Genomic DNA, 112,638 nt, shown 5'->3' on the forward strand with positions numbered 1-112,638 from the left:
GCCGCCGCCGCCCCCCCCGCCGCCCCCCCCCCCCCCCCCCCCCCCCCCCCCGCCCCCCCCCCCCCCCCCCCCCCCCCCCCCCCCCCCCCCCCCCCGCCCCCCCCCCCCGGGGAACGAGAGAAGACAGACGCAAGGGGGAGAAGTGGGGCGGGAAAAGGGGGAGTTGATGGCCGCCACTGCACGTACAAGTTGGTCCAGACCAATTAGGTCTGTCAAGAGGTCCAGACCAAATCCGTCGCCTGTGCGGCCGTTGTCCGACACGATGCACAACGTGCCCCGTTTTGCCGTGACTTGCGTGAGCACAGTTCTCTCTCGGCTGCCCAAAGGCGGTTCTCCGGCCACAGGGCCGTGGTTACAGTGCTCGGGTAGTCACGCAATGAAGTCACCTCGGTGCACCGGAGTAACGCCGGAGCACCGCCAGGCGCGAGGGACGGGGAGCTGCGCGTGCCAACTGCCATTGCCGTGACCGGTGCCGACATGGCACTGCCGGCCCAGGACGAGCGGACCCTGCCCGCCGCCGTCCTGCACGACCTGGACCGGCGGCCGCTCGACCAGGCACTGTCGGACGTGCAGACGCTGATCGAACAGCACGGCTACGTGATCGTCCTGAGCTCGCGGGCCGCCCCCGCCGCCGTGACGGAGCGGCTGCACACCGTCCGCTCCCTGCTGGAGAGCGACCGGATCGCCCTGTTCGGCCCGGAGCTGCCGCCGCTCGGGATCGCCGTCCTGGCCCGCCAGCTCAGGCAGTTGGCGTCCTGCGACCTCAGCCCCGGCGTCCTCGCCTCGGCGGGCCGGCTGCTCACCCACTATCTCCACACCGGCGCGCTGCTCGGCTCCGTCGCCGGACTCGACCGCGTCCCCGTCGACCTGAAGGCGCACGCCAGGTCCTGGATGCCGGGCAGTCAGTTCGCCGTACTCGCCCACCCGGCACCGCAGTTGGTGCGGATCGGTCCCGGAGCGATGCTGACCGGACCCGAGTTCGCCACCTCGATGCTGGTCGCCAGGGGACAGCTCGCGGCCGACTGGGTCAGCGGCACCCTCGCCCCGGCCTGGAACGCCCAGGGACTGCGCGAGGTCGCGCTGCCCGCCGAGTCCGCCGCGTGGTGGGGGACGGGGAAGCTGGTCGAGTTCTGCGCCTATCTGCCCGACCTGTCGGTGCTCTACCAGCTGGTGACCTCGGTGCGGCAGAGCGCCTGCCACTGGTGCGGCATCGACGTCATCGGCGACCGCTGCGTGTTCTGCTCCGCCACCCCGCCCGCCGCCGACCTGCCGGTCCCGGCCCGCTGACCCCGCCCCGCCGACCGCCCTCCCGACCGTCCCGCCGAGTCCCGACCACCCCGCCACACCCGGATCGCCCCGCTTCCCGACCGACCGGTTCCCGCCGACTCCAGTAGCCCGCTCGACCGATTCCCCCAATGAGGTTGCACGGTTCATGAACTCCCGTCAGCGCCGCGGCGTGCTTCTCCTGATCCTGTCGGCCGTCTGCGCCCTGGGCGCGTTCGCCGGTGTCCTGTCCGTCATCAGCGACGTGAAGTCCAAGGTCGGCCCCGAGGTCACGGCGTACGAACTCCGGTCGGACATAGCGCCCTACACCACCCTCGACTCCAGCCAGTTCAAGAAGGTCGACATGCCCGAGCGCTGGCTGTCGCCGAACGCGGTCACCGACCTCGCCGGTATCCGCGGCAAGATCGCGGTCACCGCGCTGCGCAAGGGCTCGCTGCTCCAGAGCGACATGATCGTGGACCGGCCCGCGCTGCGCCCGGGGCAGCAGGAGGTCGCCATCATGATCGACGCGGCGACCGGCGTGGCGGGCAAGATCACGCCCGGCTCCACGGTCAACGTGTACGCCACCTTCAAGGGCGCGCGGGACGGCGACCCCGACCAGTCCAAGATCATCGTGACCAACGCGAAGGTCATCGACGTGGGCGACATAAAGGCCCTGGAGCCGAACGCCGACAACCGCACCCAGCAGCCCACCGACGCCGTCCCCATCACCTTCGCCCTCACCACCCTCGACGCCCAGCGCCTCACCTACGCCGAGTCCTTCGCCGAGCGGGTGCGGCTCGCACTGGTCGCGCCGGGCGGCACCGTCGCGGTCCCCGAGAAGGACCGGACCTACGAACTCGCGAACGACAAGTAGGAGGCCCCCATGCCCACGAGGATCCTCCCGGCCGTCGGCGACGCGGACGCGGTCCGGTCCATCACGACCCTCCTGCACCAGCTCCCGGACGCAGAACCGGTCACCCCGGTCGTCGACTCCACCCAGCTCGTCGACGCCCTCGCCCGGCTGGCCGCCGAGTCCGTCGACGAACTGCCCGAGGTCGTCGTCGTCCACGAACGCATCGGCCCGGTCCCCGCCCTGGAGCTCATCCGCGAGGTCGCCCTGCGCTTCCCGGCGGTCGGCGTCATCCTGGTCAGCTCCGACGCGAGCCCCGGCCTGTTCTCCGCCGCCATGGACTCGGGCGCCCGCGGCCTGGTCGCCCTGCCGCTGAGCTACGAGGAGCTCGCCAGCCGGGTCCAGGCGGTGGCCCAGTGGTCGGTGGGCGTACGGCGCCACCTGGGCCACGGCGCCGACGTGCTGCCCGGCGCGGGCGGCCGGGTCGTCACCGTGAGCGGCGCGAAGGGCGGGGTCGGCACCACCCTCACCGCCGTCCAGCTCGCCCTGGCCGCGCAGGCCTCGGGCCGGGCCGTCGCCCTGGTCGACCTGGACCTCCAGACCGGCGATGTCGCCTCCTTCCTGGACGTGCAGTTCCGCCGCTCGGTCGTCGACCTCGCCGGCATCAGCGACATCTCCCCGCGGGTGCTGGCCGACGCGGTCTTCCGGCACGACACCGGAGTGGCCCTGCTGCTCGCCCCCGGCGAGGGCGAACGCGGCGAGGAGGTCACCGACCGCGCCGCCCGCCAGATCGTCAGCGCGCTGCGCTCCCGCTACGAGGTCGTCGTCATCGACTGCGGCGCCCAGCTCGGCGGCCCCGGCGCCGCCGCCGTCGAGATGGCCGACACCGCGCTGCTGGTCACCACGCCCGACGTGGTCGCCGTACGGGGAGCCAAGCGCACGGTCCGGATGTGGGACCGCCTCCAGATCCGCAAGGCCGAGGAGACCACGGTCGTCGTCAACCGGCACACCCGCGGTACGGAGATCCAGCCCCTGCTGATCCAGCGGATCACCGGCACGGCGATCGCCGCCACCGCGATCCCCGCCAACTTCAAGGAACTCCAGACGGCCGTCGACGCCGGCCGTATCCACACCCTCGACAACCGGAGCACGGTGAAGCAGGCGCTGTGGACCCTCGCCGGCGAACTGGGCCTGGTCGACGCGCCCGAGGGCACCCGCCGCGGCGGCCGGTCACGCGGCGGCGAGCGGGGCACGGTGAGCCTGCGGCGGCGGAGGGGCGGCGGCGGATGAGGACGATCCGAGCAGCAGCAGTCGCCGCCGGCCGGTCGGACCGGGGGCAGGTGACCGTCGAGTTCCTCGGCATGACCCCGCTGATCATCATGACGCTGGTGCTGCTGTGGCAGTTCGTCCTCGTGGGATACACGTTCACGCTCGCCGGGAATGCTGCGGACGAGGCGGTGCGGGCGGGCACGGCGGCGCGCCCGGGGGAGCGGCAGGCGGCCTGCCGGGCGGCGGGCCTGGACAAGCTGTCGGGCGGCTGGAAGGGGGGCGCCGAGGTGAACTGCACCACCGGCGGCGGCTATGTGCGGTCCTCGGTCGCCCTGAAGGTGCCCGTCCTCTTCCCCGGCGTGGTCGCCTTCCCGTTCACCGTCCACGGCGAGGCGGGCGCGGTGGAGGAGGCGAAGCGCTGAGATGCCGTACGACATCGGGTCACGCGCACGCGATCGCGGCCAGGTCGCCATCGAGTACCTCGGGTTCATCCCGGTCCTGCTGCTGGTCGCCCTGGCCGGGGTCCAGCTCGGCCTGGTCGCCTACACCGCCCAGCAGGCCGGCACCGCGGCCCGCGCCGGTGCGCGCAGCGCCTCGCTGGACCAGGACTACCAGGGCGCCTGCCACAGCGCGGTCAGCGACTGGCTGGCCGACGGCACGAGCTGCACGAGTGCCGACCTGGGCGACTCCGTGCGGGTCACCGCCGAGATCGACATCCCCTCCCTCGTCCCCGGCTGGGACTTCGGCCGGGCCGGCCGGACGGCCACGATGCCCAAGGACCACTGACCCGACGACCGACCCGACCGACCCGACCGCGCGCGGGGAACCGACCGACGACCACGCAGGGACCGTACGAGCGAGGAGCACCGGACCATGAGCCTGCGGGCACGCATCAACTCCCCCGAGGAGAACGGCGGCCGGGGCGAGGACGGCCATCTGGTCGCCTCCTACCGCGCCAAGCTCCTGGAGGAGATCGACCTCGCGGAGATGGGCTCGCTGGCCGCGGCCGAACGCAGGGCGCGCCTGGAGCGGGTGCTCGGGCACATCATCAGCCGTGAGGGCCCGGTCCTGTCCACGGCCGAGCGCTCCCAGCTCATCCGCCGGGTCGTCGACGAGGCGCTCGGCCTCGGCATCCTGGAACCGCTGCTGGAGGACGCCTCGATCACGGAGATCATGGTCAACGGCCCGGACGCGATCTTCGTGGAGCGGGGCGGCCGGGTGGAACAGCTCCCGATGCGCTTCGCCTCCGCCGACCAGCTCATGCAGACCATCGAGCGGATCGTCTCCACCGTCAACCGCCGGGTGGACGAGTCCAACCCGATGGTCGACGCCCGGCTGCCGTCCGGCGAGCGCGTCAACGTGATCATCCCGCCGCTCTCGCTGACCGGTCCGATCCTCACCATCCGCCGCTTCCCGCGCTCCTACACGCTCCAGGAACTGGTCTCCTTCGGCTCCCTGGACGAGCACATGCTGTACCTGCTCGCCGCGCTGGTGCAGGCGAAGTTCAACATCATCGTCTCCGGTGCGACCGGCACCGGGAAGACGACCCTGCTCAACGCCCTCTCCGGACTGATCCCCGACGGCGAACGCATCATCACCATCGAGGACTCGGCGGAGCTCCAGCTCCAGCAGGCGCACGTCATCCGGCTGGAGTCGCGGCCCCCGAACGTCGAGGGCAACGGCCAGGTGACCATCCGCGACCTGGTCCGCAACTCCCTGCGCATGCGGCCCGACCGGATCGTCGTCGGAGAGGTCCGCGGCGGCGAGTCGCTCGACATGCTCCAGGCGATGTCGACCGGCCACGACGGCTCCCTGGCCACCGTCCACGCCAACAGCGCGGAGGACGCCCTGACCCGGCTCCAGACCCTCGCCTCCATGTCGGACGTCGAGGTCCCCTTCGTCGCGCTGCACGACCAGATCAACAGCGCCGTCGACGTCATCATCCAGCTCACCCGGTTCGCCGACGGCGCCCGCCGGATCACCGAGATCGCGCTCCTGGACAGCCACGGCGGCGAGCCCTACCGGCTGACCTCCGCCGCCCGCTTCGACGCCCGGCCGATGACCGCGGACGGCCGGGTCCACGGCGCCTTCCAGTACTTCCCGCTGCCCCGCCGTACCGCCGACCGCCTCTACATGGCCGGCCAGTCCCTTCCGCAGGCCTTCGGCGTCGCCCGTACGACCGAACAACTGGCCATCCGGGAAGCCCGGTAGAGACGGAGAGAACGGACCCCTCATGGATCTCCAGACACGCATCACCCTCACCACCGGCGTCACCCTGCTGGCCTGCCTCCTCGCCGTCGTCGGTCTGCGGGTCCACGCCTCAGGCCGGGCCCAGCGGGCGGCGCTGGTCGAACGTCTCTCGTACACCGGCCAGCTCCCGGCCGCCGGACGCAGACGCCGCTTCCGCTCCCTCGACCGCCGCCTGCGCCGCACCAAGACGGGCCGGAAACTGGAGCTGAAGCTGGCCGCGACCGGCCTGGACGTGACCCCCGGCGAGTTCTTCGTCTACATGACCGCGGCCGCGGTCGGCCTCTTCCTGGTCGGCCAGGCCTCCCTGGCCCCCTTCTTCGGCCCGATCGCCGGACTCCTCGGCATCTGGGCGGCCCTGCAGTTCCTGAACTGGCAACGCCAGAAACGCATCGAGAAGTTCATCAACCAACTCCCCGAACTGGCCCGCATCCTGGCCAACGCCACCCAGGCCGGACTCGCCCTGCGCACCGCGATCGGCATGGCCGCGGAGGAGCTGGAGGCCCCGGCGGGCGAGGAACTGGGCAAGGTCGCGGACCAGTTGTCGCTGGGCCAGTCCGTCGACGAGGCCCTGGGCGAGCTCGCGGACCGGCTCCCCTCGCGTGAACTGGTCGTCCTGGTCACCACCCTCGTGCTCTCCAACCGGGCGGGCGGGCAGGTGGTGGGCGCGCTGCGCAACCTCACCGAGACGCTGGAGGAGCGCAAGGAGACACGGCGCGAGATCCGCACCCAGCTCTCCCAGGTCAACATGACGTCGTACGCCGTCCCCGTGCTCGGCGTCGGCTCCCTGTTCCTGATGAACGGGGTCAAGGACGGCGCCCTGGACCGCATGACCGGCTCCACCACCGGCCAGGCCTGCGTCATCATCGCGTTCGCGCTGTACGCGGTCGGTTTCGTCCTCATCCGCCGTATGTCCCGCATCGACGTCTGAGCAGTCCGAGCAGTCTGAGCACGAAGAAGGGAGCAACCCGTGTCCGGACACCAGGTGGGCCTCGCCCTGGCGCTGCTCATGGGCCTGAGCGTGTGGGGCGTCTTCGCGGGCATCCGCATGTACCGGGCGGACGCCAGACTGCCCAGCGACCTCGCGCTGGCCCTGGAGGTCGGCGCCACCCGCACCGGAGCGGTCGACTCGCTCGTCGACCGGCTCGGCATGCGGTACGCGCCCGCCGTGCTGCGGCTGATGGGCCCCACGCTGGTGGCCCGCTACCGCCGCAGGATCGACCTGGCGGGCAACCCGGGCGGTCTGACCATCGACCGCTACGCGGCCCGCCGCGCGGTCTACGGCGCGCTGGGCGGCGTCGGGGCCCTGGTGTTCCTCCTGCGCGGCCAGTACCTGATGGTCCTGCTGCTGCTGGCCTTCGGCGCGTTCTGGACCGAGGTCGGGATCTGGGCGGCGATCCGGGTCCGCAGGGACGTCATCGAACGGACGCTGCCCGACTTCCTGGACGTCCTCGCCGTCGTGGTCGGCGCGGGCCTCGGCTTCCGGCAGGCCCTGGACCGGGTGTCGACCCGGTACGAGGGCCCGTGGGCGGACGAGATCCGCATCACCCTGCGCCAGATGGACCTCGGCATGAGCCGCCGCCAGGCCTTCGCGGAACTGCGCCGCCGCAACGACTCCGAGCAGGTCGCCATGTTCGTGACGGCACTCCAGCAGGGCGAGGAACTGGGCGCGCCCATCGTCGACACGCTGGTCGCCATCGCGAAGGACATGCGCCGCACGGACGCCCAGAACGCCCGCCGCAAGGCCGCGCGCGCGGTGCCGCGGGCCACGCTGGTGATCACCACGTTCATGGTCCCGGCCACCATGCTCCTGCTCGGCGCGGGCCTGCTGCTGGGCTCGGGCACGGACTTCGGCTCCATCACGGGGAAGTAGGCGGGCGGGGTGACGGTGATGGCGACGTGGCAGCGGGCCCGGCGGACGAAGACCCGGCCGGGGCCCCAGGCGGGCACGGGGACCGAGGCGCGTACGGGGCTGCCGAGACGGCGGCGGGGCGCGCGTCCGTGGGGGAGGGCGAAACGGGTGGCCGCACCCCCGGCGATCCCCATCCAGGTCAACGCCCTCCAGGCGATGTGCCGGCAGGTCTTCGGCTTCCGCCTGGCCATGATCGCCCTGGCCACCCCCTCCGCCCTCCTCAACGCCCACCCCGGTCTCGGCGCCCGCCTGGTCGGGGCCGCCGTGGTCGTCACCTTCATGACGAACTACGTCCTCTTCCGCGACTGGGAACGCTTCGGTCCGCTCCTCCTGCGCCACCCCACCCTGCTGGCCGTGGACACCCTCTTCGGCTCCCTGCTGCTGATCTCCGCGGGCCCGGACACGACCCTGGCCTACGTCGGCGTCTGCACCCCCCTCCTGGCCGGCATCGTCTACAGCTGGCGGGGCGCGGCCTGCTTCGCCTCCCTCCAGTCGCTGATCCTCCTGCTGGTCCACACGTCCACGAGGAACCCGGGCGCGAGCCTCGCCGAGTCCCTGCTGCTGCCCGGACTCTGCGTCGTCACCGGCGCCCTCGGCTCCACCCTGCGGGGCCTGCTGCTCCGCTTCGGCGCCGCCACCCACGCCCTGAGCGCGGTGCAGTCCCGGCTGGCGGTGACGGAGGCGGTGGCCGCCGAACGGGCCCGGCTGGCCCGCGAGATGCACGACTCCGTGGCCAAGACCCTGCACGGGGTGGCGCTCGCGGCGGAGGCCCTGGCGGCCACGGCCGGCGCGGAGAACACGGACCCCGCACGGGTACGGCAGCAGGCCGAACTGGTGGCCCGCTCGGCCCGCCGCGCCGCCACCGAGTCCCGCGAACTCCTCACCGACCTGCGCGGCCGCACCGCCCCCGACACCACCGACGTGCTGCACGAACTCGCCACCCGGACCAGCGACTTCAGCACCCGCACCGGCCTTCCCGCCACCTATCACCCCACGGGCGAACCGGTGGCGGCGCCGCCCGAGCTGCCCCCCGCCGTGGCCCGCCAGCTCCTGACCATCGCCGCCGAGGCCATGGAGAACGCCCACCGCCACGCGGCCCCCACCCACGTCGACGTCCGCGCGGGCGTCCACGGCGGTCTGCTGCGCATCAGCGTCTACGACGACGGCCGCGGCCTGCCGCCCGGTACCGACCTCGAACGACTGCGCAGCGAGGGCCACTTCGGCCTGCTCGGCATGGTCGAACGCGCCGCCGCGGTCGGCGCCCGCATCCACATCGGCCGCGGCGGCCACACCCGGGGCACCGAGGTCAGCCTGGAACTGCACCTGGCGGCCGCCACCGCCCGAGAGGAGGCCTCGTGACGACGGACCGGCCGACCCGAGTCCCCGCGGATCCCCTGCGGGTCGTCGTGGCGGACGACAACCCCGTGGTCCGCGCGGGCCTGACCGCCCTCCTGACCGGCCGCGAGGACATCACGGTCGTCGCCGAGGCCGCCGACGGCCACGAGGCCTGCCTGGCGGCCGACCGCCACCGTCCCGACGTCGTCCTGCTCGACGTCCGGATGCCCGGCGTGGACGGCATCGCGGCGCTGCCCTACCTGGTCCGGATCGCTCCGGTCCTGATGCTGACGTACACCGGGGAGTCGGAGACCGTCCGGGAGGCCCTGCTCAGGGGAGCGGGCGGCTATCTGGTCCACGGCGAGTTCACGGTGGACGAACTGGTCTCGGCGGTACGGGACATCAGAGACGGCAAGGCCCGTCTCACGGCCACCGCGGCGGACGCCCTGCTGGCCCAGCTGCGGGAATCGGATGCGATTGCACACGATGAGATGCCTGATCCACCATTGCCCCGTGCGACTTCTCCGCAAAACCTTTCGCAAGTGCAACCGAGTATGAGACAGTCGTCGTTGTCGGTGTCATCGTCCCAACTCAGCACGAGGGAGGCGGAGATCATGGACCTCATCGCGTCGGGCCTGACCAATCACCAGATCGCCGCCGCGTGCTTCATCAGCGAGAAGACGGTCAAGAATCACATCAACCGGATCTTCGCCAAGCTCCACAGCACAAGTCGCTCGGAGGCGGTCGCCAAATGGCTGGGGGTGTCCTGAGATGAGCGGACGGGAGCGGAATTGGGCCCGCCGCTGGGCCCGTGGGCCCTTCACCGACATACGCGCTCCGCACTACCGTCCCGGCGACGCGACACCTGGAGGGGCACACCATGAGCGACCTCATGCTGAAGACGGCCGTCCGCGTGAACGGCTGGAAGAACACGACAGCCGAATCCATGCGGCGCCGGGCCGGCGACCGGGGCCAGACCGCGGTGGAGTATCTCGGCATCATCGCGGTGGTGGTGGCGATCGTGCTGGCGATCACGGGTACGGATATCGGCAAGACGATCCTCGACGCGATCAAGGCGAAGATCGCCGAAATCACCTGATGCCTTTACGCAGGTATGGCGGTGACGCAGGGCAGGCCTTCCCCATCTACATCACGGTGGTGGCGGGCCTGCTCTTTCTTGCGTTGGCCTATCTGGCCGTCGGCCAGGCGGCGGCAAACCGGAACGGCGCCCAGACGGCAGCCGACGCGGCGGCGCTCGCGGCGGCGCAGGACACCCGGGACCAACTCGCCGGGCAGTGGGTCACGGACCTGCTCGACCCGACCAAGTGGCAGGACATCTTCGACGGCCGGGCCACCGTCACCCCCTCGTGCTGGCGGGCCTATGAGCTGGCCGGGCAGAACGAAGCCCACGTGACCGACTGCGGCCCCGACGGGCTGCTCGGTTACACGGTCGGCGTCCAGACGGACAAGTCGGTCGGTGACTCCGTCGTCCCCGGTACGGAGAACACGTACGCGAAGGCGTCCGCCACCGCCGTGATCGAGCCGCTCTGCACGTTCACGCTCTCAGGCGAGGGTGCCGGGGACGACGTACTGCCGCAGCTCATCTGCAAGGACCGCGACTGGGACCTGGACCCGCACGACACCGCGACCCTCCCGCACCCTGAAGACCTCTTCGACGTCCATCTGGCCGACTGACATGCGAACGACGAGTGAAGGAAGCAGAGCGATGAGCATTCGGTTCACGGCTAAGGCCCGCAGCGGGGTGGTCGCGTTGACCGTGGTGGCCGGCCTGGCTCTCGGCGTAGCCGGCTGCGGCGGGAGTGGTGACGACGGCAAGAAGCCGGAAGCTTCGACGTCGGTCTCCAAGGGCGACGGATCCAAGCCGAGCACTCAAGAGGGGCAGTCGGATGAGCCCTTGGCGGAGCTCAAGGGCCCGGAGGGCCTGGACCTGAAAATCACGTCTGCCGCTCGGGACTCCGGTGGGTTCGTCACGGTCAATGCCGAGCTGAAGAACGACGGAAGCAAAGCGGCGATCCTCTCGTCGCAGTTGACCGGCAACGAGACCGAGATCATGAAGAACGGCCAGTCGTTCGGCGGGGCAACGCTGGTGGATTCCAAGGGCAAGAAGCGCTACTACGTACTGCGGGACACGGACGGACGGCCGCTCACCACGGCCGGTGTCCAGTCCGTGAAACCTGGTGAAAACATCCCCATTTTCATGCAGTTCCCCGCACCCCCGGCGGACACCGCCGAGGTCAGTTTCCAGCTGCCGACCTTCCCCTCCGCCACCATCCAGATCTCCGGCTGAGGCACCCATGACCACCCGCCTCGCCCTGGCCCTCACCGCCCTGCTCGCCGCGAATCTCTACGCGGCCACCACCGCCCAGGCCGACGACACGCCCAGCGTGCCGCCGGGCACCGAGGCCACCGCCTCCGCCCCCGTCGAGGTCGACCCGAACGACCCCGATCTCAAGCTTCCCGAGGGCGCCACCCTCGCCAGTCCCAAGGTCCTGGACATCAAGTCGGTCGTGGAGGACCAGTCCGGGGACGAGCGCCGGGAGGACACCAACACGTCAGTGAAGTTCGCTCTCCAGGCGGAGGTCCTGTTCGGCAAGGACAGCGCGAAGCTCGGCGCCGACGCGAAGGCGCGGATCGCCGCGATCGCCGAGGAGATCAAGAAGCAGAACGCGACGAACGTCCGCGTCTTCGGCTTCACCGACAACCTCGGCAGCTCGGCGCACGGTGACGTCCTGTCGAAGCAGCGCGCCAACGCCGTGCAGGACGTCCTCTCCCAGGACCTGAACGACCCGAACGTCACGTTCGAGGTGCGCGGCTACGGCGAGCAGTTCCCGATCTCGTCGAACGCGACGGAGGAGGGCCGCAAGAAGAACCGACGGGTGGAGGTGTCGTTCCCGCGCTCGGAGAGCTGATCACTGCGTCTGCCTGCGTTGCTGCTTCACCTCCTCGTTGACGGCCCAGGCGTCGGCGACCGGGCCCAGGTGGCCGAGCTTGTCGGGATTGATGACCGAGCGGACGGTCTGGATCCGTCCGTCGAGGACGTCGAGGGCGAGAGCATGGAGCACCCTGCCGTCCCGGTCGCGGAAGACCGCGCCCGGCTGTCCGTTGACCTCGTGCTGTTCGAACGTGATGTCGATCCGGATCATGAGCGGGTAGACGGCGGCGAGCAGGCGGCTCACGTTGTCGGCGCCGCCGACGGCCCTGGCCAGTTGCGGGGCCTTGCCGCCGCCGTCCCCGACCAGCTGGACGTCGGCCGCCAGCAGGCTCTGCAGGCCGCCCATGTCACCCTGCGACAACGCCTCGAAGAACCGATCTGCCAGTTCCTGCCGCTCCTGCCGGTCCGCCTCGAACCGGGGGCGCCCGGCCTGCATGTGCCGACGCGCCCGTACCACCAGTTGCCGGCACGCCGCCTCCGAGCGGCCCACCGCTGTGGCGATGTCGTCGTAGCCGAAGGCGAAGACCTCCCGCAGCACGAACACGGACCGCTCCAGCGGGCTGAGCCGCTCCAGGAGCAGCAACGCGGCCATCGAGACGGAGTCGGCCAGTTCGGCCGCCCGCGCCGGGTCCTGGTACGGATCGCTGAGCAGCGGTTCGGGGAGCCACGGGCCGACGTACTCCTCCCGGCGCACCCGGGCGGAGCGCAGCACGTCGATGGCGATCCGGGTCACCGTGGCCGACAGGAACGCCTTGGTCGACACGGGCCGGGTCGTCGAGGCGTCGAAGCGCAGCCAGCTCTCCTGCACCGCGTCCTCCGCCTCGCTCACGCTGCCCAGAATCCGGTACGCGATCGAGAACAGCAGCGACCGCAGCTCCTCGAACTCCTCCGCCTTGTCCACTCGCTCGTCTCCTCGCAGTCCTCGGCCCGCCGTCAGTGGAACTCGCCGGCCTTGTAGTCGCCGGCGGGCTGCCGGGTGACGATGTTCAGTCGGTTCACCATGTTCATGAACGAGACCAGGACGACCAGAGCGGTGAGCTGCTCCTGGTCGTAGTGGTGCGCGGCGCCGGCCCAGACCTCGTCGCTGACGCCGTCGGCCGCGTCCGCGACCCGGGTCCCCTGTTCCGCCAGCGCCAGGGCGGCCCGCTCGGCCTCGGTGAAGACCGTCGCCTCCCGCCACACTCCCACCAGAGCGAGCCGCACCGCCGTCTCGCCGGCGGCCGCGGCCTCCTTGGTGTGCATGTCCACGCAGGCGGCACACCCGTTGATCTGGCTCACCCGCAGCGCCACCAGCTCCTGGGTGACGGCCGGCAGAGGCGACTCCTTCAGCGTCCTCCCGGCCGACATGAGGTACTTGAGGGCCTTGCCCGCGGTCGGGCTGGCGAAGTAGTTCAGTCGCGCGTCCATGGTGTGCTCCTCCGTGCTCGTCGGTGACCTCACCCCCGAGACGAGGCGGCCCGCGTCCCTGTGACATGACGGACGGACGCGTTCGGTCAGAGCAGGTGGTCGGCCTTCCCGGCCTTGATCTCCAGGATCAGCGCGCGGAGTGCCTCACGGCTGTCCGTGAGGTGGTTCTCCTCCTGCCCGGCGACGGCGAGGTAGGCGTTGCCCGAGGAATCGGTCCCTATGCGGAAGCAGTTGTTGCCCTCTCCGCAGAAGGGCTCTTCCCAGGTGATGTCGGCCATGACGACTCCCTCAGATCTCGCGGGCGACATTGCGGATGAGGTCGCGCGAGGCTGCCGAGGGCAGTGACGCGTCGTCCATCCAGTCCAGATGGGAACGGTACTTGGTGAGCTGAGCCTCGGCGCCGGTGAATTCCGGCCCATGGGCGGAGTCCAGTTGCACGGTGTCGAGCGGAGGCACGACCGCGTCGGCGTACAGCAGGGCGTGTCCCGCCCCGGGGAAACCGCCCACGCTGGTGGGGATGACACGCACGTCGACGGTGTCACGCTCGGACTGGGCAGCCAGGTGGTTCAGTTGCTGCCGGGTCTGTTCGGTGCCTCCGTACGGCATGCGCAGTGCGGCCTCATGGACGTAAGCCACGTACGCAAGTGGCTTGTCCCGCTGGAACACCTGCTGCCGTGCCATGCGGTGGGCGACGCGCAGTTCGACTTCGAGCCGGGTCAGAGCCGGGAGCACGGCGGCGAACACGGCACGGGCGTAGTCCTCCGTCTGGAGCAGTCCGGGTACATGCATCACCTGTGCGGTGCGGACACGTACGGCGTGCCACTCCAGCTCCGCGATGTCCAGCAACCCGGCGGGCAGGGTGCCACGGTAGCCCTCCCACCAGCCCCGTTCCTTGTCGTCGGCGATGGAGGACAGCGCTTCGACGTAACTCTTGTCCGTACAGGCGTAGTTGCAGGCCAAGGTGCGGATGCGGTCGCCCGAGAAGGGCCGGATGCCCGACTCCATATTGGACAGCCGGGTCCGGTCGATGCCGAGCAGCCCGGCCGCGTATTCCGTGGTCGCTCCGGCCGCGAGCCGCATCTTGCGCAGTTCGGCGCCCAGTCGCCGCTGCCGTTCGGTCGGCGTGCTCCGCGTCGCCATGTCGCCCCTTCTCGCCGTGCGTGATGGGCCTCAGTGTGCCGGTGATCCACCATCAGGTCCACCAGTTGTGGGGGTAATTATCCCCACAACTGGTGGACAATATGACTCAACGCCTTCTACATTCGGTGATCGATCGACTACACAAACGGCACACCAAGGGAGTTGCTGCCATGTCCGCGATCGCCACCGCCTGTCCGCCCCCGACCTCCACGGACGTACGGCCCTCGCCGCCCACCCCCGAGGCCCTCGCCTACAGCCTCACCCTCCCCGCCGCCCCGCAGACCCCGTCGATCGCGAGGACGGCCACGCGTACGATCCTGCGCGCCCACGGCCTCGCGGACGTGGCGGAGCCCGCGGTGCAGGTGGTGAACGAACTGGCCACCTGTGCCTGCCGGTTCGCGCCGGACGCCGAGGTGTACGTGTCCCTGCGCTACCGCGACGGCGCCCTGCGCGTGATCCTCCACGACGGTCATCCGCGTCACACCCACCCACGCCTCGCCGCCGCGTGCGACACCCGGCGCCGCGCCGCGCTGCGGGTGCTGGCCTGCGTGGTCAGGGCCTGCGAGGGCGACTGGGGTTTCGACGCGGCCCGCGAACCCGCCGGCGGGACGCGCATGTGGGCGGTGCTGCCACGCGCCACGACGACCGCATACCTCGGGAGTTGACGCCGGGAGTGCGCGGATCACTTCCCGTCGGTGTCGATCCGCACCCGTACGCCCGCCTTCACTCCCCAGGCCGCCATGGCCCCCGCCTCCGCCTCCAGTACGTGCCGGGAGCGGAGTCGGGGCAGGCCCAGGCGGCCGGGTTTCATGGTGCGTACGGCGATGACGTCGAGCCGTCGGTCGAGATAGGCGACGTCGATGGGGATGCGCATCCGGAAGGTGTGCACACCGCTCGCGGGGGACAGCAGGATCGCCCCGTCGACGCGGTCGCGGCCGAGCAGCCCCCTCGTCCGGGCGCGATAGGACGTGGCGATCTCCAGCGGCACGGTGACCGGGTCCTCGTCCTCCGGCCGCTCCCCACGCACGCTCAGTTCTCCCCGTCCGTCCCGCCAGTGCCGTCCCATGCCGGTCACCTCCCCCGCCGTGGCCCGGGGGAACCGTCCGCGGCGAACTCCCGCGGGGCAGGGCGGCCGGAGAAAAATGAGCGGCGCCCGTCGGCCGGGCCCTGTCAGGATCGCCGTATGAGCCAGGGTGCGCGCACGTTCGAGGATCTTGTCGCGGAAGGCGCGGCCGTTCCCACCGAGGGCTGGGACTTCTCCTGGTTCGAGGGCCGGGCCACCGAGCAGCGGCCGTCGTGGGGCTACGCGGTGTCGAAGGCGGCGCGGCTGTCGGAGGCCACCGCCGCGCTCGACCTCCAGACCGGGGGAGGGGAGGTGCTCGACTTCGCCCTCGGGCGTGCCGAGCGGGTACCCCGGCTCACCGTCGCCACCGAGGGGTGGCCCCCCAACGTGGCCAAGGCGACCGCCCTGCTGGGCCGGCGCGGTGTCGCGGTGGTGGCCGTCGCGGAGGACGCGCCGCTGCCCTTCGCGGACGGCGCGTTCGACCTCGTCGTCAGCAGGCACCCCGTGCGGCCGCAGTGGGAGGAGATCGCCCGGGTCCTCGCCCCGGGCGGCACGTACTTCGCCCAGCACGTGGGACCCGCCAGCGTGTTCGAACTCGTCGCGTACTTCCTGGGCCCGCAGCCGGAGGCGGTGCGCGGCGCCCGGGACCCGGGCCGGGAACGCGCCGACGCCGAGGCGGCCGGGCTGGAGGTCGTCGGACTGCGGGCGGAACGGCTGCGGGTGGAGTTCCACGACATCGCCGCCGTCGTCCACTTCCTGCGCAAGGTGATCTGGATGGTCCCCGGCTTCACGGTGGAGGCGTACGAGCCCCGGCTGCGCGCCCTGCACCGGCACATCGAGACCGAGGGGCCCTTCGTCGCCCACAGCACCCGCCATCTCTTCGACGTCCGCAAGCCCGGCTCGGCCCCGGCGGCCGACCGGGCGTAGGACCCACCGGTCGGGACGCGCCGAGCGGGCGCGTCGGAGGCGTCCGTCGGAGACGTCGGCCGGAACTGGCCGGGAACCGTCGGCCGTCGACCGGCCGAACCGGCGCCACGTGTACGTCCGGGCCCGCCCGAGCCCGCGGACGATTCCCCCGGACGGCCGCGCGAATCGGTCAAGTCGCCCTCTCCGGGGCAGAACTCCTCCAATTCTCCACAGGGTTTCCACATCGTTACCGGAGTGGCTGGTTTCCCTCCCCGGCCTCACGTAAGTTCAGGGCGGGCAATTCGCGCCAGCAAAGCTGTGCGGCGGTACCGCGCGGTGGAGGGGACTGCGCGGTGCCGCGCCGGTGCCGGCCGGGTCGCTCCACCGTCAAGCCGCGTCAACGGGCGGGGTCGCCCGTCGGGGGGACGCGGCCCGTGGCGCGCCCGGGGCTCCCGGGGTCCGTCGAGTCCGCCGGATCTCCCCCCGTTTCCGGGCGTCCCAGGCGAAACAGCAGGCCGTCCCCCCTGTTTCGGCCATACGAGCCCCCTGAATCCCGCCTTCCGGCACCATCGAGGCGTCGCCGTCCGACTCCGGAGAGTAGTTGTGGCACGCCGATGCACGCAGCATCACTTACGAAGGGTTATGGTGGAACCCCCCCCTCGGGCCGGTCCGTCTCCCCCCCCACGGACCGGCCCGTTTTCTTTGGCCCGCGCACAGCGCTCGATTCCCCCGCGCGCCCGACCCCGTGCGCCCCCAGCGATCCACACCCCCAAATCCCGCCCCGGCCGTGCAGCCGTTAGGCTTCGCCCGCGGGGACCGCCACCGTATGGAGGGGCTGACAATCACGTGAACCTGCGCGACAGGCTGCGCGGCCTGCTGGTGAGGCTGTACGCACGCCGGGTGGAAGGTCACCTGGACCACGCTCAGGTGCCCAAGCACATCGGCGTGATCGTGGACGGCAACCGCCGCTGGGCGAAGGCCGCCGGCTCCACCGCCGCGCAGGGCCACCGGGCCGGTGCGGACAAGATCGAGGAGTTCCTCGGCTGGTGCACCGAGACGGACGTCGAGGTCGTCACCCTCTGGCTGCTGTCGACGGACAACTTCGACCGCCCCAAGGAGGAACTGGTCCCGCTTCTCGACATCATCGAGGACGTGGTCCGCTCCCTGGCCGCCGACGGCCGCTGGCGTGTGCACCACGTCGGCACCGCCGACCTGCTGCCGTCCGGCATGCAGACGGTGCTGAAGGAGGCGGAGGAGAACACCGCCCACGTCGACGGGATACTGGTCAACGTCGCCATCGGTTACGGCGGCCGCCAGGAGATCGCCGACGCCGTCCGCGCGATGCTCCACGACGCCCAGGACAAGGGCGTGTCGATGGAGGACCTCGCCGAGTCCGTCGACGTCGAGATGATCGGCCGCCACCTCTACACCGGCGACCAGCCCGACCCCGACCTCGTGATCCGCACCAGCGGCGAGCAGCGGCTGTCCGGATTCATGCTGTGGCAGACGGCCCATGCGGAGTACTACTTCTGTGAGGTCTTCTGGCCGGCCTTCCGCAAGGTCGACTTCCTGCGCGCCCTGCGCGACTACGCGGCACGCCACCGGCGCTTCGGCGGCTGAGGGTCCGTCGGCACACGGCGGGGGGCACGGGACCCCGGGGATCCCGTTCGACACGAACGTCACACGGAGTTCATCGGCGCGCCGTCATATGCCGTGGCATGAGCGTGCATTTTGGAGGGCATAAGCCAGACAGGTCGGTGCCCGAACCACGGGTACCGCATCTCAGCGGACGGCTCGGGGCCGTCCGCCCGGGAGGCCCTTTGCACCAGCCCGACCGTGTGTTCCCAGCACGGACGCAGCCGCGGAGGGCCGGTTCTCGGCCCGCCGTGCATCGGCGCCGTCAACCGGTCCAGCTCCTTCTCGTCGCTCCCCGACCTCATCCGAGGGGGTACGTCCTTCCGTGGTGACCAGCACAAAGCGCCGCACGCCTGACCGGCGCACCTATGTTCTCGACACCAGCGTCCTGCTGGCCGACCCGAACGCCCTGACCCGCTTCGACGAGCACGAGGTCGTGCTCCCGATCGTCGTGGTCACGGAACTGGAGGCCAAGCGGCACCATCCCGAACTCGGCTACTTCGCCCGGCAGGCGCTGCGCCTGCTCGACGACTACCGGGTCCGGTACGGCCGTCTCGACTCCCCCATTCCGATCGGGGATCTCGGCGGTACCGTCCGTGTCGAGCTCAACCACTCGGACCCCAGCGTGCTGCCTTCCGGCTACCGCCTGGGGGACAACGACTCCCGCATCCTCGCGGTGGCCCGGAATCTCCAGGCCGAGGGGTTCGACGTCACCGTCGTGTCGAAGGACCTGCCGCTGCGGATCAAGGCGTCGTCCGTGGGTCTCCTCGCCGAGGAGTACCGCGCCGAGCTCGCCATCACGGACTCCTCCGGCTGGACCGGGATGTCCGAACTGACGCTGTCCGGCGAACAGGTGGACATCCTCTTCGAGGAAGGGCACGTGTACGTGCCGGAGGCCTCGGACCTCCCGGTGCACACCGGCCTGACCATCCAGTCCGAGCGCGGCAAGGCGCTCGGCCGGGTGTCCCCCGAGGGCAACATCCGTCTGGTGCGCGGGGACCGCGAGGCGTTCGGCATCAAGGGGCGCAGCGCCGAGCAGCGGATCGCGCTCGACCTGCTCCTCGACCCCGACATCGGGATCGTGTCGATGGGCGGCCGGGCCGGCACCGGCAAGTCGGCGCTGGCGCTGTGCGCGGGCCTGGAGGCGGTCCTGGAGCGCCGTCAGCACAAGAAGGTCATGGTCTTCCGTCCGCTGTACGCGGTGGGCGGGCAGGAACTGGGCTACCTGCCCGGCTCCGAGGCCGAGAAGATGAGCCCCTGGGCCCAGGCGGTCTTCGACACCCTCTCCGCGGTCACCAGCCGGGACGTCATCGAGGAGGTCACCGCGCGCGGGATGCTGGAGGTCCTCCCGCTCACCCACATCCGCGGCCGCTCGCTGCACGACGCGTTCGTGATCGTGGACGAGGCGCAGTCGCTGGAACGGAACGTCCTGCTGACCGTGCTGTCCCGGATCGGCGCGAATTCGCGTGTCGTCCTGACCCATGACGTGGCACAGCGGGACAATCTGCGCGTCGGGCGCTACGACGGTGTGGTCGCCGTCGTGGAGAAGCTGAAGGGGCATCCGTTGTTCGCCCACATGACGCTGACCAGGTCCGAGAGGTCCCAGATCGCCGCACTTGTGACCGAAATGCTGGAGGACGTCCAGCTCTGACAATTCATGGAACGGTTGTCCATGGAGACCCGTTACACGAATTCGGCGCCGCTCGACGAAGGCAATGAGCCTAGTCGGGCGGCGCCTTCGTGCGTGGGCGTTTCATGAAACCCCCTGGGCCAAACGAGGTGTGAGCTTTCACACGCAACTCAGAATTGCCTTGCGTCGTCGGGTTACGGCAGAGTCTCACTCCTGTCAGGCCCCCGCATACGACACACCTGTACCTCTGGACGTACTCCCGCACTCCGGTGAGGGCGGTACGGCACGACGGAGGCACGAGCCCAACTCCATAGCGTCGTCGTATGCCGCCCACTCTTCACGTGGCACTCCCGTGCAGGGAGTTGCCCGCCGGGCCCGCGCCTCCCGTGACCCCGCAGTTGGGAGGCCAGCGACAGGGGCACGATTGCGTCCGCCAGGGTCACCGAAGCGGGCGACGCTGGAAGGAAAACCGTGTGAGCCGGATCTCGGTCCGGGGATTCGCAGTGGCCTCGGCCACCGCGGTCACCGCCGTCGGAAGCGTTGTCGGTGTTGCCTCGGGCAGCGTTGCGCAGCCCAACGACGCAGAGGCGACGGCAAGCGACTCGACGCTGCTCCTCGCGGACATCCCCGCGGGTCAGCAGGCCCAGGTGCAGACCGCGTCCCTGACGCAGCAGGCTGACGCCCAGGCCATCGCCGCCGACGCGAGCGCCAAGAAGGACGCCGAGGAGGCCGCCCGCAAGGCTGCCGCCAAGACCGCGGTCGCGAAGAAGGAGGCCGCCGAGGAGGCGGCCAAGAAGCGTGCCGAGGAGAAGGAAGCCGCGAGCCGCAGTGCGGTGCGCGACGCGTCCACCTTCGCCGTGCAGAGCTCCTACACGGTCGCGCAGATCCAGGCGATGGCACGTCAGATGGTGCCGAGCGCCCAGTTCCAGTGCTTCAGCAACATCGTGAACCACGAGTCCAGCTGGAACTACCACGCCGTCAACGCCTCCTCCGGCGCCTACGGCCTGTTCCAGGCGCTGCCCGCCGGCAAGTACGCCTCCGCGGGCGCCGACTGGCAGACCAACCCGGCCACCCAGATCAAGTGGGGCCTCAGCTACATGAACGGCCGCTACGGCAGCCCGTGCGAGGCCTGGTCCTTCTGGCAGGCGAACAGCTGGTACTAGACGGCCCCGGCCGTCGACGCTCAACCTCACGAAGCCCCTCCCCGTCCTTGGGGGAGGGGCTTCGCCCTGTACGGTCGGAAGCGACGACTCCAGGGGGAGTGGTGGGGAGAGACGGGGGAAGAGGGCGGATCATGACGCGAGTGCCAGGGTGGCTCAGCCGGATCGGTGCGAGGCTGACCGAGATGGGCGAGCGCCTCGACGAGCGCCGCGCCGAGGTCGAGCGGGAACACGCGGACCTCGCGTCGCCGTCCGTGCCGCCGACCCCGTCCCCCGCGCCGTCCCCGCCGCCCGGGCGGGCCCCGGCCGGCGTGCCCGAGTCCGCACCGGCCGATCCGGAGGCGGCGCGGTACGAACTCGCCGCCGTCGCCGTCCGCCCCGACCCCGCACAGGCGGTCCCCTGGGCCGTACGGGTGGCCTCCGAGGCGGGCTGGCGGCTGCTGGTCCTGGCAGGGACCGTCTGGGTGCTGATGCGGGTCATCAGCGCCGTACAGCTCGTGGTGCTCGCCTTCGTGGCGGCGCTGCTCATCACCGCCCTGCTCCAGCCGACCGTGGCACGGCTGCGGCTGCTCGGTGTGCCGCGCGGCCCGGCCACCGCGCTCACGGCCGTCCTCGGCTTCGTGGTCATGGGGCTGATCGGGTGGTTCGTGACCTGGCAGGTCATGGAGAACATCGACGACCTCTCCAACCAGGTCCAGGACGGCATCGACGAACTGCGCAAGTGGCTGCTGAACAGCCCCTTCCACGTCACGGACAAGCAGATCAACCAGATCGCCAAGAACCTGCGCGAGGCGATCGGCGCGAACACCGACCAGATCACCTCGGCGGGCCTGGAGGGCGTCACGGTCGTGGTCGAGGCGCTGACCGGCATCCTGCTGACCGTCTTCTCGACGCTCTTCCTGCTCTACGACGGCCGGCGCATCTGGGAGTGGTCGCTGAAGCTGGTCCCCGCGGCCGCCCGTCCGGGGGTCGCCGGGGCCGGACCGCGTGCCTGGCGCACCCTCACGGCCTACGTCCGCGGCACGGTGATCGTCGCCCTGATCGACGCCATCTTCATCGGCCTGGGCATCTACTTCCTCGACGTCCCGATGGCCGTCCCGCTGGCCGTGTTCATCTTCCTCTTCTCCTTCATCCCGCTGGTCGGCGCGGTGGCCTCGGGCGCGCTGGCGGTCCTCGTCGCGCTGGTCACCCAGGGTGTCTTCACGGCCGTCATGACCCTGGCCGTGGTCCTCGCGGTGCAGCAGATCGAGGGCCACGTCCTCCAGCCGTTCATCCTGGGCCGCGCGGTGCGGGTGCACCCGCTGGCGGTGGTCCTGTCCGTCGCCGCGGGCGGCATGATCGCGGGCATCGGCGGCGCGGTGGTCGCGGTGCCGCTGGTGGCGGTGACCAACACGGTGGTCGGCTACCTGCGTTCGTACGCCCAGGGCCCGGCCCTGCGGACGTCCCCCGTCCCGCGGGGCGCGACGGTGCTGGACGCGGCGCCGGTGGACCCGCCGGTGGTCCCGCCGAAGCAGCCCTGACGGGACGACGGAACGGGCCCCGCCCACCGCGAGGGTGAACGGGGCCCGGGAGAGCGTGGCTCGGGCGGGGTTACTCCGCCAGCACCGCTTCCGCGTCCAGCGTGACGCCGACCGCCTGGATCACCGAGGCGATCTTGAAGGCCTCCTGGACGACCTCACGGTCGACGCCGGCCTTGCGCAGCACCTGCTCGTGCGAGTCGAGGCACATGCCGCAGCCGTTGATCGCGGAGACCGCGAAGGACCACAGCTCGAAGTCGACCTTGTCGACGCCGGGGTTGCCGATGACGTTCATCCGCAGACCCGCGCGCAGGGTGCCGTACTCGTGGTCCGACAGCAGGTGCCGGGTGCGGTAGAAGACGTTGTTCATCGCCATCACCGCGGCCGCGGCCTTGGCCGCCGTGTACGCCTCGGGCGACAGGTTCGCCTTGGCCTCCGGCGCCAGCTCGCGCAGCGCGATCGGCGAGCGCGAGGCGATCGCGGTCGCCAGCACCGTGCCCCAGAGCTGCTGGGCCGGCAGGTCGGAGTTGCCGATGACCGAACCCAGGTTGAGCTTCAGGTCCTTGGCGTAGTCCGGGACGAGTGCCTTCAGGGAGTCGAGGGACATCCGTCACTCACCGGCCAGCAGCGCGCCCGCGTCCAGCGTGTCCTCGCCCTTGGTCCAGTTGCACGGGCAGAGCTCGTCCGTCTGGAGCGCGTCCAGGACCCGCAGGACCTCCTTGGGGTTACGGCCGACGGAACCGGCGGTCACCATGGAGAACTGGATCTCGTTGTTCTGGTCGACGATGAAGACGGCGCGCTTGGCGAAGCCGTCCTCGCCCTCGATGCCGAGGTCGCGCATCAGCTCGTGCTTGGAGTCGGCCATCATCGGGAACGGCAGGTCACGCAGGTCGTCGTGGTCCTTGCGCCAGGCGTGGTGCACGAACTCGGAGTCACCGGAGAAGCCGAGGACCTGGGCGTCACGGTCGGCGAACTCGTCGTTCAGCTTGCCGAAGGCCGCGATCTCGGTCGGGCACACGAAGGTGAAGTCCTTGGGCCACGCGAAAACGATCTTCCACTTGCCCTCGTAGGACTTGTGGTCGATCGTCTCGAACTCCTTGCCCTTCTCCAGCGAGACACAGGCAGTCAGTTCGAACTGGGGGAACTTGTCACCGACAGTGAGCACGGGCTCTCCTTGCAGCGAAGAACAACCCCTTGTGGGGGCGTTTCTCATGGGTTGGATCGTTTCGATGGTGGCACAGGCTGCATTGATTAGGGAAATAGCTACACTTTGTGGTGTTGATCGGAGGTGGTTATTAGTGACCATGAGTACGGGAAGCAAGAGGCGCCAGCCCAGCCTCGCCCAGCTGCGCGCCTTCGCCGCCGTCGCCGAGCATCTGCACTTCCGTGACGCGGCCGCGGCGATCGGCATGAGCCAGCCCGCGCTCTCCGGCGCGGTCTCCGCGCTGGAGGAGACGCTGGGCGTGACGCTGCTGGAGCGCACCACCCGCAAGGTGCTGCTCTCGCCCGCGGGCGCCCGGCTCGCCGTACGCGCCAAGGCCGTGCTGGCGGAGGTCGGCGCCCTGCTGGAGGAGGCGGAGGCGGTGCGCGCCCCCTTCACCGGCGTGCTGCGCCTCGGGGTCATCCCCACCGTCGCGCCCTACCTCCTGCCCACCGTCCTGCGCCTGGTCCACGACCGCTATCCGCACCTCGACCTCCAGGTCCACGAGGAGCAGACTGCGAACCTCCTCGACGGCCTGGCCACCGGCCGGCTCGACCTGCTGCTGCTCGCGGTGCCCCTCGGGGTGCCCGGCACGGTCGAGATCCCGCTGTTCGACGAGGACTTCGTGCTCGTCACCCCCCTCGGCCACCGGCTCGGCGGCCGCGCGGAGATCCCGCGCGAGGCGCTCAGGGAGCTGAACCTGCTGCTCCTGGACGAGGGGCACTGCCTGCGCGACCAGGCCCTGGACATCTGCCGCGAGGCCGGTCGCGAGGACGCCCCGGTGACCACGACCGCCGCCGGTCTGTCCACCCTCGTCCAGCTCGTCGCCGGCGGTCTCGGCTGCACCCTGCTGCCGCGCACCGCCGTCAAGGTGGAGACGACCCGCAGCACCGAACTGCTCACCGGCTCCTTCGCCGACCCCGCCCCGAGCCGCAGGATCGCGCTCGCCATGCGGACCGGGGCCGCGCGCGGCGCCGAGTACCAGGAACTGGCGGCCGCGCTGCGGGAGGCACTGCGTCCGCTGCCGGTGCGGGTGCTCGACCAGAGCGTCTGAAAACCTCAAGCAATCGTTCAAATGCGCGCCGAACAAATCTCCTTGAGTGACCGGGTGCGTCAACTTCCGTCACCTGGAGACAGGTAGGGAGACCCCCGCCGGAATACGCACCCGCGCTGATACACATACCCCCTCAGCGTTATGCGTCAGCCGTATGTGCGAAATCCCAAGGGGAGTGATGTCGGGCATTCGTGAGGGCACTCGGGATTCTCTCGGCCGGGTCGGCTACGACCTGTTGTCGCGCTCGCTGCTGGACTGCGGGCGGGAATGGTTCACCGGGGAACTGCGGGTGGCGGGCTCACCCGGGGGCAGCTTTCACCTGCGCAACGGACTGGTCGTCTCGGTCGAGAGCCCCGGCGCCCCGGGCCCCGGCGCCCTGCTGCTGCGCTCCGGCCGGGTCAGCGGCGAGCAGTGGGACGAGCTGATGCGGGAGTCCGGCGGCTCGCGCTGGCCGGTCGACGGCCTGATCGCCCACGGGTACGCCGGAGCCGCCCAGCTCAGGGTGGTCTGCATGATGGCCCTGCAGGACGCCACGTTCGCGATCGTGGCCGGCCGGGTGGACGACTGCGAACCCGCCGAGGGGGCCGAGCCGCCCGTCGCCCCGGTCGCCGTCGGCGAGGCGTCGGCCCGGCTGCTCCAGGACGCGACCCGCAAACTGGCCGCCCTCGTCGCGCTGCCGTACCCGGTACGGCCCGACCGGGAACGGCCCGTGCCCGCCCTGCTCTCCCGCGCCGGAGTGCGCCTGACCGAGTTGCAGAGCGAGCTGCTCGTCCACGCCGACGGCCGACGCACCGCCCGCGACCTGGCCTTCCGCACCGGGCGCGGGGTCTACACCGTCTCGGTCGAACTCGCCCGGATGCTCGGCGAAGGACTGCTGGAGTGCGCCGACGCGCCCTCGCCGATCCCGGTCCGGCTGCCGCCCGACTTCCAGGGCGTCCACCCCAGGGAGGCGCCCCCGCCGCCCGAACCGCCCCCGCGACCCACCGAACCGCCCCCGCGACCCACCGAACTGCCCCGCAGGAAAGCCCACCGCGAAATGAACATCCAGTCCCCCCACATGAAAAAGAAGAACAGATGCGATCGGAATTAGGGGAGTTGCATATATGGACCACAAGGCCCTCGCGCAGGAAATGCGCGGCCTGCGTGAGCAGGTGGCCGGCATCACCGACACCGCCGTGGCCGCCGCCGACGGACTGCTCATCGCGGCGGACACCGCCGACTCCATCGACCCGGAGGGCCTGGCCGCCCTCGCGGCGGCGGGGCTGGGACTCGCCCGCCGTACCGCCGACGCGACCGACCGGGGTGCCCTGCACCGGACGGTGACGTACGGCAGCCACGGCTGTGCCGCCTTCTACGCCGTCGGCGACACCGCGCTGATGGTCGTACTCGGTGACGAGGGCATGGACGTGGACCGCCTGCACATGGCGACCCAGCCGGCCCTGAGCCGGATCGGCTCGATCCTCACCGCGCAGGACAGCAAAGCCCCCGAGGGAGTGTGAAGGGATGGCGACGAAGCGAATGTCCCCAGGTTTCTCCGACCAGGTGATGGGCCTGGTCAAGTCTCTGCGTACCGATGCCCCCGACTGCGTCGCGGCCGGCGCGGTCGACATGTCCACCGGGATGCTGCTGTCGTACGAGACCGTCGACAACCATCCGCCCGAGGTGCTCGACCTGCTGGCGGGAGCGACCCTCGACCTGTTCCAGGGCCGCACCGTCGTGATGATCGAGGACGTCTTCAAGGAGCGTCGCGGCATCGCCAGCGACAACCACTTCTTCCAGGAGATCCTGGTCAACAGCGAGAACCTCACGCACCTGTTCATCCGGATGAACGACCAGCAGGACGTCGTCGCCGTGGTGGTCTGCCGCAAGTCGGTGAACGTGGGCATGCTGTTCGCCCAGGTCCGCCGGGTGGTGCGGGAGTACAGCATCTGAGCACGGCGCGGGCCCCTCCGGCCGGAGGGGCCCGCGACCGGCGCCGCCCGGCTACTCCGTGCGCAGCCCGTCGGGCCGCATCAGCCGCAGCAGCGGCGGCAGGCTGAACAGGGTCACCACCAGGACGACCGCGGCGCCGAAACCGGTCATCGCCAGGACGCTCGCCCAGTCGATCCGCACCGCGGTAGCCGTCATCCGCAGCAGCACCGCGCCCAGCGACAGCCCCACCGTCATGGCCAGCAGCAGACCGAGCGCGATCGGTATCGCCGTCTGCCACAGCACCGACAGGCCCAGCGTGCGCCGCCGGGTGCCGAACGCGACCAGCGCCGACAGCAGCTTCCTGCGCTCGCGCAGCTGCTCCAGCTGGGAGACCAGCAGACTCGCGCCGATCAGCGCCAGCACACAGGCGGCGCCCACGGACAGGCCGGTGCGGATGGAGCGGTACTGCCCGGACTGCACGGTGGACGACCAGGACATCGGGTCCAGCAGCGGATCGATCCGGGCGGCCGTGTTGCGTACGTACTCCTGCGCGTCGCGGACGGCGGGGTCGAGGCCGAGGTAGACCTGCCCGCGGACACCCGCCGCGGCCCCCGTGGGCAGCGCCGCCGGGGTGAACAGGAAACCGCCGCGCTTCACACCGGTCGGGTCGAGGCGGGACTGCGCCTGCTTCAGCCCGCGCGGCACCGCCCAGGCGACGGGGGCGGACTCCTTGTCCTCCTCGCCGTCGGCGGGGTCGAGGAACACCGTGCCGGATTCGGCCAGTTTCCGTGTGCCGTCGTCGTAGTCGGAGCCGCGCAGCGCGAAGACGTCGCCCTCACGGCAGGACGGCAGCGTCGCCACCTCGCGCAGCGCCGCGCAGTCGCCCACGGTCACCTGGGCGTTCAGCTCGGCGGACATCCGCCGCTCGCCGAGATTCCCCTCGGACAGCGCGACGACCTTGCGCACCCCCCGGGTGGCGGCCATCTTCCGCGCCATACGCGCCGCCGGGACCCCGTCCGGCACGCTCACCGACATCTGCGCCCGGCTCACGTCCTGGCCGGTCGCCTTGGTGTAGTCCGCCTCCACCCCGGTGAACAGCATCTGCAACGCGATCGCGCCGGCCACCGCCACGGCGATGCCGTTGACCATGCGGGCCGCCGTGCCGCTGCTCAACTGGAGCCTGCGCACCGCCAGTTGCCAGGCGACCCCGCCCGGGTCCAGCCGGGCGACGACCGCCTCGACGACCCAGGGCAGCAGGGCGGTGATCCCGACGAGCAGCAGCAGCACACCGCCGGTGACCAGGTACTGGTTGAAGGTCCCGTTCGAGCCGCCCTGGCCGAGCATCGGGTAGAGCAGCGCCAGTCCGCCGGCCGGCAGCAGCAGCCGCCACCACAGCCGGCGCCGCGGCGGCCGGGCCGTGCGCACCACACCGAGCGGCTCGATGACCACCCCGCGCAGCGCGAACAGCGTGACCAGCACGGCGGCCGCCGGGACGGCGACCGCGACCAGCGCGGCGAGTGCGGGGGAGGGGTTGAGATAGCTGGGGAACACGCTGACCCGGAACACCTCGGCGGTGCCCGCGACCTGGCGCCCGATCAAGAAGAAGCCCGCACCCAGGACCAGTCCGAGGAGTGCGCCCGCGAGCGCCTCGCCGGCCGCGATCCGGCGCACCATCCGGCCGTCCGAGCCGATCAGCCGCAGCGCCGCGAGCCGCTGGTCGCGCCGCTCGCCGCCGAAGCGCACGGCCGTGGCGATGAACACCGCGACCGGCATCAGCAGCACCACGAACATGACCAGGACCAGCAGGAGCAGCACCGGGTCGGTCTCCGACGCGGGGAACGGGTTCGGCTCGCCGAACTCGCTGATCCGGGCCACGTGCGGCGGGTCGATCCGCGTGGCGAGGTCGTCGGCGCCCGCGTAGTAGGCGAGCTCGTGCGAGCCGATGAGCCCGCTCTCCGAGATGGTCCCGGTGATGCGGTACGGCAGCCGCTCCCGCAGCAGCCGGCCGCCGTCGGAGGCGAGCAGCTCCTTCAGCGCGGGGGAGACCACCATCTCGCCCGGCGCCGGGAACGCCCGCAGGCCCGGCGGCAGCGGCGCCCGGGAGCCCTCGGGCTGCATCAGCCGGCCGCGTACGTCGTCGCCGCGGTAGGTGGAGTCGATGTCCGCGATCACCAGCGTGTCGTCGGCCGCGGGCCGCGGGTTGTAGTCGTACGTGTAGTCCCGCCGCGCCTGCTCGCGCTCGTGCCGCACGGACAGCACGTTCGGCAGGGCGGTGGTGAGCAGCAGCAGCGCCACCCCCAGCCCGACGCCGACCGCGGTGAGCACGGTCCGTATCCAGCCCTCGCGCCCGCCGGTGAAGGCGAACCGGACGCCCATGGCCAGATCCCGGGACCGGCCCCAGGACCTCGACCCGGCCGGAGCGCGCAGGTTCCCCCGTCGCACGCTCATACGGCCCGCTCCATGTCCCGGGACCTGCCGTCGCGTACGACGATCTCGCGGTCGGAGTAGGCGGCCACCCGGGCCTCGTGGGTGACCAGCACGACGGCCGTGCCCGAGGTGCGGGCCGCGTCGGTGAGCAGCTCCATCACGCGCTCGCCGTTGAGCGAGTCCAGGGCGCCGGTGGGCTCGTCGGCGAAGACCACCCGGGGGCCGGTGACCAGGGAGCGCGCCACGGCGACCCGCTGTCCCTGACCGCCGGAGATCTCGCCGGGCCGCTTGGCCGCGAGGTCGTCCACCTCCAGCCGCTGCATCCAGCCCAGGGCGGCCTTCTCGGCCTCCTTGCGGGAGGTGCCGTTCAGCCGCAGCGGGAGGGCGACGTTCTCCACGCAGGTCAGCTCGGGCACGAGCCGGCCGAACTGGAAGACGAACCCGAACTCCGAGCGGCGCAGCGCGCTGCGCCGGGTGTCGCTCATGGTCGCCATCTCCTGGCCGTCGTAGAGGATCGACCCGGAGTCGGGGGTGACGATCCCGGCGAGGCAGTGCAGCAGCGTCGACTTGCCGGAACCGGAGGGTCCCATCACGGCGACGACCTCGCCGGGGTGGATGGAGAACCCGGCGCCGTCGAGGGCGACCGTGGGCCCGTACGACTTGCGCAGGTCCTGGGCGGTCAGCAGGGAGCCGGCGGGGGCGGTCACTCGGTCACCGCCTCGGCGAGCCGGTCGAGCCGGGCGGCGGTCAGTTCGAGCCAGCGCAGGTCGGCCTCCAGGTGGAACAGGGCGTGGTCGCAGATGAGCTGGTCGGCGAGGTCGCCCTTGCGCTTGCGGTCGGTGAGGATGCGCATGCTGCGCAGGTGCTCGGACCGCTGGGCGTCGAGGATGTCGGCGGCGTCGCGCCGGGTGAGCAGGGCGAGGACGATCTTCGTGTAGAGCGTCGACTGGAGGTAGAGCTCGGGCTTCTCCGGCGTCGCGAGCCAGCGCTCCACGTCGGTGACCCCGGCGTCGGTGATGGCGTAGCGCTTGCGCTCGGGACCGCCGCCCGCCTCGACCCCGTCGACTTCGACGAGTCCGTTCTTCAGCAGGCGGGACATCGTCGAGTAGACCTGGCCGTAGTGCAGCGGCCGGTCGTGACCGAACTTCTCGTCGAAGGCCCGCTTGAGGTCGTAACCGTGGCGTGGCCCGGACTCCAGGAGCCCCAGAAGGGTGTGACCGATGGACATGACGATGACTCTACACACCGTGTATACGCCGTGTGTATACGCGCCTCGCGCGGGGCGCGGAGAACGGGGCGCGGACGCCCCCGGGCGGCCCGGAGTGCGCAGGTGGCAGCCGATTGTCACGGTTCTGCCACACGAACGCGGCCTGCTCGGCCGACGGGGGTTCCGGGGCGGGACTGACGGGGCGGCTCTCGGGCCGGGGGCGGGCTGCCCGGGTCGGCCGGAGGCTTGGCGGTCGCGCCGCCGGGGACGGGGCGGACCGTCGGCCGCGGCCGTCGGGCTTGGGGCCGATTGCCCGGTTCGGCCGGGGGTCCGGCGGTTCTGCCGTGTGGGCGGGCCTGCTCAGTCGGCCGGGGGTCTCGGGGCGGAGTCGTCGGGGCCGGCGGGTGGTCTCGGGCCGGTGCTGCCGGGGGCGGCCGGGGGGCGCGGGGGCGGACCGCCGGGGGTGGCCGGGGGTCTGCGGGCCGGGCCGCCCGGGTCGGCCGGGGACCTCGGGGCCGGGCCGCCCGGGTCGGTGTCGGGGCCGGGCGGGGTGCCGCGGGGTGGGCGGCCGCGGCGGGCGATCGGGCCCGCCTCGCCGGGCAGCCGCCCGGCCTCCGCCAGCGCCCTGCGCAGCAGGAACTCGATCTGGGCGTTCGCCGAGCGCAGCTCGTCCCCCGCCCACCGGGCGAGCGCGTCGTACACCGACGGGTCGAGCCGCAGCAGCACCTGTTTGCGCTGCTGCGGCCGACGCTGGGGGGACGCGCCCCCGGAGGGATCCGTCACTGGTAGAGCGTCCCGGTGTTCAGGACCGGCTGCGGCGCCCGGTCTCCGCACAGCACGACCATCAGGTTCGACACCATCGCCGCCTTCCGCTCCTCGTCCAGCTCCACGATGTCCTGCTCGGCGATCCGGGCGAGGGCCGCCTCGACCATGCCCACCGCGCCGTCCACGATCTGCCGCCGTGCCGCCACGACCGCACCGGCCTGCTGCCGCTGGAGCATCGCGGAGGCGATCTCCGGAGCGTAGGCGAGATGCGTGAAGCGGGACTCGATGATCTGCACACCCGCCGCCGCCACGCGCGCGCGCAGCTCGACGGCGAGCTTCTCGGTGATCTCCTCGGCGTTGCCGCGCAGCGAGAGCCCGCCCTCGTCATGGGCGTCGTACGGGTACTCGATGGCGATGTGCCGCACGGCCGCCTCGGTCTGGGTGGAGACGAACTCCAGGTAGTTGTCCACCTCGAAGGTGGCCTGCGCGGTGTCCGCGACCTTCCAGACCACCACGGCGGCCAGCTCGATCGGGTTGCCGTAGGCGTCGTTGACCTTCAGGACGGCGGTCTCGTGGTTGCGTACCCGCGTCGAGATCTTGGTGCGCGAGGTGAAGGGGTTCACCCAGCGCAGTCCGTCCTCGCGGATCGTGCCGCGGTAGCGGCCGAACAGCTGGACCACCCTGGCCTCGCCCGGCGCCACCGTGTTCAGCCCGCACATGGCGAGGAACGCGCAGAGGCCGACGAGGACGCCGGCCGCGATCAGCGCGGCCTTGGCGCCACCCTCGCCCACCGACGACCCGACCGCGATCAGCGCGGCGGCCGCCCCCAGTCCGAGCAGTCCGAGCAGCAGCGAGAGACCGCCGCCGATGCTGTGCGCGGTGAACTCCCGCACCTGCGGCTCCGGCATCTCCGGCGTGTCGGCGGTGGCCGACGGGTCGAGTGTGGACATGACTGATCCCCCGTTTCCTGGACGTTCGCTAGCTTCTACCTAGCTAAGTGATATCACTTAATTGGAACATGGCAACCCTTGGGCCCTTCCGAACGTCGGTTCCCTTGGGACGGGGTGCTGATTGTCACGTCCGTAAAAGACCGGATCGGCGGCCCTTTGTCATAGAGAGCGGTGTTAGCTTTCTGAGCTGACCTGTCCCCCGGGCACTGGTGTGACAGCCGAGAACGAAGCGGAGCGAGCGGACTCATGGGACGAGCGGACGAGAGACGAGCGCGGCAACGGGGCGGCCGCCGCGCTGCGCCCAGGGACCGCTCGCCCCAGGCGGCGCCCGACGAGGGTCCGGTCGTCGTCGGTCACGGCCGCGCGGCGGCCCGCAGGGGCGGCGCGGGCGCCAAGCCCGCGAAGAAGAGCTTCATACGCAGGATGTTCACCTGGAAGAAGGTCCTCGGCACCTTCCTGGGCCTGTGCCTGCTCGGCATCGGCGGCTTCATCGCGCTCTACGTGATGATCGACATCCCCGAGGGGAACGCCGCCGCCAAGCAGGAGAGCAACGTCTACAAGTACAGCGACGGCTCCGTCATGACCCGTGACGGTGAGGTCAACCGGGAGGTCGTCGACATCGCCCACGTGCCCGAGGCGGTCCAGAAGACCTTCGTCGCCGCCGAGAACAAGTCCTTCTACAAGGACAACGGCGTCGACCTCAAGGGCACCGCGCGCGGTCTGCTCAACACGCTCTCCGGCAAGGGCGCGCAGGGTGGTTCGACGATCACCCAGCAGTACGTCAAGAACTACTACCTGTCCCAGGACCAGACCGTCACGCGCAAGCTGAACGAGCTGGTCATCTCGCTGAAGCTGGACCGCGAGAAGTCCAAGAACTACATCCTCGCCGGCTACATCAACACCAGTTACTACGGCCGCAACGCCTACGGCATCCAGGCCGCCGCCCAGGCCTACTACCGCGTCGACGCCGACAAGCTCAGCGTCGAGCAGGGCGCGTACCTCGCCGCGCTGCTCCAGGCGCCCAGCCAGTACGACTGGGAGGTCGCCAGCGACACCGGCAAGAGGCTCGTCACCCAGCGCTGGAACTACGTCCTCGACAACATGGTCGGGGAGGGCTGGCTGAAGAAGGCCGACCGCGACGCCATGAAGTTCCCGGTGCCCCAGAAGTCCAGGCCCGCCCCCGGCCTCGGCGGCCAGAAGGGCTACCTGGTCAAGGCGGCCAACAGCGCCCTGGAGAAGCAGCTCGTCGAGCAGGGTGTCGCCGAGAACGCCAAGCAGGCGGAGGACATGGTCGGCCGTGGCGGCTGGACCATCACGCTGAACATCAGCAAGAAGAAGCAGGCGGCGCTGGAGAAGGCCGTCAAGGAGCAGCTGACCAGCAAGCTCGACGGCAAGAAGCGCAAGGTCGACGCCGACGTCCAGGCCGGTGCCGTCTCGGTCGACCCGAAGACCGGCGCGGTCGTCGCGATGTACGGCGGCGTCGACTACTACAAGCACTACTACAACAACGCGACCCGGGTGGACTACCAGCCCGCCTCCACCTTCAAGCCGGTCATCCTCGCGGCCGCCCTCGACGAGGACGCCAGGACGCAGGACGGCCAGGCGATCACCACGAACACGATCTACGACGGCACCAGCAAGCGGCCCGTCAAGGGCAGCGACATCGGCTTCGCCCCGGAGAACGAGGACGACCAGGACTACGGCCCCATCACCGTGCAGACGGCGATGAACCAGTCGGTCAACTCCGCCTTCGCCCAGCTCGGCGTCGATGTGGGCATGGACAAGGTGCTCAAGGTCGCCGACGACCTGGGCATGGACACCAAGAAGCTGAAGGCGGTGCCCGCGCAGACCCTGGGCACCATGGGCGCCAGCCCGCTCCAGATGGCCGGCGTCTACGCCACCCTCGACAACCACGGCAAGAAGGTCACCCCGGCCCTGATCAAGTCCGTCCAGCACATCTCCCGCACGGTCACCATGCCGGACCCGATCGGCGAGGAGGTCATCAGCCGCGAGGCCGCCGACACCGTCACCTCGGTGCTGACCGGCGTGGTCGACGACGGTACGGCCAAGAAGTCGGTGCGCGACAACCCCAACCGCAACGGCCAGAAGGTCGCGGGCAAGACGGGTACCTCCGACAACAACAAGTCGGCCTGGTTCACCGGCTACACGCCGAGCCTGGTCACCTCGGTCGGCCTGTTCGGCGAGAGCGCCAAGAACGGCGCGCAGGTTCCCCTGACCGGCGCGACCGGACTCCTCCCGGGCGTCGGCCGGGTCAACGGTGGCGGATACCCGGCGCAGATATGGGCCGCGTACACCTTCGGGGTGCAGTCCAAGGTCACCCAGTTCGACCTGGAGACCGACCAGGGCGCGGCGGTGCAGCCGACCCTCTCCCCGACCCCCTCGTACTCGGTGACCGAGTCCCCCTCCGAGTCGCCGACGACCGAGGCGCCCTCGCAGACCCCGACGACCCAGAAGCCGACGCAGACGCCCACCCAGACGCCGACGCAGACGCCGACCACCGAGACACCGACGGAGACGCCGACCGAGACGCCGACGGACGGCATCGACGACCCGCTCGGCCTCAGCCAGCAGTGACCCGCACGAGAGGGGCGCCCGCGATCCGCGGGCGCCCCTCTCGTCTGTTCACGGGTCAGCTGCGTACCGGCGTCGGCCTCAGCCGCGGTTCAGCTCGAACCAGACCACCTTGCCGGTGCTGAGCCGGGTGGCTCCCCACCGTCTGGCCAGCTTGTTCACCAGATACAGCCCGCGGCCGCCCTCGTCCGTGTGCCGCGCCTGCCGCAGCCGCGGCAACTGCGGCACGTCGTCGCCGACCTCGCAGCGCAGCACATCGGTACGCAGCAGACGCAGCGTGACCGGCCGGGTCGCATAGCGCACCGCATTGGTCACGACCTCGCTGACCAGCAGCTCCACGGAGTCGGTCAGCTCCTCCATGCCCCAGCGCGACAGCGCGCGCCGGGCGAGCCGGCGGGCCCGGCCGGGAGCCGCGTCCTCCGGCTCCAGGAACCAGTACGCCACATCGCTCGGCGCGATCCCGTCGAAGCGGGCGGCGAGCAGCGCGATGTCGTCGTCCCGGTCGCCCGGACCGAGCATGTCGAGCACCTCGTCGCACAGCGCCTCCAGCGGCGGCGGGTGATCGGGTCCGGTGAGCTGCGCGGTCGCGGCCAGCTTCTCGCGCAACTGCTCTATGCCGGTCCACACGTCCCGCAGCCGCGACTCCACCAGCCCGTCGGTGTACAGCAGCAGGGTCGCCCCGGCCGGGGCGTCCAGCTCCACCGCCTCGAAGTCGACGCCGCCGACCCCGATGGGCGCGCCCGCCGGCACCCGCAGCACCTCCGCCCGGCCGCCCAGGTGCAGCAGCACCGGTGGCGGATGCCCGGCGTTGGCGATGGTGATCCGGTGCGAGACCGGGTCGTAGACGGCGTACAGACAGGTCGCCATGCGGTCGGTGCCCAGCCGCTGCGCCTGCTCGTCGAGGTGGTGCAGCACCTCCTGCGGCGGCAGGTCCAGCCCCGCCAGGGTCTGCGCGGTCGTCCGCAACTGGCCCATGATGGCCGCCGACGTCATGGAGTGCCCCATCACGTCACCGACCACCAGCGCGACCCGGCTGCCCGGCAGCGGGATCGCGTCGTACCAGTCGCCGCCGACCCGCGCGGTCTCCGCGGCGGGCAGATAACGCGACGCCAGCCGCACCCCCGTGGGGCGCGGCAGCGTCTCCGGCAGCATGGTGCGCTGGAGCTCGTCGGCGATGTACGCCTCCCGCCCGTACAGCACCGCCTTGTCGATGCCGAGCGCGCTGTGCGTGGCGAGCTGGGCGGCGACCAGCAGATCGTCCGCCTCGAAGGCGATGCGCTCGGGGCGGCGCAGGAACACCGCGGCCCCGATCACCCGGCGCCGGCCGCGCAGCGGCGCCAGGATCGCCCGCTGACCGCTGGGCACGACCAGTTCCCCGCCGTCGCCGAGGAGTTCCGGCAGGGCGGCCCGGGCGGCCGGGGCGTCGGCGAACACCGGGCGCACCCCGCGCAGCACCTCGGCGAGCGCGCCACCGGGCCGCACCTCGCACAGTTCGGCGGTGACGGCCGACAGCTCGGTGAGCTCCGGCGGCTGTTCCGGCTGGGGCGCCGAGGCGAACCCGTTCTCGGTGTCGCGCTCCTCCGGGATCCGGTCGGTGCGGCGCAGCCGCAGCACGACGGGACCCGTGGGCCGCTCGTCGCCGATCGGCAGCGGGTCGCGCAGATACACCAGGATCGCGTCGCTGAAGGTCGGCACGGTGGCCCGGCACAGCCCCATCACGATCTCGTCCAGGTCCAGGCCCCGGGCGATCCGCCGGGTCGCGGCCCCGACGAAGCGCAGCCGGTCCCCGTCCCGCCGCATCGGCGTGGGCTTGCCGGGCGCCAGGGCCTGCCCGGTGCGCCGCTCCTGACCCCGCCCGGCGTCCCGGCCGTCGGCCGAAGGGCCGACGCCGCCCGGCTGGGCCGGGATGGCCTCGGGCGCGGGGCGCGGCCGGTGGGTACCGGTCTCCGCGACCGCGGGCTGGGAGTGCTCGGGGTCGCCGCCGGACTGGTCCTTGCCGCACGGCGCCGCCGCCCCCGGCGTCTCGCCGGCCCGCGCCTGGGCGCCCCGGTCGGACTGCGCCGACGGGGCGGACTGGGGCGTCAGGGCGGCGGCACCGGGGGTGCGGGGCGGCGCCGGGGTACGCAGGAGCGCCCCGCGGGGGTCCGTGGGGTCGACGCCCGGCTGCGGGCGTTCGTAGGAGGTGGGCTGCTCCGTCACGCGTGTCGAATCCGTCCGTCCGGGGCTGCGCGCCGCCCGCGCAGTTCGTCCCGCAGAAAACCCGATACCCGGAATACCTGCCCCAGGAACGGAATTGCCGCGTGACCAGAGGTTGTTGCCGTGCCACAGGCGATGCGGGCGTACCCCGAACCGGCGCGACCGGCGGCTCTGTCCGTGCCGTGCCGGCCCCGGGCGCAGCCCGGACCGGTGTTGCCCTCGTACCCCTCGCTCACGTCCTGCCGCCCCTCGGTGACGTTCGGTCAGGCTCGGTGCCTGCTCCGGGAGTTGCCGCTGTGCGCCCTTGCGGAGGACGATCCTACGTTTCGCGCCCGGGGGCATATCAAGGGTCTCATGAGGACACGTGCGCGGTCGTACGGTCCCAGTCCTCCGGCAGCAACGGTACGGCCCAGGAAGGATCCGGGCGCCAGTGCTGCCAGCCCTGGTTGTACGGCGCACCCCAGGCCCGGATCACCTCCACCGCGTCCCGCCCCGCCGCCCGCACCCGTTCGGCGAGGTCGGCGTCCATCAGCCCGTCCCGCTGGGCCTGCGCGAACTCGTCCTCGTCGCGCCAGTGCCAACTGCGGTCCGGGTGCACGGAGATGTCCAGAAAGTGATCCTCGGAGTCGACCCCGCCCTCCCAGCGGGTCAGCGGCTCCTCGAGGTTCACGTACCAGTTCTTGAACTCCCAGCCCGGCTCCCAGAACAGCCACACCGACCACGGCTCGCCGGGCCGGGCCAGCTTCAGCACCCCCGTGCCCAGCCACCGGCCGCTGCGGGCCACCCGCGGCTTGGTGTAGCGCGACTCCAGCGGCTCGGCGTGCACCGAGGTGCCGTCGGCGAGCACGGGCCGCATGCACTCGGTGCCCGGCGCCATCCACACCGCGAGCACCTCCTCGTCGTCTCGGGCGACGGTGACGGGCCGCGCGATATGGAAGCGCTTGCCGCCGTTCTCCCGGTAACGCCACAGGATCTGACTCCCGGGCGCCCAGAAACCCGCCGAACCGCCCGTCCCCACACGTCTCATCACTTCACCGTCTGCCATGCACAGATATTAGGTGTCAGGCACATACGACGCTGCGGTACCGGAAATGGTTCACACCTGCGGAGCCCCCGGTTCGCCAACCGTCACGGGCGCGTCATACGCAGGACATCCAGCGCCTCGTCGAGCTGCTCCACCGTGAGGTCCCCGCGCTCCACGTATCCGCCCTCCAGCACGACCTGCCGGATCGTCCGCCGCTGCGCCAGGGCCTTCTTGGCCACCTTCGCCGCCTCCTCGTACCCGATGTACTTGTTCAGGGGCGTGACCACGGACGGCGAGGACTCGGCGTACTCCAGGGCCCGCTCCCGGTGGGCGACGATCCCGTCCACGGTCCGGTCGGCGAGCAGCCGCGAGACCCGGGCGAGCAGCCGGATCGACTCCAGCACGTTCCTGGCGATCACCGGCAGCATCACATTGAGCTCGAAGTTGCCCGCGGCCCCGGCGACGGCGACGGCGGTGTCGTTCCCGGCCACCTGGGCCGCGACCATCAGCACGGCCTCCGGGATCACCGGGTTGACCTTGCCGGGCATGATCGAGGAGCCCGGCTGGAGATCGGGCAGCGAGATCTCGGCGAGCCCGGTCCGCGGCCCGGAGGCCATCCACCGCAGATCGTTCGCGATCTTGGTCAGGGAGACCGCGACGGTCCTGAGCTGCCCGCTGGTCTCCACGATCCCGTCCCGGGCGCCCTGCGCCTCGAAGTGGTCGCGCGCCTCGGTGAACGGCAGCCCGGTCACGGCTGCCACCTCCGCGATCACCGCGGCGGAGAACCCGGGCGGGGTGTTGATCCCGGTGCCGACGGCGGTACCGCCCAGCGGCAGTTCGGCGAGCCTGGGGAGGGCGGCGGTGAGCCGTTCGACGCCGTAGCGCACCTGGGCGGCGTACCCGCCGAACTCCTGCCCCAGCGTCACGGGCGTGGCGTCCATCAGATGAGTCCGCCCGGACTTCACCACGTCGGCGAACTCCTCGGCCTTGCGGCCGAGCGCGGCGGCCAGGTGCTCCAGGGCCGGGATCAGCTCGCGGGTGACGGCGGCGGTGGCGGCGATGTGGATCGACGACGGGAAGACGTCGTTGGACGACTGCGAGGCGTTGACGTGGTCGTTGGGATGCACGTCCCGGCCCAGCCGCTCGCTCGCCAGCGTCGCGATCACCTCGTTGGCGTTCATGTTCGACGAGGTGCCCGAGCCCGTCTGGAACACGTCCACCGGGAAGTGCTCGTCCCAGGCGCCCGCGGCGACCTCGGCGGCCGCCCCCTGGATCGCGTCGGCCACGTCCTGGCCGAGCACCCCCAGCTCGGCGTTGACCTTCGCGGCCGCCCCCTTGATCCGGGCGAGCGCCTCGATGTGCGCCCGCTCGATCCGCTGCCCCGAGATCGGGAAGTTCTCCACGGCCCGCTGGGTCTGGGCCCGCCACTTGGCGTCCGCGGGGACCCGGACCTCGCCCATGGAGTCGTGCTCGATGCGGTAGTCGCTCATACCGGCGACAGCGTCGCCGGGGACCGGGATGTTCCCGGGGGGAACGGAGGGGCGCCCCCGTACCCGACGGGGGCGCCCCTCCGGCCGTACGGGGGGTGCTACGCCAGGCCGGGGCCGCGCACCGGGATGGTGGTGAACGTCGGGGCCGGGGCCGGGTCCTGGAAGAAGTCGTTGCCCTTGTCGTCGACGACGACGAAGGCGGGGAAGTCCTCGACCTCGATCTTCCAGACGGCCTCCATGCCGAGCTCCTCGTACTCGACGACCTCGACCTTCTTGATGCAGTCCTGGGCGAGACGGGCGGCGGGTCCGCCGATCGAGCCGAGGTAGAAGCCGCCGTGGGCCTCGCACGCGTTGGTGACCTGCGCGGACCGGTTGCCCTTGGCCAGCATCACCTTGGAGCCGCCCGCCGCCTGGAACTGCTCCACGTAGGAGTCCATGCGGCCGGCCGTGGTCGGGCCGAAGGAGCCGGAGGCGTAGCCCTCGGGGGTCTTGGCCGGGCCCGCGTAGTAGACCGGGTGGTCCTTCAGGTACTGCGGCATCTCCTCGCCCGCGTCGAGGCGTTCCTTGATCTTGGCGTGCGCGATGTCACGGGCGACGACCAGCGGGCCGGTGAGCGAGAGCCGCGTCTTGACCGGGTACTTGGTCAGCTCGGCGAGGATGTCGTCCATCGGCTGGTTCAGGTCGATCTTCACGACGTCGCCGGCCTCGTCGAGGTGCTCGTCCGTGGTCTCCGGCAGGAAGCGCGCCGGGTCGGTCTCCAGCTGCTCCAGGAACACGCCCTCGGCGGTGATCTTCGCGACGGCCTGGCGGTCGGCCGAGCAGGAGACGGCGATCGCGACCGGGCAGGACGCGCCGTGCCGGGGCAGGCGCACCACGCGCACGTCGTGGCAGAAGTACTTGCCGCCGAACTGCGCGCCGATGCCGATCCTCTGGGTCAGCTCGAAGACCTTCTCCTCCAGCTCCTTGTCCCGGAAGCCGTGGCCGAGCTCGGAGCCCTTGGCCGGGATCTCGTCCAGGTAGTGCGCGGAGGCGTACTTCGCGGTCTTCAGCGCGTACTCGGCGCTGGTGCCGCCGACCACGATCGCCAGGTGGTACGGCGGGCAGGCGGCCGTGCCCAGCGAACGGATCTTCTCCTCCAGGAACTTCATCATGGAGCCCTCGTTGAGGACCGCCTTCGTCTCCTGGTAGAGGAAGGACTTGTTGGCCGAGCCGCCGCCCTTGGCCATGAACAGGAACTTGTAGGCGCCGCCGTCGGTGGCGTACAGCTCGATCTGCGCCGGCAGGTTGGAGCCGGTGTTCTTCTCGTCCCACATGGTCAGCGGGGCCATCTGCGAGTAGCGCAGGTTCAGGTTCTTGTACGCGTCGTAGATGCCACGGGAGAGGGCGGCCTCGTCGCCGCCCTCGGTGAGCACGTTCTGCCCCCGCTTGCCCATGACGATCGCCGTGCCGGTGTCCTGGCACATCGGCAGCACGCCCGCCGCCGCGATGTTCGCGTTCTTCAGCAGGTCCAGGGCGACGAACTTGTCGTTGGCCGAGGCCTCCGGGTCGTCGATGATGCGGCGAAGCTGCGCGAGGTGGGCCGGGCGCAGATAGTGCTGGATGTCGTGGATCGCCTCCTCGGCGAGCTTGCGCAGCGCCTCGGGCTCCACCTTGAGGAACGTCCGCCCGTCGGCCTCGAAGGTGGACACACCCTCGGAGGTCACCAGCCGGTAGGGGGTGGTGTCCTCTCCCATCGGGAGCAGATCGGTGTACGCGAACTCAGGCATCTCGCCCATTCCTCACTCGACAGACAGCGGCTGGCCTCCATTGGCAGCGTCCACCAGCGTAGGACCTGGCGTCCGCGCGGAGCCTGTGAGGTAAGGCTCACTTCGGGGGTGTCGCGATCTATCGTGTTTCGCTAGTCTGTTTCCGTGGACCTTCAGAAGCAGACCGAGTCTCGCCCCGCCGCCGAGCCCCGGGTCGCCGAACTGCGCGCCTCGGACGCCGACCGCGACCGCATCGCCGACATCCTGCGCGACGCCATGGCCGAGGGCCGGCTGACCCCGGAGGAGCACGCCGAGCGGGTCGAGGGCGTGCTCGCCGCCAAGACGGTCGGTGAGCTGGAGGTCTTCATCCGGGACCTGCCGGCCGCCCACCACCGGGCCGCCCCGGCCTACGCCGCCGCTCCCGGCCGTCCGACCGCGGGCGCCATCCCGGCCGACCCCGACGAGAACGTGGTCGCGGTCTTCAGCAGCGCCGTCCGCAAGGGCCGCTGGCGCGCCGGGCGCCGTATCCACGCGTACGCGATCTTCGGCAGCGTCGAGATCGACCTCAGCGAGGCGCTCTTCGAGTACCAGCAGGTCGTCATCAAGGCGCTCTCGGTCTTCGGCAACGTCGAGGTCCGGGTCCCGGAGAACGTCTCGCTGCGCGGCACCGGCGGTGGCGTGCTGGGCAACTTCGAGGTGGACACGCTGGACGCGGCGGACCCGGACGCGCCCGTCGTCTATCTCGACGGCTGGGCCGTGCTGGGCAACATCGAGGGCAAGCCGAAGCGCGGCAGGCTCGTCGGGGACATCCTCGACCGGGTCCACCGCAAGGTCGACAAGAGTTTGCGCAAGCACCTGGACCGTTGACGGTCGTGAATTCCGGGGTCCCCGCGGCGGCGGGGGCCGGGCGCGAGCGGTGTGGCGCGGGCGTCGGCGCGCCCCTGGAATCCTGCGGTTCGGAACTGAGTGCATAGGCGCGCGTACAGCGGGTAGGCCTTGCTGCATCGTCTCTCGCTCGCGAAGCCGTCGTCAGGAGTAGACCCGTGCAGCAACCGCCGCATTCGTCCCTGCAGGTAGCTGCCGTACCGGCCCAGCGGGTGCCGGTGCGGGACAGGGACCAGGACGCGCCCTGGCACACCGAGGCGGTGTGCCGGCGTGACGAGGCCGGCCTGTTCTTCGCACCGTCCAAGGAACCCACCGCCGCCCGGCTCTCCCGCGAGGAGGCGGCCAAGAGGGTCTGCGCGCGCTGTCCGGTGATGGTCGAGTGCCGCGAGCACGCGCTGCTCCAGCCCGAGCCGTACGGCGTCTGGGGCGGCCTCACCGCCGCCGAGCGCCGCGTGGTGCTGGCCAGACGCCGTCGCCGCGAACTCGAACTGAAGAAGGCCCGCGCGGCGAACCGCATAGCGGCCGCGGGTTAGAAGCCTGGGGCCTGCGCGGGTCTGCCGGGGCTCCGATCGCGTGGCGTCCGGGTCACCCGTGCGGGCCCGGCCGGTGCCCGCGGGGCCGCGATCCGGGCCTGCGCCCGTGTCCTGCGGACCTGTGGGTCGTTCGTACGTGAAGGGGGCGCTCCCTCCGCACCGGGGGCGCCCCCTTCACGTATGAGTGCGGCCGCCGGTGGGCGGCCGCCGGGTGGTGGCTACTTCGCGCGGTCGAAGTCGATCGCGCTGTACGCACGCAGCTTGCTCAGCCGGTGCTCGGAGTCGATCCGGCGGACCGTGCCGGACTTGGAGCGCATCACGATCGAGTCGGTCGTGGCGGTCTCGGACCGGTAGCGCACCCCGCGCAGCAGTTCGCCGTCGGTGATGCCGGTGGCGACGAAGAAGACGTTCTCGCCGGAGACCAGGTCGTCCGTGGTCAGCACACGGTCGAGGTCGTGCCCGGCGTCGATCGCCCGCTGCCGCTCCGCGTCGTCCTTCGGCCACAGCTTGCCCTGGATGGTGCCGCCCAGGCACTTCACCGCGCAGGCCGAGATGATGCCTTCGGGGGTGCCGCCGACGCCGAGCAGCAGGTCGACGCCGGTGCCCTCGCGCAGCGCCAGGATCGAGCCGGCGACGTCGCCGTCGGAGATCAGCTTGATGCGGGCGCCGGTCTCCCGGATCTCCTTGATGAGACCGTCGTGCCGCGGCCGGTCGAGGATGACCACGGTGACGTCCTCGGGCGAGGAGCGCTTGGCCTTGGCGACCCGGCGGATGTTCACGGACACGGGCGCGTCGATGTCGACGAAGTCGGCGGCCTCGGGGCCGGTGACCAGCTTGTCCATGTAGAAGACGGCGGACGGGTCGAACATCGAACCGCGGTCGGCGGCGGCCAGGACCGCGATCGCGTTCGGCATGCCCTTGGCGGTGAGCGTGGTGCCGTCGATGGGGTCGACGGCGATGTCGCACTCCGGGCCGGTGCCGTCGCCGACCCGCTCCCCGTTGAAGAGCATCGGGGCTTCGTCCTTCTCGCCCTCGCCGATGACGACGACACCGTTCATCGACACGGTGGAGACGAGCGTGCGCATGGCGCGCACCGCGGCGCCGTCGGCGCCGTTCTTCTCGCCGCGCCCGACCCAGCGGCCCGCGGCCATCGCCGCGGCTTCGGTCACGCGGACGAGTTCCAGGGCGAGGTTGCGGTCGGGCGCCTCGGAGGGGACCTCTAGTTCGGACGGGAGGTGATGATTCTCGGTCATCGGAGCGCACCTTTCTGATACGGCGACGGCCGGATGAGGGTGTTGGCCCCGACTCTATCGCCAGGCTTACAAAATGAGCAGGGCCCCCCACGGATGAGCGCACCGGGCACCTGCGACGATAGGGCGCGTGGCAGGTTCGAACGGCAAGCAGAAGACGGTCCGGGACATGATTCTTTCCCTGGGCCTGATCATGGTCGCGGCAGGTGTCATCTACATCTTCGTCCCGCACGACGATCACGCTCCCGACATCAAGCGGGTCGACTACCGCATCGAGCTGCTGACGGCACGTCGTGCGGCGTCGTACCCGGTGGCCGCGCCCGAAGGCCTGCCGGGGAGCTGGAAGGCGACCTCCGTGCGCTTCCGGGGCGACGAGTCCGACGCCTGGCACCTCGGCTTCCAGGACCCCGACGGGGAGTACGTGGCCGTCGAGCAGTCGACTCAGAAGCGCGCCGAGTTCGTCGAGGAGGCGAGCCAGGGCGCGACGGCGACGAAGGTGACGGACGAGATCGGCGGCCGCACCTGGACCCGGTACACCGGGGGCCGCTACGACGCCCTCGTGCTGGAGGGCGCCGACGGCTCCACGACGGTCGTGGCGGGCACGGCGTCCTTCGACCGGCTGGTGAAGATGGCCGAGTCGCTGAAGACGGCGTGAGCCCCGGGGCCGTCCCGAGGCGTACGAGGGCATGACGAAGGCCCCCGGCGATGTGCCGGGGGCCTTCGTCATGCCCGGAGGTCCAGGGGGCCGTGGGCCGCCCCGGACGGTGTCCCGGGGGTCCGGGACCGGCTCAGACGGTGGTGACGACCTCGTCGTAGGCCAGGCGCGGGGAGCGCGGGAACCAGGCGTCCGGGCCCGGCTTGCCGATGTTGACCACCATCAGCGGGGTGTGGTCGTCGTCGAGGAACTCCTTGCGGACGCCCTCGAAGTCGAGACCGGTCATCGGGCCGGCGGCCAGCCCGGCGGCGCGGACGCCGATGATGAAGTACGCGGCCTGGAGGGCGGCGTTCAGCGCGGCGCTGGACTCGCGCACCGGGCGCTCGCCGAAGACGGCGTCCTTGGCCTGCGGGAAGTGCGGGAAGAGCTGGGGCAGCTCCTCGTGGAACTCGTTGTCGGCGGAGAGGATCGCGACCAGCGGGGCGGTGGCGGTCTTCTGCTTGTTGCCGTCGGCCATGTGCTGGACCAGGCGCTCGCGGGCCTCGGCCGAGCGGACCAGGGTGACCCGCAGCGGCGACTGGTTCATGGAGGTCGGGCCGTACTTGACCAGGTCGTAGATCGCCTGGACCTGCTCGTCGGTCACCGGCTCGTCGGTGAAGGTGTTCGCGGTGCGGGCCTCGCGGAACAGCAGGTCCTGAGCGGCGGGGTCGAGAACGAGAGACATCTGAACCTTCTCGGGCTGTGCGTCCGGCCCTGAGGTGCAGGACCGGCTTACGGCACCGACCATAAGCGAGATGAAGTTCAAAGTTCAACCAAACATGGAGCCTGGTGATCCGCTTCACAGGCGCCCGTCGCCCTCGGCCACCCCGTCGAGGGCGTCCCCGCGGCTACCCCGCCGAGCCCTCGGCCTCCGCGCCCTCCGCCTCCTCGGTCAGCGCCGCGTCCAGCCGCGCCCGCGCGCCCTCCAGCCACCGCCGGCACACCTTGGCCAGCTCCTCGCCCCGCTCCCAGAGCGCGAGCGACTCCTCCAGCGTCGTGCCGCCCGCCTCCAGCCGCCGCACGACCTCGATCAGCTCGTCACGGGCCTGCTCGTACCCGAGCGCCTCGTCCACCCTGCCGGTCATTCACTCACTCCTGGACATCGACTCGTACGTTGAACTCGCCCTCGGCGACCCGCGCCCGCAGCGCCTCCTGCGGCGCCACCTCGCCCGGGTCCCGGACGACATGCCCGTCCGCCCGCTGGAGCACGGCGTAACCACGCTTCAGCGTCGCCGCGGGGGAGAGGGCCACCACGCGCGCGTGGGTGTGGCCCAGTTCGGAATCCGCCCGGTCGAGGAGATGACCGAGGGTCCGCCGGCCCCGGTCGAGCAGGGACGCCACCTGGTCCTCCCGCTCGTCGACCATCCGGTGCGGGTTCTCCATCGAGGGGCGGGCCAGCGCATGGGCGAGACCGCGCTCCTCCCGGTCGACCAGCCCCCGCACACACCGCCGCGCCCGGTCGCGCAGCATCCGCACCCGCTCGTACTCCTCGCCGACGTCCGGTACGACCTTCTTCGCCGCGTCCGTCGGCGTCGAGGCCCGCAGATCGGCCACGTAGTCCAGGAGCGGGGTGTCGGGCTCGTGCCCGATCGCGGACACCACCGGCGTACGGCAGGCGGCGACCGCGCGGACCAACTGCTCGTCGGAGAACGGCAGCAGGTCCTCCACGCTGCCGCCGCCGCGCGCGACGACGATCACGTCCACGTCGTCGAGCGCGTCGAGCTCCTTCACCGCCTGCACGACCTGCGGGACGGCGTGCACCCCCTGTACGGGGACGTTGCGCACCTCGAAGCGGACGGCGGGCCAGCGGTGCCGGGCGTTCTCCAGCACATCGCGCTCCGCCGCCGAGGCGCGGCCGCAGACCAGCCCGACGAGCTGCGGCAGGAACGGCAGCGGCTTCTTGCGCTCGGGCGCGAACAGCCCCTCCGCCGCGAGCGACTTCTTGAGCTGCTCCAGCCGGGCCAGCAGCTCGCCGACGCCCACCGGTCTGATCTCGGCGGCCCGCAGCGACAGCTGCCCGCGCGGCGCGTACCACTCGGGCTTCGCGAGGACGACGACCCGGGCGCCCTCGCCCACGACATCGGAGACCGCGTCGAACACCTGCCGGAAGCAGGTGACGCTGACGGAGATGTCGTACGACGGGTCGCGCAGCGTCAGGAACACGACCCCCGCACCCGGGCGCCGCGACAGCTGGGTGATCTGCCCCTCGACCCACACCGCGCCGAGCCGGTCGATCCATCCCCCGATGAGCCGCGAGACCTCGCCGACGGGCATCGGGGCGTCCGCGGACGTGTTCACAGCCATGCGCCCGAGAGTATCGGCCGGTACCGACAATGCGGCCCGGCCCAGGCCGAGTCGACACCGGGATCCGCCACGCCCGGAGCCCGGCGGACGAGGCGGGTGCGACCGGCCCGGCCGGCCCGCGGCCGGCCGGCCGCCGGCCGGCCCCGGCGGACCGGGGGCGGGCGATCCCCGCCCCTCGGACGCGGCCTTACGATGGTTCCCATGACTGCTTCGCCTGGCCGCCGTGTCCTGCTCGCCGCCCCCCGTGGCTACTGCGCGGGTGTGGACCGCGCCGTGATCGCCGTCGAGAAGGCCCTCGAACAGTACGGGGCCCCGATCTACGTCCGGCACGAGATCGTGCACAACAAGTACGTCGTGCAGACCCTGGAGCGGAAGGGCGCGATCTTCGTCGAGCGGACGGAGGAGGTGCCCGAGGGGAACATCGTCATGTTCTCCGCGCACGGCGTCGCCCCCGTCGTCCACGAGGAGGCCGCGCGCGGCCGCCTCGCCACCATCGACGCGACCTGCCCGCTGGTCACGAAGGTCCACAAGGAAGCCGTCCGCTTCGCCGACGAGGACTTCGACATCCTGCTGATCGGGCACGAGGGCCACGAGGAGGTCATCGGCACCTCCGGCGAGGCCCCCGACCACATCCAGCTCGTCGACGGCCCCGCCGACGTCGCCAAGGTCGAGGTCCGCGACCCCTCCCGGGTCGTCTGGCTCTCGCAGACCACCCTCTCCGTCGACGAGACCATGGAGACCGTCGACGCGCTGAAGGAGAAGTTCCCGCAGCTCATCTCGCCGCCCAGCGACGACATCTGCTACGCCACCCAGAACCGCCAGCTCGCCGTGAAGCAGATGGGCGCCGAGGCGGACCTCGTGATCGTGGTCGGCTCGCGCAACTCCTCCAACTCCGTCCGGCTCGTCGAGGTCGCCAAGCTCGCCGGCGCGCGCGCCGCGCACCTGGTGGACTTCGCCAGTGAGATCGACGAGGCCTGGCTGGAGGGCGTGACCACGGTCGGCGTCACCTCGGGCGCGTCGGTGCCGGAGGTGCTGGTCGAGGAGGTCCTGGCCTGGCTGTCCGAGCGCGGCTACGCGGACGTCGAGCTCGTCAAGGCGGCCGAGGAGTCCATCACCTTCTCGCTGCCCAAGGAACTCCGCCGTGACCTGCGCGAGGAGGCGGCGGCGCTGGCCGCCGAGCGCGGCGGGTCCGGTGCGGCCGCCGACTCCGTGGAGTGACGGTGGGCCCCACGTCGTAACGTAGGGCCATGCAGATCTTCGGCGTGGACATCGGTGGATCCGGGATCAAGGGCGCTCCCGTGGACCTGGACATGGGCGACCTGGCCCAGGAGCGGTGCAAGGTGCTCACCCCGCACCCGGCCACTCCGGACGGAGTGGCCGACGGGGTGAAGCAGGTCGTCGACCACTTCGGCTGGACCGGCCCGGTCGGACTCACCTTCCCGGGCGTGGTCACCGGCGGGTCCACCATCCGTACGGCGGCCAACGTCGACAAGAGCTGGATCGACCTGGACGCGCGCGCGTTGTTCAGCGAACGGCTGGGCGGTCTGCCGGTGACCGTGGTCAACGACGCGGACGCGGCGGGCGTCGCCGAGATGGAGTTCGGCGCCGGCCGGGGCCGCCGGGGCACGGTCATCCTGCTGACCTTCGGCACCGGGATCGGCAGTGCCCTCTTCGTCGACGGCGTGCTCGTCCCCAACACCGAGCTGGGCCACCTCGAACTGAGCGGTCACGACGCGGAGAAGCGCGCCTCCAGCAAGGCCAAGGAGGACGGCGAGCTGACCTGGGAGCACTGGTCCCGCCGGGTCACGAAGTACCTCGCCCACGTCGAGATGCTGTTCTCGCCCGAGCTGTTCGTCATCGGCGGCGGCGTCAGCCGCAAGTCGGAGAAGTTCCTCCACTTCATCGAGGGCATCAAGGCCGAGATCGTCCCGGCCCAGCTCCAGAACAACGCGGGAATCGTGGGAGCGGCGATGCGGGCCCTCAAGGAGGGCTAGGCCCCGGGAACGACCCCTGGTGACGCGGGAACCCCGGGCCCCTCGTGGCACCGGGTTCACCGCGGCACCGGGTTCACCGCGGCGCCGGGTTCACCGCGGCGCCGGGTTCACCGGGGTCGTCCGGCTCACCGGGGTCGTCCGGCTCACCGGGGTCGTCGGCGCCGGCTCAGCGCTCGGACCTTCCGCACGATCGCGATCAGTCCGGCGACGAGCGTTCCGCCGTACAGCCACCCGGCCTGGGTGGCGAGCACCGTGATCACCCCCATCAGCCGGCTGCCGAGCCCGCCGTGGCCGTCGGCCATCGACAGCACCCCCGCCGTGAAGGCGATCGGCGCCACGACCGGCGCGGTCAGCAGGTCCCCCCGGCGCACCCACAGCGCGGTCAGCGCGCACACCGGCAGGAACAGCACCCCGTACACCGTCGGCGACCCGTCGAACAGCAGCAGGTCGAGCCAGCCGAGCAGGATCATCGCCGCCCCGCAGAACAGCCCGCCGCCCAGTCCGGTCAGCCGCGGGCCGGGGGCCTGCCCGGGGGGCCGGGCGACCGGGGGAGCGGGCCGCCGTACCGCCACCCGACGGCGCTGCACGGGTCCCCCCGCGGGAGCGTTCACCCGAGCCGGGCGCGAGGACGGCGCAGGACGGGACGAGGGCGCGGGACGGCCGGACGAGGGCGCGGGAGCGGAGGACGGCCGGGCGGGCCGCGCCACGTCCGCGGCGTCGCGTCTGCCCTGCGGAGGCAGGGGCGGGGGTGTGCCGCGTCGCGGTCCGTGCTGCTGGGGGCGCGTCCTGTGTTGCTCCACTGGACCAACTTAGGTCGGTTTATGTGTCGAATGGCTCCTCAGACACGCCGGTGGGCGTGGCTTGGCCAAGCGTTCGACACGAAGCCGGTAAGGGGCGCGGCACGCCGTAGACTGGTGGATCGGCCCCCTGGTCCCGGCCCCCTGGCCCCCACCCCTCTCACGTACGGGAAGTCGCAACGTGTCGCTCACGATCGGAATCGTCGGTCTGCCGAATGTCGGCAAGTCGACCCTGTTCAACGCCCTGACCAAGAACGACGTGCTGGCGGCCAACTACCCGTTCGCCACGATCGAGCCCAACGTGGGCGTCGTCGGTGTCCCGGACGCCCGGCTCACGAAGTTGGCCGAGATCTTCTCCTCGCAGCGGGTCCTGCCGGCCACCGTCGACTTCGTCGACATCGCGGGCATCGTGCGCGGCGCCTCCGAGGGCGAGGGCCTGGGCAACAAGTTCCTCGCGAACATCCGCGAGTCGGACGCGATCTGCCAGGTCATCCGTGCCTTCAAGGACGAGAACGTCGTGCACGTCGACGGCAAGGTCTCGCCGAAGGACGACATCGAGACGATCAACACCGAGCTGATCCTCGCCGACCTCCAGACCATCGAGAAGGTCCTGCCGCGCCTCCAGAAGGAGTCGCGGATCAAGAAGGACATCGCGCCGAAGGTCGCGGCGGTCGAGGCGGCCAAGGAGATCCTGGAGAAGGGCGACACCCTGTTCTCCGCGGGCATCGCCCAGGGCTCGGGCAACGAGGAGCTGCTGCACGACCTGCACCTGCTCACCACCAAGCCGTTCCTCTACGTCTTCAACGTCGACGAGGACGAGCTGGTCGACGAGGACTTCAAGGCCGAGCAGCGCGCCCTGGTCGCCCCCGCCGAGGCGATCTTCCTCAACGCCAAGCTGGAGCAGGACCTCGCCGAGCTCGACGAGGCGGACGCCATGGAGCTCCTGGAGTCGGTCGGCGCCGAGGAGCCGGGCCTGGCCACCCTCGCCCGTGTCGGCTTCAACACCCTCGGCCTCCAGACCTACCTGACCGCAGGCCCCAAGGAGTCCCGCGCCTGGACGATCAAGAAGGGCGCGACGGCCCCCGAGGCCGCCGGTGTGATCCACACCGACTTCCAGAAGGGCTTCATCAAGGCCGAGGTCATCTCCTTCGAGGACCTGGTCGAGACGGGCTCGGTCGCCGAGGCCCGCGCCAAGGGCAAGGCCCGCATGGAGGGCAAGGAGTACGTCATGCAGGACGGCGACGTGGTGGAGTTCCGCTTCAACGTCTGACCGGACCCGCACGGACGGCCCGACCCGCGAGAGCGAGGGTCGGGCCGTCCTGCTGTCGGCGGCAGCCGTCAGAACCTGGAGCAGCCACGGGTCGTAGACCGTGGAGCGGTGCCCCACGTGCACGACCCACACCACCAGCTCGCCGTTGTCGATCGTGTACACGACTCGGTAGTCGCCGACCCGCAGTCGGCGGCGCTCGGGCCGGGACACGAGTGCGGTGGTGTCGAGGCCGAAGGGGTCGCTCTCCAGCTCCGTCGGTTTCGCCAGGATGCGCAGCGCCAGGTCACGCGGGATCTCGCGCAGCTCGGTCCGTGTGCCGTGTGTACACAACGCTGATGGATTCTGGTCGGTGCCGAGGGGCGGCAATGGCAGTATGCGGGGACATGGCGAGAGGGGCCGGGGCGGTATGGGGCGCAGCGAGCGGGAGGCGGTCGCCGCGGGGAGGCGGCTGTACGAGGCGGCGCAGGCGCTGGCCGGTGACCACGGGCGGGCTGTCGAGGCGGTTCGGGAGGCGCTGAAGCCGATCTGCGACACTGCGGTGGAACAGGCGCTGGGCGCCATCCCGGTGGCCCGGTTGAAGGAGGTCACCGAGGGGCGGCTGAGGCTCGGGGAAGTCGAGAAGAGCGGGCTGGGATCGGTTTGGCAGGTACTCGATGCGGGTTCCTACCGGTTGCGGCAGATTCCCGGCGTGGGGCAGCGGACCGCCGATCAGGTCATCGCGGCGGCGCGTCAGATATCCGATGCCGTTCGGGAGACCGTCGCCGTCCACATCGACGTGGATCGGCCGGAGCCGCGAACCACCTCGCTCGTCATGGCCCTGAACGTGCTGGTGGAAGCGGGCCCCGATGCGCGGCGAGCCGTCGACAAGGCCGCGGCTCTCTCGGAGCGGTTCGGTCCGCTGCTGGCCGAGGCCAGGCCGGCCTCCGGACGGCTGCGGATGCTGCTGGTGGGGCAGGACGGACGAGCTCGGGCGCGGGAGGCAGTCGCAGAGCTCCGCGGGCTGATCGAGGAAGCGGCGCGGAGCGGTGTGCCGGAACTGCTCGCGCAGGCTTCGGTGGATCTGCTGCGCGGTACCTCGACGGAGGTTGCGGCCTGGGTCGACTTCGAGCTGCGTTCCGCCGAGTACTACAGCCTGCTCGCGGAGATCTCCGGCCGCAGACCGGACACTGCCGCCGCCGAGGGGTTCCTGCCCGACGACATCGCCGGGCGGGTCCGCGACCAGATGCTCGACGACACCCACCGGCGGGTGTCTCTGCGCGGCTATCAAGCCTTCGGGGCGCGCTTCGCCCTGGCGCAACGCAAGGTGATCCTCGGCGACGAGATGGGACTCGGCAAGACCATCCAGGCCATCGCCGTCCTGGCTCATCTTGCTGCCGGGGGACAGAGTCACTTCATGGTCGTCTGCCCGGCCAGCGTCCTGATCAACTGGACGCGAGAGATCGAGGCCCGAAGCAAGCTGCGCGTGACGCCTCTGCACGGCCCCGACAGGCAGGAAGCGTTCGCCGAGTGGAAGGACCGGGGCGGCGTAGGGGTGACCACCTTCGACGGCCTGCGTGGTTTCCCTGCTCCTGGAGGCGGCGAGGTGGGGATGCTGGTCGTGGACGAGGCGCACTACGTGAAGAATCCGAAGACGCGTCGCTCCCAAGCCGTGACCGAATGGTCCGGGCGCTGTGAACGCGTTCTCTTCATGAGCGGCACACCGATGGAGAACCGGGTCGCCGAGTTCCGCAGCCTCGTGGGGATTCTTCAGCCGCATCTGGCAGAGGCTGTCGGCGACCGTGACGGAGTGGCCGGCTCCAAGGCGTTCCGGAAGGCTGTCGCCCCGGTCTATCTGCGCCGCAACCAGCAGGATGTCCTGACCGAACTGCCCGCGCTCCAGCAGACGGACGAGTGGGAGGAGCTGAGCACGTCGGACGAAGAGGCTTATCTCGAGGCCGTGCGCGCCGGCAACTTCATGGCGATGCGCAGAGCGGCGTACGCGCGCCCCGGGAAGTCGGCCAAGCTGAACCGGCTGCGCGAGATCGTCGAGGACGCTGCCGAGAACGGGCTGAAGGTGGTGGTGTTCTCCAACTTCAGGGATGTCCTCGGGGCGGTGAAGGACATGCTGGATGCCGCGCGGAACCCTGGTGGCGGTCAGGTGTTCGGGCCGATCTCGGGAAGCGTGCCGCCCGCGCGCCGTCAGCAACTGGTGGACGAGTTCGCCGCCGTGCCGGGTCCAGCGGTGCTGGTGGCGCAGATCGAGGCGGCGGGGGTGGGGCTCAACATGCAGGCCGCGTCCGTCGTGATCATCTGCGAGCCCCAGATCAAGCCGACCATCGAACATCAGGCGGTGGCGCGGGCCCACCGCATGGGACAGGTGCGTCCGGTCCAGGTGCACCGGCTGCTCGCTACCCGCGGGGTGGACGAGCGGATGGTGGAGATGCTGAAGAACAAGACCCGTCTGTTCGACGCGTACGCACGTCGCAGCGCGGTCGCCGAGTCGACGCCGGACGCGGTCGACGTCTCGGACACGGCGATGGCCCGTCAGATCGTCGAGGAGGAGCAGGCGCGGCTGGGAGCGGTCCGCAAGGAGTCCGCAGGGCGCCCGTGAGCGACCCCCGGGTCCCGACGGTCCACCCCTTCCGCGTATCCGTGCCGACCTTTCAGCCGCTGCGTGGCGGTGTGAGCTTGTCGAGGTCCAGGCTGATCTCGAAGGGCACCGGGCGCCGGAGGGTGCCCCGGAAGATTCCGGCGGGGGCGTAGGCGCCGGTCGGCTCGTCGAGCTCGTAGACGTGCACGACGGGTGCCCCGTCCTCGTCCTCGATGCACCAGTAGTGGGGGATGCCGGCCTCCGCGTACTTGCGGAGCTTGACCTTGCGGTCGCGGTGCGCGGACTCGGGGGAGACGACCTCCACGACGAGCTGCACGTCCTCGGGGGCGTACCAGGTGCGGTCGGGGTCGTAGGGCAGGTCCGTCAGCAGCAGGTCCGGCTCGGGACGGTTGCGGGCGTCGAGGCGGATCGTCATCTCCCGCTCGACCTCGAAGCCGGCCGGTGCCTGCGTCATGAGCGTGGTGGTCAGGGCGGTGACGAGGCGGCCGTGCCAGGCCCGCTGCGGCGACATCATGAAGACGAGCGCTCCGTCGATCAGTTCGGTGTGGCGCGGCGCCTCGGGGAGGCTGTCCAGGTCCTCCGCGAACCAGCCTTCCGCGCGAGGCGGGCGCATCCAGTCGGGCAGTGCGGTCATGGCTTCAAGGTAGCGGCCCGCGACCGGGCGCGGAGGGGCTGAGCGATCTCGGGTCGGGGGATCTCGGTACCTTGCCGTGCCGCACCTCCGGGACCCCCGGCCCGCCGCCCGACCGGCCTCACACCCCGGGTCGTCGCGCGCTTACCATGCGCCAAGGTCGTACGTCAGTTCTGATCTCTCGTCCCTTCCGCATCCGGGGATTCGGGGCTGGCGCCGCCGAGCCGTCCCGCCGCCCGCCGTCCCGTCAGAACCAGGAGCACGGTAACCGTGTCCATACCTCCGCCCCCGGGGGCCCACGACCCCCAGCAGCCCCAGCAGCCCCAGGGGCCCTACCAGGTTCCGCCGCCCGCGCCGTACCCGCAGTACGGGGGCTACGGGCAGCCTCCGTACCAGACCTGGGGACAGGGCTACAGCCCGTTCAACCGGCCCGCGCCCGTCAACGGTGTGGCCATCGCCTCCCTGGTCCTCGGCATCCTCTGCTTCCTGCCGGCGGTGGGGCTGGTGCTGGGGGTCGTCGCGCTGGTGCAGATCAGGCGGCGCGGCGAGCGCGGCAAGGGGCTGGCGATCGGCGGGGCGGCGATGTCGTCGATCGGGCTCGTGCTGTGGACGCTGATGCTCACCACGGGCGCGGCGAACGACGTCTGGGAGGGGTTCAAGGAGGGCGCCCAGAACAGCGTGAGCGTGCCGGTCAGCGCCGGTGAGTGCTTCGACGCGCCGGACGCCGAGGACGGCTACACCTACGACGTCGACGTGGTCCCCTGCGACGGCGAGCACGACGGCGAGGCGTTCGCCGTGTTCGGCCTGCGCGAGGGTGCCGACTACCCGGACGACTCCTACCCCGGCGAGACCCATGTCTCGGACATCGCCGACGACAGGTGCTACAAGCTCCTGGGCCGTTACGCGATGGACCCCTGGGCCGTTCCCGAGGACGTCGACGTGTACTACTTCACCCCGACCGAGGACTCCTGGGACTTCGGCGACCGCGAGATCACCTGCTTCTTCGGCAACACGGACGAGGACGCCACGCTGACCGGCTCGCTGCGCAACGACGCCTCGATGCTCGACGCGGACCAGGAGGCCTTCCTGAAGGCGGGTCAGGCCCTGGACGCCGCGCTCGCGCAGGAGCCCCTGGACTACCCCGAGGAGGACCTGGGGACGAACACGGACTGGGCGGGCGACGTCGAGGACGCGCTCGCGGCGCAGGCCGCGGCGCTGCGCGCGCACGACTGGCCGGCCGCCTCCGAGCGGCCCGTGGCCGCCCTGGTGAAGGACGTGGAGGCGGCCCGCAAGGAGTGGGCGAAGGCCGCCGCCGCCGACGACGCGGACACGTTCTACGCGCACTACGACAGCGGGTACGAGTTCATCGACGACGCCGCCACGGTCACCGCGCGCAAGGCTCTGGGCCTGGCCACCACCCCTCCGTCGTACGACGACTACGGCGACGGGGCGGGCGACGGCGGGGGCAGTGAGGACCTCGATGTGTGAGCACGGCCGGAGTGGGGAGAAAGTGCCTGCGTAAAGCCCTCCGCAGGCCCAAGTCATCACATCGAGTGATTCTCTGGCCTTTGCTTGCACGAGACGACCCACGGTTGCCAGGCTGTTGCTGTCTGTACAACCTGATGGGAGCGGCCAGTGACATTCGGTGAGCAGCCGGCGTATCTGCGCGTCGCGGGTGATCTCCGCAAGAAGATCGTCAATGGTTCGCTGCCACCGCACACCCGGCTGCCCTCCCAGGCCAGAATCCGCGAGGAGTACGGCGTCTCGGACACCGTCGCCCTGGAGGCGCGCAAGGTGCTGATGGCCGAGGGGCTCGTCGAGGGCCGCTCCGGCTCGGGGACGTATGTGCGCGAACGGCCGGTGCCGCGCCGGATCGCCCGCTCCGGGTTCCGTCCGACCGGCGGCGCGACCCCCTTCCGCCAGGAGCAGGCCGACGTGGACACGCGCGGCACCTGGGAGTCCAGCAGCGCGCAGGCGGAGGCGAGCGGCGCCGTCGCCGAGCGGCTCGGCATCAAGCCGGGCGACCGCGTGATGTGCACGCGGTACGTGTTCCGCGAGGCCGGCGAGGCGATGATGCTCTCCACCTCCTGGGAGCCGCTCGCCGTGACCGGGCGGACGCCGGTGATGCTGCCCGAGGAGGGGCCGCTCGGCGGCATGGGCGTGGTCGAGCGGATGCGTGCCATCGACGTCATCGTGGACAACGTCACCGAGGAGGTCGGCGCCCGTCCCGGCCTCGCGGAGGAACTCCTCGCGCTGGGCGGGGTGCCCGGCCATGTCGTCCTGGTCGTCCAGCGCACCTACTACGCCTCGGGACGCCCGGTGGAGACGGCCGACGTGGTCGTCCCGGCGGACCGCTACCGGGTCGCGTACCACCTTCCCGTGAAGTAGCGCGCGACCTGCGCACAACCTCATATCTGTCACCCCCGGACGGCGCTCGGTCGAGGCCGTCCGGGGCGCTGCTGCCTTCCGGTCGTTCTCGCAGGTCGTCCCGGGCGGCTTCGGCATGCCGCCGACCGGTTGCGGTGCACGGTGCGCGGGGCGCGTTCACTGCCGTGCGCCCCTGGGGGCTGGCCGGTTGCGTACCTCTTTGTGAAAAGCCGTATTCGCTGCGTGAAGGTTGGGCGTAGGCTCGGGCATATGCGGATTGCGGTTTCGTTAGAAGGCGGGGCGCGGGGCGAAGCGCGGGCGGGAGGGGTGCGATGAACGACGGCGGCACGATCGCTCTTCCCTGGCTCGTCATACGGCAGGACGACAACGGCAATCGCTATCGCGTGGGGAGGTACGCGACCCGCGCCGAGGCGCAGAAGATCGCGGACAGTCTCGACCACCGCGGACACAAGCAGCTGTACTGGGTCGAGCGGATCGGGCAGCACGACGACGCCACCCGCAACTGACCTGCCCGCCACCCCGCTCCCGTAGGCTCCGGCCCATGACGGAACGGATCGTGGTCGGGGCCGCCCTGCTCGACGGTGGCCGCCTGCTCGCCGCGCGCCGCAGTGCGCCCCCCGAGCTGGCCGGGCGCTGGGAGCTGCCCGGCGGCAAGGTCGAGCCGGGCGAGACGCCCGAGGCGGCTCTCGTGCGCGAACTGCGCGAGGAGCTCGGCGTCGAGGCCGAGGCCGTCGAGCGCGTACCGGGTCGGTGGCCGCTGAGAGCGCCGTACGTCCTGTGCGTGTGGACCGCGCGGCTGCGCGCCGGCTCCGCCGCGCCCGAGCCCCTCCAGGACCACGACGAGCTGCGCTGGCTCACCCCCGCCGAGATCTGGGACGTGGACTGGCTTGAGCAGGATGTGCCCGCCGTGCGGGAGGCGCTCGCGCGCCTGAGGCCCGTCTGAGCTTCCCGTGCGCCGTTTGTGACACAGTGCGCCCCGGAGGGCGGTGTCCCATGCCGGATGTCGGGTATGTGCCTATTAACCCCTCAAAACCGGACATGGGGCGATCCGCTTGCCCGGGAAGTGATCGGCGTGATCGACACCGAAGGCGACTGCACCGAATGGACCTTTCCCGCAGACCCCGGCGCGGTTCGTGCGGCGCGCACGGTGGTCCGGGAGCGGTTGCTGGGCTGGGATCTCGAATCCGTCAGTGACATGGCGGCCCTGCTGGTCAGCGAACTCGTGACCAACTCCCTGCGTCATGCGACCGGTCCCATCGGCGTCCGCCTCGTCCGTCCCTCCCGGCTGCGCGGAGTGCTGGTGGAGGTCTCCGACCCGCTGCCCGACCCGCCCCGCGAGCGCGCCGCCCGCCCGGAGGACGAGAGCGGCCGCGGCCTGCAACTGGTCGCGTCCTCCTCGCGCCGCTGGGGCACCCGGCCCGGATCGGCGGGCAAGATCGTGTGGTTCGAGCTCGCGGTGCCGGACTGAGCAGTGAAACCAGTCTTTTTGGGCGGTTTCGTGTCGTATGCCCCTCGACATCTTCTGTACGCGCGCCCACGTACTGTCGACTGGCCGATTCAGGTCGACGATGATCCCCCGCGCACGTGGTTCGACGGTGTGTTCCCTGGTTAGAAGACTGGAAGTGTTGTCACGGACAGGTCCGAAAAGAACCTGGACCGTGCTGTGATCGTGAACACCGTGTCGTGCGGCACCGTAGTGCTGGATACTGCGGGCAGCCGCCCCCGGTGACCGGTGCCGGGCGCGGTGAGCTGGAGGGGACGGTTCGCGTGAGCGAGATACCAGCGAAGGCGACGGAGTCCGAGGACCCGTCGGGCGGAGCGAGGGCGGATGCCTCGGGCACCGCTGCCCACGCGGAGGTGCCGTCCGGCGATCCCATGTGGCAGAGCAGTCCGCCCGGCTCGATGTACGACTACATCCGGGTCGCGTCCTTCTCCATCGGCGCCGACGGTTTCGTGGACCAGTGGAGCCTGCGCGCCGAGGAGATCTTCGGCATCCCGGCCGAGCGCGCCGTGGGCATGGATCCCATCCAGGCGTTCGTCGACCCCGACCTGCGCGAGCGCGGGCAGCGCAAGATGGCGGAGATCCTCGACGGCCGGGAGTGGACCGGGGTGGTCCCCTTCCGGATGCCGGACGCCCCGGCCGGAGAGCGCGGCGAGGAGGGACTCGCCGAGGTCTATGTCATGCCGACCCGGACCACGGAGGGTGACAAGGCCGCCGTCTGCATCGTCGTCGACGTCCGCACCCTGCGCAGCATCGAGACCGACCTCGCCGCCTCGCAGGCGATATTCGGCCAATCTCCGTTCGGCTTCCTGCTGATCGACGCCGATCTTCGGGTGCGCCGCGCCAACGAGCGGTTCGCCTCCATCTTCGGCGGCAGCCCCGACGACCACCGCGGCCAGGGCGTCCACGACTACCTGCCGCGCGGCGAGGCCGACCGGGTCTCCGCGACCCTGCGCCGCGTCCTGGAGACCGGCGACTCCATCACGGACATGCACGTCACGGGCTTCGTGCCGGGCTCCGAGGAGCGCCGCCACTGGTCCATCAACCTCTACCGCGTGCACAGCGGCAGCGGCCGACCGATCGGCATCGCCTGGCTCGGCACCGACATCACCTCCCGCCGCGCGGCCGCCCGCGAGGCCGCCGCCGCCCGCCGCAACCTCGCCCTGCTCAACGAGGCCGGCGCCCGGATCGGCAACTCCCTCGACCTGGAGACCACCGCCCGCGAGCTCCTCGACGTCGTCGTGCCGGGGTTCTGCGACCTCGCCACCGTCGACCTCTACCAGGGCCTGCTGGCCGGCGACGAGACCCCGCCCGGCCTCGCCGACGGCAGCGCCGAACTGCGCCGCGTCGCCTTCGCCAGCGCCGTGTCCGACGCGCCCTTCGCGGGCGGCGACCGGCCCGTCGCGGTCGGCGCGGTCCACCACTACCCCTTCAACTCCCCGTGCGCGGACGCCCTGCGCACCGCCCGCCCGCTGCTCATCCCGGGCGAGGACGGCGGCCTGGTGCAGTCCACGCTCGCCGTCCCGATGGTCGCCCACGACACGGTCGTGGGACTGGCGCAGTTCGCCCGGACGAAGGGCAGCGAGCCGTTCGGCGACCGGGACCGGGACCTGGCGGTGGAGCTGGCGGCGCGGGCCGCCGTCTGTATCGACAACGCCCGCCTGTACCGCCGCGAGCACGAGCGGGCGCTGATCCTGCAACGGTCCCTGCTGCCGCCCGGCGACCCGGTCGCCTCCGGTCTCGACATCGCCTGCCGCTATCTGCCCGGCAACGCCTCCACCGGCCGCCCCAGCGAGGTCGGCGGCGACTGGTTCGACGTCATCGAACTCCCCGGCCACCGCACGGCGCTGGTGGTGGGCGACGTGATGGGCCGCGGGCTGCGCGCGGCGGTGGCCATGGGCGAACTGCGCACCGCCGTAAGGACTCTGGCCCTGCTCGACCTCGAACCCGCCGAGGTGCTCTCGGCGTTGGACGAGATCGCCCGCGGACTCGGCACCCCCGGCGGGGTCCAGCAGGCCACCCGGGCCGCGCGCCGCCCCCGCGAGGCCGACCTCTCCGAGGTGTACCTCGCGACCTGCGTCTACGCGGTCTACGACTCCGTCACCCGCCGCTGCACCTTCGCCAACGCCGGTCATCTGCCCCCCGTCCTCGTCGAACCGGGCGAGGCCGCGCTGATGCTCGACGTGCCGCCCGGGATGCCGCTCGGCGTCGGTGGCGAGCCGTTCGAGGAGGTGGAGGTCGAACTGCCCGAGGGCGCCCTGCTGGCGCTCTACACGGACGGCCTGGTCGAATCCCGCGACCACCCCCTCGACGAGGGCCTCCAGGCGTTCGTGGGCGCGCTGACCGACCCGACGCGCCCGCTGGAGGACGTCTGCGACCACGTCCTGCGGACCCTCGACACCCACCACGGCGAGGACGACATCGCGCTGCTGATGGCCCGCGTCCAGGGACTGCCCACCGAGTCAGTCGGCGACTGGACGCTGCCGCGCGAACCGCGCAGCGTCGGCCGCGCCCGCGAGTACGCGCGCGGCCAACTGCTCAGCTGGGGCCTGGAGCCCCTGGTCGACACGACAGAACTCCTCGTCAGCGAACTGGTCACCAACGCGCTGCGCTACGGCGAGGGCGAGATCCGGCTGCGCCTCCTCCTCGACCGCACCCTGGTGTGCGAGGTCTGGGACTCCGGCCTGGTACAGCCCCGGCGACGGCGTGCCCGCGACACCGACGAGGGCGGCCGCGGCCTCCAGCTCGTCGGCCTGCTCTCCGCCGCCTGGGGCTCGCGCCGTACCCCCCGGGGCAAGACGGTGTGGTTCGAACTCCCGCTCCCGGACGGCGAGACGGGCCTCATGGATCCGGCGGAGGCCCTGCTCAGCCTGTTCTGAGACCTCCGGCGACGGCGTACGGCGACCCGTACGGCTCCCCGCGCTCACGTGGGCGCAGGCCCCCTGCGGTCACGGGTGCGGGGGCCGCCGAAGCTCGGGGGCGTGCCGTCCTGCGATGCGCCGGGCGACAGCAGGCCGCCGAGCACCGCTCCGGCGAGGCCGCTCTCGTGGGCGGTGGGCCCGTCGTGCGGGTTGCCGTGCGTGCGTACGTCCAGCTCGGCCAGCTCGCGGGCCCGCGTGGCCAGGTCGCCGCAGGCCAGGACGTCCGCCATGACGTCCGCCGGGTCGCCCGCCGGGACACTCGCCGGGACGTCCGCCGCCGCGGCCGCGGCGGCGCCCGCCGGGACACCGGCCGGGACGTCCGTCTGGACCGCCGCCGAGTTCACCCCCGGGGCGCCCGCCGCACCGTCCCGCGGGACGCGGCCGCCCGCCCGGCCGTCCACCGAGGCCAGACAGCGTTCCGCCGCCGCCAGCCGGGTACGGGCCTCGGCGCCCACCACCCCCCGGTGCGTCGCGACGAAGCCGCCCGCGCCCGCGACGTCGGACCGGGCGACGAGCGACGCGGCGGCCGCCAGCACCCCGCCCCGCCCGGTGTCCAGCGGCGCGGTCGCCCGGACGACCCGGCGCAGCAGGCCCAGCGGATCGTGCGGACGCCCTGCGGTCACCTCCTGGCGTACGGAGTCCAGCACCGCGTCCGCGTGCAGCAGCCGTGACCGCAGCTCGCCCGAGGGTACCCCGGGCCGCGCCGCGGGCCCGGCCGCCCGCACCCTCGCGAGCTGGGCCTCCGCCCCCGTGAGCGCGGCCGGCAGCCACCGCGCGGCCGTCGTCAGCGCGGTCGCGAGACGGTGCACCTCGTCCACGAACACCGCCGCCTGGGCCACCCCGCCCTCGGCGGCCCGCAGATGCAGGGCGGCCTTGCCCGGCTCGCCGCGATCGGCGGTCTGGCGGGCCCGGTTGAGCCGGGAGGTGGCGAACACCAGCCGGTCCTTTGCCTGTTCGACGTACCCCGCGACCCCGGTGCTCGCCGCGGGCCCGTACCGGACCTCCAGGTCGGCGAGCGTCGCCTGGGCCGCCCCGATCCGGCCGGCCAGTTGCCGGAACCGTGCCTCCGCCGCCTCCAGCGCCGCGCCGGCCCCGAATTCCGGACCGCGCAGCCGGTCGAATCCCACCGCTTCCGCGTCCAGTCGCCGCCCCGCCTCCGCGCACCGGCCGTCGATGCCCGCGAGCGCGTGCCGCCGGGCCGTCTCCTCCGCCGGTACGCCCTCGTCGTAGCGCTGCCGTATCGCGAACGCGGCGGCCAGTTCGTCCTCCGCCTCCCGCACCGCCCGCGCGTACGGCTCCGCGGGGCCGGTCCCGGACAGGGCCACCGCGCAGGCGAGTTCCTCCCGGCTGGCGCGTATGCAGTCGTCCGCCTCGACCAGCAAGGCCCGCGTCCTCCGGTCCAGTTCGGCCAGCGGCTCGACGGCGGGCGCGGCGGAGGGCCCGCCGGGGGTCGTCCGGGTCCGGGCCCGTCGGGTGCGCCGCACGTATCCGTAGCCCGCGACCACGCCTGCCGCGCCCACCGCGGCGAGCGGCAGGACGAGATCGACGGCGGACGCCTGCGCCGCCTCGGACGCGACCGGGGTGCAGGTCGGCCGCGGGCCGGTGATCGCAACCGGCGGGTCGTTCTGTGTCGTCATCCATGGCAACACCAGCCACACCAGCCCGAGGACCCCGCCCAGCGCGGCATGTGCCACCTGCACGGGTATGTGCGAGGTCGCACGCCGTGGCCGGCCCCGGAACAAGGATGACGTCACATTTGGGAGCGTATGGCCGCCCATGCGGGCACGCGAGCGGTGTGCGTCCGGGACGGGGCGCCAGGGGCGGGCCGAGACACGAGGGGGACATGGGATGGACCACACCGGACACCCGGAGGCACAGCGACAGCCCGGCCCGCAGCCGGGACGGCACGACGGTCCGGCCGACGGCGACCCCGCCGCTTCCGACGCGCGCCCCGACACGGACACACGCCCCGACACGCGTCCCGACGCAGGCACCGACGCACGCCGAGACGCCGGAGCCGACACACCCCCGGACGCCGGAGCCGACCCGGACTCCGTCACGCACCCGGACGCGAGCGCCGACGCGACCCCCGACGCCGACGCGAGCGCCGACGCGACCCCCGACGCCGACGCGAACACGAACGCGCCCCCCGACGCCGACGCGAACGCGGACGCGACCCCCGACACCGACACGAACATCGCCGCCGACACCGCCGACCCCGCCCCCGGTCGTCCCCGTCGAGGTGCGCGCCGGGCGGTGCGCATCGCTCTCGGGCTCGTCCTGGCCCTGCTGCTGCCCCTGCTCGCCGCCGAGACCGCCCTGCGGGTGAACTACGCGGGCGACCCCGCCGACGGCACGTACACCCGGGGCCGGGACGCGATCTGGCTCGGTCACGCCTGGGTCGACGGGCGCAAGCGCGACGCCGACGTCACGGCCCTGGCCCACCGCCTCGACGGCAGCGGCATCCGCGACCTCTACGTCCACGCGGGCCCGCTGGAGCACGACGGGACGCTGCCCGAATCGGCCTACTCACAGGCGGGTTGGCTGACAGCGGCCGTGCATCGCGAGCTGCCCGGCGTCCGGGTGCAGGCCTGGCTGGGCGACAAGCTGGCCACCGAGGAGCCGGACGGCATGCACCTGGAGCGCGCCGCGACCCGCGCGGCGGTCGTCCGCTCCACCCGCGAGATCCTCGCCGCGGGCTTCGACGGCGTCCACTTCGACCTGGAGCCCCTGCACTCCGGCGACGGCCACTACCTCGCCCTCCTCGACTCCCTGCACACGGTCACCGCGGCCGCCGGTGTCCCGCTGTCCGTCGCCTCCCACCAGATCGACCCGCTCCCCGGGTTCCACTCCTTCTGGGGAACCGTCGCCGGGCACCCGAAGTGGTGGTCGCAGGAGTTCTTCGGGCAGGTCGCGCGCCGGGTCGACCAGATCGCCGTGATGTCGTACGACACCATGCAGCCGCTGCCGAGCACCTACGGCGGCTATGTCGCCCAGCAGACCTCCCTCGCCCTGGAGGTCACCCCGCCCACCACCGACCTGCTGATGGGCCTGCCGTTCTTCCACGAGAACCGCTTCGGGCACTGGGCACACGCCGAGACCGTCCCCGCCGCGGTCAGGGGGGTCCGCCTCGGCCTCTCCCGCACCGACCGCGACCGCGCGAACTTCGGCGTCGCCCTGTACGTGGACTTCGCGGCGACGGAGGACGACTGGACGGGTTACCGCGAGGGCTGGGCAGATCCGCGATGACCACCTGGCGTGCGCCCGGGCCCTGGTGGGACGATGACTGCCATGCACATGATTCTGGTCGTCCTGGCGGTGCTGGCCGTGGCGGCGACGGCGGGGTTCGGCATCGCGGCCGTCACGACCGGCTGGGTGGTGCCGATCGGTCGGCACCGTGTCCTGCGGCCCAAGCTGTGGGGGTACGGCCAACTGATCGGCGCGACCGGGATGTCCCTGTGGATGTTCCTCGGCGTGCTGCCCGCGAAGTTCGACACGCTCCCGCTCGTCGGCTGGTTCCTGTGGATGGGGAGCCTGGGCGTCCAGTGGCTCGCCCAGCGCCCCGGCCGCACCCCCGGCGCCGTCACTCCGGAGAACGCCTCCTGATCTTCGACCCCAGCCACACCAGCGGGTCGTACTTGCGGTCCACCGCCCGTTCCTTCAGCGGGATCAGCGCGTTGTCCGTGATCTTGATGCCCTCGGGGCACACCTCCGTACAGCACTTGGTGATGTTGCAGTAGCCGAGGCCGTGTTCGTCCTGGGCGGTGCGGCTGCGGTCCAGGCCGGTCTCGGCCGCCGCGTCCAGCGGGTGCATGTCCAGCTCCGCGACCCGCATCAGGAAGCGCGGCCCGGCGAAGGCCGGCTTGTTCTCCTCGTGGTCGCGCACGACATGGCAGGTGTCCTGGCACAGGAAGCACTCGATGCACTTGCGGAACTCCTGCGAGCGGTCCACGTCCTCCTGCTGCATGCGGTACTCGCCGGGACCGAGCCCGGCCGGCGGCACGAAGGCCGGAACCTGCCTGGCCTTGGTGTAGTTGAAGCCGACGTCCGTCACCAGGTCGCGGACCACCGGGAAGGCGCGCAGCGGGGTGACGGTGATCGTCTCGTCCCGGGTGAACACCGACATGCGGGTCATGCACATCAGCCGGGGACGGCCGTTGATCTCCGCCGAGCACGAACCGCACTTGCCCGCCTTGCAGTTCCAGCGGACGGCGAGGTCGGGGGCCTGGGTGGCCTGGAGGCGGTGGATGATGTCGAGGACGACCTCGCCGTCGTTCACCTCGACCGCGAAGTCCTCCAGCCCACCGCCCTTCGTGTCCCCGCGCCACACCTTGAAGCGGGCCTCGTAGCTGCTCACTCGTAGAGCTCCTCTTCGGCGAGGTACTTGACCAGCTCCTCCTTGTCGAAGAGGGCGAGCAGGTCCGGTCGGATGGGGTCGGTGTTCTCGCGGGTGAGGGAGATCTGCCCGCCGTCCGGTTCGGGTGCCGCCGGATCCCCGGCCGGACCGGCCAGCCGGCAGATCAGGTTGGCGCGGCGCCACCTGCGGTCCATCGTGGGATGGTCCTCGCGGGTGTGCCCGCCGCGCGACTCGGTGCGCTCCAGCGCGGCCCGCGCCACGCACTCGCTGACCAGCAGCATGTTCCGCAGGTCCAGGGCGAGGTGCCAGCCGGGGTTGAACTGCCGGTGGCCCTCGACCCCGGCCCGCCGGGCCCGTACCCGCAGCTCGGCCAGTTTCTCCAGGGCCTGCTCCATCTCGGCCTCGCGGCGGATGATGCCGACCAGGTCGTTCATCGTCTGCTGGAGTTCCTGGTGCAGGGTGTACGGGTTCTCCGGAGGCTGTCCCGCCCGCCCGTCCGGCGTCGGCCCCTCCGCCGAGAAGGGCCGCAGCGCCTCGGCCGCCGCCCGGTCGACCTCGGCCTCGTCCACCGCCGGCCGCCCGTCGCCCAGGCCGGCCGCGTGCTCGGCGGCGTGCAGACCCGCCCGCCGTCCGAACACCAGCAGATCGGACAGGGAGTTGCCGCCGAGCCGGTTGGAGCCGTGCATGCCGCCCGCGACCTCACCGGCCGCGTACAGCCCCGGCACCCCGCGGGCGGCGGCCGTGTCCGAGTCGACCGCGATGCCGCCCATCACGTAGTGACAGGTGGGCCCGACCTCCATCGCCTCCGCCGTGATGTCGACGTCGGCCAGCTCCTTGAACTGGTGGTACATCGACGGCAGCCGGCGCCGGATCACCTCGGCGGGCATCCGCGTCGACACGTCCAGGAACACCCCGCCGTGCGGGGAGCCGCGGCCCGCCTTGACCTCGGAGTTGATGGCGCGGGCGACCTCGTCGCGGGGGAGCAGTTCGGGCGGACGCCGGTTGTGGTCCGGGTCCTCGTACCAGCGGTCGCCCTCCTCCTCGGACTGGGCGTACTTCTCCTTGAAGACGTCGGGGATGTAGTCGAACATGAACCGCTTGCCCTCGGAGTTCCTGAGCACCCCGCCGTCGCCGCGCACCGACTCCGTGACGAGGATGCCCTTCACCGACGGCGGCCAGACCATGCCGGTCGGGTGGAACTGGACGAACTCCATGTTCAGCAACGGCGCCCCGGCCAGCAGGGCCAGCGCGTGCCCGTCGCCGGTGTACTCCCACGAGTTCGACGTCACCTTGAACGACTTGCCGATGCCGCCGGTCGCGATCACGACCGAGGGCGCCTCCAGGACGAAGAAGCGGCCGGACTCGCGCTCGTAGGCGAACACCCCCGAGACCCGGCCACCGGCGTCCTTCAGGACCCGGGTGACCGTGCACTCCTGGTAGACCTTGAGGCGGCTCTCGTAGTCGCCGGTCTCCCGGTGGTCCTCCTGCTGGAGGGCGACGATCTTCTGCTGGAGGGTCCGGATCAGTTCGAGACCCGTGCGGTCGCCCACATGGGCCAGGCGCGGGTACTCGTGGCCGCCGAAGTTGCGCTGGGAGATCCGGCCGTCCTTCGTCCGGTCGAACAGCGCGCCCCACGTCTCCAGCTCCCACACCCGGTCCGGCGCCTCGCGCGCGTGCAGCTCGGCCATCCGCCACTGGTTGAGGAACTTGCCGCCGCGCATGGTGTCGCGGAAGTGGACCTGCCAGTTGTCGTGCTCGTTGGCGTTGGCCATCGCCGCGGCGATCCCGCCCTCGGCCATCACCGTGTGCGCCTTGCCGAACAGCGACTTGCAGATGACGGCAGTACGGGCGCCGCGCTCGCGCGCCTCGATCGCGGCGCGCAGACCGGCGCCGCCGGCCCCGACCACGACGACGTCCCACTCCTGCCGGTCGACCACGGACATCAATAGGCCCCACTCGTTAGTAAGAAGCGCGGATCGGTAGAAGCGCGGATCGGTGAAAGCGCGGATCGGTGAAAGCGCGGACCGTCAGAAGAATCGGGGGTCGTCGAAGACCCCGGACGCGACGAGGTACACGTAGAGGTCGGCGAGCGCCACGCTCACCAGCGACGACCACGCCAGCAGCATGTGACGTGCGTTGAGCCGCCCGACGAACTGCCACATCCGGTAGCGCACCGGATGCCGGGAGAAGTGCTTGAGCTTGCCCCCGACGATGTGTCGGCAGGAGTGGCAGGAGACGGTGTACGCCCAGATCAGCGTGATGTTGACCAGGAAGACCAGGGTGCCCAGACCCATGTGACCCCAGCGGTAGTGCTCGTCGCGGAAGGACAGCACGGTGTCGTAGGTCAGGATCCCGGCCACGACGATCGCGGCGTAGAAGAAGTACCGGTGGACGTTCTGGAGGATGAGCGGGAAGCGGCTCTCGCCGGAGTACGCGCGGTGCGGCTCGGCGACCGCGCAGGCCGGCGGCGAGGCCCAGAAACTGCGGTAGTACGCCTTGCGGTAGTAGTAGCAGGTCAGCCGGAAGCCCAGTGGGAAGATCAGGATGATGATCGCCGGGGAGAGGGCCCACCAGCTGCCGAAGAGGTCGGCGTTGGGTCCCGCGCGCATGGTCCGGCAGTTCTCCGCCAGGCACGGCGAGTAGAACGGCGAGACGTACGGTGCCGCGTAGTAGTGCGCGTTCGAGAAGGCCCGCCAGGTCGAGTACACGATGAAGGCGAGCAGCCCGGCCGCGGTGGTGGCCGGGGCCAGCCACCACCGGTCGGTCCGCAGGTGCGGGGCGTCGATCGCGGCGCGCGTCGCGGACCGGACGCCGCCGCTGTTCGGATGAGGTTCCGTACCAGTGGCCAACTTGAGGACTCCCGGTCGGTTTCAGGGGGCGGGTCCGGTCGGGGGACGCGCCGGTTCAGGAGGCGTGCCCGTTCGAGGGACGCCCCGGATCAGGGGGCGTGCCGGTCGCGGACGCCGAGACCCTCGTCGTCCGAGTCCGTCCACAGGGTGATGTCGTAGGGCGTGTCGGAGATGGTGACCAGCTCCGGACTGCGGGGGGTGGGCTGAGCCGCCGCCGTACGCAGCAGTTCGACGCTCTCGCGCAGATGGGCGGCGTCCGCGCGGACGCGGCGCATCTCCAGCCCGCCGGTGCCGAGCTGCCGTTCCAGGCGGCCCACCGACCGCGACAGATCGTCGAGGCTGCGCTGGACCGATATCAGGTCGTCGTGCACGGACATGACGTGACCTCACTTCCAGGGGCCGGGTGGCCGCGGGTGGTGACGTTCATGCGCCTGCGAGTGTTGCGCGTCACACCGGCCGGTGTGAAGGCATGTGCAGCGATTGGCGGATTGCACGCCTCCCGCGCACACCCGGGTGCGCTCCCTCTGCGCTCCATGACGGCCGGGGTTCGCACGATTGCGCCGCACGGGTGGGTTCCGGGCCGCCGCCGCCGTGTCGCCCCGGACCGGTGAACCCTTTCCTCTTCAGTGGGTCCATACATCTGATCAACTCCAAAATACCGCCAAATGTGATTAAACCCCCACTTGCGTCCCGGGTGGGAGCGGCTCCCCGGAGGTACCCAGAGATGTCCTACGACGGCCTCGGACCGCGCGCGGTCATGCGCTCGGTCGCCTTCCTCACCGCGGGCGTGCTCGCGGTGCCCCTGCTCGCCGCGTGCAGCTCGGAGGAGGAGCCGAGCAGGCCGCTGGCCGGACAGGACGTCGCGGCGGCCGCGCGCCCCCTGGTCGCCGACGGCGGCACCCTGCACTGGGCCGTGGACACCGTGCCGGAGACGCTCAACGCCTTCCAGTCGGACGCGGACGCCACCACCACCCGCGTCGCCCAGGCCGTCCTGCCGTCGATGTTCCGGCTGGACGCCAACGGGCGCCCGCAGCGCAACCCGGACTTCCTGGAGTCCGCCAAGGTCGTCGAGACCGAGCCCAAACAGGTCGTGCTGTACCGGCTGAACCAGCAGGCCGTGTGGAGCGACGGCCGGGAGATCGGCGCCGCCGACTTCGCCGCCCAGTGGCGTGCCCTGTCCGGCAAGGACAGCGCGTACTGGACCGCGCGCAACGCCGGCTACGACCGCATCGAGAAGATCGAGCGCGGCGACAACGACCTGGAGGTCCGGGTCACCTTCGCCCGGCCGTACGCCGACTGGCAGTCGCTGTTCGCGCCGCTGTACCCGAAGGACGTCATGGGCACCCCGGACGCCTTCAACGACGGGGCCCGGCGCAAGCTGAGCGTCACCGCCGGGCCGTTCGCCGTCCAGCAGGTCGACCACAAGAGCGCCCAGGTCACCCTGGTCCGCAACCCGCGCTGGTGGGGCCGGCCGGCCAAGCTGTCCGAGATCGTGCTGGCCGCCGTGCCGCGCGACGAGCGTGCCGCCGCCCTGGCCGCCGGCACGCTCGACCTGGCCGACATCGCGCCCGGCGACGTCCAGCGCATCACGCTCGCCGCGCAGCAGGGCGCCGACAGCCCGCTCCAGGGCCCGGCGGCCGGCCGGACCGCGGCCAAGGCGCTGCGCTCCTGGGCCCTGCTGCACGGCTCCGACGAGGCGGCCGCCGCCCGCGAGGCCCACGCCCGCGGGAAGCTGACCACGGCGATCGCCCGGTGGCAGGCCCAGCAGGAAGCGCTGCGCGGGATCGAGGTCCGCAAGTCCCTGGAACCGGCCTACACCCAGCTCGCCCTCAACGGCGCCGGCGGTCCGCTCGCCGACGAGCGGGTGCGCCGGGCCGTGGCCCGCGCCATCGACCGGCAGGAGCTGGCGAAGCTCGTCCTCAAGCCGCTGGGTCTGCCCGTCACGCCCGTCGGCAGCCACCTCGCCCTCGCGGGCCAGGACGCCTACGCCGACAGCAGCGGCGCGCTCGGCGGCCAGGACACCACGGAGGCGCGGGCGCTGCTCGCGGACGCGGGCTGGGTGCCGGGCGGCCCGCTCAAGCCGCAGGAGGCCGAGAAGGCGGCCGGGGCCGAGGGGAAGAAGACCGAGGAGAGGAAGGCCGAGGAGAGGAAGGCCGAGGAGAAGAGGGCCGAGGAGAAGAGGGCCGAGGAGAAGAAGGGCGCGGGGAAGAAGCCCGAGCCCGAGTCCACGGGCGGCAGCGAAGGCGCGTACATCGTCGGCGAGGACAACAAGGCGCCCCGCGCGACCGGGCGGGACCAGGAGCGCGACACGGGCGACGCGGGACCCCGGCCGCTCGCGCAGGACGGCAAGCAGTACACCGACAACCATCTGCGCCAGGGCGGCGCGCCGGGCGCGTACGCCCCCAAGGGCACCGCCGCCCCGGCGGGTGCCGCGGCGGGTGCGCTGGCCAAGGACGGCAAGCCGCTCACGCTACGCTTCGTGCTCCCCTCCGGGGCCGGCTCGGAGCCGCTGTGGATCGTCGCCGATCACATCTCCCGCATGCTGGAGCGGGTCGGCATCCGCACCGAGGTGTCCAAGGTCGCCGACGAGAGCTACTTCAAGGACCACATCGCCTCCGGCCAGTACGACCTGGCCCTGTACTCCTGGCCTGCCAGCGCCTTCCCCGCCACCGACGCCCGCCCCATCTACGCCAAGCCGGTGCCGGCCGCCGACGGCTCCCTGAGCGTCGAGCAGAACTACACGCGGGTCGGCACCGACCAGGTGGACCAGCTCTTCGACCAGGCGATCGCGACGCTGGACCAGGACGAGGAACGCTCACTGATCCGCAAGGCGGACGCGCGGATCTGGGCGGCGGCCGGATCCATCCCGCTGTACCAGCGCCCCCAGCTCACGGCGGTCCGCAAGGACCTCGTCAACGCGGGCGCCTTCGGCTTCCAGACCCCGGTCTACGAGGACATGGGCTTCTTGAAGAAGGGCGTGACCCGCCCGTCGCCGAGCCCGTCCGGGAACTAGGGCGTGTTCCGAAAGCAGCGCCGTCCGCCCGCCGGGCAGACGGGACTTTCGAAACACGCCCTAGCGCCGCGGCACCGGCCAGGACCCCTCGGGCGGCCGGCCGGTCCCCGCGGGCCGATCGGGCCTCTCCTCACCCGCGGAATGCGGGTCTGAGCTGGGTGGATATGCCCTGGCGCGCCCCAGCCGCCACAGCCCCGTACCATGGGGTGAGGCCGTGGCATGTCAAGCCCGGCAGGGCCCGCGTAACACTGACGTACGCGCAGGCCGTCCTCACCACTCCGGGAGTACGCCACACCATGGCAACGCGCCACGACATCCGCAACGTCGCCATCGTCGCTCACGTCGACCACGGCAAGACGACCATCGTCGACGGAATGCTGAAGCAGGCCGGTGCCTTCGCCGCCCATCAGCTCGACTCGGTCGACGACCGCATGATGGACTCGAACGACCTGGAGCGTGAGAAGGGCATCACGATCCTCGCCAAGAACACGGCGGTGAAGTACCACCCCAAGGACGGCGGCGAGCCGATCACCATCAACATCATCGACACCCCCGGCCACGCCGACTTCGGTGGCGAGGTCGAGCGCGGCCTGTCGATGGTCGACGGTGTCGTCCTCCTCGTCGACGCCTCCGAGGGCCCGCTGCCGCAGACCCGCTTCGTGCTCCGCAAGGCGCTCCAGCAGCGTCTGCCCGTCATCCTGTGCATCAACAAGACGGACCGCCCGGACTCCCGGATCGACGAGGTCGTCAACGAGACCTACGACCTCTTCCTCGACCTGGACGCGGACGAGGAGCAGATCGAGTTCCCGATCGTGTACGCCTGCGGCCGTGACGGCATCGCGTCGCTGACCAAGCCGGAGAACGGCACGGTCCCGGCCGACTCCACCAGCCTGGAGCCGTTCTTCTCCACCATCCTGGAGCACATCCCGGCCCCGACCTACGACGAGGCCGCCCCGCTCCAGGCCCACGTCACCAACCTGGACGCCGACAACTTCCTCGGCCGTATCGCGCTGCTCCGCGTCGAGCAGGGCGAGCTGCGCAAGGGCCAGACGGTCGCCTGGATCAAGCGTGACGGCTCCATCAGCAACGTTCGCATCACCGAACTGATGATGACCGAGGCGCTCACCCGCAAGCCCGCCGAGAAGGCCGGCCCGGGTGACATCTGCGCCGTCGCCGGTATCCCGGAGATCATGATCGGTGAGACCCTCGCGGACACCGAGAACCCGATCCCGCTGCCGCTGATCACGGTCGACGAGCCGGCCATCTCCATGGTCATCGGCACCAACACCTCCCCGCTGGTCGGCCGTGGCGGCACCGGCAAGGGCGCCGACGCGAAGACGGCCGTCAAGGACCGCAAGGTCACCGCCCGCCAGGTCAAGGACCGCCTCGACCGCGAGCTGATCGGTAACGTCTCGCTGCGCGTGCTGGACACCGAGCGTCCGGACGCCTGGGAGGTCCAGGGCCGCGGTGAGCTGGCGCTCGCCATCCTGGTCGAGCAGATGCGCCGTGAGGGCTTCGAGCTGACCATCGGCAAGCCCCAGGTGGTCACCAAGGAGGTCGACGGCAAGACCTACGAGCCGGTCGAGCGCATGACGATCGACGTGCCCGAGGAGCACATGGGCGCCGTCACCCAGCTCATGGGCGTCCGCAAGGGCCGGATGGACAACATGTCCAACCACGGCTCCGGCTGGGTGCGCATGGAGTTCGTGGTGCCCTCCCGCGGTCTGATCGGCTTCCGTACCGAGTTCCTGACCCAGACCCGTGGCACGGGTATCGGCCACTCCATCCACGAGGGCTTCGAGCCCTGGTTCGGCACGCTCCAGACCCGTAACAACGGCTCCCTGGTCGCCGACCGCTCCGGCGCCGTCACCGCGTTCGCGATGACGAACCTCCAGGAGCGCGGTGTGCTGTTCACCGACCCGGGCACCGAGGTGTACGAGGGCATGATCGTCGGTGAGAACTCGCGTTCCGACGACATGGACGTGAACATCACCAAGGAGAAGAAGCTCACGAACATGCGGTCGTCCTCGGCCGACTCGTTCGAGGCGATCGTCCCGCCGCGCAAGCTGTCGCTGGAGCAGTCCCTGGAGTTCTGCCGCGACGACGAGTGCGTCGAGGTGACCCCGGAGGCGGTCCGCATCCGCAAGGTCGTCCTCGACCAGCGCGACCGCGCCCGCACCGCGAGCCGCGCCAAGCACGGCTGACGCCCCCGGCAACTGCCCCGAAGGCCCGGCCCTCCGCACGTCGGAGGGCCGGGCCTTCGGCTTGTGCGGGGATCCGTACGGGGCGTGTGCGCGGCTCCGGCCGGCCCGGCCGGCTCTCCCGGCTCCCGTCCCGTCCGGCCGCCCCGGAGGCGTTCGTGGATTTCGTGAGGGAAATGTGGGGGAGATGTGCAGGGCGCGATAGGAGAGCAATGTGATGCCGTGTGCCCTGTGTTCGGTTATCGGAGATTCAGCTGTCAAGTTTCGGACATGTAAACAAAAATAAGGTCGCGTATGTCCGAAATGGCAGATCACCATCTCACGTGTCAAGCGCGCACAGGTGTCGATCGTCGCAATTTTTGCTCAAAATATTGACGATAGGGAGATCCCTACGTCTTCTTCCCTTGACGCGCGTTGAACTCCTTGGCGAAAGTTCCCCCAAACCACAGAACCTGCCGGTATCTGTGCTGCGCTCAGCTCTCCAACCCCCCGGGGGAAAGACACACATGACCAGTCCAGTCGCCTTGGACCCGGAGCTCGACGAGTCGAAGCCCGGGGCCGACAAGGGCGAGCAGAAGCTCGAGGGTCGCTCTCCCGGCCAGTTGATGTGGCAGCGCTTCAAGCGTGACCGTACCGGCGTCATCTGTGCGGTGGTAGTGATTTTCTACTTCGTCGTCGCCCTGTTGGCGCCGGTGCTCACCAAGTTGAGCGGGACCGACCCGTACACGCTGTACGGCCAGGACCCGACCTACAACGACACACCCGTCCTGGACGAGTTCGGGCTTCCGCTGGGCTGGTTCGGCGGGCTCTCCGGGTCGCACTGGTTCGGCGTCGAGCCGCAGTACGGACGCGACGTGTTCGCCATGCTGGTGTACGGCATGCGGACCTCGCTGTTCATGGCCGTCGGCGTCACCGTCCTGCTGATGGTCACGGGTATCGTCATCGGCCTGGTCGGCGGCTACTTCGGCGGACGGACCGACTACTGGATCGGCCGTGTGACGGACTTCTTCCTGTCCTTCCCGCAGCAGCTGTTCTTCATCGCGTTCATGCCTGTGGTCACCGCGTTCTTCGTCGACCCGCGTGAGGAGACCCCCACATACTTCCGCGCGCTGGCGATGCTGATCGTGCTGTGGCTGCTGGGCTGGATGGGTATGGCGCGCCTGGTGCGTTCGACCGTACTGTCTCTGCGTGAGCGCGAGTTCGTCGAGGCCGCCAAGGTCTCCGGCGCCTCGCCGGGCCGGATCGTCCGCAAGGAGATCCTGCCGAACGTGGTGACTCCCATCCTGGTGCAGTTCACGTACCAGCTGCCCAGCACCATCCTCACCATTGCCTTCCTCTCCTTCGCCGGAGTCGGCTTCGTCGAGCCGACCCCGGACTGGGGACGACTGTTCGCGGCGGGCTCGCAATACGCCCAGCAGGACCCGGCGTTCATCTTCTTCCCGGGTGTGGCACTGGTGATCTTCGTCCTGGCCTTCAACCTCCTCGGAGACTCGGTCCGGGACGCCTTCGACCCCAAGTCCGGGCGGTAGCTCGTCCATTGGTGGGGGGTGACTGCCGCCCCCGCGTCGGCCTACCAGCCGCGTCAGGCAGTACTCATGGATAACAACCGACAGGTAGGTGCTTACGCCAACATGAAGTCGTTCACTTCGCGCAGAGCGCGCGCCATCGTGGTCGCCATCGCGGCCGGTTCCCTCGCGCTCACCGGATGCTCGGAGAACAAGGGCAGCAAGTCCGGGGCCGACTCCAAGAAGGACCAGAAGGAAGCGTCGGTTCAGTCGAAGCCGGTCACCTACATCGACGCGGCCGGCTCCACCGGCCCCGCCGCCGAGGTCCCCGGCGCCAAGAGCGGCGGCACCGTCCAGGTCTACCAGGAGGCGGGTCTCTCCCACCTCGACCCGGGTCAGATCTACGTCTCCGACGCCGGCCAGGTCGCCAACCTCCTCTTCCGTCGCCTGACGCAGTTCCAGGAGGACGACAAGGGCAACGTCTCGGTCGCGGGCGACCTCGCCACCGACTCGGGCAAGTCCTCCGACGGCGGCAAGACCTGGACCTTCACCCTGAAGGACGGCATCAAGGACGCCAACGGCACGGCGATCACGTCCGCGGACGTCCGCCACACCGTCGAGCGCCAGTTCGCGAAGTTCATCTTCGACGGCCCGCCCTACCTCCAGACCTGGCTCGCGGGTCAGAAGTACTCCTCCGACTACCGCAAGCTGCTGCCCGGCGGCGGCTTCGACGGCAAGCACCTGCCGGCCTCGGTCCTGGACACCCCGGACGCCAAGACCGTCATCTTCCACTTCGACACCGCGCGCCCCGACCTGCCGCAGACGCTGGCCATGGCGGGCTACGCCGTCGTCCCGGCGAAGACGGACACCAAGGAGTCCTACGACAAGGCTCCGGTCGCCACCGGTCCGTACAAGATCGCCTCGTACAAGGCCGGCAAGTCCCTGGTGCTCACCAAGAACACCAACTGGGACCCGAAGACCGACTCCGTGCGTCACCAGTACCCGGACGGCTTCAACTTCACCTTCGGCATCACCGAGACGACCCAGACCAAGCGTCTGATCGCCGACCAGGGCGAGGACAAGAACGCCATCCAGCTCACCGGCGGCGTCGAGTCCACCCAGATCCAGGACGTCATCGGCAACCCCGCGGTCAACAAGCGCACGGTCAAGGGCTACCAGCCCTACGTGATGCAGCTGTCCTTCAACCTGGACCGGGTCAAGGACATCAAGGTCCGCCAGGCCATCACCTACGCGGTCAACTCCAAGTCGCTCATCGCCGGTGAGGGCGGTGCCTACGGCGGCGACGTCGCGCCGAACTACTTCGCCCCGACCCTGCCGGGCTACGAGGCGTCGTACGACCCGTACGGCCGTCTGAAGGCGCCGCAGGGCAACATCGCGAAGGCCACGGAGATCGTGAAGAGCCTCCCGGCCGCCGAGAAGAAGGTCGTCTTCGCCTACTCCAACAGCGAGCCCGGCCAGAAGCGCAAGGTCGCCATCGAGGACGCCCTGACCAAGGTCGGCTTCGACGTGGTCGCCAAGGAGGTCGACTCCGCGAGCTACTACGAGCAGATCGGCAAGCTGGCCAACCCGTACGACATGTACATCACCGGTTGGGGCCAGGACTGGCCGTCGCCCGGCACCGTGATCACGCCGGTCTACGACCCGGCCCAGGTCGCCGACGGTTCGCCGAACTACTCGCACGTCAAGGACCCGAAGGTCAAGGAGCTCATCCAGACCGCTCTGACCCAGGACCCGGTCGAGGCCGCGAAGACCTGGAAGGAAGCCCAGCACTACCTGCTGGAGAAGGTCATTCCGTCGGCCCCGCTCTGGTACACCAAGCAGTTCCAGCTCTCCGGCTCGAACATCGGTGGTGCCCGCTACGGCTCGGTGTCCAGCCTGCTCGACATCAACCGTATCTACGTGAAGTCGTAACCCTCTACGGCTGATCGCGGGGGCGCGCACCAGGCGGAGCGCGCCCCCGCACTTCCGCGAAACCCTCCACCGTCTCCGCAGAGAGCAGCCTCCCCGCCATGCTTCAGTTCATCTTCCGGCGCTCGGTCGGTGCCGTCGTCACGCTGTTCCTTCTCGGCGCCGTCACGTTCTTCCTGTTCGTCGCCGCGCCTTCCGACTATGCCTCTCTGGCCTGTGGCAAGGACTGCTCTCCCCAGAGACTGCACGACATCCGTGAGGCGCTGGGCCTGGACCAGCCCCTCGCGCAGCAGTTCTGGAACTTCATGTCCGGCATCGTGATGGGCCGCGACTTCCCGACCGGACACTGCAACGCTCCGTGTCTCGGCGTGTCGTTCTACTCGGGCGACCCGGTGTGGTTGACCATCATGGACCGCTTCCCGACCACCCTGACGCTGACCGCCGGCGGTGCCGTCGTCTTCCTCGTCGTGGGTGTCGGCGCGGGCATGCTCGCCGCCTACAAGCGCGGATCCATGGTCGACAAGGTCGCCACGGGCGCGTCGATGGTGCTCAGCTCGTTCCAGATCTACTTCCTCGGCCCGATCGTGCTGATCGTCTTCGTCTACAGCACCGGCCTGATGGACAACCCCCAGTACCACCCGTTCACCGACGACCCGGTCAAGTGGTTCACGGGCATGCTGCTGCCCACCCTGGTGATGGCCACGATCTTCACCGCGCAGTACACGCGTATGGCGCGCTCGTCGATGATCGAGCAGATGGCCGAGGAGCACGTGCGCACCGCCCGGGCCAAGGGCATGTCCAGCAAGTACGTGTTCTTCCGCTACGCGTGGCGCGGCGCGCTCATCCCGATCGTGACCGTGCTCGGCATCGACATCAGCAGCATGCTGGGCGGCGCCGTCGTCACCGAGATCACCTTCTCCCTCCAGGGGATCGGCCGCCTCGCCGTGGACGGCGCGTCCCACAAGGACCTGCCGCTGACCATGGGCGTCATGCTGTTCGGTGCCTTCTTCATCCTGATCTTCAACATCATCACCGACATCGCGTACGCCTACATCGACCCGCGCGTCCGGCTCTCCTAGGAAGAACGAACCACCGTGACCACACTGACCAAGACCGAGGACGCCCCGGCCCCCACCGGCCCGGAGAGCTTCCTGTCGGTGCGTGATCTGAAGGTGCAGTTCTCCACCGAGGACGGCATCGTCAAGGCGGTCGACGGACTCTCCTTCGACGTCGAGCGCGGCAAGACCCTGGGCATCGTCGGCGAGTCCGGCTCCGGCAAGTCCGTCACCAACCTGACGATCCTGGGGCTGCACAGCCCGCGGACCACCACCGTCGAGGGCGAGATCGTCCTCGACGGCAAGGAGCTCGTCACCGCCTCGGAGAAGGAGCTGGAGCGGCTCCGCGGCAACAAGATGGCGATGATCTTCCAGGACCCGCTGACCGCGCTGTCGCCGTTCTACACGGTGGGCCGGCAGCTGTCCGAGCCGTACATGAAGCACACCGGCGCCTCCAAGAAGGAGGCCCGGGACCGGGCCGTGCAGATGCTGGAGAAGGTCGGCATCCCGCAGCCCAAGACGCGCTTCGACGACTACCCGCACCAGTTCTCCGGCGGTATGCGCCAGCGCGCGATGATCGCCATGGCGCTGATGTGCGACCCCGACCTGCTGATCGCCGACGAGCCGACCACCGCGCTGGACGTCACCGTGCAGGCCCAGATCCTGGACCTGCTCAAGGACCTCCAGCAGGAGTTCGGCTCCGCGATCATCTTCATCACGCACGACCTCGGCGTCATCTCCACCATGGCCGACGACCTGCTCGTGATGTACGCGGGCCGGGCCATCGAGCGCGGCAGCGTGCGCGAGGTCATGCGGGAGCCGCGGCACCCCTACACCTGGGGCCTGCTCAGCTCCATGCCGCGGCTGGACAGCGACGTCGACGAGGCGCTCACGCCGATCCCCGGCTCGCCGCCCTCCCTGCTCAACCCGCCGACCGGCTGCCCCTTCCACCCGCGGTGCGCGTTCCGCGACGAGGTGCCCGGCACGCTGTGCACCGACAGCCGGCCGCCGCTGGGCGACGGGCGGGCGTCCGCCTGCCACCTGACGGCCGAGCAGAAGCAGACCATCTTCATCGACAAGATCCAGCCCCGGCTGCGCTAGGGAGAACCGAGACATGAGCGACAACCTCACCCTCCCGGCACAGCAGGGCCCCGCCGACGCCACGCCCGTCGAGCCGTTGCTGGAGGTGCAGGGCCTGACCATGCACTTCCCGATCTACGGCGGCTTCCCGATCAAGCGGAAGGTCGGCGCCGTGCAGGCCGTCGACGGCGTCGACCTGACGGTCGGCGTCGGCGAGAGCGTGGGCCTGGTCGGCGAGTCGGGCTGCGGCAAGTCGACCACCGGCCGGCTCATCACCCGCCTGCTGGAGCCCTCCGCCGGAAAGATCACGTACGCCGGCCGGGACATCACCCACGCCTCGCGCCGGGAGATGGCGCCGGTGCGGTCCGAGATCCAGATGATCTTCCAGGACCCGTACTCCTCGCTGAACCCGCGGCAAACCGTCGGCACGATCATCAAGTCGCCGATGGAGGTCAACGGGATCGAGCCGGAGGGCGGCCGGGAGAAGCGGGTCCGCGAGCTCCTGGAGCTCGTCGGCCTCAACCCCGAGCACTACAACCGCTTCCCGCACGAGTTCTCCGGCGGCCAGCGCCAGCGCATCGGCGTGGCCCGCGCGCTCGCCCTGAACCCGAAGCTGATCGTGGCGGACGAGCCGGTCTCCGCGCTGGACGTGTCGATCCAGGCGCAGGTGGTGAACCTGCTCAAGAAGGTCCAGGACGAGCTGGGCATCGCCTTCCTCTTCATCGCCCACGACCTCGCCGTCGTCCGGCACTTCTCGCAGCGTGTCGCGGTCATGTACCTCGGCAAGGTGGTCGAGGTCGGCGACCGGGACGCGATCTACAACCGGCCCCGGCACCCGTACACCCACGCGCTGCTCTCGGCGGTGCCCGAGGTCGAGATGGACGACGACACGGAGCCCCGCGAGCGGATCCGGCTCTCCGGCGACGTCCCGTCGCCGATCCACCCGCCGTCCGGCTGCCGCTTCCGCACCCGCTGCTGGAAGGCGCAGGACAAGTGCGCCACCGAGGAGCCCCCGCTGCTCCAGATCTCCGGCAACCGGGCCGGCCACCTGACGGCCTGCCACTTCCCGGAGGAGCCGACCACGGAGGCCCGGGCCGAGGACGTCGTCCTCGACCCGGCGCTCCAGGCGCTGGAGGGGACGTCCGGCCAGGGCTGACCTGCGAAGAGGACGCGTGCCGCCGACCGGGGCGGGGCTTTCGGGCCCCGCCCCGGTCGTGTGTCTCCGGCGGCCTCCGGGCGACGCTCACCCTTCCCCGGAACGGGTGAAGTGCATGTGCGTTGTGCGCCGTTTGAGGTGATATTGGCCGGTAAAGGATCAGCGCTGCGGCGCTGCCGGCACAGCGCAGTCATGCGCGACCTTGAGGAGGCACTCCATGCGCGGAGCCACGCACGCCAAGTGGGCCGCATGCGCGGCGGCGGCAGCGCTCACGGCGACGGCCTGCGGAGGCGGCGGAGGCGGTGGTGGCGGCGGCACGTCCGGCGGGGTGCTCAGTTCCTCCTGGGGCGACCCGCAGAACCCGCTGGAGCCCGCCAACACCAACGAGGTCCAGGGCGGCAAGGTCCTCGACATGATCTTCCGGGGGCTGAAGCGGTACAACCCCGAGACCGGCGCGGCCGAGGACATGCTCGCCGAGAAGATCGACACCCCGGACTCCCAGAACTTCACGATCACGCTCAAGCCCGGCTGGAAGTTCAGCAACGGGGAGGCCGTCACCGCGTCCTCCTTCGTGGACGCCTGGAACTACGGCGCGAGCCTGAAGAACAACCAGAAGAACGCGTACTTCTTCGGCTACATCGACGGCTACGACAAGGTCCACCCGGAGGACGGGAGCCAGCAGACCGCCCAGACGCTCTCCGGTCTGAAGGTGGTCGACGACAAGACCTTCACCGTCAAGCTCACCCAGAAGTTCTCCACCTTCCCCGACACCCTCGGGTACGTGGCCTACGCCCCGCTGCCGAAGACGTTCTTCAGCGACCACGCGGGCTGGATCGGCAAGCCGGTCGGCAACGGCCCGTACACCATCGACTCCTACACCAAGGGCTCCCAGATGGCCCTGAAGAAGTGGGACGGCTACCCCGGTGACGACAAGGCCCAGAACGACGGGGTCACCCTGAAGGTCTACACCGACAACAACACCGCCTACACCGACCTGCTGGCCGGCAACCTCGACCTGGTCGACGACGTGCCCGCGGCCCAGCTGAAGAACGTCAAGAACGACCTGTCCGGCCGGTACATCAACACCCCCGCCGGCATCATCCAGACCCTCGCCTTCCCGTTCTACGACAGCGCCTGGAACAAGAGCGGCTCGGAGAAGGTCCGCAAGGGCCTGTCCATGGCGATCAACCGCGCCCAGATCACCGACACCATCTTCCAGAAGACCCGCACCCCGGCCAGTGACTGGACCTCACCCGTGCTCGGCAAGGCCGGCGGCTTCCAGGACGGCCTGTGCGGGGACGCCTGCGACTACAACCCGACCGAGGCGAAGAAGCTGATCCAGGAGGGCGGCGGGCTCCCCAACGGCCAGGTCAAGATCACGTACAACGCGGACACCGGCTCGCACAAGCAGTGGATCGACGCCGTCTGCAACTCCATCAACAACGCCCTCGGCAACGACAAGGCCTGCGTCGGCAACCCGGTCGGCACCTTCGCCGACTTCCGCAGCCAGATCGGCGACAAGAAGATGAGCGGCCCCTTCCGGGCCGGCTGGCAGATGGACTACCCGCTGATCCAGAACTTCCTCCAGCCGCTCTACTACACCAACGCCTCCTCCAACGACGGCCACTGGTCCAACAAGGACTTCGACAAGCTCGTGGACCAGGCCAACGCCGAGACCGACAGCGCCAAGGCGATCAGCACCTTCCAGGACGCCGAGAAGGTCGTCCGGGACAACATGGCGGCCATCCCGCTGTGGTACCAGAACGGCAGCGCGGGCTACTCGGAGCGGCTCTCCAACGTCAAACTCAACCCGTTCTCCGTCCCCGTGTACAACGAGATCAAGGTCGGCTGATCCGCCGTGGGACGCTACGTCGTCCGGCGCCTGCTCCAGATGATCCCGGTGTTCATCGGCGCCACCCTGCTGATCTTCCTCATGGTCAACGTGATGGGCGACCCCATCGCGGGCCTGTGCGGCGAGCGGCAGTGCGACCCCGCCACGGCCGCCCAGCTGAAGCGGGACTTCGGCCTCGACAAGCCGGTCTGGCAGCAGTACGTGACCTACATGGGGAACGTCTTCACCGGCGACTTCGGTACGGCGTTCAACGGCCAGCCCGTCACCGAGCTGATGGCGAGCGCCTTCCCGGTCACCATCCGTCTGACGATCGTCGCGATCCTCTTCGAGATCATCGTCGGCATCGCCCTCGGTGTCGTCACGGGCCTGCGCCGCGGCTCGCCCGTCGACACCGGGGTGCTCCTGCTGACCCTCGTCGTGATCTCCATCCCCACCTTCGTCACCGGTCTGCTGCTCCAGCTGCTGCTGGGCGTCCAGTGGGGCTGGATCAAACCGTCCGTCTCGCCCGATGCCACCTTCGGCGAGCTGATCGTGCCGGGCCTGGTGCTGGCCTCCGTGTCCCTGGCCTACGTCACCCGGCTCACCCGTACCTCCATCGCGGAGAACAAGCGCTCCGACTACGTCCGTACGGCGATCGCCAAGGGCCTGCCCCGGCACCGGGTCGTCACCCGGCACCTGCTGCGCAACTCCCTGATCCCGGTGGTCACCTTCATCGGCACCGACATCGGCGCCCTGATGGGCGGCGCGATCGTCACCGAGCGGATCTTCAACATCCATGGCGTCGGCTACCAGCTCTACCAGGGCATCCTGCGCCAGAACACCCAGACCGTGGTCGGTTTCGTGACCGTCCTGGTCATCGTCTTCCTGGTCGCCAACCTGCTCGTCGACCTGCTGTACGCCGTACTCGACCCGAGGATCCGCTATGTCTGACCACCAGGACACCGGCGCACCCGAGGGCGTCATCGCCCCGACCGGCATGGGCGGGGCCATGGACCTGGCCGCCAGCGAGGCCGAGACCCTGGAGAAGACGCCCGGCGGCCCGCAGGGCACGGGACCGGCCGGCAAACCCCGCTCGCTGTGGTCCGACGCCTGGCGCGACCTGCGCCGCAACCCCGTCTTCATCGTCTCCGCGCTGGTCATCCTCTTCCTGGTCTTCATCTCCCTGTGGCCCTCGGCGATCGCCTCGGGCAGCCCGCTGAAGTGCAACCTCTCCAAGGCCCAGGAGGGCTCCCAGCCGGGCGCCCCGTTCGGGTACGACGGCCAGGGCTGCAACGTCTACACCCGCACCGTCTACGGCGCCCGTACGTCCGTCACGGTCGGCGTCCTCGCCACGCTCGGGGTCGCGGTCCTCGGCAGCATCCTGGGCGGCTTCGCGGGCTTCTTCGGCGGGTTCTGGGACTCGATCCTGTCCCGGATCACCGACGTCTTCTTCGCCATCCCGGTCGTCCTCGGCGGTCTGGTCCTGCTGTCCGTGGTCACCAGCAACACCGTCTGGCCGGTGATCGGGTTCATGGTGCTGCTGGGCTGGCCGCAGATCTCCCGGATCGCCCGCGGCTCCGTCATCACCGCCAAGCAGAACGACTACGTCCAGGCCGCCCGCGCGCTGGGCGCCTCCAACTCCCGCCTGCTGCTGCGGCACATCGCCCCGAACGCGGTGGCGCCGGTGATCGTCGTGGCGACCATCGCGCTCGGCACCTACATCGCGCTGGAGGCGACCCTGTCGTACCTCGGCGTCGGCCTGAAGCCGCCCAGCGTGTCCTGGGGGATCGACATCTCCGCCGCCTCCCCGTACATCCGCAACGCGCCGCACGCGCTGCTGTGGCCCTCCGGCGCGCTGGCGGTGACCGTCCTGGCCTTCATCATGCTCGGCGACGCGGTGCGCGACGCCCTCGACCCGAAGCTGAGGTGACGGCGACATGCTGCTCGAAGTACGCGACCTGCACGTGGAGTTCCGGACCAGGGACGGTGTCGCCAAGGCCGTCAACGGGGTCAGCTACGGCGTCGACGCGGGCGAGACGCTCGCCGTGCTCGGCGAGTCCGGCTCCGGGAAGTCCGTCACCGCGCAGGCGATCATGGGCATCCTCGACATGCCGCCGGGACGGATCACCGGCGGCGAGATCGTCTTCCAGGACCGGGACCTGCTGACCCTGAAGGAGGAGGAACGGCGCAAGGTCCGGGGCGCCGGGATGGCGATGATCTTCCAGGACGCGCTGTCCTCCCTGAACCCCGTGCTCTCCGTCGGCGACCAGCTCGGCGAGATGTTCGTCGTGCACCGCGGGATGAGCCGCAAGGACGCCCGGGCCAAGGCCGTGGAACTCATGGACCACGTCCGCATCCCCGCCGCCAGGGAGCGCGTGAAGCAGTACCCCCACCAGTTCTCCGGAGGCATGCGCCAACGCATCATGATCGCGATGGCGCTGGCCCTCGAACCGGCCCTGATCATCGCCGACGAACCCACCACCGCCCTCGACGTCACCGTCCAGGCCCAGGTCATGGACCTGCTCGCCGAGTTGCAGCGCGAGTACGACATGGGACTGATCCTGATCACCCACGACCTGGGCGTGGTCGCGGACGTGGCCGACCGGATCGCGGTGATGTACGCCGGACGGATCGTGGAGCAGGCACCCGTGCACGACATCTACAAGGCGCCCGCCCACCCCTACACCCGGGGCCTGCTGGACTCCATCCCGCGCCTGGACCAGAAGGGCCAGGAGCTCTACGCGATCAAGGGCCTGCCGCCCAACCTGATGGACATCCCGCCGGGCTGCGCCTTCAACCCGCGCTGCCCGATGGCCCGGGAGGTGTGCCGCATCGACGTCCCGCCGCTGTACGAGGTGTCCGCGCACGGGGAGCCCGAGCACGTGGTGGCCGAGCCCGGCGCGGAGCGCGTGAGCGCCTGCCACTTCTGGCGGGAGTGCCTCCATGGCTGAGCCGATCCTGGAGGTCAGCGGGCTCCTCAAGCACTACCCGCTCACCCGGGGCATCCTGTTCAAGAAGCAGATCGGCGCCGTGAAGGCCGTCGACGGCGTCGACTTCGCCCTGCTGCGCGGCGAGACCCTCGGCATCGTGGGGGAGTCCGGCTGCGGCAAGTCGACGGTCGCCAAGCTGCTGGTCAACCTGGAGAAGCCGACGGACGGTTCGATCCGGTACAAGGGCGAGGACATCACCCGGCTGTCCGGGAAGGCGCTGAAGGCCGTACGGCGCAACATCCAGATGGTCTTCCAGGACCCGTACACCTCGCTCAACCCCCGGATGACCGTCGGCGACATCATCGGGGAGCCGTACGACATCCACCCCGAGGTGGCGCCCAAGGGCGACCGGCGCCGCAGGGTCCAGGAACTGCTGGACGTGGTCGGCCTCAACCCCGAGTACATCAACCGCTATCCCCACCAGTTCTCCGGCGGCCAGCGCCAACGCATCGGCATCGCGCGCGGGTTGGCGCTGCGCCCCGAGGTGATCGTCGCCGACGAGCCGGTGTCCGCGCTGGACGTGTCGGTGCAGGCGCAGGTCATCAACCTGATGGCGCGCCTCCAGGACGAGTTCGAGCTCTCCTACCTCTTCATCGCGCACGACCTGTCCATCGTCCGGCACATCTCGGACCGGGTCGGCGTGATGTACCTCGGGCGGATCGTGGAGATCGGCAGGGACGCGGAGATCTACGACCACCCCACCCACCCCTACACCCAGGCCCTGCTGTCCGCCGTCCCGGTCCCCGACCCGGAGGCCCGCGAGCACCGCGAACGGATCATCCTGGCGGGTGACGTGCCGTCCCCGACGAACATCCCCTCCGGCTGCCGCTTCCGCACCCGCTGCTGGAAGGCCCAGGAGCGCTGTGCGCTGGAGGTGCCGGTGCTGGCCGTGCCCGCCGAGTTCCGGCACGAGAGCGGTCCGCGGGCCCACGACTCGGCCTGCCACTTCGCCGAGGAGAAGCAGGTCGTGCCGCCCGAGGGGGCCTCGGACGACCACGGTGACGAAGGGGCGTAGCGTGCCAAACCCGCACCAAGTGCGTTAACACGCAGGCAACTTGGCCGACGCGATTCCGATATACGGACGCGTCAGTCTGAACAGCGTACGGCCGTGCGGGTGCCGTAAGCGGGCCGGGAGCGCCATGTCTCCCGGCCCGCTGCTGTATTTTGCGCCTAAACCGGCGCCGCTATCGCGGACGTGGCGGGCGTTTCGTCGTGGTTTCTCAATTGATGGTTGCGGTGCGTCGGGGAGCGCTGCAGCTCAGGTCAGTTTCAGGGCGCGGCGGAGGAAGTCCACCTGGAGCAGGAGCAGGTTCTCGGCGACCGTCTCCTGCGGGGTCATGTGGGTGACGCCGGACAGCGGCAGCACCTCGTGCGGCCGGCCGGCGGCCAGCAGGGCCGAGGACAGCCGCAGGGCGTGCGCGACCACCACGTTGTCGTCGGCCAGGCCGTGCACGATCATCAGCGGGCGGTGCGGTCCCTCGGCGGCGGACAGGCCCTCGTCCGTGACCAGACCGCTGTGCGCGTACGCGGCCGCGTCCGTGTCCGGGGTGCCCAGATAGCGCTCGGTGTAGTGGGTGTCGTAGAGGCGCCAGTCGGTGACCGGGGCGCCCGCGACGCCCGCGTGGAAGACGTCCGGGCGGCGCAGCACGGCCAGCGCCGCCAGATAGCCGCCGAACGACCAGCCGCGGATCGCCACCCTGGACAGGTCGAGCGGATACGACTTCGCGAGGTCCTGGAGTGCTTCGACCTGGTCGTCCAGCGAGACCGTGAAGTCCCGGTGGACCGCCTTCTCCCAGCCCGGCGAGCGCCCCGGGGTGCCCCGCCCGTCCGCGACGACGACCGCGAACCCCTGGTCGGCGAACCACTGCGAGGTCAGATGCGCGTTGTGCGCGGCGACCACCCGCTGGCCGTGCGGGCCGCCGTAGGGGTCCATCAGGACCGGGAGGGGAGTGTCGCCGGGGTAGTCCGAAGGCATAAGCACGGCGCACGGAATTCTCCGTGCGCCCCCTTCGGTCAGCGTCACGCGCGGGGACATACCCGGATCTTCGGCGTACGACCGGACAGTCACCGTCCGCTTTCCGCCACGCAGCACCTGCACCTCCGTCCCCGGCCGGTCCAGCGTGGCCGAGGTCAGAACGGTCACGCCCCCGGCGCGCACCGCCGTATGCACGCCGGGTACTTGCGAGACGCGTTCCAAGCCTCGCTCGTTGACTCGATACACATGCACCTCGCCGGTCTCGGGTGCCGTCGCGTCCTCCCCGGCCGACGCCGTGATCAGTACGTCCTCGTCGGCGACGTCGAGCACCGCCCGCACATGCAACTGTGGTCCCGTCAGCGGCCGTTCGCCCACGGTGAGCACCCGCGCGCCACCCTCGTCCGCGATCCGGATCAACCGTCCCGACGGGCTCCAGCAGGGCACGCCAGGGAAAAGATCCAGCCAAATCCGATCTTCATCCGCGTGCACCATCCGGGTCGCCCCCGTGTCCGGGTCCACGGCCAGGAAGAGCTGGCTGCGCTGGTCCCGCGCCTGCACCAGAAGCAGCGGGGCACCCGCCGCTGACCAGTGCACTCGTGCCAGGTACGGGTAGCGCGCCCGGTCCCAGGAGACCTCCGTGCGGCTTCCGTCGAGGTCGATGATCAGCAGCCGCACCTCCGCGTTGGGCGTGCCGGCCGCCGGGTACGGGACGTGTTGTGGGTCACGTTCAGGATGCGCGGGGTCGGAGATCCACCACCGCCGCACCGGCGTGTCGTCCACCCGCGCGACCAGCAGCCGGTCCGACTCCGGCGCCCACCAGAAGCCGCGCGAACGGGACATCTCCTCGGCCGCGACGAACTCGGCGAGTCCATAGGTGATCGAGGCCGATTCGGGCCCGGCGAGCGCCCGGTCCTCCGCGCCCTCGGCGTCCACCACGTGCAGGGCGCCCCCGTGGACGTAGGCGACGTGTCGTCCGTCGGGCGCGGGCCGAGGGTCGATCACCGGTCCCGGGACGGGGAGTTCACGTGCCGTACCGGCCCGCAGTCCGGCCGTGAACAACCGCCCGGACAGAGCGAACGAGGCCAGCTCCACGGCCGCGTCGGTGGCGTAGCCGACGATGCCGGCGCCGCCCTCGCGGCTGCGTTCGCGGCGCGCCCGCTCCTCGGCCGAGAGGTCCTCGGAGGCCCCGCCCAGCAGGGCCCGGGGATCGGCGACCACACGCTCCCGGCCCTCCGGAACGTCCAGTACCCAGAGGGAGTTGGCCCGATCGGTGCCGGAGCCGGAGCGCAGGAACACCACCCGCGCGCCGTCGGGAGCCACGGTGTGGGAACGCGGCGCGCCGAGCGTGAAACGCTGGGTGCGCGCGTGCCGACGGGGAAAGGAATCAGGCTCGGTCGTCATGCCTTGACCATATTGGCCATGCGCCCCCTTGTGCGGCAGTGCGCCGACGGATGCGCGCGCACGGATAGTTATGATCACTAGCGCTGTGTGGGTATGAACCCGCTGGCTGCTGTACGGATTTACCAGTTCCCCTGCTGTGCCCCCACGTCCCCGGTCCTTGGAGGTGAGCCGCCGTGGCACTCTCGATTTCGGCGGTAGTGCTGCTGGCGATCGTCGTCTTCCTGCTGATCAAGAAGTCGGGCCTGAAGGGCGGGCACGCGGTCGTGTGCATGCTCCTCGGGTTCTACCTCGCCTCGTCGACGGTGGCGCCCACGATCAGCGATCTGACCACGAGCGTCGCCAGCATGATCGGCAGCCTCAAGTTCTGAGCGGTACGGGTGTGCGGGCTCCGATGGGCTGCTGACCGGACCGGTCCGACAGCCCTCGGACGCGTACGACACGGAGTCGGCCCATGCCTCGGGCGAGAGCCGGAGGCCGGGTCGACGGCGGAGGGCGGATCTGTCCGCCCGCTACGCCAGGGTGAGCTGGAAAACGGGAGTACGCCCTCGGCGCCGGCCCCGGCCCCGGCCAGGTGGGCGCGAGGTGCGAGGGGCCTCGTAGGGTGGGCGCATGACGGAACAGCCCGCCCGGAGTCTGTTGCTGGTGCACGCGCACCCGGACGACGAGTCGATCAACAACGGCGCGACCATGGCCAGGTACGCGGCCGAGGGCGTCCGGGTGACCCTGGTCACCTGCACCCTCGGTGAACTCGGCGAGGTCATCCCGCCCGAGCTCGCCCACCTGAGCGGTGACGCGCTGGGCGAACACCGGCTGGGCGAACTCGCGGCCGCGATGAGCGAGCTCGGCGTGAAGGACTTCCGTCAGCTCGGCGGCCCCGGCCGCTACCGGGACTCCGGGATGATGGGCCTGCCCGACAACGACGACCCGGCCTGCTTCTGGCAGGCGGACGTCGACGAGGCCGCCGCCCACCTCCTCGACGTGATCCTGGAGGTGCGCCCCCAGGTCCTCGTCACCTACGACGCCGACGGCGGCTACGGCCACCCCGACCACATCCAGGCCCACCGCGTCGCCGTGCGCGCCGCGGAGCTCGCAGCCGCCGCCGGACGGCCGATCCCCGGGGTCTATTTCAACCGGATGCCGCGTCCCGTGGCCGAGGAGGCCTTCGGCCGGCTGCGCGACCGGCTGCCCGGCCTGCCCTTCACCGAGACCGCCGCGGTCGACGACGTACCGGGCGTGGTGGCCGAGGAGCGGATCACCGCCGAGATCGACGGCACCGCGTACGCCGCCGCCAAGGCCGCCGCGATGCGCGCGCACGCCACCCAGATCGAGGTGGCCCCCGACGAGGCGTCCTTCGCGCTCTCCAACGAGCTCGCGCAGCCGCTCTTCACCACCGAGTACTACGAGCTGGCGGACGGCACCGCCGGGGCCGCACGGGTGTCCGACCTGTTCGCCGGGGCGGGGGGGACGTCATGACGCAACACGGTTCGATGCTCGCCCAGCCGCTGCGACGACCCTCCGCCGGACGGGTCCTGGCCTGCCTGGGGCTCTTCCTGCTCGGCGTGGTGGTCGCCATGGCCGGGGCCCTGGTGCAGTCCGGCTGGTTCCCGGGCGGACTCCTGCTCGCGCTCGCCGGCGCGGCCGGGCTCTTCCTCGGCGGGTCGCGGGCGACGGGCAGCCGCGGCGGGGCCGTCGCGTCCGCCGCGGGCTGGATGGTCACCGTCGTCCTCCTCACCGCCACCCGTCCCGAAGGGGACTTCCTGTTCGGCGCGGGCGGCGGCTCCTACCTCTTCCTGCTGGGCGGCATGGCCCTTGCTGTGATCTGCGCCACCCTCGGCTGGGGGCGGCGATCGGGGTCCGACTCCGTCCGACTTGGCAAGTGACGTACCACTTCGCCGTACGGCGCACGGGTACGTGCCGTGTGGTTTTACCCGGCGGTCGCGGGATAGAGGCCGTAAGCGGCCAGTATGGTGGTGCGCGCCGCCGAGCCTTCCCCGAGCACTCGACCCCGTTCGAGCAGAGGGAACCCCCACATGAGGTTGTGCGGGCGGCGGAGTCAACCGGGAGAACCTGCCTTGAGTCGTGAAACTGACACTCCGTCCTCCGGGCCCGACGGGCGCGGCGGAGCCGCATACCCTTCGGGCACGCCGCCGTACGGGACCCCCATGGTTTCCGACGCCGGCGCAGGCGCGGGACGTCCGGCCGCCCGGCCGGAGGAGCGCAAGACCGAGACCACGCTGACGACCCGTATCCGGATCAACATCCCCGGGTCGCGGCCGATTCCGCCGGTCGTCGTCCGCACGCCCGTCGCGGACACCGAGAGCGTCCCGGGCGACGACACCGGCACCCACGCGCAGCCGGACGCCGCCCCGTCCGCCGCGGCCGTCGAGCCGCCCGCCGAACCCGAGGCCCCGGCCGAGGAGAAGACCAGCGACTGGTTCGCCCCCCGCAAGGGCGGCGCGGCCAAGAGCGGCTCCACCAACGGTGCGGGCATGCCCGGCGGTTCGGCGACGGGTGCCGCCCCCGCCGCTCCCGCGCCCGCGGGCGGTGCCTCCGCCGCCGGTCAGGGCCCGGCCACGGGTGCGCGGCCGGGTGCCGGCCGCCCCGGCGGCACCGGCTCCGCGAACGTCCCCGGCGGCCCCCGCCCCGGCGGTACGAACGGCGCCGGACTGCCCGGCGCCACCGGCGGCCCGGTCGCGCCCGGCCACGGCGGCGGCACCGGTTCCTTCGACGTGACCGAGGCGTTGGCGGCAGGCCCGCTGGGCGGTGGCAACCGCCCCGGGACCGGCGAGCCGCGCCGCGACGACCTGCCCTACTTCACGGAGAACGGCCAGAGCGGCCACGGCGGCCCGCCGAGCGGCCCCGGCGGTCAGGGCGGCGCCCAGGGCCCCTCCGGTCCCACCGGCGGCCCCGTCACCGGTGACGGCCCGCTGGTTCCCCCGGTCGGCTCGGCGCCCGGTGCGCCCGGTGCGCCCGGCGGTTCGCGTCCCCCCGGTGGTCTCGGCGTCCGTCGCGTTCCCGGCGCGTCAGGCGCGCCCGGCGGCCCCGGTGCCCCCGGCGGTCCCGGTGCCCCCGGTGCCGCCGGCGCCCCCGGCCGTCCCGGCGCCTCCGCTCGTCCCGGTGCCGCCGCTCGTCCCGGTGCCGCCGATCGTGCCGGTGCCCCCGGTCGTCCCGGCGCGCCCAAGTCGTTCAGCGGCGAGTCGTTCACCGGTGAGTCCTTCACCGACCCCGGCACGCCCGGCGGCCCCCGTGGGCGCGGCGCGGCGGGCCCCGGCGCCGGCGGCCTGAGCGACGACACCGCGATCCTCACCCCGCAGAAGCCGGCCCCCGCCCCGGGCCCCGGCGGCTACGGCGGCCCCCGGGACAAGGTCTCCGGGGACACCGTCACCAGCGGCATGCCCGTCACGCCCCCCGGCGCGCCGTTCGGACCGGGCCCCCGCTTCGACGGGCCGCCGCAGCACACGGGCCCGAAGCTGCCCGAGCCGGTCGCCCAGAACGTGCCCGCGGCCGCGCCCCGCAAGAAGAAGGGCCGCAGCAAGCTGGTCCTGCTCGGCGGCCTCGCGGTCGTCGTCCTGGTCGGCGCCTATGGCGCGGGCCTGCTGATGAACCACTCCGACGTGCCCAAGGGCACCACCGTGCTGGGCGTCGACATCGGCGGCGGCACCCGTGACGAGGCCGTCAAGAAGCTCGACGACGCCTTCGGCAAGAGGGTCACCCAGCCGCTGAAGCTGTCGGTCGGCGGCACCACCGTCACGCTGAAGCCCGATCAGGCCGGGCTCCAGTTCGACGAGCAGGCCACGGTCGCCGCGGCCGCCCAGAGCGACTACAACCCGGTCTCCGTGATCGGCTCGCTCTTCGGCGGACAGCGCGAGATCGAGCCGGCCATGCCCGTCGACGAGGAGAAGCTCCAGGCCGCCCTGGAGAGCGCCGCGGGCGGCGCGGGCTCCAACGACGGCACGATCAGGTTCCAGTCGGGCAAGGCCGTCGCCGTCTACGGCAAGCCGGGCAAGGGCATCGACGTCGCCGGGTCGAAGACCGCGGTCCAGCAGGCCTACCGCACCCAGGTGGAGACCGGCGCGGCCGGCACCGTGCAGGTCCCCACCACCACCCGGCAGCCGACGATCTCGGACGCCGAGGTCGACCGGATGATGAAGAAGTTCGCCGAGCCCGCGATGTCCGGCAAGGTCACCGTGCAGACGGACGCCGCGCACTCGATCCCCTTCAGCCCGCAGAAGTCCCTGTGGAAGTTCCTGGAGGTCAAGGCGGTCGACGGCAAGCTCGTCGAGAGCTACGACGAGGCCGCGCTCAAGGAGCTCTACGGCCACACCTTCGACGGCGTGCTCATCACCCGCGGCACCGGCCAGAAGACGGCCGTCACGGTGCAGGACGTGATCAGCGCCCTGCGCCCGGCCCTGCTCAGCACCACGAACCGGGTCGCCGTCATCGACACCAACCCCAGCTAGGGCAGGTCTCGGCCGACACGGCCGACCGAGGGGGCACCCGGCGGACACCGCCGGGTGCCCCCTCGTCGTGCCCCCCCCGGCCGGGGCCGCGCACCGGGCCGTCACCTCGTGGGCATGACATCTGTCATACGGCAGTCGGGACCGCCGACACTGCCGGACCGGTGGCCGCCGCCGCCACGATGGTGCCCATGACGACGACAGTGAAGGCAACCGCCACCGAGGTGGTCGCGTTCGATCAGGTGAGCAAGAGCTACGGGGACGTACGGGCCGTGGACGGCCTGTCGCTCACGCTGCACCCGGGGGAGACCGTTGCACTGCTCGGGCCCAACGGGGCCGGCAAGTCCACCACCCTGGACCTGCTGCTCGGCCTCAAGCAGGCCGACAGCGGCTCGGTCCGGGTGTTCGGCACCAGCCCCCGTGAGGCCATAGTCGCCGGACACGTGGGCGCGATGCTCCAGAGCGGCGGCCTGATGGACGAGGTGACGGTCGGCGAACTGGTCGGGCTGGCCTGCGCCCTGCACCCGAAGCCGTACAAGGCGAACGACGTGCTGGCCCGCGCGGGTGTCACGCAGATCGCCGACCGCAAGGTCAACAAGCTCTCCGGCGGCCAGGCCCAGCGGGTCCGGTTCGCGCTCGCCACGGCGGGCGACAGCGACCTGATCGTCCTGGACGAGCCGACCACCGGCATGGACGTCTCCGCCCGCCAGGCCTTCTGGGCCACCATGCGCGAACAGGCCGACCAGGGCCGCACCGTCCTGTTCGCCACGCACTACCTCGAAGAGGCCGACGCCATCGCCGACCGGGTGCTCGTCCTGCACCGGGGCCGGCTGCTCGCGGACGGCACCGCCGCCGAGATCAAGGCGAAGGCCGGCGCCCGGCGGGTCTCCTTCGACCTCGAAGGACCGGTCGACGAGACCCCGCTGCGCGCCCTGCCCTTCCTCACCTCGATCACGCTGTCCCAGAGCGGCAGCGCCGAGGGCGGCGGCCGGACCGTCCGCATCCAGTCCACCGACGCCGACGCCACCGTCCACGCCCTGTACGGGCTCGGCGTCTACCCCCGCAACCTCGAAGTCGCCGGCCTCGGGCTCGAGCAGGCCTTCGTCGCCATCACCGCCGCCGAGGAGGCCAAGCAGTCGTGAACGCCCTCATCAAGCTCGAACTCGCCCGCGCCCTGCGCAACCGCAAGTTCCTGTTCTTCTCGGTGATCTACCCGTCCGTCCTGTTCCTGCTGATCGCGGGCCAGGCCGACAGCAAGACCAAGATCGACGGCACCGGCCTGACGCTCCCGACGTACATGATGGTCTCGATGGCCTCCTTCGGTGCCCTGACGGCCGTCCTGATGGGCAACAGCGAGCGCATCGCCAAGGAGCGCGAGAGCGGCTGGGTACGGCAGCTGCGGCTGACCACCCTGCCGGGGCGCGGCTACGTCCTCGCCAAGACCGCCAGCGCGGCCGTGGTGAGCCTGCCGTCCATCGTCATCGTGTTCGTCGTCGCCGCGGCCGTGAAGGACGTACGCCTGGACGCCTGGCAGTGGCTCGCCCTCACCGGCGCCATCTGGGCCGGGAGCCTCGTCTTCGCCGCCCTCGGCGTCGCCATCGGCTACCTCGCCAGCGGGGACGCGGTCCGCCCGATCACGATGATCACCTACTTCGGCCTGTCCATGCTCGGCGGCCTGTGGATGCCGTCGTCGACCTTCCCGCAGTGGTTGCAGGACATCGCCGAATGGCTGCCCACGCACGCGTACGCTGCCATGGGACAGGCGATCGAACAGAGCCAGGCCCCGCACGCCCGGGACGTCACCATCCTCGCCGTCTTCTTCGTCCTGTTCGCCGGTGGTGCGGCCTGGCTGTACCGGAAGGACACGCTGAAGGCGTGAGCGCCATGACGGAAGACCCGCTGCCCGACGAGGACCGCACGGCCCGGCTCGTGCGGATGGGAGAGTCCCCGAGCAACGTCCGGGAGGCCCTGCGCAAGTCGGTGTGGATCGTCGTCTGGCTGGTGTTCCTCAGCTCGCCGGTCCACGACCTCGTCTCGGGCGACCACACGCCCGCGGCCACGTGGGCCGGCTGGGCGGGCCTCGCGGCCTTCGTCGCGGTCTATCTGGCGCTGGTCTTCCGGCACATGGGCAAGGCCTACACGGGCACCCTGGCCGTCACCCTCATGGTGCTCGTCCTGGGCGCACTGGCCGTCGTCCTGTGCCTGACGCTCGGGTCGGCCTGGCTCGGCCTGTTCGTGTACGTCTCGGTCGCCTGCGGGACGACGTTCCCGTTGCGGGTCTCCTACTGGACGATCCCGCTGACGGCCGTCGTGATGCTGCTCGTCGGCCTGCACGGCGGCGAGGAGGAGGCGCGCAACCTCGTCCTGCTCGTCGTCCTGATCGGCTTCGCGATGACCGGCGTACGGCAGCTGGTCCGTACGACGGTGGAGCTGCGCAAGGCCCGCGCCACCGTCGCCCAGCTCGCCGCCAACGAGGAGCGGCTGCGCCTGGCCCGCGACCTGCACGACCTGCTGGGCCACTCGCTCTCGCTGATCACGCTGAAGAGCGAGCTGGCCGGCCGGATGCTCCCCGGCCACCCCGACAAGGCGGCCCAGCAGATCGCCGACATCGAACAGGTCAGCCGCCAGGCCCTGGTCGACGTGCGCGAGGCCGTCACCGGCTACCGCCGGGCCCGCCTCGCCGACGAGCTCGCCGGGGCCCAGGTCGCCCTGACGGCGGCCGGGGTCACCGCCGAACTGCCCCCGGCCCCCGACCTAGACGGCTTCCCCGAGGAGGGAGAGGCCGCCCTCGCCTGGGCGCTGCGCGAGGCGGTCACCAACGTCGTACGGCACAGCGGCGCCCGGCGCTGCACGGTGGAGCTGCTGCACCGCCAGACCCTCGACGGGCCCGTCCTCGAACTCTCCGTCGAGGACGACGGCCGGGGCGGCTCCGGGAAGGCCCCCGGCAACGGCCTGACGGGGCTGGCCGAGCGTCTGGAGAAGGCGGGCGGCACCCTGGAGGCGGGGCCGCTCAAGCGCGGGTTCCGTCTGGCCGCCCGCGTCCCGGCCGGATCCCGGCCGGATCCCGGCCGGACATAGGATCCGGGGCATGAGCCACACGATCAAGGTCCTGCTGGCCGAGGACCAGTCGATGGTCCGAGAGGCGCTGGCCGCGCTGCTCGGCCTGGAGGACGACATCGAGGTCGTCGTCCAGGTGGCGCGCGGGGACGAGGTCCTGGCGGCGGCCCGCGAGCACGACGTGGACGTGGCGCTCCTCGACATCGAGATGCCGGGCGCGACGGGCATAGAGGCGGCGGCCCTGCTGCACCGGGAACTGCCCCGGGTGAAGCTGGTCGTCCTCACCACCTTCGGCCGCCCCGGATACCTGCGCAGCGCCATGGAGTCCGGCGCCGACGCCTTCCTGGTCAAGGACGCCCCCGCCGCCCAGCTCGCCGAGGCCGTGCGCAAGGTGCTGGCCGGCGAGCGGGTCATCGACCCCACCCTCGCGGCCGCCGCGCTGGCCGAGGGCGCCAACCCCCTCACCGACCGCGAACGCGAGGTCCTGCGCGCCGCGGCCGACGGCTCCACCAACGCGGAACTGGCCAAGCTGCTGCACCTGTCCCAGGGCACGGTCCGCAACTACCTCTCCACGGCCATCCAGAAGTTAGCGGTGCGCAACCGGGCGGAAGCGGTACGCATCGCACGGGAGAAGGGCTGGCTGTAGTCGCCCGACGGGCAGGGCAGGGGCGGGGCGGGAGAGCGGGGGGTCAGTTCAGGCGGGCGCGGGCCGCCGTCGCCTGTCCGCGCACCTTCTCCGCCAGGGACGCGTCCACCACGTCCACCAGGTCCGCGTACACCTCCATCTCCACGGCCCCGGCCACGAAGTCCCCCCGCTGCACCAGGATCTGCGCCCGCTCGTACCGCAGCCGCGCCGGATGCGCGGGCAGCAGCAGCGCCAGCTCCACCGCCCACAGCGCCACGTCCGACCGCTCGGGCCGGGCCGAGGCCCACGCCCGGACGTTGTTCAGGATCCGCGTCACCACCTCCAGCGGGTCCGCGGGCGTCAGCATCGACGGCGTCAGGCGCGCCCCCGTGGCCCCCACGACGAGCAGTTCGGCGTCGGCCCCGCTGAGCAACTGTCCCCCGTCGAACGGGTCCGCCAGCACCTGGTCGTCCTGGGGCCCGAACCCGACGACGAAGTGCCCCGGCAGCGCGACCCCGTACACCGGCCCGCCCGCCCGGCGCGCGACCTCCATCCACACCACGGACAGCAGGATCGGCAGCCCGCGCCGCCTGCGCAGCACCTCGTGCAGCAACGACGAGCCGAGCCACTGGTAGTCGGCCGGCGACCCGTGGAACCCGCAGCGCTCCCCGAGCACCGAACGCAGCGCACGGGCCCAGGCCGCGGGCCCGCCGGGACGGAACGGCAGCTCCCCCGCCAGCCGGTCCAGCTCCATCTGCGCCGCGTCCATGCCCGCCTCGTCGAGCGCGCCGTCGGCCACCGCGCCCAGCAGCAGACACAGCGCCGACAGGTCCGGCTTCTCGCAGCGGGCCTCCTCGGCGAACCGCAGACGCAGTGCGGCCGAACGCTCGGGCGGCGGGGGGAACGGATGGCGCATGGCAGGCTCGTGCCCGCTCACGGCGATCCGTACCGGCCGTCGTCGGCCCCGGCCGGCGCCCGGTAGTGGTGATAGGCGTGATGCGCGGCGAAGCCCAGCCGTTCGTACAGCGCCCGCGCACCGGCGTTGTCCGTCTCCACCTGGAGCCAGGCGGCCGAGGCGCCCTCGTCGAGGGCCCGCCGGGCCAGCGCGGTCATCACGGCGGTGGCCAGCCCGCGCCGCCGCTGCGCCGGGTCGACCTCGACGGCGGCGAACCCGGCCCACCGCCCGTCGACGACACACCGCCCGATCGCGGCGGGCGGCTCGTCCGCCCGCTCGCCGGGCACGGTCGCGAACCACACCGAGGGCCCTCTCGTCAGCACCGTCAGGGCCACGTCGCTCACTCCCTTGCGCTGATAGCGCGCCAGCCACGCCTCACCGGCCTCCCGGGACAGCACGACCCCGGACGGCTCGCCCAGGTCGGCGAGCGGCGCGAGCGCCCCGGCCCAGACCTCGGCGCTCACCTCGCGCACCCACCCGCGCCGCTCCAGCTCCGCGCACAGCAGTTCCTGCGTGCCCTCGGCGCCGGTCGCGGTCTGGACGTACGCGGGCAGGCCGCGTTCCTCGTACCAGCGTCGTACCTCGGTGAGCGCCTCGTCGAGCGGGAGGCCCGGGTCGCCGAGCGGCAGCACCGAATTCGCCCGCCGGGTGAACCCGGCGGCGGCCCGCAGCTCCCACCCGCCCAGCCGCGCGCTCTCCAGTGGCCGCCAGGCCCGTGCGGCCACCCCGGCGAGCTCCTCGTACGACGCGGCCGGACCGCGCCGCCGCGCCGGTGCGGCGGGCACCGCCTTCCCCGCGACCAGCGCGGACTCGGCGATCCGTACGCTCTCGCCGTCCCGCCGTGTGATCACGAGCACAGCGTCGTCCCATGATGTGAGAACGCCGACCGTGTCGGTGAATTTCCCTCCGGTGTCGCCGGGGTCGGTCAACCGTCGCACGGAGACGCGTTTTCCCACGTCAGCGGCGGTGATGCGGACCTCCGCACGACCGGCGGCAGAGATTTCCACAGGTCGTTCCACCCCTCCTGTTCGGATCATGCCCAAGAACGGAGATACTAGGGGCGGGCATCGACGACGCCGCGCTCCCGCGCGCCAGGCGGCGGAGCCTGTAGGAGGCCCGCCGGCGCCCTATCGAGGAGGAACGACAGCGTGACCTACGTCATCGCGCAGCCTTGTGTCGACGTGAAGGACAAGGCGTGCATCGAGGAGTGCCCGGTCGACTGCATCTACGAGGGCCAGCGGTCCTTGTACATCCACCCGGACGAATGCGTCGACTGTGGTGCCTGTGAGCCGGTCTGCCCGGTCGAGGCGATCTTCTACGAGGACGACACTCCGGAGGAGTGGAAGGACTACTACAAGGCGAACGTCGAGTTCTTCGACGAGCTCGGCTCTCCCGGCGGCGCCAGCAAGCTGGGCCTGATCGAGCGCGACCACCCCTTCGTCGCCGCGCTGCCGCCGCAGGCCGAGTAACACCGCAAGCGGCCCGCAACACCGTGCCGCCTCGGTTCCGTACGGCCTGATCGCCGCCCGATCACGCCGTACGGGGCCGAGGCGTCTGCCGTTCGCGGGGGCCGTGCGTTCGAGAAAGTGAGCGAGATTCCCGTGTCCTCAGTCTCCGACCGGCTGCCCACCTTCCCCTGGGACAAGCTGGAGCCGTACAAGAAGACGGCCGCCGCGCATCCGGACGGCATCGTCGACCTGTCCGTCGGCACCCCGGTCGACCCGGTCCCCGAGCTGATCCAGAAGGCACTGGTCGCCGCCGCGGACTCGCCGGGCTATCCGACGGTCTGGGGCACCCCCGAGCTGCGGGACGCGCTCACGGGCTGGCTGGAGCGCCGTCTGGGCGCCCGTGGGGTCACCCACCGGCACGTCCTGCCGATCGTCGGCTCCAAGGAACTGGTCGCCTGGCTCCCCACCCAGCTCGGCCTGGGCCCCGGCGACCGGGTGGCGTACCCGCGCCTGGCCTACCCGACCTACGAGGTCGGCGCCCGTCTGGCCCGTGCGGACCACGAGGTCTACGACGACCCGACCGACCTGGACCCGGCCGGGCTGAAGCTGCTCTGGCTGAACTCGCCGTCCAACCCGACCGGCCGGGTGCTGGACAAGGCGGAGCTGACCCGGATCGTCGCCTGGGCCCGCGAGCACGGCGTCCTCGTCTTCTCCGACGAGTGCTACATCGAGCTGGGCTGGGAGGCCGAGCCGGTCTCGGTCCTGCACCCGGACGTCAACGGCGGCTCGTACGAGGGCATCGTCTCGGTCCACTCGCTGTCCAAGCGGTCCAACCTGGCCGGTTACCGCGCGGCCTTCCTGGCCGGCGACCCGGCCGTCCTCGGCCCGCTGCTGGAGATCCGCAAGCACGGCGGCATGATGACGTCGGCCCCGACGCAGGCGGCCGTGGTGGCGGCGCTCGGCGACGACGTCCACGTCCGTGAGCAGCGCGAGCGGTACGCGTCGCGGCGCACGCTGCTGCGTGACGCGCTGCTGGGCAACGGCTTCCGGATCGAGCACAGCGAGGCCAGCCTCTACCTGTGGGCCACCCGGGACGAGTCCTGCTGGACCACCGTGTCCCGGCTGGCCGACCTCGGCGTCCTGGTCGCCCCCGGGGACTTCTACGGCACCGCGGGCGAGCAGTTCGTCCGGGTGGCGCTCACGGCGACGGACGAGCGGGTACGGGCCGCGGTGGAGCGCCTGGCGCGCTGACGCCGCCGGGCCCGGAGCCGGGTCCCGGTCGCTGTCCGGGGCCCGTGGCACCGCACGGCACGCAGACATGACACGGCGACGGGGTCCGGGTTTCCCCCGGACCCCGTCGCCGTGCGTTCCCGGCTCAGCCGCCCAGCGGCAGCCCCTTCAGCGGCAGCGTCTGCGTCGGCAGCCCGCCCTTGGTGAGGGAGTCCGTCGGCAGCCCGCCCTTCGTGGCCGCCGACGCCGCCTGCCCGAGGACGCCCCCGCCGGATCCCGCGCCCTTGCGTGCCGCGGGCGTCGCCTTCTTGGCGGCCTTGCCGCCGGTCTTGCCCGCGGCCGGCGTCGCCTTCTTGGCCGCCTTGCCACCGGTCTCGTTCGTGAGTGCGGCGACGTTGCGCGCCGCGCCGTCGATCGTGGTGCCGACGTTCGCGCCGTCCAGGGAGGTCAGCCCGCCCAGGTTCGGGGTGGCCGGCAGCTCGGCGGCCGCACTCGCGGAGCCGGCCGCGCCGACCCCGGCAGCCGCTCCCGCTGCGACCAGCAGCGCGACACGGGCGATCCGGCGGGTCAGAGGCAGGGACATGATGCTCCTTCGAGGGAGAGAACAGGGAGGTGTCCGGCCGGACCCGTTGCTCGATCGGGATTGATCGTCCGGGCTCGGTCCCCCTGACTACCGCTCGAAGCCCGCGAAGGTTGCGGACGCCTCGCGCAAAGAATTCGCAATGCATCGCATTATCAGGTACGGATAAAATCGGGCAAAGATCGCACGGCCCGCAACTCGGCGGAACCGCAAGGCCCTTGGGCCGCAAGGGATTCCGGGTATCGGGACGGGCCGACGTGCGGGCCCGTGAACCCGTCCGTCCCCGGCCGCCCCACGCAACCCGCGCGGGTGAAGCCCCGTACTGCTGCGCGATGCCCCGGCCGCCCGCTAGCGGGGTGCGGTGACGATCCGGATCGAGTCCCCGGCCGCCTGCTCCGCCTGCTCCGACTGCTCCGTCGTGCCCGAGTCCGCCGTCCTGGCCGTGCGCCACCGGCTGTCGGTCGTCCCGGCGGTCCACTCCCGACCGGCGTAGGAGATGCGCGAGATGTGCAGCGCGGAGGCGTTGGCCACCGCCCAGTGCGCGATCTGCCAGCCGCGCTCGTCGGCGTTGCGCCCCGCCGGGTCGCCCGTCCCGCTCGGCACGGGCACCGTCACGGTCCGCCCGTCGGACGCGGCGCTCACCTCGGGCACGGGCACCGACGCGGCCTTGTCGCCGCCGCTCTTGCCGTCCACCTCCGCACCGGCCTCCTGCAAGGCCTCGCGCCCGAAGTCCCGTACCAGCGCCGTGCGGACCGCGCTCGGCCCCGCGGCCGCGGCGGCGGTCTCGGCCGTCTGACGGCCGTCACAGGTCAGGGTGGCCGCCGCGCGCCCGGTGAGGGCGGCGGCGAGCAGCGCGGCGTCCGACTCGTGCTTGGCGTACGCCTCCGGGTAGCCGCTGCGCTGCACCCGCTGCGCGGCCACCGTGAGCGGGAGCTCCGTGTAGTCGGAGACCTTGACCAGGTGCTCGTAGAAGACGCCCGCCGCGTACGTCGGGTCCATGATCTGCTGCTCGGTGCCCCACCCCTGCGACGGCCGCTGCTGGAACAGGCCCAGCGAATCGCGGTCGCCGTGTTCGATATTGCGCAGTCCCGACTCCTGGAGCGCGGTCGCGAGCGCGATGGTCACGGCCCGCTCGGGCAGCCCGCGGTCGGTGCCGACAGCCGAGATCGTCGCCGCGTTGACCGCCTGCTCGGGGGTGAACTCGTAGACCGCGGCGTCGCCCTGGCCCGAGACGACCCGGCAGCCGGGGCCGCCGGCGCCGCCGGTGAGGTACTGGACCGCGAGATAACCGGCGACCGCGCACAGGACCACGACGGCCGCTCCGAAACGGAGGAGGCGGCCGCGGCGCTTGGGGGAGGTGGGGGACGGCTCTGGCACTCGTACAAGGTAGCGGAGGCCCCCGTGGCCGCCGCGCCGGGTGTGGACAGTGGGCCGAGGGCCCGGCGCGCTAGGGTCGGCGCCATGGCCGATACCCCACTTGACCTCACGTCGGACGCCGCCCGGCTCACCGCGCAGCTCGTCGACTTCCGGTCCGAGAGCGGCACCGAGAAGCCCCTCGCGGACGCGATCGAGACCACGCTGCGCACCCTGCCGCACCTGACGGTGGAGCGCTACGGCAACAACGTGATCGCCCGTACCTTCCTGGGGCGTCCGGAGCGGGTCGTGCTGGCGGGCCACATCGACACGGTGCCGATCGCCGGGAACGTCCCCTCCCGCCTCGACGAGGACGGCGTGCTGTGGGGGTGCGGCACCTGCGACATGAAGTCCGGAGTGGCGGTCCAGCTGCGCATCGCCGCCACGGTCCCGTCCCCGAACCGCGACCTGACCTTCGTCTTCTACGACAACGAGGAGGTCGCCGCCGAGCTCAACGGCCTCAAGCACATCGCGGAGAACCGTCCGCAGTGGCTGGAGGGCGACTTCGCGGTGCTCCTGGAACCGTCCGACGGCCAGGTGGAGGGCGGCTGCCAGGGCACCCTGCGGGTCCTGCTGAGGACGACGGGCGAGCGCGCCCACTCGGCACGCGGCTGGATGGGGTCCAACGCGATCCACGCGGCCGCCCCGATCCTCGCCCGCCTCGCCTCCTACGAGCCGCGCCGGCCGGTGATCGACGGCCTGGAGTACCGCGAGGGCCTGAACGCGGTGGGCGTCTCCGGCGGAGTGGCCGGGAACGTCATCCCGGACGAGTGCGTCGTCACGGTCAACTTCCGCTACGCGCCCGACCGCAGCGAGGAGGAGGCCGTCGCCCATGTCCGCGAGGTGTTCGCGGACTGCGGGGTGGAGGAGTTCGTGATCGACGACCACAGCGGCGCCGCGCTGCCCGGTCTGTCCCACCCGGCCGCGGCGGCCTTCATCGAGGCGGTGGGCGGCACCCCGCAGCCCAAGTTCGGCTGGACGGACGTCTCCCGCTTCTCGGCGCTCGGCGTCCCGGCGGTGAACTACGGCCCCGGAAACCCGCACTTGGCACACAAGCGGGACGAACGGGTGGAGACCGACAAGATCCTGGCGGGCGAGGAGCGGCTGCGCGCCTGGCTGACGGACTGAGGGGCCGCCCGCTCCACGCAGGACATGCCGACGTCCCCCGTACGTAACCCGCGTAGATCTAGGCTGAGGTGGAAAGACTCGTCCCCCGTCTCCGGTCGTGCCGGAGCGGGGGACGTCCCGACCGCGGAGGGAGCGCACATGGCTACCGGGAACCCCGAGGGCAAGAAGCAGCCACCGGAGGAACAGCGCCTGGGACCCGTCCTCCGAAGGCGGAACCAGGTGTACGCGAGCACGACCGACCAGCGGCTCCTCGACGCGGGCGGCCCGTCGGACTGGGTCCACACCGACCCCTGGCGGGTGCTGCGCATCCAGTCGGAGTTCATCGAGGGCTTCGGCACGCTCGCCGAACTCCCGCCCGCGATCAGCGTGTTCGGCTCGGCCCGCACACCGAGGAACAGCCTGGAGTACGACGCGGGCGTCCGGCTGGGCCGCGGCCTGGTGGAGGCGGGCTTCGCGGTCATCACCGGTGGCGGCCCCGGAGCCATGGAGGCGGCGAACAAGGGCGCGTCCGAGGCGGGCGGTGTCTCGGTCGGCCTCGGCATCGAGCTGCCGTTCGAGGAGGGGCTCAACCCCTACGTCGACATCGGACTGAACTTCCGTTACTTCTTCGTCCGCAAGATGATGTTCGTGAAGTACGCGCAGGGCTTCGTCGTCCTGCCCGGCGGCCTCGGCACCCTGGACGAGCTCTTCGAGGCCCTGACCCTCGTCCAGACCCAGAAGGTCACCCGCTTCCCCATCGTCCTGTTCGGCAGCACCTACTGGGGCGGCCTGGTCGACTGGCTCAAGCACACCCTGATCGCCCAGGGCAAGGCGTCCGAGCAGGACCTCAACCTCTTCCACGTCACGGACGACGTGGACGAGGCGGTCGCGCTGGTCTCCAAGGAGGCGGGACGGCACTGAGACCGGACCCGCGTCCGACGGCCCGGCGGTCGGTCCGTCCGACCGCCGGGGCCCGACCGTTCGCCGAGGCCGCCCGTCGGCCGGACCGTCCGTCGGGGTCCGACCGTCCGCAAGGGGTCCGCCCGTCCACCGGGCGTGGCCCGGGGCCGGTCAGGCCAGGCCGCGCCGGGCCACCGCCGGCTCCCGCAGGCCCGCGATCGACGCCACCATGTCCAGCACCTGCCGGGTCTCCGCCACCTCGTGCACCCGGTACACCTGCGCGCCCAGCCACGCCGACACGGCCGTCGTCGCCAGCGTGCCCAGCACCCGCTCCTTCACGGGCTTGTCCAGCGTCTCCCCGACGAAGTCCTTGTTGGACAGCGACACCAGCACCGGCCACCCCGTCGAGACCATCTCCCCGAGCCGCCGGGTCGCCTCGAGACTGTGCCGGGTGTTCTTCCCGAAGTCGTGCCCCGGATCGATCAGTACGGACTCGCGCGGCACCCCCAGCGCCACCGCCCGCTCGGCCAGCCCCACCGTCACCCGCAGGATGTCGGCCATGACGTCGTCGTACGTCACCCGGTGCGGCCGGGTCCGCGGCTGCGCGCCGCCCGCGTGCGTGCACACCAGCCCCGCCCCGTACCGCGCGGCGACCTCCGCGAGCCCCGGGTCCACCCCGCCCCACGCGTCGTTCAGCAGATCCGCGCCCGCCTCGCAGACCGCCTCCCCGACCTCGGCCCGCCAGGTGTCCACGCTGATCACGACGTCCGGGAAGCGGCGCCGCACCTCGGCCACGAAGCCGACGGTCCGCCGCGCCTCCTCCTCGGCCGTCACCTCCTCGCCCGGCCCGGCCTTCACCCCGCCGATGTCGATGATCGCCGCGCCGTCCGCCACGGCCTGCTCCACGCGCGCGAGGGCGGGTTCGTCCCGGAAGGTCGCCCCCTGGTCGTAGAAGGAGTCCGGGGTCCGGTTCACGATCGCCATGATCACCGGCTCGTGCGCGTCGAATTCACGCCTGCCCAGCCTGAGCATCCCCTGTGACCTCTCCTAGTACGTCCTGGTCTTCGGCCGCCTGCGACCCTAACCGTCAGATTCGCATGGCACGATCGGACCCTGACACTTTCGACACCGAGCACACCGAGCATGGGGACCCAGCGATGGTTATGTTCTTGTTCCTGGTGGTCGCGCTGGCCGTGGTGGTCGCCGCGGTGACCCTGGCCGTGGTGGGCGGCGGCGAGGGCACCGGCCCGCTGCCCGAGGCCGCGCCCGAGCGGCTGCACGACCCGCTGCCCCCGCAGCGCCCGGTCGACCGGGCCGACATCGACAGCCTGCGCTTCCCGCTGGCCGCCCGCGGCTACCGCATGGCCGACGTGGACGACGTCCTCAACCGCCTCGGTGCCGAACTCGCCGAGCGGGACGCGCGGATCGCCGACCTGGAGTCCGCGCTGGCGGGCGCCCAGGCCGGCCCCCGCGTCTCCATGGACAAGCCCGAGGAGGACCACCGGTGAGCGACGCGGTCGCGGGCCCGGACGGCCTGCTGCGCTGCCCCTGGGCCCTGTCCACCCCCGACTACGTGGCCTACCACGACGAGGAGTGGGGCCGCCCGGTCCACGGCGACGACGAGCTCTTCGAACGGATCAGCCTGGAGGCCTTCCAGTCCGGCCTGTCCTGGATCACCATCCTGCGCCGCCGCCCGGGGTTCCGGGCCGCCTTCGACGGGTTCGTGATCGCCAAGGTCGCGGGCTTCACCGACACCGACCGCGAACGCCTCCTCGCCGACACCGGCATCATCCGCAACCGCGCCAAGGTCGACGCCACGATCGCCAACGCGCGCGTCCTGGCCGACTGGGCCCCCGGCGAGCTGGACGAGCTGATCTGGTCGCACGCCCCCGACCCGTCCGCCCGCCCGGCCCCGAAGGGCCTCGCGGACGTCCCGGCGGTCACCCCGGAGTCCACGGCCCTGTCGAAGGCCCTGAAGAAGCGCGGGCTGCGCTTCGTCGGGCCGACGACGGCGTACGCGCTCATGCAGGCGTGCGGACTGGTCGACGACCACCTGGCGGACTGCGCCGCCCGCCGAGGCTGAGCGCGCCCGCCCGCCGAGGCTGACCACGCCCGCCCGCCGAGGCTGGCCATGCCCGCCCCGCCGTGACCGGGCGCGCCCGCCTTCCGCTGCCTGACCGGCCCGGGCCGGGCGGGCCCGGAACCGGGCGGGCCCGGAACCGGGCGGGCTCAGCGGCCCAGGTACTTCGGCTTCTCCTTGTCGACGAACGCGCGGACCGCGATCGCGTGGTCCTCCGAGGACCCGGCCCGCGTCTGGAGTTCGTCCTCCTTCTCCAGGGTCTCGTCCAGCGAGTGCGTCAGCCCGTAGGCGACGGCCTCCTTGAGCGCCGCGTAGGCCACCGTCGGCCCCTCGGCCAGCGCCCGCGCCACCTTCTCGGCCTCGGCGCGCAGTTCGGCCGCCGGCACGACCCGGTTCGCGATCCCCAGCTCGTACGCCTCCTGCGCCTTGATGCCGCGCGGGAAGAGCAGCAGGTCGGCGGCGCGGCCCGGCCCGACCACCCGCGGCAGGGTCCACGAGATGCCCGAGTCCGCGGTCAGGGCGACGCCCGCGAACGAGGTGTTGAACGCGGCCGTGTCCGCCACGACCCGGTAGTCCGCGGCCAGCGCGAAGCCGAACCCGGCCCCGGCCGCGACCCCGTTCACCGCGGCGACCACCGGCTTCGGCGCCGCGGCCAGCGCCCGCACGATCGGGTTGTAGTGCTCCCTGACCGTGCTCATCGTGCGGTCCGAGCCGGTCTCCCGGTCGGCGATCAGCAGCCCGATGTGCTCCTTGAGGTCCTGGCCCACGCAGAAGGCCCGGTCGCCGGCCGCGGTCAGCAGTACGGCCCGTACGGCGCCGTCCGCGGCCGCCGCCTCGACCGCGTCGCGGAGGGCGACCTTGGCCTCGATGTTCAGCGCGTTCATCGCCTCGGGGCGGTTCAGGGTGATCGTCGCGAGCCCGTCGCTCACCTCGTAGAGCACGGTGTCGGCCATGGCGGAACCCCTCCGGATGTGTCGCTGTGAGGACGTACCGGCCGGTACGTCAGCTGTCCGAAGGACAGCATGGCGGAGATCACCGGCCGTGCGCCGGAGCGTCCGTGTGACCTGCGTCAAAGAAATTCCGACAGGTTTCCGGCCGCGCGGCGTCCGTGCGGCGGAGCAGTATCGCAGTCACATCGCCGAATTGGGTGGTTTTGCTCGCGCGCGTTGCCCAAGCGATGCCGACTGATGTTGGTCATCGGGTCCTGAGATGCGGGATAATGGCCTGGAAGCAATGTGTTCGATGCCGGTGTCGTGCGTCCCACGCTGAGGATTGCGCGTGCCCTCCCAGGGGCCGTCGGCTTTGACGATGAGCTGGTTTCAGGAAGGGGAACGAGCATGGCGGCCATGAAGCCGCGAACGGGTGATGGCCCGCTCGAGGTGACCAAGGAGGGGCGGGGCATCGTCATGCGCGTTCCGCTCGAAGGCGGCGGTCGACTCGTCGTCGAGCTGACCCCTGACGAAGCCGACGCGCTGGGCGACGCCCTCAAGAAGGTCGTCGGCTGAGCGCGAAAGCGACCGTACTCTTTCAGCCGCCCCGGCGCCCCTGTGGTGCCGGGGCGGCTGCGTTGTCGGCGGGTCCGTCGTCGGCGGGTCCACGGTCGGCGGGTGGGCCGTCGGCCCGTGCGTGGTCGGCCCGTGCGTAGTCGGCGGGTGCCGCGGGCGTGCGGTGGGGGCGGGCGCGCGCGTCAGCGCTTGACCGCGCACAGCAGACCGTCGCCCACCGGGAGCAGCGACGGCACCAGTTCCGGGATCTCGCGCACTCCGCGCAGCAGTTCCCGGATCCGTATGACCTCCGTGGGCTGCGGCCCGGAGTCGACCGTGCGACCGTTGGCGAACACGCCCTCGAAGACGACCAGCCCCCCGGAACGCAACAGGCGCAACGATTCAGCTAGGTAGTCGAGGAACTCCAGCCGGTCGCCGTCGCAGAAGACGAGGTCGTAGCCGGCGTCCGCCAGCCGGGGCAGGACGTCCAGCGCGCGGCCGGGGATGAAACGGGCCCGGTTGCTGGCGAAGCCCGACGCGCGGAAGGCGTGCCGGGCGAACTGCTGGTGCTCCGGTTCGGGATCCACGGTGGTCAGCACGCCGTCCGGCCGCATTCCGTGCAGCAGGTGGATGCCCGACACCCCCGTCCCGGTGCCGATCTCCGCGACCGCCTTCGCGTCCACCGAGGCCGCCAGCAACCGCAGCGCGGCGCCCGTGCCGGGCGACACCGAGCGCAGCCCCGCCTCGCGGGCCCGGTCACGGGCCCAGCGCAGCGCTTCGTCCTCGGCGACATAGGCGTCGGCGAACGCCCAGCTCGTCTGCCGGTTGCCGGTGATGACCCTCTCCTGTCCCATGGTTGCCTGGGCGTGACTGTATCCGTTGCCGCCGGGAACCCGCAGATGGGACCGGGCGTTTATAGAGGTGGCGCAGACGGGCGGGGGGACACGGTTGGATCACGACGAGGGACCGCGCGAGAAGCAGGTCGAAGGGCAAGTGCTGACGCAGCCGCATGAGCCGTGGCAGCCCAGATCAAATTCTTGTAAAACCGCTTATCCGGAGCTAACGGGCGAGGTGGCTATGGTAGGGGCTCCACTGGACACCACCAGAGCCGACAGGGGAGGTGCGGCTGAGCCTGTGGATCGGGGGGGAGTGCTGAGGCGCTTCCTCGGATCGTCGGGCGGGCCGAAATCCGTGAACGACACCGCTGCTGACCCCAGCCATGCCGCTGACACGACCCAGACCGCGACTTTCTCCACCGACGCGGACGGGCAGGCATGGACTCCGCCCACCTGGGAGGAGATCGTCAGCATGCACAGCGGCCGGGTGTACCGGCTCGCCTACCGCCTCACCGGCAACCAGCACGACGCCGAGGACCTCACCCAGGAGGTCTTCGTCCGCGTCTTCCGCTCGCTGTCCACGTACTCGCCGGGCACGTTCGAGGGCTGGCTGCACCGCATCACCACGAACCTCTTCCTGGACATGGTCCGCCGCAAGCAGCGCATCCGCTTCGACGCCCTCGGCGAGGACGCGGCGGAGCGGCTGCCCAGCCGCGAACCGTCCCCACAACAGGTCTTCAACGACGCGCACTTCGACGCGGACGTCCAGCAGGCCCTCGACACCCTCGCGCCCGAGTTCCGCGCCGCGGTCGTCCTGTGCGACATCGAAGGACTGTCGTACGAGGAGATCGCCGCGACCCTCGGCGTCAAGCTCGGCACGGTCCGCTCGCGGATCCACCGTGGCCGCTCCCAGCTGCGCAAGGCCCTGGCGCACCGCTCGCCCCAGGCGCGCGCCGAGCGTCGTTCCTTCATCGCCCGGGTGCCCGCTCTGGGAGGAGGGGGCGCGACCGCGTGAGTGGATCACGACCCATCCCCACCGAACGGCTCCTGGCCGAGCAGCACCTGGGAGACCGACTCTCCGCCCTGGTGGACGGAGAGCTCGGTCATGACGCGCGCGAGCGCGTGCTGGCGCACGTGGCGACCTGCCCGAAGTGCAAGTCCGAGGTCGACGCCCAGCGTCGGCTGAAGAACGTCTTCGCGGAAGTGGCCCCGCCGCCCCCCTCCGAGAGCTTCCTGGCCCGGCTCCAGGGACTTCCCGGCGGCGACCCGGGCGACGGTTCCCCGCCGCTCGGCGGGGGCGGCTTCGGGGGCTTCGCCGGCCGTGCCTCCGGAGGCTTCGCCGGCCGGGCCGGGGTCTTCGGCGTCCGGCGCGAGGACCCGTTCGACTTCGACTTCGTCCCCTCCGGCGATCACGGTTCCGTGCTGCCGCCCACCTCCCCCGACCGCGGCTTCCGCATCCATCCGGTGGGCCGTGGCGAAGCCGAGCGGTCCGCCTCGCGCGGGCTGCGGTTCGCGTTCGTCGCCGCCGGTGCGGTGTCGCTCGCCGCGGTGGCGCTCGGCGGGGTCACCACCGGCGCGCCCGGCGGTGCGGCCGCCGAGGCCCGCGGCGGCTCCGGCAGCGGCAGCAACGTCACTCCGGCCCGCACCCCCGGCACGTCGGCCACGGGGATCTCCGAGGGCCAGCGACGCCGCGGGTACGGACCGCTCGTCGGGCAGGGCCGGACGGGGGCGTCCGGGCAGACCCCGCTCGCCCCGACCGGGTCGGCGGCGCCGCTGCTGCCCGGCGCGGGCGAGGACGTCGTGCACACGCTCACCACTCCGGTGGTGGCCGGCGTCGCCGCCATGTCCCCGTTGATACGTCCGCTCACCGCGGCCACACCGATCGCCCTCACCGCGTGGTCCTCGGCTCCCGAGGTCACCGCCCCCGGGCTGCTCGCCACACCCGCCCCCACCCCGTCCGCGCCCCCTTCCGCCTCCGCGTCGACCCGCTGACCAGCCGTCCCGCAGGCCCCGGCCGCTGCACGGCGGCCTGCGAACCTGGTTGAATCCAGGGTGGGCCGCGCCCACGGCACGCAGCCGGGCGCGGGGTGGGATTCGACGTGCCGCGGCCGCCGACGCGCCGTGCCGCGGCCGGCTGTGGGGAGAACATGAACGAGGGGAAGCCCACGAAGGCGAAGTGGTGGGGCCGGCCTCGGCCGCAGGACGGCTCCGTGCCGGGGGAGGCGGGGCCGCAGCACGGCGCCGACGCCACCGACGGCGATCCGCACGAGGGCGACTTCGTCCTGAAACGCCCGGCACCGACCCCGCCCCCCGAGCCCTCACCGACACCCGCTTCCGCACCGGGACCCGTCTCCGGGCCCGCGCCCGCTTCTGAGGGCGTGTCGTCCGGCGGGGCCTCCAGGGACGGCGTCAGGAACGAATCTGTGGTGGGTGTCGGTACCGAGGCCGGAGGCACGCCGTCCGGCGGGACCGGAGCCGTGACGGGTGCTGCGGCCGAGTCCGGGGACGGACCGGCCGCTGAGCCCCTGCCCGGGGTCGAACCCGTATCCGCCCCCGAGCCCGCCCCTGCCGCCGAGTCCGCGTCCGTTCCCGCGCCCGAGTCCGCGTCCGTTCCCGCGCCCGAGTCCGCGGCCTTCGGCCGGCCCGAGCCGCTGCATGATCCCGACCCCTACAGCACCCCGCCCTACGGCGAACCCGGCCCCTGGGCGCCCGCCCCGCCGGTCCAGCACCCCTCGGTGGCCGCCGCGCACGGCACACCGCCGCCCGCCCCGCTGCCGACCGTCCCCGCCCGGACCGCGCCGCCCGGCCCTGTGCCGACCGGCCCTGTGCCGACCGTCCCCGCGCCGGGCGGGAGCACGCCGGGCGGGATCGCACCCGGCGCCGGCGTGCCCGGGCAACCCGCCCCGCAAGCCGCCCGGTTCGACCCGCAGGCGCCGTACGCGCCGCACGTCCCGCCGCAGCCGGTCGGCCCGCACCCGTCGGGTGCTCCCGTGCCGCCGGGGCCGTCCACGGACCGGGCCGCCGAGGTGCCGCCGCAGGGGGCGCACGGGCCCGTCGAGGTCCTCCCGGAGGACCGTTTCCCCGATGCCGGGCCCCCGGCCGACCCCTGGCAGCGCTACGACCCCTGGGCGGCCGCCCAGCCGGTCGCCGCGGCTCCCCTCCAGCTGAGCGGTGCCGCCGTGTCGGGCGCGCCGCACCGGCACGGGCGGGTGCGGCGCGGCCTGGTCGGTGGCGTGCTGCTCGCCCTTCTCGCAGGCGGCGTCGGCGGCGTCGTGGGCGCGTATCTGGAGCGCGAGGGACTGCTGGGGGACGTGAGACTGTCGCAGGCCGGTGCGGAGCCGTCCGGGCGGGCTCCGGACAGCGTCGCGGGCATCGCCGCGCAGGCCCTGCCCGGCGTCGTCACCCTGCATGTGAGCGGCACCGACGAACAGGCCACCGGCACCGGCTTCGTGCTCGACACCCGCGGCCACATCCTCACCAACAACCACGTCGTGGCGCCCGCGGGCAAGAACGGCCGGATAACCGTGGTCTTCAACGGCGGCGAGACCGCCAGTGCCGAGGTGGTCGGACACGACAGCGGCTACGACCTCGCCGTGGTGAAGGTGACCGGCGTCAGCGGCCTCAAGCCCATCCCGCTCGGCAACTCCGACGGCGTCCGGGTCGGCGATCCCGTGGTCGCCATCGGCGCCCCCTTCGACCTGGAGGGCACGGTCACCTCCGGGATCATCAGCGCCAAGGAGCGGCCCATCACCGCGGGCGGCGAGGCGGACGGCAGCGACGTCTCCTACGTCGACGCCCTCCAGACCGACGCGCCCATCAACCCCGGCAACTCCGGCGGCCCCCTCCTCGACTCCCGGGCCCGGGTCATCGGCATCAACTCCGCCATCCAGTCCGCCGACGGCGGTTCGGACTCCGGGACCGGTCAGGCCGGTTCGATCGGCCTCGGCTTCGCCATACCCATCAACCAGGGCAAGCGCGTCGCCGAGGAGCTGATCAACACCGGCAAGGTGACCCACCCGGTCATAGGCGTCGCCCTCGACATGGACTACAACGGGGACGGCGCCCGCATCAACCCCGCGAGCCACGGCGGCAGTTCCCCGGTCACCGCGGGCGGCCCCGGCGCCCGGGCCGGCCTGCGGCCGGGCGACGTCATCACCGAGGTCGACGGTCGGCGCATCCACTCCGGCGAGGAGCTGATCGTCAGGACCCGCGCCCACCGGCCGGGCGACCGGCTGGAGCTGACCGTCGACCGCGACGGCCTGAAGCGGAAGGTCGTGCTCGTGCTCGGTTCCGCGGGCGGCGACTGATCCGCCCGTCGACCGGGCCGGGGCCGCGATCGACAGAAACCTCACAGGTCGGGGCCCCGGCCCTGGTCCGGCCGGGCGACCCCGTCGAAAACCGGGCGTTTACACACACCCGAACACCCCGGGACGGTACCGGTCGGACAGGTGGGGCGGGTACCGTGGACCCGGCTCGGACCACGGACGACCACATATGACCACAGAGGGTCGAGG

General features: G+C 71.5%; 104 protein-coding genes and 2 pseudogenes. 70 read left to right on the forward strand and 36 right to left on the reverse strand.

Going from position 1 to position 112,638, the window contains the following annotated elements; genetic code table 11:
* Nucleotides 1-477: 477 nt before the first annotated feature.
* The 14 genes from ACZ60B_RS04455 (at nucleotide 478) to ACZ60B_RS04520 (ending at nucleotide 11,809) form a co-directional block, all read left to right on the forward strand.
* Nucleotides 478-1,287 carry a hypothetical protein gene (locus ACZ60B_RS04455; protein WP_469384624.1) on the forward strand — a complete coding sequence of 270 codons (810 nt, stop codon included), beginning with the start codon at nucleotides 478-480 and terminating at the stop codon, nucleotides 1,285-1,287.
* Between the two features lie 145 nt (nucleotides 1,288-1,432).
* Nucleotides 1,433-2,140, forward strand: coding sequence for a Flp pilus assembly protein CpaB (cpaB, locus tag ACZ60B_RS04460; RefSeq protein ID WP_469384103.1), 708 nt, complete (start codon nucleotides 1,433-1,435; stop codon nucleotides 2,138-2,140).
* 9 nt (nucleotides 2,141-2,149) lie between these two features.
* Nucleotides 2,150-3,406: an AAA family ATPase gene (locus ACZ60B_RS04465; protein WP_469384105.1), complete on the forward strand. Its 1,257-nt coding sequence runs from the start codon at nucleotides 2,150-2,152 to the stop codon at nucleotides 3,404-3,406.
* The gene (locus ACZ60B_RS04470) at nucleotides 3,403-3,807 is read left to right on the forward strand and encodes a TadE/TadG family type IV pilus assembly protein (RefSeq protein ID WP_469384106.1); all 405 of its coding nucleotides are present in this window, start codon (nucleotides 3,403-3,405) and stop codon (nucleotides 3,805-3,807) included. The genes ACZ60B_RS04465 and ACZ60B_RS04470 overlap by 4 nt, the downstream gene beginning before the upstream one ends.
* 1 nt (nucleotide 3,808) lies before the next feature.
* A complete protein-coding gene (locus ACZ60B_RS04475; RefSeq protein ID WP_469384108.1) occupies nucleotides 3,809-4,171 on the forward strand; it encodes a TadE/TadG family type IV pilus assembly protein in 363 nt (120 codons plus the stop codon).
* An 87-nt stretch (nucleotides 4,172-4,258) separates the two neighbouring features.
* Nucleotides 4,259-5,596, forward strand: coding sequence for a CpaF family protein (locus ACZ60B_RS04480; RefSeq protein WP_469384110.1), 1,338 nt, complete (start codon nucleotides 4,259-4,261; stop codon nucleotides 5,594-5,596).
* Nucleotides 5,597-5,618: 22 nt separating this feature from the next.
* The gene (locus ACZ60B_RS04485) at nucleotides 5,619-6,563 is read left to right on the forward strand and encodes a type II secretion system F family protein (RefSeq protein ID WP_469384112.1); all 945 of its coding nucleotides are present in this window, start codon (nucleotides 5,619-5,621) and stop codon (nucleotides 6,561-6,563) included.
* Between the two features lie 54 nt (nucleotides 6,564-6,617).
* Nucleotides 6,618-7,505, forward strand: a complete 888-nt coding sequence (locus ACZ60B_RS04490) for a DUF5936 domain-containing protein (protein ID WP_469384625.1) — start codon at nucleotides 6,618-6,620, stop codon at nucleotides 7,503-7,505.
* Nucleotides 7,506-7,523: 18 nt separating this feature from the next.
* Nucleotides 7,524-8,903: a sensor histidine kinase gene (locus ACZ60B_RS04495; protein ID WP_469384114.1), complete on the forward strand. Its 1,380-nt coding sequence runs from the start codon at nucleotides 7,524-7,526 to the stop codon at nucleotides 8,901-8,903.
* Entirely contained in the window at nucleotides 8,900-9,649 is a 750-nt protein-coding gene (locus ACZ60B_RS04500; protein WP_469384115.1) for a response regulator transcription factor, read from the forward strand. Before ACZ60B_RS04495 ends, ACZ60B_RS04500 begins: the two co-directional genes overlap by 4 nt.
* A gap of 110 nt (nucleotides 9,650-9,759) precedes the next feature.
* The gene (locus tag ACZ60B_RS04505) at nucleotides 9,760-9,978 is read left to right on the forward strand and encodes a hypothetical protein (protein ID WP_469384117.1); all 219 of its coding nucleotides are present in this window, start codon (nucleotides 9,760-9,762) and stop codon (nucleotides 9,976-9,978) included.
* Nucleotides 9,978-10,574, forward strand: coding sequence for a pilus assembly protein TadG-related protein (locus ACZ60B_RS04510; RefSeq protein WP_469384118.1), 597 nt, complete (start codon nucleotides 9,978-9,980; stop codon nucleotides 10,572-10,574). Before ACZ60B_RS04505 ends, ACZ60B_RS04510 begins: the two co-directional genes overlap by 1 nt.
* Nucleotides 10,575-10,605: 31 nt before the next feature.
* On the forward strand, nucleotides 10,606-11,187 hold the full coding sequence (locus ACZ60B_RS04515) for a hypothetical protein (RefSeq protein ID WP_469384120.1): 582 nt from the start codon (nucleotides 10,606-10,608) through the stop codon (nucleotides 11,185-11,187).
* Between the two features lie 7 nt (nucleotides 11,188-11,194).
* On the forward strand, nucleotides 11,195-11,809 hold the full coding sequence (locus ACZ60B_RS04520; RefSeq protein WP_469384122.1) for an OmpA family protein: 615 nt from the start codon (nucleotides 11,195-11,197) through the stop codon (nucleotides 11,807-11,809).
* On the opposite strand, the gene ACZ60B_RS04525 is transcribed toward ACZ60B_RS04520, so the two are convergent.
* The 4 genes from ACZ60B_RS04525 to ACZ60B_RS04540 all read right to left on the reverse strand — a co-directional run bounded on the left by ACZ60B_RS04525 (nucleotide 11,810) and on the right by ACZ60B_RS04540 (nucleotide 14,379).
* Entirely contained in the window at nucleotides 11,810-12,733 is a 924-nt protein-coding gene (locus tag ACZ60B_RS04525; RefSeq protein WP_469384124.1) for an RNA polymerase sigma-70 factor, read from the reverse strand. It lies immediately after the preceding gene.
* Nucleotides 12,734-12,765: 32 nt separating this feature from the next.
* Nucleotides 12,766-13,239, reverse strand: coding sequence for a carboxymuconolactone decarboxylase family protein (locus tag ACZ60B_RS04530; protein WP_469384125.1), 474 nt, complete (start codon nucleotides 13,237-13,239; stop codon nucleotides 12,766-12,768).
* A gap of 86 nt (nucleotides 13,240-13,325) precedes the next feature.
* The gene (locus tag ACZ60B_RS04535; RefSeq protein ID WP_469384127.1) at nucleotides 13,326-13,517 is read right to left on the reverse strand and encodes a hypothetical protein; all 192 of its coding nucleotides are present in this window, start codon (nucleotides 13,515-13,517) and stop codon (nucleotides 13,326-13,328) included.
* 10 nt (nucleotides 13,518-13,527) lie between these two features.
* Nucleotides 13,528-14,379 (reverse strand): helix-turn-helix domain-containing protein, encoded by an 852-nt coding sequence (locus ACZ60B_RS04540; protein ID WP_469384129.1) that lies wholly within the window; start codon nucleotides 14,377-14,379, stop codon nucleotides 13,528-13,530.
* 170 nt (nucleotides 14,380-14,549) lie between these two features.
* Between ACZ60B_RS04540 and ACZ60B_RS04545 the strand changes: the two genes are divergently transcribed.
* Nucleotides 14,550-15,044: an ATP-binding protein gene (locus ACZ60B_RS04545; protein WP_469384131.1), complete on the forward strand. Its 495-nt coding sequence runs from the start codon at nucleotides 14,550-14,552 to the stop codon at nucleotides 15,042-15,044.
* 17 nt (nucleotides 15,045-15,061) lie between these two features.
* On the opposite strand, the gene ACZ60B_RS04550 is transcribed toward ACZ60B_RS04545, so the two are convergent.
* Complete coding sequence (locus tag ACZ60B_RS04550) at nucleotides 15,062-15,445, reverse strand: DUF192 domain-containing protein (protein WP_469384132.1); 384 nt, start codon at nucleotides 15,443-15,445, stop codon at nucleotides 15,062-15,064.
* 117 nt (nucleotides 15,446-15,562) lie between these two features.
* Here ACZ60B_RS04550 and ACZ60B_RS04555 point away from each other — a divergent pair, with 117 nt between their 5' ends.
* From ACZ60B_RS04555 to ACZ60B_RS04575, 5 genes are all read left to right on the forward strand, one after another.
* Nucleotides 15,563-16,369 carry a methyltransferase domain-containing protein gene (locus ACZ60B_RS04555; protein ID WP_469384134.1) on the forward strand — a complete coding sequence of 269 codons (807 nt, stop codon included), beginning with the start codon at nucleotides 15,563-15,565 and terminating at the stop codon, nucleotides 16,367-16,369.
* A gap of 825 nt (nucleotides 16,370-17,194) precedes the next feature.
* Nucleotides 17,195-17,968, forward strand: a complete 774-nt coding sequence (locus ACZ60B_RS04560; protein WP_469384135.1) for an isoprenyl transferase — start codon at nucleotides 17,195-17,197, stop codon at nucleotides 17,966-17,968.
* Nucleotides 17,969-18,308: 340 nt separating this feature from the next.
* A complete protein-coding gene (locus tag ACZ60B_RS04565) occupies nucleotides 18,309-19,634 on the forward strand; it encodes a PhoH family protein (RefSeq protein ID WP_351604435.1) in 1,326 nt (441 codons plus the stop codon).
* 452 nt (nucleotides 19,635-20,086) lie between these two features.
* Entirely contained in the window at nucleotides 20,087-20,776 is a 690-nt protein-coding gene (locus ACZ60B_RS04570; protein WP_469384137.1) for an aggregation-promoting factor C-terminal-like domain-containing protein, read from the forward strand.
* A gap of 131 nt (nucleotides 20,777-20,907) precedes the next feature.
* Entirely contained in the window at nucleotides 20,908-22,293 is a 1,386-nt protein-coding gene (locus ACZ60B_RS04575; protein WP_469384139.1) for an AI-2E family transporter, read from the forward strand.
* A gap of 70 nt (nucleotides 22,294-22,363) precedes the next feature.
* Here the strand turns inward: ACZ60B_RS04575 and ACZ60B_RS04580 are convergent, their stop codons facing one another.
* Nucleotides 22,364-22,897, reverse strand: a complete 534-nt coding sequence (locus ACZ60B_RS04580; protein WP_469384140.1) for an alkyl hydroperoxide reductase — start codon at nucleotides 22,895-22,897, stop codon at nucleotides 22,364-22,366.
* Between the two features lie 3 nt (nucleotides 22,898-22,900).
* The gene (locus tag ACZ60B_RS04585; RefSeq protein WP_469384142.1) at nucleotides 22,901-23,455 is read right to left on the reverse strand and encodes a peroxiredoxin; all 555 of its coding nucleotides are present in this window, start codon (nucleotides 23,453-23,455) and stop codon (nucleotides 22,901-22,903) included.
* Nucleotides 23,456-23,594: 139 nt separating this feature from the next.
* On the opposite strand from ACZ60B_RS04585, the gene ACZ60B_RS04590 reads away from it, so the two are divergent.
* The 4 genes from ACZ60B_RS04590 to ACZ60B_RS04605 all read left to right on the forward strand — a co-directional run bounded on the left by ACZ60B_RS04590 (nucleotide 23,595) and on the right by ACZ60B_RS04605 (nucleotide 26,477).
* Nucleotides 23,595-24,545: a LysR substrate-binding domain-containing protein gene (locus tag ACZ60B_RS04590; protein ID WP_469384143.1), complete on the forward strand. Its 951-nt coding sequence runs from the start codon at nucleotides 23,595-23,597 to the stop codon at nucleotides 24,543-24,545.
* A gap of 178 nt (nucleotides 24,546-24,723) precedes the next feature.
* Nucleotides 24,724-25,635, forward strand: a complete 912-nt coding sequence (locus ACZ60B_RS04595; protein ID WP_469384145.1) for a MarR family transcriptional regulator — start codon at nucleotides 24,724-24,726, stop codon at nucleotides 25,633-25,635.
* A gap of 13 nt (nucleotides 25,636-25,648) precedes the next feature.
* Nucleotides 25,649-26,044, forward strand: coding sequence for a roadblock/LC7 domain-containing protein (locus tag ACZ60B_RS04600; RefSeq protein ID WP_202919887.1), 396 nt, complete (start codon nucleotides 25,649-25,651; stop codon nucleotides 26,042-26,044).
* A 4-nt stretch (nucleotides 26,045-26,048) separates the two neighbouring features.
* Nucleotides 26,049-26,477 (forward strand): hypothetical protein, encoded by a 429-nt coding sequence (locus tag ACZ60B_RS04605; RefSeq protein WP_469384146.1) that lies wholly within the window; start codon nucleotides 26,049-26,051, stop codon nucleotides 26,475-26,477.
* Nucleotides 26,478-26,528: 51 nt separating this feature from the next.
* On the opposite strand, the gene ACZ60B_RS04610 is transcribed toward ACZ60B_RS04605, so the two are convergent.
* From ACZ60B_RS04610 to ACZ60B_RS04630, 5 genes and pseudogenes are all read right to left on the reverse strand, one after another.
* Nucleotides 26,529-28,904, reverse strand: coding sequence for an ABC transporter permease (locus ACZ60B_RS04610; protein WP_469384148.1), 2,376 nt, complete (start codon nucleotides 28,902-28,904; stop codon nucleotides 26,529-26,531).
* Nucleotides 28,901-29,590, reverse strand: coding sequence for an ABC transporter ATP-binding protein (locus ACZ60B_RS04615; RefSeq protein ID WP_469384150.1), 690 nt, complete (start codon nucleotides 29,588-29,590; stop codon nucleotides 28,901-28,903). The genes ACZ60B_RS04610 and ACZ60B_RS04615 overlap by 4 nt, the downstream gene beginning before the upstream one ends.
* Entirely contained in the window at nucleotides 29,587-30,111 is a 525-nt protein-coding gene (locus tag ACZ60B_RS04620; RefSeq protein WP_469384152.1) for a PadR family transcriptional regulator, read from the reverse strand. Before ACZ60B_RS04620 ends, ACZ60B_RS04615 begins: the two co-directional genes overlap by 4 nt.
* Nucleotides 30,112-30,627: 516 nt before the next feature.
* Nucleotides 30,628-30,924, reverse strand: a pseudogene (locus tag ACZ60B_RS04625) (type II toxin-antitoxin system antitoxin); the annotation flags it as partial.
* Complete coding sequence (locus ACZ60B_RS04630; RefSeq protein WP_469384154.1) at nucleotides 30,870-31,805, reverse strand: SPFH domain-containing protein; 936 nt, start codon at nucleotides 31,803-31,805, stop codon at nucleotides 30,870-30,872. The pseudogene ACZ60B_RS04625 and the gene ACZ60B_RS04630, both read right to left, overlap by 55 nt.
* A gap of 246 nt (nucleotides 31,806-32,051) precedes the next feature.
* Between ACZ60B_RS04630 and ACZ60B_RS04635 the strand changes: the two genes are divergently transcribed.
* Nucleotides 32,052-34,400 (forward strand): transglycosylase domain-containing protein, encoded by a 2,349-nt coding sequence (locus ACZ60B_RS04635; RefSeq protein ID WP_469384156.1) that lies wholly within the window; start codon nucleotides 32,052-32,054, stop codon nucleotides 34,398-34,400.
* Nucleotides 34,401-34,478: 78 nt separating this feature from the next.
* On the opposite strand, the gene ACZ60B_RS04640 is transcribed toward ACZ60B_RS04635, so the two are convergent.
* The 4 genes from ACZ60B_RS04640 to ACZ60B_RS04655 form a co-directional block, all read right to left on the reverse strand.
* Nucleotides 34,479-36,596, reverse strand: coding sequence for a SpoIIE family protein phosphatase (locus ACZ60B_RS04640; protein WP_469384157.1), 2,118 nt, complete (start codon nucleotides 36,594-36,596; stop codon nucleotides 34,479-34,481).
* A 349-nt stretch (nucleotides 36,597-36,945) separates the two neighbouring features.
* Entirely contained in the window at nucleotides 36,946-37,638 is a 693-nt protein-coding gene (gene fomD, locus ACZ60B_RS04645) for a cytidylyl-2-hydroxypropylphosphonate hydrolase (RefSeq protein ID WP_469384158.1), read from the reverse strand.
* An 83-nt stretch (nucleotides 37,639-37,721) separates the two neighbouring features.
* Nucleotides 37,722-39,107 carry a class II fumarate hydratase gene (locus ACZ60B_RS04650; protein WP_469384159.1) on the reverse strand — a complete coding sequence of 462 codons (1,386 nt, stop codon included), beginning with the start codon at nucleotides 39,105-39,107 and terminating at the stop codon, nucleotides 37,722-37,724.
* A 98-nt stretch (nucleotides 39,108-39,205) separates the two neighbouring features.
* On the reverse strand, nucleotides 39,206-40,873 hold the full coding sequence (locus ACZ60B_RS04655) for a fumarate hydratase (RefSeq protein ID WP_469384160.1): 1,668 nt from the start codon (nucleotides 40,871-40,873) through the stop codon (nucleotides 39,206-39,208).
* A 144-nt stretch (nucleotides 40,874-41,017) separates the two neighbouring features.
* Between ACZ60B_RS04655 and ACZ60B_RS04660 the strand changes: the two genes are divergently transcribed.
* Together ACZ60B_RS04660 and ACZ60B_RS04665 are read left to right on the forward strand one after the other, a co-directional pair.
* On the forward strand, nucleotides 41,018-41,719 hold the full coding sequence (locus tag ACZ60B_RS04660) for a DUF1707 SHOCT-like domain-containing protein (RefSeq protein WP_469384161.1): 702 nt from the start codon (nucleotides 41,018-41,020) through the stop codon (nucleotides 41,717-41,719).
* Between the two features lie 176 nt (nucleotides 41,720-41,895).
* Complete coding sequence (locus ACZ60B_RS04665) at nucleotides 41,896-42,270, forward strand: WhiB family transcriptional regulator (RefSeq protein ID WP_162469284.1); 375 nt, start codon at nucleotides 41,896-41,898, stop codon at nucleotides 42,268-42,270.
* A 218-nt stretch (nucleotides 42,271-42,488) separates the two neighbouring features.
* Here the strand turns inward: ACZ60B_RS04665 and glpX are convergent, their stop codons facing one another.
* Entirely contained in the window at nucleotides 42,489-43,523 is a 1,035-nt protein-coding gene (gene glpX / locus ACZ60B_RS04670; protein ID WP_375973165.1) for a class II fructose-bisphosphatase, read from the reverse strand.
* A 127-nt stretch (nucleotides 43,524-43,650) separates the two neighbouring features.
* Here glpX and ACZ60B_RS04675 point away from each other — a divergent pair, with 127 nt between their 5' ends.
* Nucleotides 43,651-44,175, forward strand: coding sequence for a DUF4245 domain-containing protein (locus ACZ60B_RS04675; protein WP_469384162.1), 525 nt, complete (start codon nucleotides 43,651-43,653; stop codon nucleotides 44,173-44,175).
* A gap of 133 nt (nucleotides 44,176-44,308) precedes the next feature.
* Here ACZ60B_RS04675 and ACZ60B_RS04680 read toward each other — a convergent pair whose 3' ends face one another.
* The 3 genes from ACZ60B_RS04680 to xseA form a co-directional block, all read right to left on the reverse strand.
* Entirely contained in the window at nucleotides 44,309-44,899 is a 591-nt protein-coding gene (locus ACZ60B_RS04680) for a malonic semialdehyde reductase (protein ID WP_469384163.1), read from the reverse strand.
* A 163-nt stretch (nucleotides 44,900-45,062) separates the two neighbouring features.
* On the reverse strand, nucleotides 45,063-45,299 hold the full coding sequence (locus ACZ60B_RS04685) for an exodeoxyribonuclease VII small subunit (RefSeq protein ID WP_469384164.1): 237 nt from the start codon (nucleotides 45,297-45,299) through the stop codon (nucleotides 45,063-45,065).
* Nucleotides 45,300-45,303: 4 nt separating this feature from the next.
* The gene (xseA, locus tag ACZ60B_RS04690) at nucleotides 45,304-46,518 is read right to left on the reverse strand and encodes an exodeoxyribonuclease VII large subunit (protein WP_469384166.1); all 1,215 of its coding nucleotides are present in this window, start codon (nucleotides 46,516-46,518) and stop codon (nucleotides 45,304-45,306) included.
* Between the two features lie 201 nt (nucleotides 46,519-46,719).
* Between xseA and ACZ60B_RS04695 the strand changes: the two genes are divergently transcribed.
* Both ACZ60B_RS04695 and ppgK read left to right on the forward strand, forming a co-directional pair.
* Nucleotides 46,720-47,736 carry a 4-hydroxy-3-methylbut-2-enyl diphosphate reductase gene (locus ACZ60B_RS04695; protein ID WP_469384168.1) on the forward strand — a complete coding sequence of 339 codons (1,017 nt, stop codon included), beginning with the start codon at nucleotides 46,720-46,722 and terminating at the stop codon, nucleotides 47,734-47,736.
* 29 nt (nucleotides 47,737-47,765) lie between these two features.
* A complete protein-coding gene (ppgK, locus tag ACZ60B_RS04700) occupies nucleotides 47,766-48,512 on the forward strand; it encodes a polyphosphate--glucose phosphotransferase (protein WP_469384169.1) in 747 nt (248 codons plus the stop codon).
* A 143-nt stretch (nucleotides 48,513-48,655) separates the two neighbouring features.
* Here the strand turns inward: ppgK and ACZ60B_RS04705 are convergent, their stop codons facing one another.
* On the reverse strand, nucleotides 48,656-49,312 hold the full coding sequence (locus tag ACZ60B_RS04705; RefSeq protein ID WP_469384171.1) for a DUF6542 domain-containing protein: 657 nt from the start codon (nucleotides 49,310-49,312) through the stop codon (nucleotides 48,656-48,658).
* Between the two features lie 178 nt (nucleotides 49,313-49,490).
* Here ACZ60B_RS04705 and ychF point away from each other — a divergent pair, with 178 nt between their 5' ends.
* Nucleotides 49,491-50,579 carry a redox-regulated ATPase YchF gene (gene ychF, locus ACZ60B_RS04710; RefSeq protein WP_469384172.1) on the forward strand — a complete coding sequence of 363 codons (1,089 nt, stop codon included), beginning with the start codon at nucleotides 49,491-49,493 and terminating at the stop codon, nucleotides 50,577-50,579.
* Nucleotides 50,580-50,669: 90 nt separating this feature from the next.
* Here ychF and ACZ60B_RS04715 read toward each other — a convergent pair.
* A pseudogene (locus tag ACZ60B_RS04715) lies at nucleotides 50,670-50,909 on the reverse strand (type II toxin-antitoxin system RelE family toxin); the annotation flags it as partial.
* Nucleotides 50,910-50,985: 76 nt separating this feature from the next.
* Here ACZ60B_RS04715 and ACZ60B_RS04720 point away from each other — a divergent pair.
* Nucleotides 50,986-53,169 carry a DEAD/DEAH box helicase gene (locus ACZ60B_RS04720; protein ID WP_469384174.1) on the forward strand — a complete coding sequence of 728 codons (2,184 nt, stop codon included), beginning with the start codon at nucleotides 50,986-50,988 and terminating at the stop codon, nucleotides 53,167-53,169.
* 52 nt (nucleotides 53,170-53,221) lie between these two features.
* Here ACZ60B_RS04720 and ACZ60B_RS04725 read toward each other — a convergent pair whose 3' ends face one another.
* Nucleotides 53,222-53,803 carry a Uma2 family endonuclease gene (locus tag ACZ60B_RS04725; protein ID WP_469384176.1) on the reverse strand — a complete coding sequence of 194 codons (582 nt, stop codon included), beginning with the start codon at nucleotides 53,801-53,803 and terminating at the stop codon, nucleotides 53,222-53,224.
* Between the two features lie 267 nt (nucleotides 53,804-54,070).
* Here ACZ60B_RS04725 and ACZ60B_RS04730 point away from each other — a divergent pair, with 267 nt between their 5' ends.
* From ACZ60B_RS04730 to ACZ60B_RS04755, 6 genes are all read left to right on the forward strand, one after another.
* Entirely contained in the window at nucleotides 54,071-55,288 is a 1,218-nt protein-coding gene (locus tag ACZ60B_RS04730) for a DUF4190 domain-containing protein (protein ID WP_469384178.1), read from the forward strand.
* A gap of 147 nt (nucleotides 55,289-55,435) precedes the next feature.
* Nucleotides 55,436-56,188: a GntR family transcriptional regulator gene (locus tag ACZ60B_RS04735; protein WP_469384180.1), complete on the forward strand. Its 753-nt coding sequence runs from the start codon at nucleotides 55,436-55,438 to the stop codon at nucleotides 56,186-56,188.
* 311 nt (nucleotides 56,189-56,499) lie between these two features.
* On the forward strand, nucleotides 56,500-56,694 hold the full coding sequence (locus tag ACZ60B_RS04740; protein ID WP_152892976.1) for an SPOR domain-containing protein: 195 nt from the start codon (nucleotides 56,500-56,502) through the stop codon (nucleotides 56,692-56,694).
* Between the two features lie 35 nt (nucleotides 56,695-56,729).
* Nucleotides 56,730-57,131 carry a (deoxy)nucleoside triphosphate pyrophosphohydrolase gene (locus ACZ60B_RS04745; RefSeq protein WP_469384181.1) on the forward strand — a complete coding sequence of 134 codons (402 nt, stop codon included), beginning with the start codon at nucleotides 56,730-56,732 and terminating at the stop codon, nucleotides 57,129-57,131.
* A 66-nt stretch (nucleotides 57,132-57,197) separates the two neighbouring features.
* Nucleotides 57,198-57,656: an ATP-binding protein gene (locus ACZ60B_RS04750; protein WP_469384183.1), complete on the forward strand. Its 459-nt coding sequence runs from the start codon at nucleotides 57,198-57,200 to the stop codon at nucleotides 57,654-57,656.
* A 299-nt stretch (nucleotides 57,657-57,955) separates the two neighbouring features.
* Nucleotides 57,956-60,568: a SpoIIE family protein phosphatase gene (locus ACZ60B_RS04755; RefSeq protein ID WP_469384185.1), complete on the forward strand. Its 2,613-nt coding sequence runs from the start codon at nucleotides 57,956-57,958 to the stop codon at nucleotides 60,566-60,568.
* Nucleotides 60,569-60,612: 44 nt separating this feature from the next.
* On the opposite strand, the gene ACZ60B_RS04760 is transcribed toward ACZ60B_RS04755, so the two are convergent.
* Entirely contained in the window at nucleotides 60,613-62,247 is a 1,635-nt protein-coding gene (locus ACZ60B_RS04760) for a hypothetical protein (protein ID WP_469384187.1), read from the reverse strand.
* A gap of 211 nt (nucleotides 62,248-62,458) precedes the next feature.
* Between ACZ60B_RS04760 and ACZ60B_RS04765 the strand changes: the two genes are divergently transcribed.
* Both ACZ60B_RS04765 and ACZ60B_RS04770 read left to right on the forward strand, forming a co-directional pair.
* On the forward strand, nucleotides 62,459-63,859 hold the full coding sequence (locus tag ACZ60B_RS04765; RefSeq protein ID WP_469384189.1) for a glycoside hydrolase family 18 protein: 1,401 nt from the start codon (nucleotides 62,459-62,461) through the stop codon (nucleotides 63,857-63,859).
* Nucleotides 63,860-63,901: 42 nt separating this feature from the next.
* Nucleotides 63,902-64,216 carry a hypothetical protein gene (locus ACZ60B_RS04770; protein ID WP_469384190.1) on the forward strand — a complete coding sequence of 105 codons (315 nt, stop codon included), beginning with the start codon at nucleotides 63,902-63,904 and terminating at the stop codon, nucleotides 64,214-64,216.
* Here the strand turns inward: ACZ60B_RS04770 and ACZ60B_RS04775 are convergent.
* From ACZ60B_RS04775 to ACZ60B_RS04790, 4 genes are all read right to left on the reverse strand, one after another.
* A complete protein-coding gene (locus ACZ60B_RS04775; protein WP_469384192.1) occupies nucleotides 64,194-64,967 on the reverse strand; it encodes a succinate dehydrogenase/fumarate reductase iron-sulfur subunit in 774 nt (257 codons plus the stop codon). The two genes, ACZ60B_RS04770 and ACZ60B_RS04775, sit on opposite strands and share 23 nt — an antisense overlap.
* Nucleotides 64,964-66,910, reverse strand: coding sequence for a fumarate reductase/succinate dehydrogenase flavoprotein subunit (locus tag ACZ60B_RS04780; protein WP_469384193.1), 1,947 nt, complete (start codon nucleotides 66,908-66,910; stop codon nucleotides 64,964-64,966). The genes ACZ60B_RS04775 and ACZ60B_RS04780 overlap by 4 nt, the downstream gene beginning before the upstream one ends.
* Nucleotides 66,911-66,994: 84 nt before the next feature.
* The gene (locus tag ACZ60B_RS04785) at nucleotides 66,995-67,816 is read right to left on the reverse strand and encodes a hypothetical protein (protein ID WP_469384194.1); all 822 of its coding nucleotides are present in this window, start codon (nucleotides 67,814-67,816) and stop codon (nucleotides 66,995-66,997) included.
* Between the two features lie 89 nt (nucleotides 67,817-67,905).
* Nucleotides 67,906-68,193, reverse strand: a complete 288-nt coding sequence (locus ACZ60B_RS04790) for a hypothetical protein (RefSeq protein ID WP_469384195.1) — start codon at nucleotides 68,191-68,193, stop codon at nucleotides 67,906-67,908.
* Nucleotides 68,194-68,540: 347 nt separating this feature from the next.
* On the opposite strand from ACZ60B_RS04790, the gene ACZ60B_RS04795 reads away from it, so the two are divergent.
* The 12 genes from ACZ60B_RS04795 (at nucleotide 68,541) to ACZ60B_RS04850 (ending at nucleotide 85,591) form a co-directional block, all read left to right on the forward strand.
* Entirely contained in the window at nucleotides 68,541-70,829 is a 2,289-nt protein-coding gene (locus ACZ60B_RS04795; RefSeq protein ID WP_469384197.1) for an ABC transporter family substrate-binding protein, read from the forward strand.
* 296 nt (nucleotides 70,830-71,125) lie between these two features.
* Nucleotides 71,126-73,033: a translational GTPase TypA gene (gene typA, locus ACZ60B_RS04800; RefSeq protein ID WP_469384199.1), complete on the forward strand. Its 1,908-nt coding sequence runs from the start codon at nucleotides 71,126-71,128 to the stop codon at nucleotides 73,031-73,033.
* Nucleotides 73,034-73,536: 503 nt separating this feature from the next.
* Complete coding sequence (locus ACZ60B_RS04805) at nucleotides 73,537-74,559, forward strand: ABC transporter permease (protein ID WP_469384201.1); 1,023 nt, start codon at nucleotides 73,537-73,539, stop codon at nucleotides 74,557-74,559.
* Nucleotides 74,560-74,661: 102 nt separating this feature from the next.
* Nucleotides 74,662-76,467, forward strand: coding sequence for an ABC transporter substrate-binding protein (locus ACZ60B_RS04810; protein ID WP_469384202.1), 1,806 nt, complete (start codon nucleotides 74,662-74,664; stop codon nucleotides 76,465-76,467).
* Nucleotides 76,468-76,565: 98 nt separating this feature from the next.
* Nucleotides 76,566-77,543, forward strand: a complete 978-nt coding sequence (locus tag ACZ60B_RS04815) for an ABC transporter permease (RefSeq protein ID WP_469384203.1) — start codon at nucleotides 76,566-76,568, stop codon at nucleotides 77,541-77,543.
* Between the two features lie 15 nt (nucleotides 77,544-77,558).
* Entirely contained in the window at nucleotides 77,559-78,620 is a 1,062-nt protein-coding gene (locus ACZ60B_RS04820) for an ABC transporter ATP-binding protein (protein WP_450661608.1), read from the forward strand.
* 13 nt (nucleotides 78,621-78,633) lie between these two features.
* Nucleotides 78,634-79,755, forward strand: coding sequence for an ABC transporter ATP-binding protein (locus ACZ60B_RS04825; protein ID WP_469384204.1), 1,122 nt, complete (start codon nucleotides 78,634-78,636; stop codon nucleotides 79,753-79,755).
* A 217-nt stretch (nucleotides 79,756-79,972) separates the two neighbouring features.
* A complete protein-coding gene (locus ACZ60B_RS04830) occupies nucleotides 79,973-81,607 on the forward strand; it encodes a peptide ABC transporter substrate-binding protein (RefSeq protein ID WP_469384206.1) in 1,635 nt (544 codons plus the stop codon).
* A gap of 6 nt (nucleotides 81,608-81,613) precedes the next feature.
* Nucleotides 81,614-82,537 carry an ABC transporter permease gene (locus ACZ60B_RS04835; RefSeq protein WP_469384208.1) on the forward strand — a complete coding sequence of 308 codons (924 nt, stop codon included), beginning with the start codon at nucleotides 81,614-81,616 and terminating at the stop codon, nucleotides 82,535-82,537.
* Complete coding sequence (locus ACZ60B_RS04840) at nucleotides 82,530-83,516, forward strand: ABC transporter permease (RefSeq protein ID WP_469384209.1); 987 nt, start codon at nucleotides 82,530-82,532, stop codon at nucleotides 83,514-83,516. Before ACZ60B_RS04835 ends, ACZ60B_RS04840 begins: the two co-directional genes overlap by 8 nt.
* A gap of 7 nt (nucleotides 83,517-83,523) precedes the next feature.
* Nucleotides 83,524-84,537, forward strand: a complete 1,014-nt coding sequence (locus tag ACZ60B_RS04845) for an ABC transporter ATP-binding protein (protein WP_469384210.1) — start codon at nucleotides 83,524-83,526, stop codon at nucleotides 84,535-84,537.
* A complete protein-coding gene (locus ACZ60B_RS04850) occupies nucleotides 84,530-85,591 on the forward strand; it encodes an ABC transporter ATP-binding protein (protein ID WP_469384212.1) in 1,062 nt (353 codons plus the stop codon). The genes ACZ60B_RS04845 and ACZ60B_RS04850 overlap by 8 nt, the downstream gene beginning before the upstream one ends.
* Nucleotides 85,592-85,834: 243 nt before the next feature.
* On the opposite strand, the gene ACZ60B_RS04855 is transcribed toward ACZ60B_RS04850, so the two are convergent.
* Nucleotides 85,835-87,952 carry a S9 family peptidase gene (locus ACZ60B_RS04855; protein ID WP_469384213.1) on the reverse strand — a complete coding sequence of 706 codons (2,118 nt, stop codon included), beginning with the start codon at nucleotides 87,950-87,952 and terminating at the stop codon, nucleotides 85,835-85,837.
* A 173-nt stretch (nucleotides 87,953-88,125) separates the two neighbouring features.
* Here ACZ60B_RS04855 and ACZ60B_RS04860 point away from each other — a divergent pair, with 173 nt between their 5' ends.
* The 8 genes from ACZ60B_RS04860 (at nucleotide 88,126) to ACZ60B_RS04895 (ending at nucleotide 96,112) form a co-directional block, all read left to right on the forward strand.
* A complete protein-coding gene (locus ACZ60B_RS04860; RefSeq protein ID WP_162468695.1) occupies nucleotides 88,126-88,320 on the forward strand; it encodes a hypothetical protein in 195 nt (64 codons plus the stop codon).
* Between the two features lie 241 nt (nucleotides 88,321-88,561).
* The gene (gene mshB / locus ACZ60B_RS04865; RefSeq protein WP_469384214.1) at nucleotides 88,562-89,425 is read left to right on the forward strand and encodes an N-acetyl-1-D-myo-inositol-2-amino-2-deoxy-alpha-D-glucopyranoside deacetylase; all 864 of its coding nucleotides are present in this window, start codon (nucleotides 88,562-88,564) and stop codon (nucleotides 89,423-89,425) included.
* A complete protein-coding gene (locus ACZ60B_RS04870) occupies nucleotides 89,422-89,832 on the forward strand; it encodes a DUF6113 family protein (protein WP_469384215.1) in 411 nt (136 codons plus the stop codon). Before mshB ends, ACZ60B_RS04870 begins: the two co-directional genes overlap by 4 nt.
* Before the next feature lie 192 nt (nucleotides 89,833-90,024).
* Complete coding sequence (locus tag ACZ60B_RS04875) at nucleotides 90,025-92,412, forward strand: peptidoglycan binding domain-containing protein (protein ID WP_469384216.1); 2,388 nt, start codon at nucleotides 90,025-90,027, stop codon at nucleotides 92,410-92,412.
* Between the two features lie 188 nt (nucleotides 92,413-92,600).
* Entirely contained in the window at nucleotides 92,601-93,551 is a 951-nt protein-coding gene (locus ACZ60B_RS04880; protein WP_469384217.1) for an ABC transporter ATP-binding protein, read from the forward strand.
* The gene (locus tag ACZ60B_RS04885; RefSeq protein WP_469384219.1) at nucleotides 93,548-94,288 is read left to right on the forward strand and encodes an ABC transporter permease; all 741 of its coding nucleotides are present in this window, start codon (nucleotides 93,548-93,550) and stop codon (nucleotides 94,286-94,288) included. Before ACZ60B_RS04880 ends, ACZ60B_RS04885 begins: the two co-directional genes overlap by 4 nt.
* Before the next feature lie 5 nt (nucleotides 94,289-94,293).
* Nucleotides 94,294-95,487, forward strand: coding sequence for a sensor histidine kinase (locus ACZ60B_RS04890; RefSeq protein ID WP_469384626.1), 1,194 nt, complete (start codon nucleotides 94,294-94,296; stop codon nucleotides 95,485-95,487).
* Between the two features lie 10 nt (nucleotides 95,488-95,497).
* Entirely contained in the window at nucleotides 95,498-96,112 is a 615-nt protein-coding gene (locus tag ACZ60B_RS04895; RefSeq protein ID WP_469384220.1) for a response regulator, read from the forward strand.
* 43 nt (nucleotides 96,113-96,155) lie between these two features.
* On the opposite strand, the gene ACZ60B_RS04900 is transcribed toward ACZ60B_RS04895, so the two are convergent.
* Together ACZ60B_RS04900 and ACZ60B_RS04905 are read right to left on the reverse strand one after the other, a co-directional pair.
* Complete coding sequence (locus ACZ60B_RS04900; RefSeq protein ID WP_469384221.1) at nucleotides 96,156-97,007, reverse strand: transglutaminase family protein; 852 nt, start codon at nucleotides 97,005-97,007, stop codon at nucleotides 96,156-96,158.
* A gap of 17 nt (nucleotides 97,008-97,024) precedes the next feature.
* On the reverse strand, nucleotides 97,025-98,053 hold the full coding sequence (locus tag ACZ60B_RS04905) for a GNAT family N-acetyltransferase (protein ID WP_469384222.1): 1,029 nt from the start codon (nucleotides 98,051-98,053) through the stop codon (nucleotides 97,025-97,027).
* Nucleotides 98,054-98,194: 141 nt separating this feature from the next.
* Here ACZ60B_RS04905 and fdxA point away from each other — a divergent pair, with 141 nt between their 5' ends.
* The gene (fdxA, locus tag ACZ60B_RS04910; protein WP_007495984.1) at nucleotides 98,195-98,515 is read left to right on the forward strand and encodes a ferredoxin; all 321 of its coding nucleotides are present in this window, start codon (nucleotides 98,195-98,197) and stop codon (nucleotides 98,513-98,515) included.
* Nucleotides 98,516-98,647: 132 nt separating this feature from the next.
* A complete protein-coding gene (locus tag ACZ60B_RS04915) occupies nucleotides 98,648-99,745 on the forward strand; it encodes a bifunctional succinyldiaminopimelate transaminase/glutamate-prephenate aminotransferase (protein WP_469384224.1) in 1,098 nt (365 codons plus the stop codon).
* A gap of 124 nt (nucleotides 99,746-99,869) precedes the next feature.
* On the opposite strand, the gene ACZ60B_RS04920 is transcribed toward ACZ60B_RS04915, so the two are convergent.
* Together ACZ60B_RS04920 and ACZ60B_RS04925 are read right to left on the reverse strand one after the other, a co-directional pair.
* A complete protein-coding gene (locus ACZ60B_RS04920; RefSeq protein WP_469384225.1) occupies nucleotides 99,870-100,307 on the reverse strand; it encodes an ATP-binding protein in 438 nt (145 codons plus the stop codon).
* A gap of 345 nt (nucleotides 100,308-100,652) precedes the next feature.
* Nucleotides 100,653-101,681 carry a VldE C-terminal domain-containing protein gene (locus tag ACZ60B_RS04925; protein WP_469384227.1) on the reverse strand — a complete coding sequence of 343 codons (1,029 nt, stop codon included), beginning with the start codon at nucleotides 101,679-101,681 and terminating at the stop codon, nucleotides 100,653-100,655.
* Nucleotides 101,682-101,765: 84 nt separating this feature from the next.
* On the opposite strand from ACZ60B_RS04925, the gene dapE reads away from it, so the two are divergent.
* Entirely contained in the window at nucleotides 101,766-102,845 is a 1,080-nt protein-coding gene (gene dapE / locus ACZ60B_RS04930) for a succinyl-diaminopimelate desuccinylase (protein WP_469384229.1), read from the forward strand.
* A 138-nt stretch (nucleotides 102,846-102,983) separates the two neighbouring features.
* Nucleotides 102,984-103,745 (forward strand): LOG family protein, encoded by a 762-nt coding sequence (locus tag ACZ60B_RS04935; protein ID WP_469384230.1) that lies wholly within the window; start codon nucleotides 102,984-102,986, stop codon nucleotides 103,743-103,745.
* A gap of 150 nt (nucleotides 103,746-103,895) precedes the next feature.
* Here the strand turns inward: ACZ60B_RS04935 and folP are convergent, their stop codons facing one another.
* Nucleotides 103,896-104,756: a dihydropteroate synthase gene (gene folP / locus ACZ60B_RS04940; RefSeq protein ID WP_450661586.1), complete on the reverse strand. Its 861-nt coding sequence runs from the start codon at nucleotides 104,754-104,756 to the stop codon at nucleotides 103,896-103,898.
* A 131-nt stretch (nucleotides 104,757-104,887) separates the two neighbouring features.
* Between folP and ACZ60B_RS04945 the strand changes: the two genes are divergently transcribed.
* Together ACZ60B_RS04945 and ACZ60B_RS04950 are read left to right on the forward strand one after the other, a co-directional pair.
* Nucleotides 104,888-105,232 carry a DivIVA domain-containing protein gene (locus ACZ60B_RS04945; RefSeq protein WP_469384627.1) on the forward strand — a complete coding sequence of 115 codons (345 nt, stop codon included), beginning with the start codon at nucleotides 104,888-104,890 and terminating at the stop codon, nucleotides 105,230-105,232.
* Complete coding sequence (locus ACZ60B_RS04950) at nucleotides 105,229-105,807, forward strand: DNA-3-methyladenine glycosylase I (RefSeq protein WP_469384232.1); 579 nt, start codon at nucleotides 105,229-105,231, stop codon at nucleotides 105,805-105,807. The genes ACZ60B_RS04945 and ACZ60B_RS04950 overlap by 4 nt, the downstream gene beginning before the upstream one ends.
* Nucleotides 105,808-105,953: 146 nt before the next feature.
* On the opposite strand, the gene chcB is transcribed toward ACZ60B_RS04950, so the two are convergent.
* Nucleotides 105,954-106,757 (reverse strand): 2-cyclohexenylcarbonyl CoA isomerase, encoded by an 804-nt coding sequence (gene chcB, locus ACZ60B_RS04955; RefSeq protein WP_469384234.1) that lies wholly within the window; start codon nucleotides 106,755-106,757, stop codon nucleotides 105,954-105,956.
* Between the two features lie 384 nt (nucleotides 106,758-107,141).
* On the opposite strand from chcB, the gene ACZ60B_RS04960 reads away from it, so the two are divergent.
* Nucleotides 107,142-107,309, forward strand: coding sequence for a DUF3117 domain-containing protein (locus ACZ60B_RS04960; RefSeq protein ID WP_003966491.1), 168 nt, complete (start codon nucleotides 107,142-107,144; stop codon nucleotides 107,307-107,309).
* Between the two features lie 182 nt (nucleotides 107,310-107,491).
* Here the strand turns inward: ACZ60B_RS04960 and ACZ60B_RS04965 are convergent, their stop codons facing one another.
* Entirely contained in the window at nucleotides 107,492-108,142 is a 651-nt protein-coding gene (locus ACZ60B_RS04965) for an O-methyltransferase (protein WP_469384236.1), read from the reverse strand.
* Nucleotides 108,143-108,437: 295 nt separating this feature from the next.
* Between ACZ60B_RS04965 and sigE the strand changes: the two genes are divergently transcribed.
* The 3 genes from sigE (at nucleotide 108,438) to ACZ60B_RS04980 (ending at nucleotide 112,431) form a co-directional block, all read left to right on the forward strand.
* On the forward strand, nucleotides 108,438-109,139 hold the full coding sequence (sigE, locus tag ACZ60B_RS04970; RefSeq protein WP_450661583.1) for an RNA polymerase sigma factor SigE: 702 nt from the start codon (nucleotides 108,438-108,440) through the stop codon (nucleotides 109,137-109,139).
* Nucleotides 109,136-110,116 carry an anti-sigma factor family protein gene (locus ACZ60B_RS04975; protein ID WP_469384237.1) on the forward strand — a complete coding sequence of 327 codons (981 nt, stop codon included), beginning with the start codon at nucleotides 109,136-109,138 and terminating at the stop codon, nucleotides 110,114-110,116. Before sigE ends, ACZ60B_RS04975 begins: the two co-directional genes overlap by 4 nt.
* Nucleotides 110,117-110,271: 155 nt before the next feature.
* Nucleotides 110,272-112,431, forward strand: coding sequence for a S1C family serine protease (locus tag ACZ60B_RS04980; RefSeq protein WP_469384239.1), 2,160 nt, complete (start codon nucleotides 110,272-110,274; stop codon nucleotides 112,429-112,431).
* Nucleotides 112,432-112,638: the final 207 nt, after the last annotated feature.

Source organism: Streptomyces sp. NPDC104096 (genome assembly GCF_055584385.1).

Coding starts and splice junctions, on each gene's coding strand:
- ACZ60B_RS04480 (WP_469384110.1), top strand. CDS start 4,259: ATGAGCCTGCGGGCACGCATCAACTCCCCCGAGGAGAACGGCGGCCGG.
- ACZ60B_RS04960 (WP_003966491.1), top strand. CDS start 107,142: ATGGCGGCCATGAAGCCGCGAACGGGTGATGGCCCGCTCGAGGTGACC.
- folP (WP_450661586.1), bottom strand. CDS start 104,756: ATGCTCAGGCTGGGCAGGCGTGAATTCGACGCGCACGAGCCGGTGATC.
- ACZ60B_RS04650 (WP_469384159.1), bottom strand. CDS start 39,107: ATGAGCGACTACCGCATCGAGCACGACTCCATGGGCGAGGTCCGGGTC.
- ACZ60B_RS04510 (WP_469384118.1), top strand. CDS start 9,978: ATGCCTTTACGCAGGTATGGCGGTGACGCAGGGCAGGCCTTCCCCATC.
- ACZ60B_RS04790 (WP_469384195.1), bottom strand. CDS start 68,193: ATGTCCGTGCACGACGACCTGATATCGGTCCAGCGCAGCCTCGACGAT.
- ACZ60B_RS04845 (WP_469384210.1), top strand. CDS start 83,524: ATGCTGCTCGAAGTACGCGACCTGCACGTGGAGTTCCGGACCAGGGAC.
- ACZ60B_RS04965 (WP_469384236.1), bottom strand. CDS start 108,142: ATGGGACAGGAGAGGGTCATCACCGGCAACCGGCAGACGAGCTGGGCG.
- ACZ60B_RS04770 (WP_469384190.1), top strand. CDS start 63,902: ATGCACATGATTCTGGTCGTCCTGGCGGTGCTGGCCGTGGCGGCGACG.
- ACZ60B_RS04750 (WP_469384183.1), top strand. CDS start 57,198: ATGTGCCTATTAACCCCTCAAAACCGGACATGGGGCGATCCGCTTGCC.
- fomD (WP_469384158.1), bottom strand. CDS start 37,638: ATGGCAGACGGTGAAGTGATGAGACGTGTGGGGACGGGCGGTTCGGCG.
- ACZ60B_RS04495 (WP_469384114.1), top strand. CDS start 7,524: ATGGCGACGTGGCAGCGGGCCCGGCGGACGAAGACCCGGCCGGGGCCC.
- ACZ60B_RS04795 (WP_469384197.1), top strand. CDS start 68,541: ATGTCCTACGACGGCCTCGGACCGCGCGCGGTCATGCGCTCGGTCGCC.
- ACZ60B_RS04815 (WP_469384203.1), top strand. CDS start 76,566: ATGCTTCAGTTCATCTTCCGGCGCTCGGTCGGTGCCGTCGTCACGCTG.
- ACZ60B_RS04880 (WP_469384217.1), top strand. CDS start 92,601: ATGACGACGACAGTGAAGGCAACCGCCACCGAGGTGGTCGCGTTCGAT.
- ACZ60B_RS04555 (WP_469384134.1), top strand. CDS start 15,563: ATGAGCCAGGGTGCGCGCACGTTCGAGGATCTTGTCGCGGAAGGCGCG.
- ACZ60B_RS04895 (WP_469384220.1), top strand. CDS start 95,498: ATGAGCCACACGATCAAGGTCCTGCTGGCCGAGGACCAGTCGATGGTC.
- ACZ60B_RS04745 (WP_469384181.1), top strand. CDS start 56,730: ATGACGGAACGGATCGTGGTCGGGGCCGCCCTGCTCGACGGTGGCCGC.
- ACZ60B_RS04720 (WP_469384174.1), top strand. CDS start 50,986: ATGGGGCGCAGCGAGCGGGAGGCGGTCGCCGCGGGGAGGCGGCTGTAC.
- ACZ60B_RS04685 (WP_469384164.1), bottom strand. CDS start 45,299: ATGACCGGCAGGGTGGACGAGGCGCTCGGGTACGAGCAGGCCCGTGAC.
- ACZ60B_RS04575 (WP_469384139.1), top strand. CDS start 20,908: ATGACGCGAGTGCCAGGGTGGCTCAGCCGGATCGGTGCGAGGCTGACC.
- ACZ60B_RS04900 (WP_469384221.1), bottom strand. CDS start 97,007: ATGCGCCATCCGTTCCCCCCGCCGCCCGAGCGTTCGGCCGCACTGCGT.
- ACZ60B_RS04635 (WP_469384156.1), top strand. CDS start 32,052: ATGGGACGAGCGGACGAGAGACGAGCGCGGCAACGGGGCGGCCGCCGC.
- ACZ60B_RS04780 (WP_469384193.1), bottom strand. CDS start 66,910: ATGTCCGTGGTCGACCGGCAGGAGTGGGACGTCGTCGTGGTCGGGGCC.
- ACZ60B_RS04870 (WP_469384215.1), top strand. CDS start 89,422: ATGACGCAACACGGTTCGATGCTCGCCCAGCCGCTGCGACGACCCTCC.
- ACZ60B_RS04465 (WP_469384105.1), top strand. CDS start 2,150: ATGCCCACGAGGATCCTCCCGGCCGTCGGCGACGCGGACGCGGTCCGG.
- ACZ60B_RS04655 (WP_469384160.1), bottom strand. CDS start 40,873: ATGCCTGAGTTCGCGTACACCGATCTGCTCCCGATGGGAGAGGACACC.
- cpaB (WP_469384103.1), top strand. CDS start 1,433: ATGAACTCCCGTCAGCGCCGCGGCGTGCTTCTCCTGATCCTGTCGGCC.
- ACZ60B_RS04760 (WP_469384187.1), bottom strand. CDS start 62,247: ATGACGACACAGAACGACCCGCCGGTTGCGATCACCGGCCCGCGGCCG.
- ACZ60B_RS04680 (WP_469384163.1), bottom strand. CDS start 44,899: ATGTCTCTCGTTCTCGACCCCGCCGCTCAGGACCTGCTGTTCCGCGAG.
- ACZ60B_RS04740 (WP_152892976.1), top strand. CDS start 56,500: ATGAACGACGGCGGCACGATCGCTCTTCCCTGGCTCGTCATACGGCAG.
- ACZ60B_RS04830 (WP_469384206.1), top strand. CDS start 79,973: ATGCGCGGAGCCACGCACGCCAAGTGGGCCGCATGCGCGGCGGCGGCA.
- chcB (WP_469384234.1), bottom strand. CDS start 106,757: ATGGCCGACACCGTGCTCTACGAGGTGAGCGACGGGCTCGCGACGATC.
- ACZ60B_RS04545 (WP_469384131.1), top strand. CDS start 14,550: ATGTCCGCGATCGCCACCGCCTGTCCGCCCCCGACCTCCACGGACGTA.
- typA (WP_469384199.1), top strand. CDS start 71,126: ATGGCAACGCGCCACGACATCCGCAACGTCGCCATCGTCGCTCACGTC.
- ppgK (WP_469384169.1), top strand. CDS start 47,766: ATGCAGATCTTCGGCGTGGACATCGGTGGATCCGGGATCAAGGGCGCT.
- mshB (WP_469384214.1), top strand. CDS start 88,562: ATGACGGAACAGCCCGCCCGGAGTCTGTTGCTGGTGCACGCGCACCCG.
- ACZ60B_RS04530 (WP_469384125.1), bottom strand. CDS start 13,239: ATGGACGCGCGACTGAACTACTTCGCCAGCCCGACCGCGGGCAAGGCC.
- ACZ60B_RS04505 (WP_469384117.1), top strand. CDS start 9,760: ATGAGCGACCTCATGCTGAAGACGGCCGTCCGCGTGAACGGCTGGAAG.
- xseA (WP_469384166.1), bottom strand. CDS start 46,518: ATGGCTGTGAACACGTCCGCGGACGCCCCGATGCCCGTCGGCGAGGTC.
- ACZ60B_RS04595 (WP_469384145.1), top strand. CDS start 24,724: ATGTCGGGCATTCGTGAGGGCACTCGGGATTCTCTCGGCCGGGTCGGC.
- ACZ60B_RS04825 (WP_469384204.1), top strand. CDS start 78,634: ATGAGCGACAACCTCACCCTCCCGGCACAGCAGGGCCCCGCCGACGCC.
- ACZ60B_RS04810 (WP_469384202.1), top strand. CDS start 74,662: ATGAAGTCGTTCACTTCGCGCAGAGCGCGCGCCATCGTGGTCGCCATC.
- ACZ60B_RS04630 (WP_469384154.1), bottom strand. CDS start 31,805: ATGTCCACACTCGACCCGTCGGCCACCGCCGACACGCCGGAGATGCCG.
- glpX (WP_375973165.1), bottom strand. CDS start 43,523: ATGACCGAGAATCATCACCTCCCGTCCGAACTAGAGGTCCCCTCCGAG.
- ACZ60B_RS04470 (WP_469384106.1), top strand. CDS start 3,403: ATGAGGACGATCCGAGCAGCAGCAGTCGCCGCCGGCCGGTCGGACCGG.
- ACZ60B_RS04695 (WP_469384168.1), top strand. CDS start 46,720: ATGACTGCTTCGCCTGGCCGCCGTGTCCTGCTCGCCGCCCCCCGTGGC.
- ACZ60B_RS04550 (WP_469384132.1), bottom strand. CDS start 15,445: ATGGGACGGCACTGGCGGGACGGACGGGGAGAACTGAGCGTGCGTGGG.
- ACZ60B_RS04840 (WP_469384209.1), top strand. CDS start 82,530: ATGTCTGACCACCAGGACACCGGCGCACCCGAGGGCGTCATCGCCCCG.
- ACZ60B_RS04890 (WP_469384626.1), top strand. CDS start 94,294: ATGACGGAAGACCCGCTGCCCGACGAGGACCGCACGGCCCGGCTCGTG.
- ACZ60B_RS04945 (WP_469384627.1), top strand. CDS start 104,888: ATGTTCTTGTTCCTGGTGGTCGCGCTGGCCGTGGTGGTCGCCGCGGTG.
- ACZ60B_RS04455 (WP_469384624.1), top strand. CDS start 478: ATGGCACTGCCGGCCCAGGACGAGCGGACCCTGCCCGCCGCCGTCCTG.
- ACZ60B_RS04850 (WP_469384212.1), top strand. CDS start 84,530: ATGGCTGAGCCGATCCTGGAGGTCAGCGGGCTCCTCAAGCACTACCCG.
- ACZ60B_RS04920 (WP_469384225.1), bottom strand. CDS start 100,307: ATGTCCCTGCCTCTGACCCGCCGGATCGCCCGTGTCGCGCTGCTGGTC.
- ACZ60B_RS04485 (WP_469384112.1), top strand. CDS start 5,619: ATGGATCTCCAGACACGCATCACCCTCACCACCGGCGTCACCCTGCTG.
- ACZ60B_RS04765 (WP_469384189.1), top strand. CDS start 62,459: ATGGACCACACCGGACACCCGGAGGCACAGCGACAGCCCGGCCCGCAG.
- dapE (WP_469384229.1), top strand. CDS start 101,766: ATGGCCGATACCCCACTTGACCTCACGTCGGACGCCGCCCGGCTCACC.
- ACZ60B_RS04515 (WP_469384120.1), top strand. CDS start 10,606: ATGAGCATTCGGTTCACGGCTAAGGCCCGCAGCGGGGTGGTCGCGTTG.
- ACZ60B_RS04805 (WP_469384201.1), top strand. CDS start 73,537: ATGACCAGTCCAGTCGCCTTGGACCCGGAGCTCGACGAGTCGAAGCCC.
- ACZ60B_RS04620 (WP_469384152.1), bottom strand. CDS start 30,111: ATGTCCATCGGTCACACCCTTCTGGGGCTCCTGGAGTCCGGGCCACGC.
- ACZ60B_RS04580 (WP_469384140.1), bottom strand. CDS start 22,897: ATGTCCCTCGACTCCCTGAAGGCACTCGTCCCGGACTACGCCAAGGAC.
- ACZ60B_RS04855 (WP_469384213.1), bottom strand. CDS start 87,952: ATGACGACCGAGCCTGATTCCTTTCCCCGTCGGCACGCGCGCACCCAG.
- ACZ60B_RS04610 (WP_469384148.1), bottom strand. CDS start 28,904: ATGAGCGTGCGACGGGGGAACCTGCGCGCTCCGGCCGGGTCGAGGTCC.
- ACZ60B_RS04590 (WP_469384143.1), top strand. CDS start 23,595: ATGAGTACGGGAAGCAAGAGGCGCCAGCCCAGCCTCGCCCAGCTGCGC.
- ACZ60B_RS04935 (WP_469384230.1), top strand. CDS start 102,984: ATGGCTACCGGGAACCCCGAGGGCAAGAAGCAGCCACCGGAGGAACAG.
- ACZ60B_RS04605 (WP_469384146.1), top strand. CDS start 26,049: ATGGCGACGAAGCGAATGTCCCCAGGTTTCTCCGACCAGGTGATGGGC.
- ACZ60B_RS04980 (WP_469384239.1), top strand. CDS start 110,272: ATGAACGAGGGGAAGCCCACGAAGGCGAAGTGGTGGGGCCGGCCTCGG.
- ACZ60B_RS04475 (WP_469384108.1), top strand. CDS start 3,809: ATGCCGTACGACATCGGGTCACGCGCACGCGATCGCGGCCAGGTCGCC.
- ACZ60B_RS04725 (WP_469384176.1), bottom strand. CDS start 53,803: ATGACCGCACTGCCCGACTGGATGCGCCCGCCTCGCGCGGAAGGCTGG.
- ACZ60B_RS04520 (WP_469384122.1), top strand. CDS start 11,195: ATGACCACCCGCCTCGCCCTGGCCCTCACCGCCCTGCTCGCCGCGAAT.
- ACZ60B_RS04600 (WP_202919887.1), top strand. CDS start 25,649: ATGGACCACAAGGCCCTCGCGCAGGAAATGCGCGGCCTGCGTGAGCAG.
- ACZ60B_RS04535 (WP_469384127.1), bottom strand. CDS start 13,517: ATGGCCGACATCACCTGGGAAGAGCCCTTCTGCGGAGAGGGCAACAAC.
- ACZ60B_RS04540 (WP_469384129.1), bottom strand. CDS start 14,379: ATGGCGACGCGGAGCACGCCGACCGAACGGCAGCGGCGACTGGGCGCC.